General features: G+C 43.5%; 116 protein-coding genes and 1 riboswitch (1 of these 117 only partly in view). Of the genes, 3 read left to right on the top strand and 113 right to left on the bottom strand.

Annotated elements, in window-relative coordinates; translation table 11 throughout:
- The 68 genes from infB to MKY50_RS08740 all read right to left on the bottom strand — a co-directional run.
- A protein-coding gene (gene infB, locus MKY50_RS09075) for a translation initiation factor IF-2 (protein WP_341116504.1) crosses the window boundary here: on the bottom strand, positions 1–1,695 show its 5' portion. It extends 456 nt beyond the left edge of the window; the window shows 1,695 of its 2,151 coding nt (coding positions 1–1,695); the start codon lies at positions 1,693–1,695; the stop codon falls past the left edge of the window.
- A 19-nt stretch (positions 1,696–1,714) separates the two neighbouring features.
- Positions 1,715–2,017 carry a YlxQ family RNA-binding protein gene (locus tag MKY50_RS09070; protein WP_003220946.1) on the bottom strand — a complete coding sequence of 101 codons (303 nt, stop codon included), beginning with the start codon at positions 2,015–2,017 and terminating at the stop codon, positions 1,715–1,717.
- 1 nt (position 2,018) lies between these two features.
- Positions 2,019–2,294 (bottom strand): glucose-induced regulator RulR, encoded by a 276-nt coding sequence (gene rulR / locus MKY50_RS09065; RefSeq protein ID WP_009967250.1) that lies wholly within the window; start codon positions 2,292–2,294, stop codon positions 2,019–2,021.
- A gap of 13 nt (positions 2,295–2,307) precedes the next feature.
- A complete protein-coding gene (nusA, locus tag MKY50_RS09060; protein ID WP_003231912.1) occupies positions 2,308–3,423 on the bottom strand; it encodes a transcription termination factor NusA in 1,116 nt (371 codons plus the stop codon).
- A gap of 34 nt (positions 3,424–3,457) precedes the next feature.
- Positions 3,458–3,928: a ribosome maturation factor RimP gene (rimP, locus tag MKY50_RS09055; RefSeq protein WP_003231915.1), complete on the bottom strand. Its 471-nt coding sequence runs from the start codon at positions 3,926–3,928 to the stop codon at positions 3,458–3,460.
- A 329-nt stretch (positions 3,929–4,257) separates the two neighbouring features.
- Entirely contained in the window at positions 4,258–8,571 is a 4,314-nt protein-coding gene (locus tag MKY50_RS09050) for a PolC-type DNA polymerase III (protein ID WP_069703521.1), read from the bottom strand.
- 108 nt (positions 8,572–8,679) lie between these two features.
- Positions 8,680–10,374, bottom strand: a complete 1,695-nt coding sequence (gene proS / locus MKY50_RS09045) for a proline--tRNA ligase (RefSeq protein WP_003231918.1) — start codon at positions 10,372–10,374, stop codon at positions 8,680–8,682.
- A 32-nt stretch (positions 10,375–10,406) separates the two neighbouring features.
- Complete coding sequence (gene rseP, locus MKY50_RS09040) at positions 10,407–11,675, bottom strand: RIP metalloprotease RseP (protein WP_010886508.1); 1,269 nt, start codon at positions 11,673–11,675, stop codon at positions 10,407–10,409.
- Between the two features lie 6 nt (positions 11,676–11,681).
- Positions 11,682–12,833 carry a 1-deoxy-D-xylulose-5-phosphate reductoisomerase gene (gene dxr, locus MKY50_RS09035; RefSeq protein ID WP_003245155.1) on the bottom strand — a complete coding sequence of 384 codons (1,152 nt, stop codon included), beginning with the start codon at positions 12,831–12,833 and terminating at the stop codon, positions 11,682–11,684.
- Positions 12,834–12,894: 61 nt separating this feature from the next.
- Positions 12,895–13,704, bottom strand: coding sequence for a phosphatidate cytidylyltransferase (gene cdsA, locus MKY50_RS09030; protein WP_015252087.1), 810 nt, complete (start codon positions 13,702–13,704; stop codon positions 12,895–12,897).
- A 3-nt stretch (positions 13,705–13,707) separates the two neighbouring features.
- Positions 13,708–14,490 (bottom strand): isoprenyl transferase, encoded by a 783-nt coding sequence (locus MKY50_RS09025; protein WP_003231925.1) that lies wholly within the window; start codon positions 14,488–14,490, stop codon positions 13,708–13,710.
- 130 nt (positions 14,491–14,620) lie between these two features.
- Positions 14,621–15,178, bottom strand: coding sequence for a ribosome recycling factor (frr, locus tag MKY50_RS09020; protein WP_003231927.1), 558 nt, complete (start codon positions 15,176–15,178; stop codon positions 14,621–14,623).
- A gap of 1 nt (position 15,179) precedes the next feature.
- A complete protein-coding gene (gene pyrH, locus MKY50_RS09015) occupies positions 15,180–15,902 on the bottom strand; it encodes a UMP kinase (protein ID WP_003220923.1) in 723 nt (240 codons plus the stop codon).
- Positions 15,903–16,047: 145 nt separating this feature from the next.
- The gene (gene tsf / locus MKY50_RS09010) at positions 16,048–16,929 is read right to left on the bottom strand and encodes a translation elongation factor Ts (protein ID WP_003231929.1); all 882 of its coding nucleotides are present in this window, start codon (positions 16,927–16,929) and stop codon (positions 16,048–16,050) included.
- A gap of 101 nt (positions 16,930–17,030) precedes the next feature.
- The gene (gene rpsB / locus MKY50_RS09005) at positions 17,031–17,771 is read right to left on the bottom strand and encodes a 30S ribosomal protein S2 (protein ID WP_003220918.1); all 741 of its coding nucleotides are present in this window, start codon (positions 17,769–17,771) and stop codon (positions 17,031–17,033) included.
- Between the two features lie 143 nt (positions 17,772–17,914).
- Positions 17,915–18,418: a swarming motility protein SwrB gene (gene swrB, locus MKY50_RS09000; RefSeq protein WP_009967248.1), complete on the bottom strand. Its 504-nt coding sequence runs from the start codon at positions 18,416–18,418 to the stop codon at positions 17,915–17,917.
- A gap of 28 nt (positions 18,419–18,446) precedes the next feature.
- Complete coding sequence (gene sigD / locus MKY50_RS08995; RefSeq protein ID WP_003220911.1) at positions 18,447–19,211, bottom strand: RNA polymerase sigma-28 factor SigD; 765 nt, start codon at positions 19,209–19,211, stop codon at positions 18,447–18,449.
- Between the two features lie 22 nt (positions 19,212–19,233).
- Positions 19,234–19,734 carry a chemoreceptor glutamine deamidase CheD gene (cheD, locus tag MKY50_RS08990; protein WP_014476818.1) on the bottom strand — a complete coding sequence of 167 codons (501 nt, stop codon included), beginning with the start codon at positions 19,732–19,734 and terminating at the stop codon, positions 19,234–19,236.
- On the bottom strand, positions 19,731–20,360 hold the full coding sequence (cheC, locus tag MKY50_RS08985) for a CheY-P phosphatase CheC (protein WP_003231935.1): 630 nt from the start codon (positions 20,358–20,360) through the stop codon (positions 19,731–19,733). The genes cheD and cheC overlap by 4 nt, the downstream gene beginning before the upstream one ends.
- A gap of 18 nt (positions 20,361–20,378) precedes the next feature.
- A complete protein-coding gene (gene cheW / locus MKY50_RS08980; RefSeq protein ID WP_003231938.1) occupies positions 20,379–20,849 on the bottom strand; it encodes a chemotaxis protein CheW in 471 nt (156 codons plus the stop codon).
- A 21-nt stretch (positions 20,850–20,870) separates the two neighbouring features.
- Positions 20,871–22,889, bottom strand: coding sequence for a chemotaxis protein CheA (gene cheA / locus MKY50_RS08975; protein WP_014476817.1), 2,019 nt, complete (start codon positions 22,887–22,889; stop codon positions 20,871–20,873).
- A gap of 5 nt (positions 22,890–22,894) precedes the next feature.
- Positions 22,895–23,968 carry a protein-glutamate O-methylesterase CheB gene (gene cheB, locus MKY50_RS08970; protein WP_106073914.1) on the bottom strand — a complete coding sequence of 358 codons (1,074 nt, stop codon included), beginning with the start codon at positions 23,966–23,968 and terminating at the stop codon, positions 22,895–22,897.
- A gap of 1 nt (position 23,969) precedes the next feature.
- Positions 23,970–24,866 (bottom strand): flagellum location/number ATPase FlhG, encoded by an 897-nt coding sequence (gene flhG, locus MKY50_RS08965; RefSeq protein WP_106073913.1) that lies wholly within the window; start codon positions 24,864–24,866, stop codon positions 23,970–23,972.
- On the bottom strand, positions 24,857–25,957 hold the full coding sequence (flhF, locus tag MKY50_RS08960) for a flagellar biosynthesis protein FlhF (RefSeq protein WP_038428960.1): 1,101 nt from the start codon (positions 25,955–25,957) through the stop codon (positions 24,857–24,859). Before flhF ends, flhG begins: the two co-directional genes overlap by 10 nt.
- Entirely contained in the window at positions 25,957–27,990 is a 2,034-nt protein-coding gene (gene flhA, locus MKY50_RS08955; protein WP_341116503.1) for a flagellar biosynthesis protein FlhA, read from the bottom strand. Before flhA ends, flhF begins: the two co-directional genes overlap by 1 nt.
- A gap of 32 nt (positions 27,991–28,022) precedes the next feature.
- Positions 28,023–29,105, bottom strand: a complete 1,083-nt coding sequence (gene flhB / locus MKY50_RS08950) for a flagellar biosynthesis protein FlhB (protein ID WP_003231949.1) — start codon at positions 29,103–29,105, stop codon at positions 28,023–28,025.
- Positions 29,105–29,884: a flagellar biosynthetic protein FliR gene (gene fliR, locus MKY50_RS08945; RefSeq protein ID WP_003245510.1), complete on the bottom strand. Its 780-nt coding sequence runs from the start codon at positions 29,882–29,884 to the stop codon at positions 29,105–29,107. The genes flhB and fliR overlap by 1 nt, the downstream gene beginning before the upstream one ends.
- Positions 29,885–29,891: 7 nt before the next feature.
- Positions 29,892–30,161, bottom strand: a complete 270-nt coding sequence (gene fliQ, locus MKY50_RS08940) for a flagellar biosynthesis protein FliQ (protein WP_003220888.1) — start codon at positions 30,159–30,161, stop codon at positions 29,892–29,894.
- Positions 30,162–30,175: 14 nt separating this feature from the next.
- Positions 30,176–30,841, bottom strand: a complete 666-nt coding sequence (gene fliP / locus MKY50_RS08935) for a flagellar type III secretion system pore protein FliP (protein ID WP_003245692.1) — start codon at positions 30,839–30,841, stop codon at positions 30,176–30,178.
- On the bottom strand, positions 30,834–31,493 hold the full coding sequence (fliZ, locus tag MKY50_RS08930) for a flagella biosynthesis regulatory protein FliZ (RefSeq protein WP_144531025.1): 660 nt from the start codon (positions 31,491–31,493) through the stop codon (positions 30,834–30,836). Before fliZ ends, fliP begins: the two co-directional genes overlap by 8 nt.
- A gap of 14 nt (positions 31,494–31,507) precedes the next feature.
- Positions 31,508–31,870 (bottom strand): chemotaxis protein CheY, encoded by a 363-nt coding sequence (gene cheY / locus MKY50_RS08925; protein WP_014476812.1) that lies wholly within the window; start codon positions 31,868–31,870, stop codon positions 31,508–31,510.
- Positions 31,871–31,895: 25 nt separating this feature from the next.
- Complete coding sequence (gene fliY, locus MKY50_RS08920; RefSeq protein WP_116315500.1) at positions 31,896–33,032, bottom strand: flagellar motor switch phosphatase FliY; 1,137 nt, start codon at positions 33,030–33,032, stop codon at positions 31,896–31,898.
- On the bottom strand, positions 33,022–34,020 hold the full coding sequence (gene fliM, locus MKY50_RS08915; RefSeq protein WP_003220879.1) for a flagellar motor switch protein FliM: 999 nt from the start codon (positions 34,018–34,020) through the stop codon (positions 33,022–33,024). Before fliM ends, fliY begins: the two co-directional genes overlap by 11 nt.
- Positions 34,021–34,053: 33 nt before the next feature.
- A complete protein-coding gene (gene fliL / locus MKY50_RS08910; RefSeq protein ID WP_003231964.1) occupies positions 34,054–34,476 on the bottom strand; it encodes a flagellar basal body-associated protein FliL in 423 nt (140 codons plus the stop codon).
- The gene (gene swrD / locus MKY50_RS08905) at positions 34,473–34,688 is read right to left on the bottom strand and encodes a swarming motility protein SwrD (protein ID WP_003231966.1); all 216 of its coding nucleotides are present in this window, start codon (positions 34,686–34,688) and stop codon (positions 34,473–34,475) included. The genes fliL and swrD overlap by 4 nt, the downstream gene beginning before the upstream one ends.
- Before the next feature lie 39 nt (positions 34,689–34,727).
- Positions 34,728–35,522, bottom strand: coding sequence for a flagellar basal body rod protein FlgG (gene flgG / locus MKY50_RS08900; RefSeq protein ID WP_003231968.1), 795 nt, complete (start codon positions 35,520–35,522; stop codon positions 34,728–34,730).
- Positions 35,523–35,543: 21 nt separating this feature from the next.
- Positions 35,544–35,966, bottom strand: a complete 423-nt coding sequence (gene flgD / locus MKY50_RS08895) for a flagellar hook assembly protein FlgD (RefSeq protein ID WP_003231970.1) — start codon at positions 35,964–35,966, stop codon at positions 35,544–35,546.
- Complete coding sequence (locus tag MKY50_RS08890; RefSeq protein ID WP_213385303.1) at positions 35,963–37,426, bottom strand: flagellar hook-length control protein FliK; 1,464 nt, start codon at positions 37,424–37,426, stop codon at positions 35,963–35,965. The genes flgD and MKY50_RS08890 overlap by 4 nt, the downstream gene beginning before the upstream one ends.
- A 12-nt stretch (positions 37,427–37,438) precedes the next feature.
- Positions 37,439–38,053: a MotE family protein gene (locus MKY50_RS08885; RefSeq protein ID WP_014479784.1), complete on the bottom strand. Its 615-nt coding sequence runs from the start codon at positions 38,051–38,053 to the stop codon at positions 37,439–37,441.
- Between the two features lie 11 nt (positions 38,054–38,064).
- Entirely contained in the window at positions 38,065–38,508 is a 444-nt protein-coding gene (gene fliJ / locus MKY50_RS08880; RefSeq protein ID WP_021479292.1) for a flagellar export protein FliJ, read from the bottom strand.
- Between the two features lie 2 nt (positions 38,509–38,510).
- Positions 38,511–39,827: a flagellar protein export ATPase FliI gene (fliI, locus tag MKY50_RS08875; RefSeq protein ID WP_128992834.1), complete on the bottom strand. Its 1,317-nt coding sequence runs from the start codon at positions 39,825–39,827 to the stop codon at positions 38,511–38,513.
- Positions 39,824–40,576: a flagellar assembly protein FliH gene (gene fliH, locus MKY50_RS08870; protein ID WP_003244804.1), complete on the bottom strand. Its 753-nt coding sequence runs from the start codon at positions 40,574–40,576 to the stop codon at positions 39,824–39,826. The genes fliI and fliH overlap by 4 nt, the downstream gene beginning before the upstream one ends.
- The gene (fliG, locus tag MKY50_RS08865; protein ID WP_003231981.1) at positions 40,569–41,585 is read right to left on the bottom strand and encodes a flagellar motor switch protein FliG; all 1,017 of its coding nucleotides are present in this window, start codon (positions 41,583–41,585) and stop codon (positions 40,569–40,571) included. The genes fliH and fliG overlap by 8 nt, the downstream gene beginning before the upstream one ends.
- 12 nt (positions 41,586–41,597) lie before the next feature.
- A complete protein-coding gene (gene fliF, locus MKY50_RS08860; RefSeq protein ID WP_010886506.1) occupies positions 41,598–43,208 on the bottom strand; it encodes a flagellar basal-body MS-ring/collar protein FliF in 1,611 nt (536 codons plus the stop codon).
- 45 nt (positions 43,209–43,253) lie between these two features.
- Complete coding sequence (gene fliE / locus MKY50_RS08855; protein WP_003238544.1) at positions 43,254–43,574, bottom strand: flagellar hook-basal body complex protein FliE; 321 nt, start codon at positions 43,572–43,574, stop codon at positions 43,254–43,256.
- A gap of 10 nt (positions 43,575–43,584) precedes the next feature.
- Entirely contained in the window at positions 43,585–44,037 is a 453-nt protein-coding gene (gene flgC / locus MKY50_RS08850; RefSeq protein WP_003245521.1) for a flagellar basal body rod protein FlgC, read from the bottom strand.
- On the bottom strand, positions 44,037–44,426 hold the full coding sequence (gene flgB, locus MKY50_RS08845) for a flagellar basal body rod protein FlgB (RefSeq protein ID WP_003245656.1): 390 nt from the start codon (positions 44,424–44,426) through the stop codon (positions 44,037–44,039). Before flgB ends, flgC begins: the two co-directional genes overlap by 1 nt.
- A gap of 379 nt (positions 44,427–44,805) precedes the next feature.
- The gene (gene codY, locus MKY50_RS08840) at positions 44,806–45,585 is read right to left on the bottom strand and encodes a GTP-sensing pleiotropic transcriptional regulator CodY (RefSeq protein WP_003220850.1); all 780 of its coding nucleotides are present in this window, start codon (positions 45,583–45,585) and stop codon (positions 44,806–44,808) included.
- Positions 45,586–45,624: 39 nt separating this feature from the next.
- Positions 45,625–47,028, bottom strand: a complete 1,404-nt coding sequence (gene hslU, locus MKY50_RS08835; RefSeq protein ID WP_003245556.1) for an HslU--HslV peptidase ATPase subunit — start codon at positions 47,026–47,028, stop codon at positions 45,625–45,627.
- 16 nt (positions 47,029–47,044) lie between these two features.
- Entirely contained in the window at positions 47,045–47,590 is a 546-nt protein-coding gene (gene clpQ, locus MKY50_RS08830; RefSeq protein WP_003238555.1) for an ATP-dependent protease subunit ClpQ, read from the bottom strand.
- 12 nt (positions 47,591–47,602) lie between these two features.
- The gene (gene xerC / locus MKY50_RS08825) at positions 47,603–48,517 is read right to left on the bottom strand and encodes a tyrosine recombinase XerC (protein WP_341116501.1); all 915 of its coding nucleotides are present in this window, start codon (positions 48,515–48,517) and stop codon (positions 47,603–47,605) included.
- A 67-nt stretch (positions 48,518–48,584) separates the two neighbouring features.
- On the bottom strand, positions 48,585–49,892 hold the full coding sequence (gene trmFO, locus MKY50_RS08820) for an FADH(2)-oxidizing methylenetetrahydrofolate--tRNA-(uracil(54)-C(5))-methyltransferase TrmFO (protein ID WP_003244725.1): 1,308 nt from the start codon (positions 49,890–49,892) through the stop codon (positions 48,585–48,587).
- A 75-nt stretch (positions 49,893–49,967) separates the two neighbouring features.
- Complete coding sequence (gene topA, locus MKY50_RS08815; RefSeq protein ID WP_003245599.1) at positions 49,968–52,043, bottom strand: type I DNA topoisomerase; 2,076 nt, start codon at positions 52,041–52,043, stop codon at positions 49,968–49,970.
- 187 nt (positions 52,044–52,230) lie between these two features.
- Positions 52,231–53,124 carry a DNA-processing protein DprA gene (gene dprA / locus MKY50_RS08810; protein ID WP_014479775.1) on the bottom strand — a complete coding sequence of 298 codons (894 nt, stop codon included), beginning with the start codon at positions 53,122–53,124 and terminating at the stop codon, positions 52,231–52,233.
- A gap of 60 nt (positions 53,125–53,184) precedes the next feature.
- Complete coding sequence (gene sucD / locus MKY50_RS08805) at positions 53,185–54,087, bottom strand: succinate--CoA ligase subunit alpha (protein WP_003238566.1); 903 nt, start codon at positions 54,085–54,087, stop codon at positions 53,185–53,187.
- A 28-nt stretch (positions 54,088–54,115) separates the two neighbouring features.
- Positions 54,116–55,273, bottom strand: a complete 1,158-nt coding sequence (gene sucC, locus MKY50_RS08800) for an ADP-forming succinate--CoA ligase subunit beta (protein ID WP_003244732.1) — start codon at positions 55,271–55,273, stop codon at positions 54,116–54,118.
- Positions 55,274–55,445: 172 nt separating this feature from the next.
- A complete protein-coding gene (locus MKY50_RS08795) occupies positions 55,446–55,727 on the bottom strand; it encodes a FlhB-like flagellar biosynthesis protein (protein WP_003232001.1) in 282 nt (93 codons plus the stop codon).
- Entirely contained in the window at positions 55,724–57,454 is a 1,731-nt protein-coding gene (locus tag MKY50_RS08790; protein ID WP_029317795.1) for a hypothetical protein, read from the bottom strand. Before MKY50_RS08790 ends, MKY50_RS08795 begins: the two co-directional genes overlap by 4 nt.
- A gap of 31 nt (positions 57,455–57,485) precedes the next feature.
- On the bottom strand, positions 57,486–58,253 hold the full coding sequence (gene rnhB, locus MKY50_RS08785) for a ribonuclease HII (protein WP_003245658.1): 768 nt from the start codon (positions 58,251–58,253) through the stop codon (positions 57,486–57,488).
- Positions 58,254–58,323: 70 nt separating this feature from the next.
- Entirely contained in the window at positions 58,324–59,172 is an 849-nt protein-coding gene (gene ylqF, locus MKY50_RS08780) for a ribosome biogenesis GTPase YlqF (protein ID WP_015715878.1), read from the bottom strand.
- Between the two features lie 142 nt (positions 59,173–59,314).
- Positions 59,315–59,662, bottom strand: a complete 348-nt coding sequence (gene rplS, locus MKY50_RS08775; RefSeq protein ID WP_003220825.1) for a 50S ribosomal protein L19 — start codon at positions 59,660–59,662, stop codon at positions 59,315–59,317.
- 139 nt (positions 59,663–59,801) lie between these two features.
- Positions 59,802–60,533, bottom strand: a complete 732-nt coding sequence (trmD, locus tag MKY50_RS08770; RefSeq protein WP_003232011.1) for a tRNA (guanosine(37)-N1)-methyltransferase TrmD — start codon at positions 60,531–60,533, stop codon at positions 59,802–59,804.
- On the bottom strand, positions 60,530–61,054 hold the full coding sequence (gene rimM, locus MKY50_RS08765) for a ribosome maturation factor RimM (RefSeq protein WP_069322590.1): 525 nt from the start codon (positions 61,052–61,054) through the stop codon (positions 60,530–60,532). Before rimM ends, trmD begins: the two co-directional genes overlap by 4 nt.
- 4 nt (positions 61,055–61,058) lie before the next feature.
- On the bottom strand, positions 61,059–61,445 hold the full coding sequence (locus MKY50_RS08760) for a YlqD family protein (RefSeq protein WP_015715875.1): 387 nt from the start codon (positions 61,443–61,445) through the stop codon (positions 61,059–61,061).
- A 121-nt stretch (positions 61,446–61,566) separates the two neighbouring features.
- A complete protein-coding gene (locus MKY50_RS08755; protein WP_014476792.1) occupies positions 61,567–61,812 on the bottom strand; it encodes a KH domain-containing protein in 246 nt (81 codons plus the stop codon).
- On the bottom strand, positions 61,812–62,084 hold the full coding sequence (gene rpsP / locus MKY50_RS08750; protein WP_003220815.1) for a 30S ribosomal protein S16: 273 nt from the start codon (positions 62,082–62,084) through the stop codon (positions 61,812–61,814). Before rpsP ends, MKY50_RS08755 begins: the two co-directional genes overlap by 1 nt.
- Positions 62,085–62,189: 105 nt before the next feature.
- Positions 62,190–63,530, bottom strand: a complete 1,341-nt coding sequence (ffh, locus tag MKY50_RS08745; RefSeq protein ID WP_014113771.1) for a signal recognition particle protein — start codon at positions 63,528–63,530, stop codon at positions 62,190–62,192.
- Between the two features lie 13 nt (positions 63,531–63,543).
- The gene (locus MKY50_RS08740) at positions 63,544–63,876 is read right to left on the bottom strand and encodes a putative DNA-binding protein (protein WP_003238590.1); all 333 of its coding nucleotides are present in this window, start codon (positions 63,874–63,876) and stop codon (positions 63,544–63,546) included.
- Between the two features lie 178 nt (positions 63,877–64,054).
- On the opposite strand from MKY50_RS08740, the gene MKY50_RS08735 reads away from it, so the two are divergent.
- On the top strand, positions 64,055–64,540 hold the full coding sequence (locus MKY50_RS08735) for an Ig-like domain-containing protein (RefSeq protein ID WP_003245834.1): 486 nt from the start codon (positions 64,055–64,057) through the stop codon (positions 64,538–64,540).
- A gap of 37 nt (positions 64,541–64,577) precedes the next feature.
- On the opposite strand, the gene ftsY is transcribed toward MKY50_RS08735, so the two are convergent.
- The 13 genes from ftsY to MKY50_RS08670 all read right to left on the bottom strand — a co-directional run bounded on the left by ftsY (position 64,578) and on the right by MKY50_RS08670 (position 79,643).
- Complete coding sequence (gene ftsY, locus MKY50_RS08730; RefSeq protein WP_003232026.1) at positions 64,578–65,567, bottom strand: signal recognition particle-docking protein FtsY; 990 nt, start codon at positions 65,565–65,567, stop codon at positions 64,578–64,580.
- A 19-nt stretch (positions 65,568–65,586) separates the two neighbouring features.
- Entirely contained in the window at positions 65,587–69,147 is a 3,561-nt protein-coding gene (gene smc, locus MKY50_RS08725) for a chromosome segregation protein SMC (protein WP_015252105.1), read from the bottom strand.
- A 100-nt stretch (positions 69,148–69,247) separates the two neighbouring features.
- Positions 69,248–69,997 carry a ribonuclease III gene (gene rncS, locus MKY50_RS08720; protein WP_003232030.1) on the bottom strand — a complete coding sequence of 250 codons (750 nt, stop codon included), beginning with the start codon at positions 69,995–69,997 and terminating at the stop codon, positions 69,248–69,250.
- A 139-nt stretch (positions 69,998–70,136) separates the two neighbouring features.
- Positions 70,137–70,370, bottom strand: coding sequence for an acyl carrier protein (gene acpP / locus MKY50_RS08715; protein ID WP_003154310.1), 234 nt, complete (start codon positions 70,368–70,370; stop codon positions 70,137–70,139).
- Between the two features lie 83 nt (positions 70,371–70,453).
- Positions 70,454–71,194 carry a 3-oxoacyl-[acyl-carrier-protein] reductase gene (gene fabG, locus MKY50_RS08710; RefSeq protein WP_003232035.1) on the bottom strand — a complete coding sequence of 247 codons (741 nt, stop codon included), beginning with the start codon at positions 71,192–71,194 and terminating at the stop codon, positions 70,454–70,456.
- A complete protein-coding gene (gene fabD, locus MKY50_RS08705; protein ID WP_015383644.1) occupies positions 71,187–72,140 on the bottom strand; it encodes an ACP S-malonyltransferase in 954 nt (317 codons plus the stop codon). The genes fabG and fabD overlap by 8 nt, the downstream gene beginning before the upstream one ends.
- A gap of 18 nt (positions 72,141–72,158) precedes the next feature.
- Positions 72,159–73,160 carry a phosphate acyltransferase PlsX gene (gene plsX, locus MKY50_RS08700; RefSeq protein WP_003232041.1) on the bottom strand — a complete coding sequence of 334 codons (1,002 nt, stop codon included), beginning with the start codon at positions 73,158–73,160 and terminating at the stop codon, positions 72,159–72,161.
- A 13-nt stretch (positions 73,161–73,173) separates the two neighbouring features.
- Entirely contained in the window at positions 73,174–73,740 is a 567-nt protein-coding gene (gene fapR / locus MKY50_RS08695; RefSeq protein WP_003232044.1) for a transcription factor FapR, read from the bottom strand.
- Between the two features lie 108 nt (positions 73,741–73,848).
- Entirely contained in the window at positions 73,849–75,897 is a 2,049-nt protein-coding gene (recG, locus tag MKY50_RS08690; RefSeq protein ID WP_014479767.1) for an ATP-dependent DNA helicase RecG, read from the bottom strand.
- The gene (gene sdaAA, locus MKY50_RS08685; protein ID WP_003232049.1) at positions 75,875–76,777 is read right to left on the bottom strand and encodes an L-serine ammonia-lyase, iron-sulfur-dependent, subunit alpha; all 903 of its coding nucleotides are present in this window, start codon (positions 76,775–76,777) and stop codon (positions 75,875–75,877) included. Before sdaAA ends, recG begins: the two co-directional genes overlap by 23 nt.
- A 25-nt stretch (positions 76,778–76,802) precedes the next feature.
- Positions 76,803–77,465: an L-serine ammonia-lyase, iron-sulfur-dependent subunit beta gene (sdaAB, locus tag MKY50_RS08680; RefSeq protein WP_072175954.1), complete on the bottom strand. Its 663-nt coding sequence runs from the start codon at positions 77,463–77,465 to the stop codon at positions 76,803–76,805.
- 138 nt (positions 77,466–77,603) lie between these two features.
- Positions 77,604–79,265, bottom strand: coding sequence for a DAK2 domain-containing protein (locus MKY50_RS08675; protein WP_341116499.1), 1,662 nt, complete (start codon positions 79,263–79,265; stop codon positions 77,604–77,606).
- Positions 79,266–79,280: 15 nt separating this feature from the next.
- Complete coding sequence (locus MKY50_RS08670) at positions 79,281–79,643, bottom strand: Asp23/Gls24 family envelope stress response protein (protein ID WP_003232054.1); 363 nt, start codon at positions 79,641–79,643, stop codon at positions 79,281–79,283.
- Positions 79,644–79,919: 276 nt separating this feature from the next.
- Between MKY50_RS08670 and rpmB the strand changes: the two genes are divergently transcribed.
- A complete protein-coding gene (rpmB, locus tag MKY50_RS08665; RefSeq protein WP_003221548.1) occupies positions 79,920–80,108 on the top strand; it encodes a 50S ribosomal protein L28 in 189 nt (62 codons plus the stop codon).
- A gap of 72 nt (positions 80,109–80,180) precedes the next feature.
- On the opposite strand, the gene spoVM is transcribed toward rpmB, so the two are convergent.
- From spoVM to MKY50_RS08580, 17 genes are all read right to left on the bottom strand, one after another.
- Positions 80,181–80,261: a stage V sporulation protein SpoVM gene (gene spoVM / locus MKY50_RS08660; protein WP_003221545.1), complete on the bottom strand. Its 81-nt coding sequence runs from the start codon at positions 80,259–80,261 to the stop codon at positions 80,181–80,183.
- Between the two features lie 71 nt (positions 80,262–80,332).
- Positions 80,333–80,977 (bottom strand): thiamine diphosphokinase, encoded by a 645-nt coding sequence (locus MKY50_RS08655; RefSeq protein WP_014479765.1) that lies wholly within the window; start codon positions 80,975–80,977, stop codon positions 80,333–80,335.
- Positions 80,978–81,049: 72 nt separating this feature from the next.
- Positions 81,050–81,703, bottom strand: a complete 654-nt coding sequence (rpe, locus tag MKY50_RS08650) for a ribulose-phosphate 3-epimerase (RefSeq protein WP_003232058.1) — start codon at positions 81,701–81,703, stop codon at positions 81,050–81,052.
- Between the two features lie 4 nt (positions 81,704–81,707).
- Positions 81,708–82,604 (bottom strand): ribosome small subunit-dependent GTPase A, encoded by an 897-nt coding sequence (gene rsgA / locus MKY50_RS08645; protein ID WP_319620733.1) that lies wholly within the window; start codon positions 82,602–82,604, stop codon positions 81,708–81,710.
- 14 nt (positions 82,605–82,618) lie between these two features.
- Positions 82,619–84,565, bottom strand: coding sequence for a serine/threonine protein kinase PrkC (prkC, locus tag MKY50_RS08640; protein WP_277737141.1), 1,947 nt, complete (start codon positions 84,563–84,565; stop codon positions 82,619–82,621).
- Complete coding sequence (prpC, locus tag MKY50_RS08635; protein ID WP_014479762.1) at positions 84,559–85,323, bottom strand: protein-serine/threonine phosphatase PrpC; 765 nt, start codon at positions 85,321–85,323, stop codon at positions 84,559–84,561. Before prpC ends, prkC begins: the two co-directional genes overlap by 7 nt.
- 6 nt (positions 85,324–85,329) lie before the next feature.
- A complete protein-coding gene (gene rlmN, locus MKY50_RS08630) occupies positions 85,330–86,421 on the bottom strand; it encodes a 23S rRNA (adenine(2503)-C(2))-methyltransferase RlmN (protein ID WP_015252110.1) in 1,092 nt (363 codons plus the stop codon).
- Between the two features lie 3 nt (positions 86,422–86,424).
- Positions 86,425–87,768, bottom strand: coding sequence for a 16S rRNA (cytosine(967)-C(5))-methyltransferase RsmB (gene rsmB, locus MKY50_RS08625; RefSeq protein ID WP_015252111.1), 1,344 nt, complete (start codon positions 87,766–87,768; stop codon positions 86,425–86,427).
- Entirely contained in the window at positions 87,755–88,708 is a 954-nt protein-coding gene (gene fmt, locus MKY50_RS08620; RefSeq protein ID WP_029317789.1) for a methionyl-tRNA formyltransferase, read from the bottom strand. Before fmt ends, rsmB begins: the two co-directional genes overlap by 14 nt.
- A gap of 4 nt (positions 88,709–88,712) precedes the next feature.
- Positions 88,713–89,195, bottom strand: a complete 483-nt coding sequence (gene def / locus MKY50_RS08615) for a peptide deformylase (RefSeq protein WP_015383630.1) — start codon at positions 89,193–89,195, stop codon at positions 88,713–88,715.
- 26 nt (positions 89,196–89,221) lie between these two features.
- The gene (gene priA, locus MKY50_RS08610) at positions 89,222–91,639 is read right to left on the bottom strand and encodes a primosomal protein N' (protein ID WP_341116496.1); all 2,418 of its coding nucleotides are present in this window, start codon (positions 91,637–91,639) and stop codon (positions 89,222–89,224) included.
- The gene (gene coaBC, locus MKY50_RS08605; RefSeq protein ID WP_151870247.1) at positions 91,636–92,856 is read right to left on the bottom strand and encodes a bifunctional phosphopantothenoylcysteine decarboxylase/phosphopantothenate--cysteine ligase CoaBC; all 1,221 of its coding nucleotides are present in this window, start codon (positions 92,854–92,856) and stop codon (positions 91,636–91,638) included. Before coaBC ends, priA begins: the two co-directional genes overlap by 4 nt.
- An 82-nt stretch (positions 92,857–92,938) precedes the next feature.
- On the bottom strand, positions 92,939–93,142 hold the full coding sequence (gene rpoZ / locus MKY50_RS08600) for a DNA-directed RNA polymerase subunit omega (protein WP_003221520.1): 204 nt from the start codon (positions 93,140–93,142) through the stop codon (positions 92,939–92,941).
- A gap of 3 nt (positions 93,143–93,145) precedes the next feature.
- The gene (gmk, locus tag MKY50_RS08595) at positions 93,146–93,760 is read right to left on the bottom strand and encodes a guanylate kinase (protein ID WP_003232083.1); all 615 of its coding nucleotides are present in this window, start codon (positions 93,758–93,760) and stop codon (positions 93,146–93,148) included.
- Between the two features lie 7 nt (positions 93,761–93,767).
- On the bottom strand, positions 93,768–94,037 hold the full coding sequence (gene remA / locus MKY50_RS08590) for an extracellular matrix/biofilm regulator RemA (RefSeq protein ID WP_003154355.1): 270 nt from the start codon (positions 94,035–94,037) through the stop codon (positions 93,768–93,770).
- A gap of 76 nt (positions 94,038–94,113) precedes the next feature.
- On the bottom strand, positions 94,114–94,989 hold the full coding sequence (locus MKY50_RS08585; protein ID WP_015252115.1) for a YicC/YloC family endoribonuclease: 876 nt from the start codon (positions 94,987–94,989) through the stop codon (positions 94,114–94,116).
- An 82-nt stretch (positions 94,990–95,071) separates the two neighbouring features.
- Entirely contained in the window at positions 95,072–97,744 is a 2,673-nt protein-coding gene (locus MKY50_RS08580) for a calcium-translocating P-type ATPase, SERCA-type (protein ID WP_015252116.1), read from the bottom strand.
- A 121-nt stretch (positions 97,745–97,865) separates the two neighbouring features.
- On the opposite strand from MKY50_RS08580, the gene rqcH reads away from it, so the two are divergent.
- The gene (rqcH, locus tag MKY50_RS08575) at positions 97,866–99,578 is read left to right on the top strand and encodes a tRNA modification protein RqcH (protein WP_029317786.1); all 1,713 of its coding nucleotides are present in this window, start codon (positions 97,866–97,868) and stop codon (positions 99,576–99,578) included.
- A 39-nt stretch (positions 99,579–99,617) separates the two neighbouring features.
- Here rqcH and sirC read toward each other — a convergent pair whose 3' ends face one another.
- From sirC to MKY50_RS08500, 15 genes are all read right to left on the bottom strand, one after another.
- Complete coding sequence (gene sirC / locus MKY50_RS08570; protein WP_341117301.1) at positions 99,618–100,106, bottom strand: precorrin-2 dehydrogenase; 489 nt, start codon at positions 100,104–100,106, stop codon at positions 99,618–99,620.
- On the bottom strand, positions 100,087–100,872 hold the full coding sequence (gene sirB / locus MKY50_RS08565) for a sirohydrochlorin chelatase (protein WP_341116490.1): 786 nt from the start codon (positions 100,870–100,872) through the stop codon (positions 100,087–100,089). Before sirB ends, sirC begins: the two co-directional genes overlap by 20 nt.
- 2 nt (positions 100,873–100,874) lie before the next feature.
- Positions 100,875–101,648, bottom strand: coding sequence for a uroporphyrinogen-III C-methyltransferase (gene cobA, locus MKY50_RS08560; RefSeq protein WP_003232095.1), 774 nt, complete (start codon positions 101,646–101,648; stop codon positions 100,875–100,877).
- A 98-nt stretch (positions 101,649–101,746) separates the two neighbouring features.
- On the bottom strand, positions 101,747–102,340 hold the full coding sequence (cysC, locus tag MKY50_RS08555; RefSeq protein ID WP_015252120.1) for an adenylyl-sulfate kinase: 594 nt from the start codon (positions 102,338–102,340) through the stop codon (positions 101,747–101,749).
- Positions 102,341–102,352: 12 nt separating this feature from the next.
- Positions 102,353–103,501 (bottom strand): sulfate adenylyltransferase, encoded by a 1,149-nt coding sequence (gene sat, locus MKY50_RS08550; RefSeq protein ID WP_341116488.1) that lies wholly within the window; start codon positions 103,499–103,501, stop codon positions 102,353–102,355.
- A gap of 48 nt (positions 103,502–103,549) precedes the next feature.
- Positions 103,550–104,614, bottom strand: a complete 1,065-nt coding sequence (cysP, locus tag MKY50_RS08545; RefSeq protein WP_029317784.1) for a sulfate permease — start codon at positions 104,612–104,614, stop codon at positions 103,550–103,552.
- Positions 104,615–104,625: 11 nt separating this feature from the next.
- A complete protein-coding gene (locus MKY50_RS08540) occupies positions 104,626–105,327 on the bottom strand; it encodes a phosphoadenylyl-sulfate reductase (protein ID WP_029317783.1) in 702 nt (233 codons plus the stop codon).
- A 161-nt stretch (positions 105,328–105,488) separates the two neighbouring features.
- Positions 105,489–105,594: riboswitch (SAM riboswitch) on the bottom strand.
- Positions 105,595–105,738: 144 nt separating this feature from the next.
- Positions 105,739–106,371, bottom strand: a complete 633-nt coding sequence (gene pyrE / locus MKY50_RS08535) for an orotate phosphoribosyltransferase (RefSeq protein ID WP_341116484.1) — start codon at positions 106,369–106,371, stop codon at positions 105,739–105,741.
- On the bottom strand, positions 106,368–107,087 hold the full coding sequence (gene pyrF, locus MKY50_RS08530) for an orotidine-5'-phosphate decarboxylase (RefSeq protein WP_173614079.1): 720 nt from the start codon (positions 107,085–107,087) through the stop codon (positions 106,368–106,370). Before pyrF ends, pyrE begins: the two co-directional genes overlap by 4 nt.
- Positions 107,056–107,991, bottom strand: coding sequence for a dihydroorotate dehydrogenase (locus MKY50_RS08525; protein ID WP_230488517.1), 936 nt, complete (start codon positions 107,989–107,991; stop codon positions 107,056–107,058). The genes pyrF and MKY50_RS08525 overlap by 32 nt, the downstream gene beginning before the upstream one ends.
- A complete protein-coding gene (gene pyrK / locus MKY50_RS08520) occupies positions 107,991–108,761 on the bottom strand; it encodes a dihydroorotate oxidase B electron transfer subunit (protein WP_014479746.1) in 771 nt (256 codons plus the stop codon). Before pyrK ends, MKY50_RS08525 begins: the two co-directional genes overlap by 1 nt.
- Positions 108,758–111,973, bottom strand: coding sequence for a carbamoyl-phosphate synthase (glutamine-hydrolyzing) large subunit (gene carB, locus MKY50_RS08515; protein ID WP_341116483.1), 3,216 nt, complete (start codon positions 111,971–111,973; stop codon positions 108,758–108,760). Before carB ends, pyrK begins: the two co-directional genes overlap by 4 nt.
- Positions 111,958–113,052, bottom strand: a complete 1,095-nt coding sequence (locus tag MKY50_RS08510; RefSeq protein WP_212129464.1) for a carbamoyl phosphate synthase small subunit — start codon at positions 113,050–113,052, stop codon at positions 111,958–111,960. The genes carB and MKY50_RS08510 overlap by 16 nt, the downstream gene beginning before the upstream one ends.
- Complete coding sequence (locus MKY50_RS08505; RefSeq protein WP_003232117.1) at positions 113,049–114,335, bottom strand: dihydroorotase; 1,287 nt, start codon at positions 114,333–114,335, stop codon at positions 113,049–113,051. The genes MKY50_RS08510 and MKY50_RS08505 overlap by 4 nt, the downstream gene beginning before the upstream one ends.
- On the bottom strand, positions 114,319–115,233 hold the full coding sequence (locus MKY50_RS08500) for an aspartate carbamoyltransferase catalytic subunit (RefSeq protein WP_015383617.1): 915 nt from the start codon (positions 115,231–115,233) through the stop codon (positions 114,319–114,321). Before MKY50_RS08500 ends, MKY50_RS08505 begins: the two co-directional genes overlap by 17 nt.
- Positions 115,234–115,343: the final 110 nt, after the last annotated feature.

The raw sequence follows: 115,343 nt of genomic DNA, 5'->3' as shown, positions 1-115,343 counted from the left end.
AGATGCCAAGATAATGTCAGATTCAGTAATCGCACCAACGCCTGTATGGATGATTTTCACTTTAACGCCTTCTACTTCAATTTTTTGAAGCGCAGCCGTTAAAGCTTCAGCAGATCCTTGAACGTCAGCTTTTACGATGAGGTTGATGTCTTTTACATCACCTTGCTTAATTTGCTCGAATAAATCATCAAGACTGAGCTTCGCTTTATCGCTGCGCTGCTCTTCAAGCTGTTTCGAAGCACGGGCTTCACCGACAGAACGAGCTGTTTTTTCATCCTTAAAGACAAGGAATTGGTCTCCCGCTTGAGGGACATCATTCAAACCGGTAATTTCAACCGGAGTTGACGGGCCGGCAGTTTTCACACGGCGGCCAATGTCGTTGACCATTGCACGGACACGGCCAAATGTATTGCCGACTACGATCGGATCACCGACATGCAGTGTTCCAGTCTGTACGAGCAACGTCGCAACTGACCCTCTGCCTTTATCGAGTTCAGCTTCAATAACCGTTCCTTTTGCCTGACGGTTCGGATTCGCTTTCAGTTCCTCTACCTCACTGACAAGCAAAATCATTTCAACGAGCTCATCAATGCCTTTTCCAGTTAAAGCGGAAAGCGGCACAAAAATGGTTTCTCCGCCCCAAGCTTCAGGGACAAGTCCGTATTCCGTCAGTTCTTGCATTACACGGTCAGGGTTTGCAGATTCTTTATCTATTTTATTCACAGCAACGATGATTGGAACCTCTGCTGCTTTTGCATGGTTAATCGCTTCAACTGTTTGCGGCATGACACCGTCATCGGCAGCTACGACAAGAATCGTAATATCAGTTACTTCTGCACCGCGTGCACGCATTGTTGTAAATGCGGCGTGGCCCGGTGTATCCAAGAACGTGATTTTCTTGCCGTTCTCTTCAATTTGATAAGCGCCGATATGCTGAGTGATTCCGCCTGCTTCCCCTTCAACAACCTTTGTTTTACGGATGCTGTCAAGAAGCGTTGTTTTCCCATGGTCAACGTGGCCCATGATTGTCACGACAGGAGGACGAATTTCAAGATCCTCTTCATTATCAGGCTCTTCGTATTTTTCCAGCTCTGTTTCTTCAAGCACAATGACCTCTTCTGTTTCAACACCATATTCTGATGCAATGAGTTCGATTGTGTCTTTATCAAGCTCTTGGTTAATGGTTGCCATTACGCCAAGAAGCATCAGCTTTTTAATGATTTCTGAAGGCTCTTTGCCAAGCTCTTCAGCAAGTGCGCCAACTGTTAAAGTGCCAGAGAATGTAATTTTCTCAGGAAGCTCTTTTTTCGGCTTTACAGGCTTTTGGTGATGTTGGTTTTTATTATTGTTGTTGTTGCGTTTATTTTTTTTGTTGTTGTTATTCTTCTTGTTTTTGTTAAATTGATTATTCTGCACGTCATTCTTCTTTCCGTCTCGAATTTTATTTGGTTGATTTCCAGCTGATTGCTGATTAACCCCTTGTGGCTGTTTGTTTTTGTTCGTTTCTGCTGGCTTTTGAGATTTAGCAGCTGCGCCGCCTTTTTTATATTTGGCATCTAGCTTTTTAATGGCCTTTTCTTCAAGCATGGCCATGTGATTATTCACTTCTAAATCCATGTTCTTCAGTGCGGTCAAAATTTCCTTACTTGAAACATTTAACGCTTTTGCATATTCGTATACTCTCATTTTAGCCATTCGTTCACCCCCAAAAATATTAATCGAGCAAGCTGATCAGCTTATTCGCAAAACCTTGGTCAGTGACGGCGACAACGACACGGGCTTCTTTACCGATAGAGCGTCCAAGAACCGCGCGACTCTCGACTTTTTTATAAGGGACTTTATAATAATTGCACTTGTCAGTTACTTTTTTTGCTGTGTTAGATGATGCATCCTCTGTAAGCAGGACAAGCTTTGCACGCGCATTCCTGATTTCTTTTATTACCAAGTCTTCGCCTGACACGACCTTACGAGCTCGATTGGCCAGACCCAGCAAGGGAAACCATTCCATTCCAGACATTTTATTTTTTCACCTTTTCCGCCAGTTCCAGCAATTCATCGAAAATCTGGTCATCGATTTGTGATTGAAATTGATTTTGCAAAGTGTTTTTCTTTTTTGCTGCTAAGATGCACTCTTTATCCAGCGTTAAATAAGCACCCCGCCCATTCTTTTTTCCGGTCGGGTCTACTGAGATTTCGCCTTCTTTCGACCGTACAACTCGGATCAGTTCCTTTTTAGGCTTCATTTCACCAGTCACTACACATTTGCGTAATGGGATCTTTTTGTGTTTATTCACCTAAAGTCACCTCTTATTCATCCGATTCAGCAGTTTCAGGCTCCGTAAAGAGCGGCTCATCATCTTCTTCAAGTTCTCTCGGATAGATTCCAAGTTCTCTTGCGTCCGTTTCGCTCTTAATATCAATCTTCCAGCCTGTCAGTTTAGCAGCTAAGCGTGCGTTTTGTCCTCTTTTTCCAATTGCCAGAGACAGCTGGTAATCAGGAACAATAACAGTTGTCGCTTTTTCTTCTTCATTAACAATGACATCAAGCACTTTGGAAGGGCTGAGCGCATTCGCGACAAATTCTACAGGATCACTGGACCAGTTGACAATGTCAATTTTTTCACCTTTTAATTCATTGACGATTGCTTGCACACGCTGGCCTTTAGGCCCTACGCATGAACCGACAGGATCAACGTCAGGATCATCTGTGCGAACAGAAATTTTCGAACGGTCGCCGGCTTCTCTGGCAACAGATTTTAGCTCGACAGTTCCATCATAAATTTCAGGCACTTCAATTTCAAACAAACGCTTTAACAGGCCTGGATGTGTTCTTGACACATAAATCTGCGGACCCTTCGTTGTTTTTTCTACTTTTGTGATATATACCTTAATGCGGTCATGGGGCTTGTAGCTTTCATTCGGCATTTGCTCATTAACCGGCAGCAAGGCTTCTATTTTGCCTAAAGACACGTAGATAAATTTATTGTCCAGACGCTGGACGATCCCTGTCATGATGTCTTCTTCACGGTCGATAAATTCAGAATAAATCACACCGCGCTCAGCTTCGCGCACACGCTGTGTGACGACCTGCTTCGCTGTTTGAGCAGCTATGCGCCCGAAATCCTTAGGTGTAACTTCGATTTCGACGACATCGCCGACCATATATTCCGGATGGATGCCCTGTGCCTCTTCAATTGAGATTTCTAATCTCTGGTCGTATACTTCGTCAACGACATCTTTTCTTGCAAATACACGGATGGAGCCAGTTTCACGGTTTAGATCCACCCGTACATTTTGCGCTTGATTAAAATTCCGCTTATAAGCAGAAATTAACGCAGCTTCGATTGCTTCGATGATAATTTCTTTACTGATGCCTTTTTCTTTTTCAAGAATCGTGAGAGCATCTAATAATTCACTGCTCATTTAACGGTCTCCCCCCTTAAAACATTTGTATTCATTAGAATGTAACAGCTAATCTTGCATTAGCTATCTTTTCATACGGAATATTGATCCGTTTCTTTCTTGTTTTGATCGTGATCTCAACTGTCACTGTTTGTCCATCAAATTCAGCCAGTTCACCTTCAAACACTTTTACGCCGTCAATAGGCTCATACGTCTTAATGTATACGTTTTTTCCTAGTGATTTTTCGAAATCGGCTTTTTTCTTTAGCGGACGCTCAGCTCCTGGAGATGAGACTTCAAGAAAGTAATTTTGGCTGATTGGGTCTGCTTCATCAAGCTTTTCGCTTAAAGCTTCGCTTACTTTGGCACATTCCTCAATATCCACACCGTCATCGGAATCAATAAACACGCGAAGGAACCAGCTTTGGCCCTCTTTGACAAATTCAATGTCAACGAGTTCCAGCTGAAGGCTGTCTACGATTGGCTGAGCCATTTCTTGAACGGTGTCAGTCACTTTTTTGCTCATGTTCTTCCTCCTTGTGCTGTCGATCTCATATTCGTCTCGTCACTCTGCATAAAAACCCTGCTTCAAAAGAGCAGGGGCTAAAAAGTAAACGATGAACATGTCGAGACAAAATTCTCCTGTTCAATACAAAAGAGCGGGTTTCCCCACTCTTTGCCTCGGTAATCGTTAGCATTTCCAATAAAACTATACCATAACCATATTTTTATTGCAAATGGATATACGCTTACCTTCATACCTAAGCAAGTGACAGAAACTCTAATATTACGATGGCACTTTTTGCGCTTATGTATGCATAGAAGCAGAATTTCTGAGAAATTCTGCTTTCCATATTAGAACAGTGACAATTGGTTTTGATCAGGCAGTGACTCCAGACAGCCATGGCGATCTAAGTACTCTAAAATCGTTTTTGATACTTTCCCTCTCTTTTGCAAATCTTCTTTTGAGAGGAATTCGCCTTCTTCGCGAGCTTTTACAATGTTCAAAGCAGCGTTCGTCCCTAACCCTGGAATAGAGTTAAACGGCGGAATAAGACTGTTGCCGTCAATAATAAACTCTGTGGCGCTGGAGCGATATAAATCGACTTTTTGGAATGAATAGCCTCTCTCACACATCTCAAGCGCTAATTCTAAAACAGTCAGAAGGTTCTTTTCCTTCGGTGAAGCATCAAGTCCTTTAGCGTTTATATCCTCCATTACCGCTCTGATTGCTGTAGAGCCCTTGATCATTGTATCAATATCAAAGTCATCTGCACGAACGGTAAAATAAGCCGCATAATACAAAAGAGCATGATGCACTTTAAAGTAAGCAATGCGGACTGCCATTAAGACATATGCCGCGGCGTGGGCTTTCGGGAACATGTATTTAATCTTTTTACAGGAATCAATATACCAGTCTGGGACATTGTTATTTTTCATTTCTTCTTCCCATTCAGGCGTTAATCCTTTTCCTTTACGCACGAATTCCATGATTTTAAAGGCAAGGGACGGCTCAAGGCCTTGATAGATTAAATAAACCATAATGTCATCACGGCAGCCGATAACCTCACTCAGCTCACAAATATTATTGTGGATGAGCTCCTGTGCATTGCCAAGCCATACATCAGTTCCGTGAGACAAGCCTGAAATCTGAACGAGCTCAGAAAAAGTGGTCGGCTTTGTATCTTCAAGCATCTGCCGGACAAATCGGGTTCCGAATTCAGGAATTCCAAGAGTGCCCGTTTTACAGCCAATCTGTTCTTCAGTCACACCGAGTGATTCGGTTCCCTGGAAGATCTTCATCACTTCAGGATCATCCGTCGGAATTGTTTTCGGATCTATTCCGCTTAAGTCTTGAAGCATCCGAATAACAGTCGGGTCATCGTGTCCGAGAATATCAAGTTTTAACAGGTTGTCATGGATGGAGTGGAAATCAAAATGAGTCGTTTTCCACTCTGAACCTGTGGCATCTGCCGGAAACTGGATCGGTGAAAAATCATAAATATCCATATAATCCGGAACTACGATAATACCGCCAGGGTGCTGTCCAGTTGTACGTTTTACACCCGTGCATCCCTGCACGAGCCGATCTATTTCGGCACCGCGCATATGAAGATTGTTGTCTCCGGCATAGCCTTTTACATAACCGTAGGCTGTTTTTTCTGCCACCGTGCCTATTGTTCCCGCACGATATACATTGTCTTCTCCGAACAATACTTTTGTGTAATTATGTGCTTGCGGCTGATATTCCCCTGAGAAGTTCAAATCGATATCAGGTACTTTGTCCCCTTTAAATCCTAAGAACGTTTCAAATGGAATATCATGGCCGTCTTTTTTCAAAGGCGTTCCGCAATGAGGACATGTCTTGTCAGGCAGGTCAAAACCAGAACCGACAGAACCGTCATTAAAGAACTCAGAATACTGACACTCAGGACAAACATAGTGCGGCGGCAGCGGGTTTACCTCAGTAATCTCAGTAAGTGTCGCAACTAATGAAGATCCTACGGAACCACGGGAACCAACGAGATACCCATCATCTAGTGAACGTTTTACAAGTTTGTGAGAGATCAAGTAAATAACAGCAAATCCGTGGCCAATAATACTCTTTAACTCTTTTTCAATCCGCGCTTCGACAATTTCAGGCAGCTCTTCCCCGTAAATGCTTCTTGCACGCTGATAGCTCATTTCTCTGATCTCTTCATCAGCGCCTTCGATTTTCGGCGTATATAAATCATCTTTAATCGGCTTGATGTCATCAACTAAAGAAGCAACCTTTTGGGTATTGGTGACTACGATCTCCTTCGCTTTTTCTTCACCTAAGAAAGAAAAAGCTTCAAGCATTTCGTCTGTCGTTCTAAAATGCACTTTCGGCAGTTCATGCCTATTCAGCGGATTTGCCCCGCCTTGTGAGGATATTAAAATCTTTCTGTAGATTTTATCCTCATCATTCAAGTAATGAACATTTCCCGTAGCAACAACCGGTTTATTAAGCTTTTCCCCCAGCTTCGTGATATTCGCAATAATTTCTTTCAGCGCTTTTTCATCACGGACCAGTTCAAGCTCCAGCAAGTGACGATACACTTCAGGCGGCTGAACCTCAAGGTAATCATAGAATGACGCGATATCTTCCACCTCTTCAGGCGATTTTTGCATCATTCCCTCAAAAACCTCTCCCCTGTCACAGGCAGAACCGATCAGCAGCCCTTCCCTGTATTTCTCAAGCTGAGATCTCGGAATACGCGGCACTCTGTAAAAATAATGAATATGAGAAAGTGACACAAGCTTAAATAAATTTTTAAGTCCCGTGCTGTTCACGGCAAGTAATGTTGCATGATACGGTCTTGATCTTTGATAAGCATTGGACTGACCCATATTTTCATTCAACTCATCATGGTACTGAATGCCTTTTTCAGCTGCGTCTTTCAGCATTTTCAGAAGCAAATAAGCGGTTGCCTCAGTATCATAGATCGCACGGTGATGCTGTGTGAGTTCGATATCAAACTTTTTACAAAGTGTGTTCAACCGGTGGTTCTTAAATTCCGGATAGAGAAAACGTCCAAGTTCAAGCGTATCAATGACTGGGTTTTTAGCTTTATCGACTTCAAGAAGCTTTTTATAGGCTACATTTAAGAATCCCATATCAAAGCTTGCATTATGAGCGACAAGGATATCATCGCCAATCCATTCTCTGAAATCTCTTATTACATCTACGACATCCGGAGCGTCTTGTAGCATATCATCAGTGATCCCTGTCAGCTCTATGATTGTGGCGGAAAGCGGACGATGCGGGTTCGCAAACGCCTCAAATTTATCAATAATTTCTCCGCCTTTTACTTTTACTGCAGCCAGCTCAATAATGGTATCGTATACAGCAGACAATCCTGTCGTCTCAACGTCAAAAACAACATATGTTTCTTCTTCGAGCAGACGATGTGCGGCATTATAAGCAATTGGCACGCCATCATCCACGAGATTCGCTTCCATCCCGTAAATCATTTTAATTCCATGCTTTTTGGCCGCAGAATACGCATCAGGGAAGGATTGAACGACAGCATGGTCGGTCAAAGCGATGGCCTCATGCCCCCATTTTTTCGCTTGTTCGACAAGCTTTCCGATACCCGTAACAGCATCCATTTGGCTCATTGGGGAATGAAGATGCAATTCCACTCTTTTTTCTCCTTCAGGTGCTGAATCTTCACGGGTTTTTGCTTTTATTTCGTTTACGTCATTTGCGATCATGACAAGGTCTCTGACAAATGTATCATTTTGAATGCTTCCGCGTGCTTTTACCCACATTCCTTTTTTCAGAGACTTCATCAGTGCCGCATCTTCTTTTTCACGTGCAAACATTTTGATCAAAATACTATTTGTATAGTCTGTAATTTTGAAGATACACAGCGTGCGCCCGCTCTTCAGCTCGCGCGTCTCCACATCAAACACATAACCTTGGACCGTAATTCTCCGTTCTTCGTCCATGATGCTGTCAAGTGTCCGGATTTCCTCGTTATCTTTAATTTGATAACCGATAACAAGAGGACCAGATGGTGCTTGGTCTTCATCACTTTCTTTATCTTTCTTCTCCATTTCAATCAAGGCCTGCATCGCCCGCTCTTGGTCTTCCGCAAGCTTTTGCTCCCGAAACTTTTGAACTTCCTGCTCGGATACAAATATTTCAGCATCAAGCTGAAGATCCGGAAAGCCAAATTGACGGTAGCCTGCTTGAATCATGGAACTGTATTTGTTTTTTAGCGCAGCCGCTTCTGTATCCGTTTTGGTTTTGACAATCAGTTTATTGCCCTTCAGCTTCGGTTTTTGCTGGTTTAAAAGACTGATAATCGGCGGCGAAATGCCCTGCAGTTCTTCAATGCAGCGTGACCAGTAGTCTTGAACGATACTTTCACTGACCTCGGCATCCTGAACTTCAATTGAAGATGTCACTTTTGCTATGTGGGCAAACGATTGCGTCAGCCTCGTTGTTAATGTGTCATATATTTGAAAAGGCAGCAAAGATTTAAATTGAAAATGAAAATGCCAAGACTTAGAAGCTTTGTGAATTGTCAGCTTTTTAATCTCGCCATGTTCAAAGTATGTCATGAAGGTATCATCTGTCATATTAATCTGCTGCAGAAGAATTTGAAACTGCCTTCTGTTTACTGATAACTGTTCCATTAAGACAGTATCCCTCCCTAAAAACATCATAAGTGAAGGTACCTCAGGCAATGAGGTACCTTCTATTATTTCTATTTTAACATGTTTTTTGATAAATCGTTATGGTGATTACTGCTTGCTGATAAACGCAGATAATTCGTCTACTGAAATCTCAGTTGACTCACCAGTTTGACGAATTTTCACTTCGACGATTCCTTCGTCAGCTCGTTTTCCGACAGTGATGCGGATTGGAAGGCCGATTAAATCTGAATCAGCGAATTTTACGCCGGCACGCTCAGCACGGTCATCATAGAGCACTTCATAGCCTTCCGCTTTTAAATCGGCATACAGCTTTTCAGCAAGCTCTCTTTGCCCATCGTTTTTCATGTTCAAAGCAAGAATATGAAGATCGTACGGCGCAACGCTTTTTGGCCATATTAAGCCTTTTTCGTCGTGATGCTGTTCAGCAATAGCAGAAAGCGTTCTTGACACACCGATTCCGTAACAGCCCATCAGCATTGGCTGCGCGCGTCCGTTTTCATCTAAATATGTCGCATTCATCGCTTCTGAATAGCGTGTTCCGAGCTTAAAGACTTGTCCGACTTCGATTCCCTCAGCAAAACGGATCGTTCCCTTGCCGTCTGGTGAAGGATCACCTTCTTTAATAAAACGAAGATCAGCAAATTCTTTAATTTGCGCGTCACGATTCACATTGACATTTTTATAATGATGATCTCCTTCATTTGCCCCGGCAACAGCATTAACCATTGCTTTCACAGCTTGATCGGCATATACTTCCACATCCTGATGAATACCGACAGGTCCTACAAAGCCTGGCTCTGTTCCGAGCTGCTGAATGACCTCTTCATGTGTAGCAAGCTCTACAACTTCTGCATGAAGCAAGTTTTTCACTTTAATATCGTTAACTTCATGATCCCCTCTTACAAGCACTAAGACAAAACGGTCATCAGCTTTAAACAATACTGACTTAATGCACGCTTCAGCCGAAACCTGTAAGAACGCAGTCAGTTCTTCGATTGTTTTCACGTTAGGCGTATGAACCTTCTCTAGAGCTTTAGGCTCTTCATCTGAAGGAACTTCCTGGTGAAGAACTTCAGCCATCTCGATATTAGCCGCGTACTGTGATTCATCAGAATATGCAATCGTATCCTCTCCGATCGCAGAAAGTGCCATAAATTCGTGCGTATCCTTTCCTCCCATTGCGCCTGAATCAGCGATAACAGGTCTTACATTAATGCCGCAGCGGGCAAAAATATTAGAATAGGCCTCGTACATTTTTTGATACGTTTCATCCAGGCTCTCTGCAGATGCATGGAAAGAGTACGCATCCTTCATAATAAATTCGCGGCCTCTTAACAAACCGAAGCGAGGACGTTTTTCATCTCTGAACTTAGACTGAATTTGATAAAGAGTCAGAGGGAGACGCTTATAAGATTTAACCTCATCGCGAACAAGCGAAGTGATAACCTCTTCATGCGTTGCCCCTAAAGCAAATTCACGGCCATGACGGTCTTTTAGTCTCATCAGTTCGGGACCATACGTATACCATCTGCCTGATTCCTGCCATGTCTCTGCCTGCTGCAATGCGGGCATGAGCATTTCTACGGCATCAATTTTCTCCATTTCCTCTCGAACAATCTGCTGAATGTTTTGAATCACCTTATACGCAAGAGGCATATAGCTGTATACCCCGCTCGTATTCTGTCTGATAAATCCTGCTCTCAGAAGAAGCTGATGACTTTTTGCTTCGGCATCAGCTGGAACTTCACGGAGCGTAGGAATAAGCGTCAAGCTTTGTCTCATTTCTTCGCACCTCTGATTGATTTACTTTTCGTTTACAAAAACAGCCGCTGGATATCGTTCCATGTGACAACCAGCATAAGAAGCATTAAGAAAGCTACTCCGATAAACACAACAAATGCTTCTTTTTCCCTGTTAATCGGTTTGCCCCGAATCGCTTCAATAAATAGAAACAACAGTCTTCCTCCGTCAAGTGCCGGAATCGGAAGCAGGTTGACAATCCCAAGGTTAATGCTTAAAAACGCCGCAAACTGAAATAAGTTCACGATCCCTGTTTTCGCCACTTGGTCTGTCATGTCATATATGCCGACAGGACCTGACAGCATATCGAGTTTAAATTGGCCTGTTACTAATTTGCTCAGATTGGTTAAAATGGCTTTGGTGACATCAACTGTTGATGTCGCGCCGTAAGCAACCGCTGAGAGTACGCCTTTTTCAGTCGGCGCATAGGAACCGAAACGTCCGATTGTTTTTTTGTTCTCATCTTTAACAGCTTCCGGAGTCACCGAAATATGAAGCGTTTTGTTATCTCTTTTTACTGCAACGTCCATTTCTTTCTCCGGGTTTTCTTTTACAGCGGAGACAATGTCAGTCCAAGACCTCATTTTCTCTCCGTTAATGCTTTGGATATAATCCCCTTCTTTTAGCCCTGCTTCAGCCGCCCGTCCATTGTCTGTCAGCTGCCCGAGCATAGGTTCATTTGACGGTACGCCTTGAATCAGCCCAAGCATCACTAAAATGACGTAAGCTAAAATAAAGTTCATAATCGGCCCTGCAGCAATTGCTTTAATCCGCTGCCATACAGGTTTGGAACCAAATTGGCGATTATACGGCGCAATCTGCACTTCTTCTCCGTCTACAATAAAAAAGGATGTTTCGCTGACAGTAAAGCTGGAAAGTTCGTCCTCTTTCCCCTGTTCATAACCAGTGATCTTCATGTCATGCTCTAGATCCGCTGTTTCCACTTCAATGACTAAAGCATCCGGATATTTTTCCTTTTGATTGATGATGACTTTCTCAACTTGATCTTCTTTATTAAACAGAAGCCCGACCGTGTATCCGGGTTTCACCTCAATCATTTCCGGATCTTCGCCGGCCATACGAACAAATCCGCCGACCGGAAGCAGCCTGATCGTATAAACTGTTTCATTTTTTTTGAAAGAAAAAATCTTTGGACCGAAGCCGATCGCAAATTCACGGCAGAGAATTCCCGCTCTTTGGGCTAGCAATAAATGGCCCAGTTCATGGAAGAAAACGAGCGTTCCGAAAATAATGATAAACGCTATAACTGTATTCACGAACATACCACCTTATGTGAGTATTGAATTGACGTATCCCCGGGTATCTTTGTCCACTTCTTGAATGTCCGCCAGGCTCGGTTTTTTCAGTAATTGATGGCGGGTTAGTGCCTTTTCGATACAGTCTTCAATAGCCAAAAACGGTATCTTGCCAGCTAAAAAGGCAGCGACAGCTACTTCGTTTGCCGCATTTAGCACTGTCGGCATTGTTCCTCCTATTTTACCTGATTCAAAAGCAAATTGTAAGCATCGGAACCTGTCAAAATCAGCTTTCTCAAAATGAAGGCTGCCGATTTCCCATAATTCAAGCCTTTTCGCATCTGGTAATGGCAATCGGTCAGGATAAGTGAGCGCATATTGAATGGGGACTCTCATATCCGGAGTTCCGAGCTGTGCGATCACACTTTTATCATGGAACTCAACCATTGAATGGATGATGCTCTCCTTATGTAAAACCACATCAATTTGTTCATAAGGTATATCGAAAAGCCAGTGTGCCTCGATCACCTCTAATCCCTTATTCATCATTGTAGCCGAATCAATTGTAATTTTTGCACCCATTGACCAGTTTGGATGTTTTAATGCATCTTCAACTGTTACTGATTCGAGCTCCTCCCGCGTCTTGTCCCGAAAACTTCCGCCGGATGCCGTAATGATGAGGCGTTCAATGTTTTTAGCCTGTTCGCCTTGAAGAGCTTGAAAAATGGCTGAATGCTCACTGTCAACAGGCAGCAGCGGAACATCATATTTCTTAGCATGTTCTTTTACTATATGCCCTGCAGTGACAAGAGTTTCCTTATTTGCAAGCGCAATTGTTTTTTTCTGTTCAATTGCCTTTAATGTCGGGATAAGACCGACGCTTCCAAGCAAAGCGTTGACAACAATGTCAACCTCCTCCATCACTGCTGCTTCTATCAGTCCTTCTTCTCCCAGCCCGATTTGGCATTCAAAAGAAAAAGACATTTGTTTTAATTTATGATATGTATCCAGATCACCGACAGAGACAAACTTCGGCTGAAAGACCTCAATCATTGGAACGGCCTTATCAATATTTCTGCCAAACGACATAGATACCAGCTGAAATTGGTCTTGATGTGCACGCAGTACATCAAGAGTCTGTTCGCCGATTGATCCTGTTGCTCCTAAAAGACAAATATTTTTCAAAGTTGCCACTACTCCTATTCTTATTGCTGCATGATCAGTCTCATATTCATATTAGACTTTTTTATGAAAAAAGGGCAAGCAGAAAGTACAAGAAAGGCATGACAAACAAGAAACTGTCAAAACGGTCTAATATACCGCCATGCCCGGGAAGAATATTCCCAGAATCCTTTACATCGTAATGTCTTTTCAAGGCGGATTCCACTAAATCTCCAAGTTGTCCGAAAACAGACAAAAACAGCGTGATCAACAGCAGATAGATATACGGGATCGGAAGTTGTGCAACAAGCTGAAAAATCGTCGCCAATACAAGTGCGATGACAATTCCGCCTGCAAACCCTTCCACTGTTTTATTCGGACTGATTTCAGGCCACAGTTTCCGCTTCCCAAGCGATTTACCGACAAAATAGGCACCGGAATCGGTGGACCAAATGACAACACACGCATAAAAAATGTATGTTAATCCGTATTGGTCAAGATTTCTGATTTCGATAAAATAATGAAAACACATTCCGATGTAAATTGCTGCAAGCGTAATAAACCCGACTTCATCAAAAGTAAAGGTGTTCTTGACCAACACTGTGTAAGTCAGCAATAGCAGTACCGCAAATAAAGCGATTTCCATTTTGGAAATCCCGTCCGCTTCAAAAAACGAATACTGGCTTGGTAATAAGAACATCCACAATAATAAAAGACCGATCAAACCAGGCAGTGAAACCAGCTTCAGCTTTTTCATCCGTAAAAGTTCAAAAAGCGCCACACTGCTCATAGCATAAATTAATATGGTGAACGGCAATTTCCCGACAATAACCAAAAATAAAAATACAATTGCTGCCAGAACACCTGTCAAAATTCTTTGTTTCATGTCCACCATCCTCTAAATTCCGCCAAACCTCCGGCCTCTCTGCTGAAACTCTCCTAACGCCTGCAAGAAGTGATCTTCTTTAAAGTCAGGCCACAAGACGTCAGTAAAGACAAATTCACTGTAGGCAACCTGCCATAGCATAAAATTGCTCAGCCTTATCTCGCCGCTCGTTCGAATTAAAAGTTCAGGATCCTGCAAAGATTCAGTCATCAAATAAGTAGAAAAAAGCGATTCATCAATGTCTTCAATATTCAAAGAGCCTTCCTTCACTTTTTCCGCGAGTGATTTTGCAGCACTGACAATTTCAGTACGGCCTCCATAGTTAAGAGCAAAATTAAGGATCATTCCGTCGTTTTGCGCCGTGTCCTGTACAGCTTTTTCAATCGCACGTAATGTGTGCGCCGGCAAAGCCGTTTCATCCCCAATGATCCGAACCTGTACATTTTCCTCAACAAGCTCTGGAAGATACGTATTCAAAAATTCTTCCGGAAGCTTCATTAAAAAATCGACCTCCATTTTCGGTCTTTTCCAGTTTTCTGTTGAAAATGCATACAATGTCAGTACTTTGACACCTAATTCGTTTGCGAGCTTCGTGGTCCTTTTTACCACCTTCATCCCTTCATGGTGGCCTGCAATTCTGGGAAGAGAGCGTTTTTTAGCCCAACGGCCATTTCCATCCATGATAATGGCGATGTGTTCGGGAATTTCTCCCTTAAGTATGTCTTCTTTTGTATAACGTTCTAAGTTGGAAGCCGCAGTTTGCTGATTCTTCCAATTTTTGAGTATGTTGAGCATGAGATTCCTCCGTCACCCAAAAAGGTTACATTCCCTGCTGATAATCAATGTAATCAACAGTATTAACAAAAAAACCCCCTGTAAACATGAGAGGGTCTTTTCACTATTATCTATTGTACATAGTTTTTCATTAAACTTCCATGATTTCTTTTTCTTTGTCTTTTGTGACACTGTCAATTTTTGACACATATTCATCTGTCAGTTTTTGAACGTCTTCAGTGGAAGCACGCAGTTCATCCTCAGTAATGTCTCCGTTTTTCTCAAGTTTTTTGAGATCATCGTTAGCATCACGGCGAACGTTACGAACAGCTACTTTTGCTTCTTCAGCATATTTTTTTACAACTTTCACTAATTCTTTCCGTCTCTCTTCTGTTAGTGCCGGAATTGCAATTCGAATCATATTGCCGTCACTTGTTGGTGTAAGACCTAAATCAGCTTTTAAAATCGCTTTTTCGATATCACCGATTGCTGTTTTATCGTATGGCGTGATAACGAGCATACGAGCTTCAGGCACGTTAATAGAAGACAACTGATTTAAAGGTGTCTGCGCTCCGTAATATTCAACCGTTACTTTATCTAATAATGATGGATTTGCACGGCCTGCGCGTACAGTAGCCAATTCGCGCTGATAAGCAGCAATTGCTTTTTCCATTTTTTCTTTTGTTTGAGTTAATACTTCTTTTGACACGTTATTTCCCCCTCACGATCGTTCCGATTGATTCACCGATAACGGCACGTTTGATATTTCCTTCTTCCATAATAGAAAAGACGATAAGCGGAATGTCATTGTCCATACATAAAGAGGAAGCTGTTGAATCCATGACTTCCAGGCCGTCTTTAAGAACGTCAAGATAAGAAAGTGATTCATACTTAACAGCTGATTCATCTTTTCTAGGATCGGCATTATACACACCGTCAACGTTATTTTTAGCCATTAAAATAACGTCTGCCTCAATTTCAGCAGCCCGCAGTGCAGCTGTCGTATCAGTTGAGAAATATGGGTTTCCTGTGCCCGCAGCGAAAATAACGACACGTTTTTTCTCTAAGTGGCGTATCGCTTTTCTTCTTATGTACGGTTCAGCAACTTGTCTCATTTCAATGGATGTTTGCACTCTGGACTGGATTCCGAGTGTTTCCAAGCTGTCTTGAAGAGCAAGCGAATTCATTACTGTCGCCAGCATTCCCATATAGTCAGCAGTCGCGCGGTCCATGCCCAGGTCACTTCCTGTTTTTCCGCGCCATAAGTTGCCGCCGCCTACTACAACAGCCACTTCGACTTCAAGCTCAGCGATTTCCTTCACTTGCTTTGCAATGGATTGAATGACAGTCGGGTTAATTCCATTTCCCTGTTCTCCTGCCAATGCTTCCCCGCTAAGCTTTAATACGATACGTTTGTATTTTGGTTTTTCCATGATAACCTCCAAGTGTAAACATTGCCGTTTTCTATTATGCAAGAGAAAAAAAGGTTTGTAAATATAGTTTTAAAAATAGGGAACACAAAATGTGTCCCCTATACTGCCTGAAAAGACGCGACTTAGCCGCGAAATCTTTTCACCATTATTTTTTCACTTGGTTCATTACTTCTTCAGCAAAGTTTTCTTGACGTTTTTCGATGCCTTCTCCAACTTCATAGCGGACAAAAGTTTGAACAGTAGCGTTTTTCGCTGCAATAACTTGTTTCACTTTTTCATCTGGGTTTTTAACGAACGCTTGGTCTAATAGACAAATTTCTTCGAAGAATTTGTTCAGACGGCCTTCAACCATTTTCGCTACGATGTTTTCAGGTTTGCCTTCTTGGAGGGCTTGCTGAGTTAAGATTTGACGCTCATGATTTGTTTCTTCTTCAGATACTTGATCACGAGAAATGTAACGAGGGTTAACTGCAGCAACGTGCATTGCGATATCTTTCGCAGTTTCTTCATCAGTTGTACCGTTGAGAACAGTTAATACACCGATGCGGCCGCCCATGTGAAGGTACGCACCGAATGCAGAGCTGTCGTCTTTTGTTAGAACTGTAAAGCGGCGAAGAGTGATTTTCTCACCGATTTTAGCAACTGCGCTTGTGATGTACTCTTCAACAGTTGAGCCATTTTCCATTTTTTGACCCATTGCTTCTTCAACATCTGCTGGCGTGTTTGCAAGAAGGTGGTCAGCTAAAGTGTTAAGAAGCTCTTTGAAGCCTTCGTTTTTCGCAACGAAATCAGTTTCAGAGTTTACTTCTAGGATAACGCCTTTGTTGCCGTCAGTTTTAATAAGAGTAGAACCTTCTGCTGCGATACGGTCAGCTTTTTTCGCTGCTTTTGCAATCCCTTTTTCTCTTAAAAGGTCAATTGCTTTGTCCATATCTCCGTCAGTTTCAGTTAACGCTTTTTTACAATCCATCATGCCCGCGCCAGTTTTTTCACGCAGTTCTTTTACTTGCTGTGCAGTAATTGCCATTTGTATTCCTCCTTATATGTTTAAACAAGAGTATGTATATTACACATTTTTCTTGAAAAAAGGTGATAAAAGGCAGTCCCTCTTATCACCTTTTGAATAGGTTACGCAGTTGTTGTTTCTGTTTCTGGTGCAGTTTCTTCAGCAACTTCCGCTTCTTCTTCGCCTTGCTTCGCTTCTAAGATTGCATCTGCCATTTTAGAAGTTAGAAGTTTAACAGCGCGGATAGCGTCATCGTTCGCTGGGATAACAACATCGATTTCATCTGGATCACAGTTAGTATCTACGATACCGATGATAGGGATGTTTAATTTGCGAGCTTCCGCAACAGCGATGCGCTCTTTGCGAGGATCGATGATGAATAATGCATCAGGAAGATCCTTCATATCTTTAATTCCGCCTAGGAATTTTTCAAGACGCTCTAATTCTTTTTTCAATTGAACGACTTCTTTTTTAGGAAGTACATCAAACGTACCGTTTTCTTGCATTTTTTCAATGTCTTTAAGACGTTTAATACGTTTTTGGATTGTTTCGAAGTTTGTTAATGTACCGCCCAACCAGCGTTGGTTGACATAGTACATGCCAGAGCGTTGAGCTTCTTCTTTAACAGAATCTTGAGCTTGTTTTTTTGTTCCGACGAAAAGGATTTTTCCGCCTTCAGCAGCAAGATTTTTAGTGAAGTTGTAAGCTTCCTCTACTTTTTTGACTGTTTTTTGAAGGTCAATGATGTAGATTCCGTTACGCTCCGTGAAAATGTAACGCTTCATTTTTGGGTTCCAACGGCGTGTTTGGTGACCGAAGTGAACACCAGCTTCAAGCAATTGCTTCATAGAAATGACTGACATGTTATTTCCTCCTAATATAATGGTTTTTTTCCTCCGCTTAGGTCATTTTTGTGCAGAACTGCCGCCTGCAGCACCCTCTGCATAAATCGTTAAGCGTGTGTATTTAACACCAAGACATAATATAACACAGCTTTATCCGACAATCAAGAATCCTTTACACCTTTGGAGCGAAATTTTAAAAATAGCTCGATTTCTGTCTTTCCGCTCTTCATTTTCTGGGCAATTTGACTTGCCGAATATCCCTGTTCATATAATTCTATGACCTGGTCTTCAAATGATTGGACCTCACTGTTTACGAGCTCTTCCCGACGGTCAACCTCTGTAATCAGACCTTCAATATGTTCAGGAAGATTCTCTGCCTCTTGGACTGGATCCCGCTCTTGATATGTTTCAGAGGTCTGAAGGCCTGACTTTTGGGATTCTTCATCTGATTGACTTGCAGATGAAGCTTTATTTTCTATCAGTTTCTCATTTTCTTCTTTTAATTCAAGCAGAAATGCCGCCAAGGTGTTTTCCGTCTCTTCAAGTATCTGTTTTTGCTGTTTTTCTGTTTCTTTCACTGCAGCGAGCCTCGTATACAGGATAATGACAGCGTACAGAAGAACGCCGTGGAGCATAAAGCTTAAAAGCCATAATAGTGTTGACATGTTTTTCACTCGCTAACCATGAAATTCATTATTGTATCACTTTTTCCAGCAGATTCTTTAATTTAAATAATGCCTTTGAATGGATCTGAGATATGCGGGACGTAGAAAGATTTAATACTTGTCCGATTTCTGTCAGTGTCAACTCCTCTTTGTAGAACAAACTGACAACCAGCTGTTCTTTTTCAGAGAGTTCGTGAATTTTTTCCGCAAGCTGTGCAATCAGTTCATCCTTCATAATCTTTTCTTCAGGCGGAACATTTTTGTCATCTCTGATCATGACTTGAATGTTTTCCCCGTCATCTTGATCATGGAGCTTTTCATCAATTGACAGCAGATTTGCAAAAAAACCTTCATTCATTGTTGACACGACATCCTGTACCGTCATTCCGAGTTCCTCTGCAATTTCCGCGGGCGATACATTCCGAAGATACCGCTGTTCAAGCTTTTCAATTGCTGCTTCAACCTTTTTTGTTTTTTCGCGCGAGGTTCTGGGCAGCCAATCTTCTTTACGAAGCCCGTCTATGATTGCGCCGCGAATTCTAAACGAGGCGTAGGTATCAAATTTTAAGTCCCGGCTGGGGTCAAATTTTTCAAGGGCATCATATAAACCAAGCATACCAAGGCTCATAAGATCGTCTTTATGCACTGATTTCGGCAGTCCGACAGAAATTCTGCCTACATGATATGTGACAAGCGGCATGTAACGGCGCATTAAGTCGTCACCGGCTTTAGGATCTTTCCACTCTTTCCAGCGCGTCCAAAGCACCTGATCTTCATAATTCAAGGATTGCATTGTTATCCCCCTAATACCTTAATTAAATCGTTTTTTCACCTTGTTTAACAGTTCGAATATGCAGCATGCAGGACTTCGGTTCAAATTCTATCGTCCGGCCGCTTGAGCCGCCCGTATCTTCACTAATAATAGGAATATTAAATAAAGACAGCTGTTCTTTTATCGCTAATACATTTCTCGGTCCGATCTTCATCAAATCATTTGTCGATTTAAATTTAAACATCTCTGATCCGCCGGCCAGCTTTGCTTTTAATGCAAATTTCCGGCATCCCGCTTCTATCAGCATATCAATCGTGGTCTTTACGGCGGTGTCAGCGTACTTAGCCCGGTTGAGCTCGGCAGTTTTCGATAACGTCGAATCCGGAAGCATGACATGAACAAGACCCGCCGTTTGCTTTTCTTTATCATAAAGCACCAGCCCCACACATGAACCCAAACCAGAGGTCCGGATGGTATCCGGGAAGCGGGCGATCTTCACGTCAGCAATCCCAACCTTTATAACAACAGCCTCAGTTGTACTCATAATGATGCACCTAAGGCGACAAAGAGCTTTTCAAATGAATCATAGTCCGGCAGCATAAACATATGCGCTTTCAGCTCCTGCTGATGGCTTTGGTCAAAAATTGACGTATCGACAACAATGGCGTGTTCTCCAACCTGACTGAGCTCCATCAGCCCTTCGCTGATCACAGCTCCGAACATGTCCAATGAGACTTCAGGAACACTTGGATAGAGCTGGAGTTTCGTCAAATCCGCCAAAGCTGTTAAATATGACCCCGCTAAAATATTGCCCAGTTCATGCAAAGCGGATGAGCTCATGTGGTCTTCACCTAAGTCCTCTATGTCAAAATCGGGGTTTCCAATCAGCTCTCTGATAAACTGCTCCGCCTGAAAAAAAGGCATTATAAAGAACATTGAACCCGTTAAATCGCCTTCCATTCTTAAAAAGATGCTGGCAACCGGGACATCGGCGCCGCCGAAAAAATCAACAAGCTCATCAAAAGACAGCAGCTTTGCAAATGGGACTTCCATATCTATCTTTCTATTTAACAGCTGGGCCATTGCAGAGGCGGAGTGGCCGGCGCCTATATTGCCGACTTCCCGCAAAATGTCCATCTGCTCTTCTTTGATTCCATTAAAAATACTCATGTCATAACCCCTTTAAGATTAAGCTTGATCGGGCACAGCGGACTGAGATGATTCTTTATCCAAAACCGCGTTCGCATCAATAATATTTAAGAGTCTGTTCTCTTGTTTCACAATCTGTTCGATCGACACATCCGTATCTTTCTGAACGCCTTCTGGAGCAGATTCTATTTCACTTTCGTGTACGGTAATCACATCATTCGCTTCATCCACAATCCAGCCGACTTCAATATCACGATAAGCAATAATGATAATTCGTGTTTCATCGGTAATTTCATACTCTGGCAAATTCAGGCGTTTTCTTAAATCAATAACCGGAGTCACCACCCCGCGTAAATTGATTACCCCGCAAATATATGGTTCAACGCCAGGTACCCTCGTTGGCTTTTGCCATTTTTCAATTGATTTCACCTGAGTGACGGAAATGGCATATTCTTTGCCATTTACCATAAAGACTATCATTTTTTCGCCTGTTTTAATTTCTGCAGTCATGTGAGACACCTCCTCGAATGGTTAAATAATCAGTGCATTACAATCAATAATGAGCGCTACTTCTCCGTCTCCTAAAATAGTAGCTCCGGAAATTGCAAAGACGTTTGTTAAATAATCTCCGAGTGATTTCAGCACAACTTCCTGCTGGCCAATAAAGGAGTCCACCACAAATGCAGTAGGTTTATCGCCTTTTTTCACGACAATGATATGGAGCTGTTCCGCATCTTTTCTTGTATCTTCTATTTTAAACTCTTCTTTTAAATAAACGACAGGGACAATATGCCCTCTAAAGTCAATCACTTCACGGTCATGCGTTTGCAAAATGTCTTTTCTGTCAATAACTGCTGTTTCAATGATTGAAGAAATCGGAATGGCAAATGTCTCTTCTTCCAACTTAATCAGCAGAACTGAAATAATAGACAAGGTAAGCGGCAGCTGGATGCTGAATAGAGAGCCTTGACCCTCGGCTGATTTTACACTGACTGAACCGCCAAGAGACTCCAGTTTGTTTTTTACAACGTCAAGTCCGACACCGCGGCCGGAAATATCAGAAATTTGGTCAGCAGTTGAGAACCCCGGAGCAAAAATCAATTCGTAAATTTGGTTGTCTTCTAAGGTTTCAGCTTCTTTTTCCGTTATGACCCCGCGCTCAAGCGCTTTTTCCAGAATTTTTTTGCGATTAAGGCCTGCGCCGTCATCCTCTACTTCGATAAAGACATGGTTGCCGCTGTGATAAGCTTTAAGCACAACTTTTCCTGATTCCGGTTTTCCCTTTTGCAAACGTGTTTCCGGCGCCTCGATACCATGGTCAATACTGTTTCTGATCAAGTGAACGAGTGGATCTCCGATTTCATCAATTACTGTACGATCCAGTTCAGTTTCCGCACCGATGATCGAGAGTTCAATTTTTTTATTCAGCTCTTTCTGAAGCTGGCGAATCATTCTCGGGAATCTGTTAAAAACGGTTTCAACCGGGACCATTCTCATATTCAGAATAATCGATTGCAAATCTCCGGAAATTCTCGTCATTCGTTCAACCGTTTCAGTCAGTTCATTGTGCTCAAGCTCTTTCGCAATCTGCTCGAGACGCCCGCGGTCAATGACAAGCTCTTCAAATAAGTTCATTAAAGAATCAAGCCTGTCAATGTTGACACGAATTGTTTTAGATCCGCCGGCTGAATGCTTCGCCTGTTCATCGTTTTTAGCAGGCTGTTTTTGTTTCTCCTGCTTCGCAGGTACAGCTGCTGCTGGTGAATCTTCTTGCTTAGATTCTTCAGGCTTTTCAGCTGATGTTAAAGGAGCCCCTTGAATGACTTCAACATGCTCAATTTCCGACACACCATTGATTAATTGTTCAATGTCTTCCGCTGATTGATGTGTTAAGAAACAAACTTGAAAGTCAGTTCCAAAATCTTCTGTTTCAAGCACTTCAGCACTTGGAATTGTTTTGGCTACTTCTCCGACTTCATTTAGTTTTTCAAACACCATATAGACACGAACTGCTTTTAACATACAGTTTTCGTTCAGAGAAATCTTGATTTCATATCGTTTGAAGCCTTGCTCCTCCGCTTCTTGTATAACTGTGCGTTCAAATTCATCATATTCCCAATCAGATGCTGAACTCTGTGCTTCTGCAGGTTCCGCGGAGGCAGCGGATTCAGCGTGCGCACCATTCACATCAAGCTTGGCACTCACTTCTGAGATATCTCTTTTACCATCCCCGCCATCAATAATAGACTGAACCATTGCTTCCAGGTGATCCAGAGCTTCAAACAAAATATCCAGCCAGTCTGAGGTGACTTCCATGTCTCCGTTTCGGATTGCATCCAGCACGTTTTCAAGCAGATGGGTAAGATGTGCTAAATCCGTGTAGCCCATCGTTGCGCTCATTCCTTTTAATGTATGGGCAGCCCTGAATATATCATGTACGAGCTGAAGATCAGTCGGGTCTTTCTCTAAAAGAAGAAGCTTTTCATTACATGTTTGTAAATGTTCTTTACTCTCATCAATAAAGACATCTAAATACTGATTCATATCCATTTGAATCACACCCTCTCTTTTTTCACACAGCTTGTGATGGATGCTGCGATATCTTCCACATGTTTAATCTCATGAATGAGACCCGCTTTAACAGCAGCTTTTGGCATCCCGTATACGACACAAGATTCTTCAGACTCCGCAATGGCTTTCACATTGCCGGCTGTTAGCATGTCCTTTAGCCCAGCAGTGCCGTCACTGCCCATGCCGGTCATGATAACCACTACTTTTTCATAATCTGTCAGTTTCCCGACAGAACGGAATAAATAATCAGCAGATGGTTTATGACGGCTTGGTGTGTCATGGTTATCAAGCACAATCTGGAGTCCTTCGCTGTTTTTAATAACGGATATGTTTTTTCCGCCCGGTGCTATGTAAACACAGCCGTTAAGAGCTGCTTCACCATCTTTTGCTTCTTTTACCTGAATGTCAGATAAATGATTCAGCCGATCAGCCAAAGAAGCAGTAAACCCTTCAGGCATGTGCTGTACGACAACCACTGGTGCGTTCAAATCCTTAGGGAGCTTCGGTATCACCTTTTGTAACGCCCGTGGACCGCCTGTTGATGTGCCGATACACACAATTTGTCTGCCCGTTCCAGGTTTCGGTTTGCTTAATTCAGGCTTAACGACAGCACGCACAATAGGTTCGGGCCGAACTGTCTGGGAAACAGGACGTTTCCGCTTGCCGGAAAGTCCTGCCGCGACGACACGCTCAACTAATTGTTCTTTAATTTTGTATAAATCCAGAGATATTGAGCCTGATGGCTTTGTGATAAAATCAAAGGCACCGATCTCCAAACAATTAATTGTGCATTCTTTACCTTTCTCGGTCTGGCTCGACACCATAATGACTGGCAAGTTATAAATCTCAATAATTTTGCGGAGCGTATCTGTCCCATTCATGACCGGCATTTCAACATCAAGAGTAATAACATCCGGTTTTAATAATTCAATCTTCTTAAGCGCTTCTTCTCCGTTTCTCGCAGTTCCGATTACTTCTATCTGCTTTTCTTCGGTCAGAAAATCACTTATCATTTTTCTCATAAAAGCTGAATCATCAACTACAAGCACACGAATCAAATTAAGCCCTCCTCATTAAAAAAGAAGATAATTTCTCAATAAATGTCTGTTTGTCTTCTTTGTGTCTCGTTTCTTCTCTTTCAAACAAGGCGTCCGCTAAAATACGGACTGACCGGCTGGCTTTTGCCTGAGGGCTTTTTATGAAAAAAGGAACCTGTTCGACAACCGCTTTGCTCACGATCACATCGTCAGAAACGGAACCGGCAAACTGAACCTGAACATCCAAAAACATATGAATTGTACGGGAGAGGCGGGCAAAAGCGTCAAGCCCTTCCTTTTGGTCACGGCACCGATTGACAGCCACCTTCATTGAAAGCTTATTTTCTGTCAAAACCAAGTGCTTGACAGCGCTGTATGCGTCCATAATGGCCGTCGGCTCAGGAGTTGTTATAATCAAAATATCTTCTGCTGATAAAATAAAAGGCAGTTGATCTTTTGATAAGCCTGCTCCCATGTCAAACAGCACATAATCGAACTGGCTCAATGCATGAGAAAGTTCATTGGCAAAAAACGTCCATTTTCTCTGATCGAGCTGAAACATCACATCCAGACCAGTTCCCCCTGATATATACCGCAAACCCTTTGGGCCAACGGATAATGACTGCAGCAAAGGCTTACGATCGGTTAAAACATCGATTATCGTGGCAGACGATGAATTTCCCATTAATATATCAATGTTTCCCATCCCGATATCAAGGTCGATGAGCAGCACCTTCTTACCTTTATCCTGCAGCGCAAGTGCCATATTTAAGGTAATATTGGATTTTCCGACACCGCCCTTGCCGCTAATGACAGCAAGTGTCTTCGCTTTTTGTGAATAAACCATTGGCAGAACGCGCTCACGTTTTTCCATTTTCGCCCGTAAAGTTGCTGCTTGGTCATATCTGTTCATCTGCACAGCATCCTCACAAAACCAAGTGGAGATACAGTCTGTATATCCTCAGGCACATTCTGGCCGTTAGTCATAAACCCGACACCTATTTTTGATTCTGCCAGTATATTAAATACAGAACCTAAGGAAGTCGTTTCATCTATTTTCGTAAAAATATACTGATTGACAGGGACAGATGAAAACCGTTTGACAATATGCTTCATATCTTCATATTTTGCAGTCGCGGATAAAACAAGAAATGACTGAATGCTACTCTCAAAAGGAATCGTTTCTTTCAGTTCATCAATGTATTGCGGGTCCTTGAAGTTTCTTCCAGCTGTATCAACAAACACATGATCATACTCAGAAAATAGCTCCTTCGCCTGCTGAAATTCTTCTTTTGTATAGCAAACTTCCAGAGGAGCCTGCAGCAGTTCAGCGTATGTTTTCAACTGTTCAACAGCTGCAATACGATACGTATCTGTTGTAATAAAAGCGATTTTTTTATGTTTTTCAAGCATAGATATGGCTGCGAGTTTAGCCAGTGTAGTTGTTTTACCAGCCCCTGTTGAACCAAAGAGAACGATATATTTTGAATGAATTGGCTCCTGCCACTTGTCTGCTGAGGGCAGCATATCGCATAGTATTTCCTGAAGTTTGCCGACAACATTTTCTTCAGTCAAGCCGCCTGCTTCAACAGAGAAGCGAAGCAATTTTTTCAGAGTGTTCGTTTTCGTAGACTCTTTGATCCCTGTTTCGTGCAAAAGCTTTTCTGCTTTTCGCAGCGGCTCAGGAAGTACAGATTGATATGCTGAAAAATCACCTAGCTCCTGTTGCGCCGGAATTTGAGGGGGATATGTTCTCTCCTCTATTTTCGGACTGCTGACCGGAGTTTTTAATGTTTGTTTCGGTTCAGCTGCCTTCTGAGGCGTTTTTTTCTCAAGAAAGTCCTGATCCAATACGGCGATTACTTCAACAGCAGGCTTGTTGACGAGGCCAAACCATTTTCGCTTTTTAATTTTTTTCGAATTTAATATGACCGCTTCATTACCTAACTCTTTTCTGATGAGAAGTGCCGCTTCTTGCATTGAAGCAGCAGTAAATTTTTTTATTTTCATTAAATATCCACCACTCCAATGCTTTGTACCTCAACATTCGCCTCAAGTTCGTTATAAGAGAGTACCGGAAGATCAGGGAAGTACCGTTCCAGAAGCTGCTTCACATACATTCTGACAGGCGGCGAACAAAGAAGAATCGCGGTTTCCTGACGTAATGAGAGCTGTTCAGCTTCTGTAGCGACAGAGCGCACTATACTTTCTGAAATATCTGGTTCAAGTGATAAATAGTTCCCGTGTTCCGTCTGCTGCACACCGTCTGCTATTGCTTTTTCTACACGGCCGGAACAAGTAACAACCTTCAACACTTCATTTTCTTTGGCAAACTGGGCTGTAATTTGTTTAGCAAGCGCTTGTCTTGTATACTCTGTCAAGAGATCAGAATCTGTTGTTAATTTCCCATAGTCAGCAAGTGTTTCAAAAATCGTTACTAAGTTTCGAATTGAAACTTTTTCTTTTAAAAGCTTAGCAAGCACTTTCTGAATATCACCGACAGACAATGGATTCGGCGTAACCTCTTCAACCAGGACTGGATACGATTCTTTCAAGTGATCGATCAGCTGTTTTGTCTCCTGCCTTCCGATCAATTCGTGGGCATGCTGCTTAATTTTCTCCGTAATATGCGTTGAAACGACTGATGCAGGATCAACTACTGTATAACCAAGCATGTCGGCTTCATCCTTTACCGCTTCGCTAATCCATTTAGCCGGCAGCCCGAATGAAGGCTCCACTGTTTCAATCCCTTCAATGAGATCGTCCTCAGGAGTAGGCGACATCGCTAAATAATGATCAAGCAACAACTCGCCTTTTGCTACTTCGTTTCCTTTAATTTTCAATCGGTATTCATTAGGCTGCAACGCTATATTATCTCTGATTCGCACGACAGGAATGACAAGCCCGAGTTCCAAAGCCAACTGACGGCGTATCATAACAATTCGGTCTAATAAATCACCGCCTTGATTGGCATCAGCAAGCGGTATCAGGCCATATCCAAACTCAAATTCTATCGGATCTATATGCAGAAGCTGAACAACACTTTCAGGGCTTTTAAGCTCGTCCACCTCAGCCTCTTCCTCAAGAATCTCATCCACTTCTTCTTTTTCCTTACCTGATTTAGATAGTGTATATGCGCCAAAAGCAAGCAATCCCGCAAGCGGCCCCGTCAGAAGGATGCCGATCGGAGTGAAAATACCTAAAAGCATGATCGTAGCTGCTGCGACGTATAAAAGCTTTGGATACGCAAACAGCTGGCCTGTAATGTCATGCCCTAAGTTTCCTTCAGAGGCAGCTCTTGTGACCACAATACCCGTAGCCGTAGAAATTAACAGTGCCGGGATTTGCGAAACAATTCCATCCCCTACAGTCAGCATCGTAAAGTGTGAAGCAGCCTCTTGAATGGACATGCCCTGCTGAAGCATCCCGATCACGATTCCGAAAATAATATTGATCATCACAATGATGATTCCGGCAATGGCGTCACCTTTTACAAATTTACTGGCACCGTCCATTGCTCCATAAAAGTCTGCTTCTCTTGCCACTTTTTCGCGGCGATGCTTCGCTTCCTGTTCGGTAATCATCCCTGCGTTTAAATCAGCATCAATACTCATCTGCTTCCCAGGCATTGCGTCCAGCGTAAACCTTGCTGCAACCTCGGAAACACGTTCAGCACCTTTTGTAATGACGATAAACTGAATAATAATAAGGATGATAAATACAACGAGTCCAACTAATACATTTCCGCCGACAACGAAATTTCCGAAAGTCTCGACGACTTTACCTCCTTCACCGTGTGAAAGAATTGAACGGGTAGTTGAGACGTTCAAGCCCAAACGAAATAGGGTCAAAAGCAGCAACAGTGACGGAAAAATCGAAAACTGAAGCGCTTCCTGCATATTCATTGTGGTGAGAAGCACGATCAACGCAAGAGAAATATTAATAATGATCAAAATACTTAACAGCCATGGAGGAAATGGAATCACCAGCATCGCCACAATGAGGACAACACTTATTAAAACGGATAAATCTCTTGTTGACATGCTGTTTTTTCTCTCCTTTTAAATCGAAAAATTCAATATACTTTTTGTTTTGTTTTATATACGTAAGCCAGAATTTCTGCTAAAACTTTAAAAAATTCTTCCGGCACTGCCTGGTCAATTTCCACCTGATCATATAACGCACGGGCAAGCGGTCTGTTTTCTACCATCATGACATCATGCTCTTTAGCAATTTTCCTGATTTTTAACGCAAGGTGGTCGACGCCTTTTGCAACAATATAAGGTGCGTCCATTTTTTCTTCATCATATTTCAAAGCAATCGCATAGTGAGTCGGGTTTGTGATAATGACATCTGCTTTTGGAACTTCCTGCATCATCCGCCTCATCGCCATTTCCCGCTGTCTTTGTTTAATTTTAGACTTGATAATCGGGTCTCCTTCAGATTTTTTGTACTCATCTTTTATATCTTGTTTTGACATTTTGATATTTTTCTCATAGTCAAATCTCTGATATAAATAGTCGAGACCAGCAAGAATCAACAATGCACCTGCACCGCTTAGTCCCATCCACAAAGTGAGTTTTGAAACGAAAGAAAGTGCCTCTTCGGGTGTCAGGAGAGGAAGCCGGAGAATTTCTCCATAATGCAGCCAAAGCACAGCAAAAGCCGCAAAACCAACGACTACGATTTTCAAAATTGATTTAATCAGCTCTACAATCGCCCTCATACTGTATATTCGTTTAAAGCCTTTGATCGGATCCAGTTTTTCAAGCTTAGGCTGTATCACTTCAGCAGAAAATAAGAACCCAACCTGCATATAGTTGCTTACGACTCCTGCAACAAGAGCAACAAGCAAGATCGGTGCGAGTATCATGCCCATATCCTTTAATAAGCTGACAAACAATGTATGCACATTTGATTCTGAGAGCTTCATTGTGAGCGATTCGGTATAAAATGTTTCTATGAATGACAGCAGCCTGTCTCTCATATACGGACCAATTGCAATAAGCGAAAGGAATATTACCAGTAAAGAAACGGCGGTATTGACATCCGAGCTTTTGGCTACCTGCCCTTTTTTTCGCGTATCCTTCCGTTTTTTCGGAGTGGCTTTTTCTGTCTTCTCTCCCGCAAAAAACTGCAGGTCAACTCTAAGCTTCATTAAGAAACACCGACCAATGCTAAAAGATTCCGCATCGTTTCAATCGTTAAACTGAAAACATTCCGGACAACGACGAAGATAACGGACATACATACAATGAGCATGATGAAACTGACAGCGATCTTTAAAGGCAGACCGACCACAAATACATTTAACTGCGGAACAGTTCGAGCCACGATACCTAATGCTAAATCAACTAGAAACAAACTGGCCACAACCGGCGCTGACATTTGAAAAGCGATAATAAACATTGCATTAAAGCTTTTCGCGATAAAATAGGCAAACTTTTCATCGCCGAAATTCGGAAATGCCTGATCAACTGAAATATACTGAAAGCTGTAGTAAATACCGTCCAGCAGCAAATGGTGGGCATTGACACTCAGCATAAACAAAAGTGCCATGGTATAGATAAACTGGCCAATCAACGGACTTTGTGCACCGGTTTGCGGATCAATAACGTTTGCTATTGAAAATCCCATTTGAAAATCAATAAACGAGCCGGCAATCTGCACTGCGGCAATCATCATATAAGCAATTAAACCCAGACATAGGCCGACCAAAGCTTCTTTAAACGCCAAAAGCATATAGTGCTCATCTATCTCCAAAGAGGGCGGTTTATCAATGGTGCTGAAACAAATGACCGCAAGAAAAAAAGCAAAACCTATGCGATGAACAGCTGGCACATTTCGATGTCCAAATAGCGGAATCGTTACAAAAAAAGCAGAGATTCTAATAAAAACCAATAAAAAAGCAGGAAATAAGTCAATAATTGAATTCATCTCTACATTACCCTGCAAAACGATTTAAATTAGAAAACAGCTCTGTTGTAAATGAAAGAATCGTCGACAGCATCCACGGACCAAAAAAAATGAGAGCCAGGAGAACCGCCACGATTTTCGGAATAAACGCCAAAGTCTGTTCCTGGATTTGAGTTGTCGCCTGAAATATGCTGACAATTAAACCGACCAGTAAAGCAATAGCCAATAATGGCCCGCTGATCATCAGCGTTACGTATACGGCTTTTTCCGCCATAGAAATTACAAATTCTGAACTCACGTTTAGCACCTACCCTAAAAGCTCTGAAGCAAAGATTTCACAATTAAATACCAGCCGTCTACCAAAACAAAAAGTAATATTTTAAAGGGCAGAGAAATCATAACTGGAGGCAGCATCATCATTCCCATTGACATCAAGACGCTCGCCACTACCATATCTATAATTAAAAAAGGGATAAAAATCATAAAACCTATTTGAAATGCTGTTTTAAGCTCCGATATGGCAAAAGCCGGAACCATTGTTGTTAACGGAATATCCTTTAATGATTCAGGTTTATCCATTTTCGCGTAATTCATAAACAGCGCCAGATCCTTCTGCCTTGTGTGTTTACTCATAAATTCTTTAATCGGTTCCTCAGCTTTCGTATACGCTTCATCCAAGCTGATTTTGTTGTCCATTAATGGGGTCAGCGCTTCTTTATTAATTTCTGAAAAAGTAGGAGCCATAATAAAAAATGTTAAAAACAGCGCAAGCCCGATTAGAACCTGGTTTGGGGGCATAGATTGCGTCGCAAGTGAAGTTCTGACAAATGACAGAACAATGACGATGCGAGTAAAACAAGTCATAAGAATCAATATTCCAGGCGCCACTGAAAATACAGTTAACAATAATAGTAATTTAACAGTCGAACTTACGTTTTCCGGATCGCTTGAACTGAAAATATTTATAAACTCATTCATGATGACGTGGGCCTTTCTTCTTTCCTTCAGAACGGTTTTGTTTTAACTCTTCAAGTTGCTCTTTTAATGCTTTTGAAAATGAAGGCAGTTTTTGCTGCGGCTGATGTTCAGAACTCTTAAGCGGCTTCACAAACTTTTGCCACTCTATTTTGCTTGACATTGCCTCTTCATGCTGACTGAGAATGACTTCAATCTCTTTTTCATCCTCAATTTCTTTCAGCAGCTGGATCGTCTCTCCTACACCGACGACGAGCACACTTTTCCCGACCTTGATCATTTGTATGGATCTGTTCTGGCCGACCGATGTACCGCCAATATTTTCAACATATTGAAAAGGCTTTAGGAGCCGATTTCTTTTGTTCATGAGCTTAACCAGCCCGTAAATCAGCGCGATAACAAACAGTAAAGCGAAAATCATCTTTACAAAATCAAAAGCTGAGACAGAAGGAGCAGCCGCTCCCTCCGTCTCATCAGCAGTTTTTGTTGTTTTTTCTTTCTTTTGCTCTGATTGATCTGCAGTTTTTTCATCTTTCTTTTGAAACCATTCGTTTACAGTTGAATTATCAGAGTCTGCCGCGGCAGCAGCAATCGGATGTACACTCAATAAAACGAAAAAACAAATAAAAACGATAAAATATTGACTCTTTTTCAACAGTCGTACACCCTTTAACTTAATGTTTTGTTGATTGCTTCAAGCACACGGTCAGCCTGGAAAGGTTTCACAATGAAATCCTTAGCGCCGGCCTGAATGGCATCAATAACCATTGATTGCTGTCCCATAGCAGAACACATGATGATTCTTGCCTGCGCATCAATTTGTTTAATTTCTTTTAATGCTGTAATACCATCCATTTCTGGCATCGTGATATCCATAGTAACAAGGTCAGGTGAATGCTCTTTATATTTCTCTACCGCTTGTGCTCCATTTTCAGCTTCCGCCACAACTTCAAAACCATTTTTAACCAAAATATCTTTAATCATCATTCGCATAAATGCTGCGTCATCTACAATTAAAATTCTATGTGCCATAATCTATCTCTCTCCTTGTGTTTCGTTATTTTAAATTATTAATGCGCTCTGCCTGGCTTAAAATGTCAGTGACTCTCACTCCGAAGTTTTCTTCAATGACAACGACCTCGCCTTTGGCAACGATACGCTGATTAACTAAAATATCTACAGGCTCACCGGCTAATTTATCAAGCTCGATAATACTTCCGGCAGAAAGCTCTAAAATCTCTTTTACGCTTCTCTTCGTTCTGCCAAGCTCAACAGTAATCGAAAGCGGGATATCCAAAAGCATATCCAGATTATGAATAGGGGCTTGTACAGCTTCGTTTGGATCAAACGCTGAAAATTCCACCGGTGAAACCTGAACTGGCGCTGCTTTTTTTGCTGTTCCCTGCCTTTTTGGCGGCGGCTGCTGTTGCTTCGGTTCAATACGCGGCTCTGGCGTCACAGGCTCTTTCGGCTGTTCGTATGTAACTTCAGGCTGCACCGTTTCTTCTTCCTCTGCACTTTCTGAGTTCATAAGGCTTGAAATTAAATCTTTCGCAAATGTCAATGGGTAAAGCTGCATAATGCTGGAGTCTATTAATTCTCCCACCTTTAAGTTGAAAGAAACTTTCACCAGCATTTCATCATCAGGAATACGGTCTGTACCCTTTTCTTCAGTAACATCCAGCAATTCAACCCGAGGAGGTGAAATATCAATTTTTTTACTGAATACAGTAGACATTGATGTGGCAGCCGATCCCATCATTTGGTTCATTGCTTCTTGAACCGCACTTAAATGGATTTCACCCAGTGAAGGGTCCGCACCTTTTCCGTCTCCCCCGATCATTAAGTCCGCAATGATCGCCGCGTCACTTTGTTCCACGACTAACAGGTTGCTTCCGCTGAAGCCCTCCGTATAATTCACTTCAATCGCTACATACGGTTCAGGAAACGCATCGCTGATTTTACTTCTTGGAATGACCGTTACGCTTGGAGTCGTAATATCGACCTTTTGATTTAAAAGCGTTGACAGTGCTGTCGCAGAACTGCCGAATGAAATATTACCGATTTCACCGATCGCATCACGCTCCATTTCCGATAAGTCATCTACTTCCGGAATCTCTGGCTCATCAAGCGTGCTGCCAGTACCGTTAAGAAGCGCGTCAATCTCATCTTGAGATAATCTATTATTCTCCATCTTGTTCACCTCTTATGTCGTGATCTAAAATTTGCACTGCCTGTTTTCGATTCACCCGGCCGGCTTGTCCTAAAAATTTCGGCTTATCTCCGACCAATACAGTAAGAGGATCCGTGACTGATTTGTCCAAAGTTATGCAGTCTCCGACTTCTAAACTTAAAAACTCTTCTATCGTCAGTTCAGATGTGCCGAGCTCGGCCACGACAGGTATTTGTGCTGTCATGATACGTTTTTCAAGCGACTTTGTTTCCTCAGGCTTTGGCTCATTTCGGTCTGATTGCATCCAATAGTGGACTGAAAGCTTCGGTATGAGCGGCTCGAGTACAATATGCGGGATACAGAGATTAATGACACCGCTGATTTCACCAATTTGAGTATTGAGCGAGATCACCACGACTGTTTCATTAGGAGATACCATCTGAACAAATTGCGGATTCACTTCAAACTCAGTCATTTCCGGTTCAATATCAGCAATTGACTGCCAAGCTTCTTTATAATTACCCAGTGCATTTTCAAATAAATTAGAAATGATTTTTGTTTCAATTTCTGTCAAACTGTCAACCTTGTTATGACTGATTCCAATCCCGCCCATGACTCGATCCATCATCGTATAAGCTATCGTGGGGTTGACCTCCATCATAATTCTTCCTTCCATCGGATGAACATCAAATAGATTCAGAATCGTCATGTTTGGAATCGATCTGATAAATTCCTCATACGGAACCTGATCAACAGAACTGACAGATATGTGAATATAGGTTCTGAGCTGAGCAGAAAAATGAGTGGTAAGAAGTCTTGCAAAATTGTCATGAATTCTCGTTAAACTGCGGATCTGATCCTTAGAAAACCGCAGCGCACGTTTGAAATCATAAACCTTGACTTTCTTCTCTTTTTCTTCTTTTTTCAGCTCTTCAGCGTCCATTTCACCAGTTGATATTGCAGAGAGCAGTGCATCTATTTCATTTTGGGAGAGAACTTCTCCTGACATTTTCCTCACCTCCGTATTCTGTCAAATTATGCTTTATTGCAGATTAAAGGAGGTAATATACACTTTTTCTACTTTTCCTTCTTGGAGGTAGCTATTTATTTTATCTTTTAGTTCCTTCTTAAAGGTTTCTTTTCCCTTGTCTCCCTCAATCTGATCAGCATTCGTATCAGCCAGCAGTGATATAACAGCGTCTTTCACTTGGAAATCACGTTTCTCAAGTTCTTCTTTTGATTTATCAGAATCAGTTTCAAGTTTAATAGCAAGACGGATAATGTTATCAGACTTTAAATTTGTTGTGATCTCTTCTACATCAACAGAAGACGCAACGATTTCATCAATACTTTTTTTCGCTTCACTTTTTTCGGACTTTCCGCCTAAAACAAAATAAGCCGCCGCCCCGAGAGCACCAATTACGATAAGAATAATTAGTAATATGATCATTAACTTTTTCTTCATTCCGGTTCCTCTATTCCTTGATCCATTGCAAATATTTGTATTTTTCGGTAGAAAGCTGCGATCTTTTCCAGAACAGCTTCTTCATCTTCTTTTACTACAAACTTCTTACCATTTGACAGAGTAATTGTAGTATCCGGAAAACATTCAATCTGTTCAATAAATAGCGCATTCAGTGTAAAGGGCTGCCCGTTCAAACGGGTTACTTTAATCATAAAACAGCGGAGAAGCGATTACTCGCCTCCCCTCCCTCCTTAACGTTTAAGGTTAACCAGTTCTTGAAGGATTTCATCAGATGTTGTAATAATTTTTGAGTTTGATTGGAATCCACGCTGGGCTACGATCATTTCAGTAAATTCGTCAGTTAAATCGACGTTAGACATTTCGAGAAATCCTGATTTAAGAGCACCAGTTCCGCCGTCACCAGGCTGGTTCGCTGCACTGGCCGTTCCAGAGTTTAAAGATTCACGGTATAGGTTGCTTCCGATTTTATCCAATCCATCACTGTTGGCAAAAGTAACAATCCCGATTTGTCCCCCGTCTTGTGTTTTCCCCTCAGCATCAACAATTGACACCTTTCCATCAGAACCAATGCTAAAGCTTTGAGCATCAGTAGGAATTTTAATTGTTCCGCCATTCATATTTAGTACATGGTAGCCATCACCTGTAACCAGTGTTCCAGTATTATCTAAATAGAAGTTCCCTGCTCTTGTATAAGCTGTCCCGTCACCTGTATCAATTCGGAAGTAACCGTCGCCGTCAATTGCTAAATCAAGTGTTCTTCCTGTGCTTTGTGTCGCGCTTGTTGAATGAATTGTATCAATTGTGCCAGATGATGAACCTAAACCGATTTGCTTAGAGTTTGTTCCGCCGATTGTTGCACCAGCAGCAGAACCGCCGGCAATGGTTTGGCTTACCATATCTTTAAAGGTCACACGGCTCTTTTTGAATCCTACTGTATTTACGTTGGCAATGTTGTTACCGATTACGTCAAGCTTTGTTTGAAAGTTCTTCATACCGCTGATTCCAGAATAAAGTGAACGTAACATAATATATTCCCCCAGATGTTTTTATTTAGATGATTGTCCCACAGACATGACATTCGCAGGACTGATCTCGGTCCCATCATCAAGAACGAGATAATAATTTCCTTTAAAATGTTTAACAGAGCTTACTGTGCCTGTTTTATCTGTTGCACTTTTACCATCAGTCCAAGATACTTCTTTTCCCATCCAATCAACATACGTTGTAAACGGATCTTGGTTTTCAACGAATTGAGTCATTGTCGTATTCAGATTCATCATTTGCTCCAAGCTTGAAAAAGTCGCCATCTGGCTGATAAATTCTTTATCGTCAATCGGGTTAAGCGGATCTTGGTTTTGAACTTGAGTCATTAATATTTTTAAAAACTCGTCTTTCCCCAAGCTGCTGTTGTTCGTCGACACAGTGTTCGTTTTTTCAGGCAGTTTATATTCTGAACTTATAGAAGTCATTCTTCTTCCTCCATTTCAACCATCGACACTTCATCGAGCAGATCGCCAAAATCATTTGATTGCTTTTTCTGTCTTTGCTGTCTCTGCCCCTCTTGCTGCTGTTTCTGTTCATCAGCAAGCTGGCCGTATATCGGCTGATCCCCGCTTTGGACCGGAAGAGTAAAACGGTCAATTTGGACGGCCATATTCGGCAATGATTGCTTCAGCTGAGGAAGATGCTGTTCAAGCAATTCTTTTGCTGATTGGCTAGATGCTATGATTTTACTCTGAAACATTCCATTTTCATTTGTCAGCTTGATTGTGACAAATCCTAAATGTTCAGGGTTCAGCCGAATAGTGAAACTTCCCGTCGATCTGCCGAAAGGCGTATATTTCATCTGCTTCCACGCATTAATCACTTGATCAGCCACCGTTTTTGTTTCGGCATTTGGTATATCAGATGACATCTGCTGCAGATCAAGTGTTTGAACTCCTCCTATGCCCCGATACCCCGAAAACAGCATTTGGAGTCCTGATTTACTATCTACAGGCTGAATACTTCCAGAAACATCCGATGCATTTTTGCTGGATGAACTCTGCGAGAGCGGTGTGAGAACACGCTTCCCAAAGTCTTGTGATGATTCGGATGATTTCGATAACAAGAAGGCTTTCAGCTGGCTTTCAGCTAAACTCCATTCTTTGGTCCCTTTTTGAGGAAGCATAGACATTTGATCCATTAAGCTTTGAAAACTTTTCAGCTCTGACGCTGTCATCGAGTAAAGTTTTGAACTTGACTCAGCTTTAGTGAATATTTGCTGTTTAAGATCCTGAATTAGTTGTTGAGATACACCCTTCTTTTCTAATGCAGAAAGGAATTGATCTCCATTTTGGTAAATGGCATGAGCTTCATTGCCATTCCCGCGATCAGTCAGCTTATTCCCTTCTACGAGCTGGCTAATGAACATCTGGATATAGATAAGCTCTTTAGCAGGCTCGGATACTTCATTTTCCTGATTTGATTGCTCTGTATCAGACTTCAGTGCTCCATTAATGTCAGAAGCAGAATCATTGGCACTCAGAGCCGTTTTAGCTTCTGAAAAGATTTTCTCCGTTTCTGTGAGCAATTGATCCGTCCCGCCTGACATTTTTGATTCAACTGCTTGCAAAAGATTTTGCAACATTTGCAGAGCATTCGCATCCAATTGCTTCCCTGTCAGTTTGCTTAATGTTTGCAAAAGATCCGCATTTTGTTTGTCTTGATCTTCAGGACTTGCATTTAGCCAGTCACCGATCTTTTTAAGCGCATCTGCTAAAAGCTGATCTTCGGAATTAGGAGTACCCTTTCCTTGTTCTGAAAGTTCCTTCAATCCAGCCTCAGACATAAGCCAGTTTTGAAAAACTCCTTGGCTACTTTTCATGTTTTTAGCGGCAGAACCCGTTGTGGTTTGCAGCAAAGGTCCGGCTAATTCAAGCAGCTTCACCTTTCATTCCCCCTATTCTTGGCTGGCAGCAATTTTTTCTGTATAGGTTGCTGCTTGCTCAGGAGTCATTTTCGCCAATATGTCAGCAAGCTGCTTTTTGCTTAGGCCATTCAATATTTTCAGTGCTTCTTGCTCCTTTAATTGGGCAATAATTTTAGCAGCCTTTCCGCTGTCCATGCTTTTGTACACACTGATCACTTTGTCATTTTCAGAAGAAGCTTTCGAGTCTGCTGATCCTTCAGTATGATCTTCTGATGACTTTTTTTGATCCTCAGCCGTCTTTTCAAGTGAACGGATCTTTTGATTGAGCCTATCGATTTCTGATTTACTTGTTTCTAAATCTTTATTCAATATACTGATTTCACTTTTTTGATCCTTAATGGTCTTTTCCAGAGCTGCCGTATTACTGCTATCCTTACTTGATGCTGCGCCTTTTTTATTTTCGGTTTCAGGGACCAATTCTTTAAGAACCGGCGTTTTTGCCGCAGCATCCTGTATCGGCTTTATGACATTGATACCAGCAGCCCAAAGAACAATCCCCCCTGCGATTAATAGAAACATCAGCGGGAGGATAATGATAAGCAAAACCGAACGGAACTTACCTGATTCTTTCTTTTTGCCGGACATTACATTCGCTCCTAATGGCCTTGAATCATAAACTGCTTAATCGAAATATCGTCCATTTCTTTCATTTCTGCAGCTTTATCTTCAAGAGCAAACATTTTAAACTGTTTTTCACGCATTTTTTCAAACTTTTTCACTTCAATGTTTTTCTCTGTCAAAATTTCTTGTTTTTGATTCATTTGATTTCTTTTTATAATGACAAGCTTTTGATAGTGATAGATCGTATTATCAAGATTTGAGACAAATTGTTGGTAGTGCCTCATTTCTTGTACACTCATGCCGCTTTTTAATTTCTTTTCCTTATTTTGTTCCAGCAATTCCTTTTTGCTCATATTCTCATATAATTTTTCAGCAACGTTTTCAAATTCAGAAACTGATTGCTGATACTCGGATAAGGATTGGTCTTTTTCATTTTCTTTTAGTTCCAGCAGCTTTTGGAATCTAAATTGATAAGCCACGTTTATTCCTCATTTCCTGTCAAACTAGTTAATGCAGCAATGCTTTCTTCCAATAAAGCCGGTTCGTCTGTTCCCTGCTTTAAAAATTGAATAAGCTGCGGATAAAATTGTATCGCTTCATCAATTTCTCTGGATGATCCTCTTTTGTAAGCTCCGATATTAATGAGATCTTCCGAATTTTGATATGTCGATAAAAGTTCACGGAATTTATTTGCCGCATCCAGATGCTGTTTTGTTGAAATGTTTGACATCACCCTGCTGATGCTTTTTAGTACGTTAACTGCAGGAAACTGGCCTTTATTGGCAAGCGCCCTGTCCAACACAATATGTCCGTCTAAAATTCCGCGTACAGTATCGGCAATCGGCTCATTCATGTCATCCCCGTCTACCAACACTGTATAAAATGCCGTAATGGTTCCATGCTCGTTTGCACCTGTTCGTTCTAGTAAACGAGGTAAAATAGCGAACACTGAAGGTGTATAACCTTTTGTCGTCGGAGGCTCTCCTGCAGCCAGTCCAATCTCTCGCTGCGCCATTGCCACCCTTGTAACAGAATCCATCATAAACATGACATTTTGGCCTTTATCTCGGAAATACTCGGCAATTGCAGTCGCTGTATATGCCGCTTTCAATCTCATTAATGCTGGCTGGTCTGAGGTGGCAACGACTACAATCGATCGTTTCAGCCCCTCTTTCCCCAGATCTTTTTCAATAAACTCCCGAACCTCTCGTCCGCGTTCTCCGACAAGTGCAATGACGTTTAAGTCAGCCTCTGTCTGCTTGGCGATCATCCCCATTAAGGTGCTTTTTCCGACACCACTTCCTGCAAAAATTCCAATCCGCTGGCCTTTACCGACTGTCAGCAAGCTGTCAATTGATCTGACTCCAACACCCATCTTTTCACGGATAGGCGGCCGTTTCATCGGGTTGGGCGGTGATTGCTCCGTTGATACAGGCGAAAGCCCTTTAGGCAGAAGTTTTCCGTCAAGCGGTTCTCCAAAAGCATCGATGACTTGTCCAATCAGTCCGGTTCCAACTTTAACCCGAAGTGATTCTCCAGTAGCTTCTACAATGCTGCCAGGTGCAATGCTCGCAGCCTCTAAATAAGGCATAAGCAAAATATTTTCTTCCTGGAAGCCGACTACCTCAGCTTTAATGACTTTCCCAGATTGTCCTTTTACATAAATCAGGCACACGTCGCCAATTGAGCTTGCTGGCCCTTTTGATTCAATCATCAGGCCGATTACCCGTTTGACTTTTCCGTACCGTTTATACGAGTCTGTCATTTCTATACAATCTATCAGACTCTGTGTCTTCATTCAGCTGCACCTGCTTCCAGCGCTGTCAGAAGTTTATCTTTCAATTGCATCAATTGTGTGTCAACACTCGCATCTACCCTGCCAAAAGGAGTTTCAATATAACAGGTTCCTTTTTGAGCTTTTTCATCAGCATATATGCCAAGCCGACATTCTTTATAAAGAAGCTGCTGGATTTCATCTTTTTGCTGAAAGATTGTCTCATAGTAATATGGATCAACATAAATTGATATATCGTCATATTCCTTCACTTCGTTTATAACCTGTTGTACAAGCAGGAGGAAAGCCTCTTTATCATCAGACTTTTGCTGCCAAACTTTTTTTGCTAGGGCAACGGCAAGCTCAACGATTTCTTCATTAGCGTCTTCAAGCTTGTCCTCAACAGCTTTTCTGGACATTTCAGTTATACTGTTTGCTTGGCCGATCAGTTCTGCATACTGTTTCATTGCCTCAGCTTTGCCCAGCGCTACTCCTTGTTCAAAGCCCTCGGCTTTTGCTTCTTCAATAAGCTTCTGTTTTTCAGCCGCCCAATCGTTTTTCTCCTGTTCAATTTGACGGCGAATATTTTCTATATGACTGTTTGCCTGCTCAGAAATCCGGTCAGCTTCCTCTTTCACTCGGGCCATAAGCGCCTCCGGGTTCTCTTCAGCCTGCAAAAGGTGAGAATGATCAATACGCACCTCTTGTATAGAAAGTTTTCTTTTTTCCTTTTGTGGAGAAATAGATGATTCTTGTTTAATGATATTAGACAATAATATCATCCCCTCCGCCTCTTGCTATTACAATTTCACCGGCTTCTTCAAGCTTTCTGACGATGCTTACAATTCTCGATTGAGCTTCTTCTACATCTTTCAAGCGTACAGGGCCCATAAATTCCATTTCTTCTTTGAAGGTTTCAACCATACGCTGTGACATATTGTTGAATACAATTTCTTTGACTTCCTCGCTTGCAACCTTTAATGAAAGGAGCAAATCGTCGTTCTCAACATCGCGAATGACTCTCTGAATGGCACGGTTATCAAGTGTGACAATATCTTCGAAGACAAACATCCGCTTTTTAATTTCTTCAGCAAGATCGGGATCCTGAATTTCCAATGAATCCAAGATCGTCTTCTCTGTCCCTCTGTCTACCCCGTTTAACACTTCCACAACAGCTTCAATTCCGCCTGTTTGTGTATAATCCTGAGTAAATGCAGAAGATAATTTTTGTTCCAGAATCCGTTCTACCTCATTAATTATTTCTGGAGATGTTCTATCCATAACCGCGATTCTTCTCGCAACCTCAGCCTGTACTTCAGGATTCAGCTCGGATAAAATCTGCCCAGCCTGCACTGGATCTAAATAAGACAAGATTAACGCCATCGTCTGCGGATGCTCTTGCTGGATAAAATTCAAAATTTGTTCAGGCTCCGCTTTTCTGGCAAAATCAAATGGTTTAACCTGCAAAGAAGAAGTCAGCCTGTTTAGAATGTTCTCCGCCTTATCCTCTCCAAGCGCCTTTTCCAGAACTTGTCTTGCATAGCTTAAACCGCCTTGAGAAATATAATCTTGCGCAATGGCTATATTATGAAATTCTTCTATGATTTCATCCTTTTTTTGATGATCGACGCTTCGAACACCTGATATTTCCAGAGTAAGCCTTTCAATTTCTTCATCGGTTAAGTGCTTATAGACAGAAGCTGACACATCTAACCCCAAGGAAATCATGAGAATGGCTGCTTTTTGTTTTCCTGTAAGCTTATCTTGATCACGTCTCGCCATTTCTAATTCCTCCTAATCCTCGGCCAGCCAGCTTCTCAGCAGTTTTGCAAAATCTTCCGGCTTGTCTTTCGCCATCTTTTCAAGCTGTTTTCGTCTGACTGATTCCGCTGTTTCATTTTCCTCTTCATTGATATCAGGCAAATTGATTGGTTCTTGAGGAACCTCATACTCATATTCCTCAAATTCATCCTCTTGCGCCCGTTTCTTTCTGATAAGCATAATGATCAGAACAATGATCGCTGCGATTAAAACACCGCCTACAATATATGCCCACAGCGGGATACCTGAGGATTCTTCCGTATTTGTATCCAAATTGACTTTTCCGTCGAATGGCTGAACGGAAACAACAATCTTATTATTGATATCAGCATCAGATAAATTCTGATTTTGCGTTTCATCTTTATCCAAAGATGTTCTGACTACAGTTGAAAGGATTTTTTGTATATCATCCTGTCTTTCAGTTGATAGCGACGCAGTGTTTTTGGCATCAGGCGGCTCTACCATTACTTGAATCCCTAAATCTCTGACCTTATAAGGACTTTCAGCGATTTCTTTATGAATTCGGTTAACCTCGTAATTGATTTTGTTGCTGTTTTTTTCGTAGTTCCCGCTTTCGGTATTTTCACCGTCAGCCTTATAATTTGTAACATCTTCCTCGCCGGTTCCGGCAGTTCCGCCGTTAGCTGCACCGTCGCCCTGATATGTTTCAGATACCTTTTCAGCGCTGACTGCAATACCTTCCATGTTTTCTTTATCCACAGGTTCGACAATGTCTTCTGTCCGATTTTCTTTTGTGAAATCAATGTCTGCTGTAACGGAGACAACGACTTTATCTTGGCCCATCATCGTACCCAGCAATGACTGTACATGTTTTTGAATGTCTTTTTCAACTTGAGACTTAATTCCTTGCTGAGAAGAATAACTATCCGCGTAGGACCCTGCATCGCTGTCTGATTTGTCGTAGTATGTAGAATTTTGGTCCATGATGACGATGTTATCTTCTTTTAGGTTTGGCACGCTTTTAGATACCAGATGATATAATCCGTTGATTTGGCTTTGATCAAGCGTATAACCCGGTTGAATCTGCAAAACGATTGATGCAGATGCTGCAGATTGCTCCTCACCGACAAACACAGCGTCTTTCGGGAGATTAATCATTACTTTTGAATTTTTAATACCGTCCATTTCATTGATCAAGTTTGACAGTTCTGTCTGTGTAGCTTTCACTTTCACCATATCAAACTCATTGTCTGTCAAACCAAAGCCGGCATTCTGTCCAAAAAACGAATAATCAATTGATCCCGTTTTAGGAAGTCCTTCTGCAGCCATCTGCACTTTCAAAGAATCAACCTGATCCTCCGGAACACTAATCACTGTACCGCCATTCGAAAGTTCGTTTGGCACTTTTTTTGCATCCAATTCTTCTTTGATTTGTCCTGCTTCTTCGGCAGACAAATCTTTGTACAGCGGCGCCATTTTAGAATTCGAAGCAAAAACACTAATAATAATTCCAATAATAATAATTGCCGCTAAAGCACTAACCATTAAAATCTTTTGTAATTTAGATCTATTTTTCCAAAACTCACTCGTTTTGTTTTTCATTTGCATTAGAGTACGATTCATGTTAACCCCCGGTCATTCCACTCTTTCTCTAAATCGTCAGACCCCCTACATTTGCATTCTCATAATCTCCTGATAAGCTTCCACAGCTTTATTGCGGAACTCTGTTGCTGCAGTTAGAGAGATGCTGGCTTTTTGAGCAGCGATCATGACCTCATCAAGATTTACATCTTTTCCTGCAGCCAAGGCATTAGTCATGTTGTCAGAAGCTACTTGGGACTCATTTAACGAACTAATAGAGTTTTTTAAAAGCTCCGAAAAGCTTGTTTGATTTGAAGAATCTGTTTTTTGGCTATTGTTTACTTGATTTGTTGCATTTTGAGTGTTTTGAGTATTTTGAACCTGAAAAGGAGAAATTGCATTAATCACATTCATTCACCTACTTTCCGATTTCTAACGCCTTCATCAGCATTCCCTTTGTGGCATTCATCGCCGTGACATTCGCCTCGTATGATCTGGTGCTGCTGACAAGATCAACCATTTCCTTTAATGGATCAACATTAGGCTTTTGTACATATCCTTCAGCGTTTGCATCAGGGTCTGTCGGATCATAGACAAGATTAAAATCTGAATCATCCTCCGTAATTTTTGAAACCTTCACACCGTTTCCAGCATTCCCGCTTCCGCTCATTTGAGAATTGAGAATAGAAGAGAACGATTCACCTTTTGACTGAAGGGAAACCATTTTTCTTCTGTAAGGCACCCACTCTCCATTCACCTGCTTAGCTCTTGTCGTATCCATATTTGCTAAGTTAGATGATACAACGTCCATTCTGACTCGCTGAGCTGTTAAAGCCGATGCTGAAACATTTAAGCTATGAAAAGCTGTCATCATTTTCCTCCTGTTAATACGGTCTTCAGCGAATTAAATTTACCGTTCATTCTTTCAACCAAAGCTTGATAGTTGATTTGATTTTGCGCCAATTCTGTCATCTCTTTGTCAACATCAACATTGTTTCCGTTTTGCTGATACGATGTATCTCCGCTCGCAACAATTGAATAATTCGAATCAGTATCAGAAAAATCAACATGACGATAGTCTGTTTTTATCGCTTCAAGACGCGAGGATTCTTGATCTAATAAATTTTGGAAAGAGACTTTTTTTGCCTTATAGTTCGGTGTATCTATATTGGCGATATTATTAGTTATGACTTTTTGCTTAATATCCGCTCTACTCAAGGCATTTTCAAGATTTTGTATCGTTCCAGAAAATAAGCTCAAATCCACTTACCTCCATTTCAGTTTTTTTCACCCTCAATATCCTTGTCGAGAATTGTAAAACTATATGCTTATTGTAAGAAATAACAGGCATAAAGTCTATGAAGTTCGTGTAAAAAAATGTCCTCACAATTATCTATTTTGCAACTAGGCATAAAGTCCTAGATTGTTAGAACTACATTTCTCGCCTTGATATAAGCCTGAAAATAGCAGAATTTCTGTTTTTTCTCCTTTCTTTTCGGCATTTTTGAAACTTTTTGAAGAAAAATGCAAAATTTATTAAAATTATTACATAGAAAGACTTTCAACCCAGGAAATAAAGCTTATTGATTTCCTTTATTTGAAATAAAAAAAGAACCCTCAAAAAGGGTTCTTTTTGTGATTAATGAGATTTTAGATTTTCTAATTCAATTAAGAATTTGTTGTTTAGTACTTTGATATAAGTACCTTTCATTCCTAATGATCTAGACTCGATAACACCGGCGCTCTCCAGCTTTCTGAGTGCGTTCACAATAACAGAACGGGTAATGCCGACACGGTCAGCAATTTTACTTGCAACAAGAAGACCTTCGTTTCCGTCAAGCTCCTCAAAAATGTGCTCAATTGCTTCAAGCTCACTGTAAGAAAGCGAGCTGATAGCCATTTGTACGACAGCTTTGCTTCTTGCTTCCTCTTCAATTTCTTCTGCTTTTTCTCTTAGGATTTCCATTCCGACAACTGTTGCGCCGTATTCAGCTAGAATTAAGTCATCGTCATTGAATTGATCTTGTAAACGTGAAAGAATAAGTGTTCCTAATCTTTCCCCGCCTCCGATGATCGGCACAATTGTTGTTAAACCAGCTTGAAACAGGTCTCTGTTCTCAACAGGGAAAGCAGTATATTCACTATTAATATCCAAGTTAGAAGATGTTTCAGGGACATTAAACAGATTTTTCGTATATTCTTCAGGGAATTGACGATCCTCAAGCATTTTTTTCATACGATCATTTTCAATTTGCTGGTTAATAGAATACCCAAGGAGTTTCCCTCTGCGGCTTACAACGAAAATATTGGAATCAATTACATCCCGCAGCGTCTCCGCCATTTCCTTGAAGTTTACCGGTTTCCCTGCCGCAGCTTGCAGCATGGAGTTAATAATTCTTGTTTTTTGTAATAAAGCCATGATAAATAATCCTCCTAAACATTCCTCATATTAAATTTTTCACAATATAAATTGACTTAAATCTTTGTTTTTGGCTATCGTTCCGAGCTTTTCTTCGACATACTGTGGTGTAATCGTTATTTTCTCCATCGTTACATCTGGAGCTTCAAACGACAAATCTTCTAATAGGCGTTCAAGTATTGTATGAAGGCGTCTCGCACCGATATTATCTGTGTCCTGGTTCACATGATAAGCAACTTCAGCAATCTTATGAATAGCTTCGTCAGAAAATTCAAGAGATATACCTTCTGTCTGCAATAATGCCTGATATTGTTTCAGCAGCGCATTATCCGGCTCAACCAAAATTCTCACGAAGTCGTCTACCGTGAGTTTGTTCAGTTCTACACGAATCGGGAAACGCCCCTGCAGCTCAGGAATCAAATCAGACGGTTTGGCCATATGAAACGCTCCTGCTGCAATAAATAATACATGGTCTGTTTTTACAGAACCATATTTTGTGACAACGGTAGAACCTTCAACAATCGGAAGGATATCCCGCTGAACACCTTCTCTTGAAACATCGGCAGAAGAAGATGCACCGCCGTTCTTTGCGATTTTATCAATCTCATCGATAAAGATAATCCCGCTCTCTTCTGCTCTCTGAACAGCTTCCTGGCCGACTTCATCCATATCGATGAGTTTGCTTGCTTCTTCATTCGTCAGGACTTTTCTGGCTTCTCTGACTGTCATTTTGCGCCGCTTCTTTTTCTTTGGCATTAATCCGCTCAGCGCATCCTGCATGTTCATACCCATCTGCTCCATACCCGAGCCCTGCAGCATGTCAAACATAGAAGGCTGCTGTTCTTCGACTTCTACTGTTACATAGTAGTCTTCGAGCTCTCCTAAAGCCAGCTGATGCGCCATTCGTTTTCTTTTTTCTTCGATGTTTGCTTCTTCCTGGCTCTCCGCCTCATCTTCACCATTCGGCTGGCTGCCTCCAAAAAACATTTCAAACGGATTTTTAACACCAGATTGTTTTTTCTTCCCAGGAACTAACAGACGAACAATGCGTTTGTTTGCATTTTCTTCTGCCTGTTCCTTTACTTCATTCATTTTCTCTTCTTTTATAAGCCGAACAGAAGTCTCCACAAGATCTCTGACCATTGATTCAACATCTCTGCCTACATAGCCGACTTCGGTAAATTTAGTAGCTTCAATTTTGATAAATGGCGCACCTGAAAGCTTAGCGATTCGTCTGGCAATTTCAGTTTTCCCGACGCCGGTAGGACCCATCATTAAAATGTTTTTCGGAACGACCTCGTCCTTCAGCTTTTCATCCAGAAGACTTCTTCTATAGCGGTTTCTTAATGCCACGGCAACAGCTTTTTTCGCATTTTGCTGACCGACAATATATTGGTCTAACCGATCTACAATCTGTCTAGGAGTTAACGGTTTTTTTTCCATGCGCCTCAAGTCCTTTCTATTCAAGCTCTTCCAGTATGATTTGATCGTTCGTGTAAACACAAATTTCGCCTGCTGTTTCTAACGCGGCTCTGGCAATCTCACTTGCAGACATGCTTTCCCCGGCATGCTTTTTCAGTGCTCTTCCCGCTGCCAAAGCGTAATTGCCTCCTGATCCAATCGCGAGAATGCCGTCATCTGGTTCGATCACCTCGCCTGTTCCCGATACGAGAAGCAAAGTATCCTGATTCATAACAATCAGCATGGCTTCGAGCTTTCTTAGCACTTTATCACTGCGCCATTCCTTCGCAAGCTCAACAGCCGCCCGTTTTAAGTTGCCGTTATATTCTTCAAGCTTAGCTTCAAACTTTTCGAATAAAGTGAAAGCGTCTGCAACAGATCCCGCAAAGCCAGCAAGAACTTTGCCGTTAAACAGTTTTCTCACTTTCCGTGCCGTGTGTTTCATGACAACAGCCTGACCAAATGTTACTTGGCCGTCTCCGGACATAGCGCTTCGTCCTTTATGCTGTACGGCAAATATTGTGGTCGCATGAAAAGATGACATAAAGGGCCTCCTTTAATTTTTCTTAAATGCTCTTGGATGGTGAGACATATATGTGTTTCTCAACATTTCCTTCGAAACGTGCGTGTATATCTGTGTAGAAGACAGATTGGAATGCCCGAGCAGTTCTTGAACGCTTCTCAAATCCGCTCCTTCATTTAACAGATGCGTGGCGAACGTATGTCGAAGCATATGCGGATGGATATGTAAAGTGCTTGACGCTTTTTGAACAAGCCCGCTTAAAATATGTCTGATGCCACGGGCTGTAAGCGGTCCGCCTCTTTGATTTACGAATAATAGATCATGAGGTTCTTTTGCCTTCATCAGCAAGCACTGTCTTCCGCTATTCATGTATACCTTCAACGCTTCGCGGGCATAAGACCCAAAGGGGATATAGCGCTGCTTCTTGCCTTTACCGTGAACAAGCACAGTGTCCATAAATAAATCAACGTCGTTAATAGTTATGGAACAGCATTCACTGACCCTCATTCCGGTGGCATAGAGCAGCTCTAACAGCGCTTGATCCCTCATTCCGGCCGGCTGGCTTATATCTGAAACTTCAAACAGCTCCTCAAGCTCTTTTTGATATAGAAACTTCGGTATCCGTTTCTCCTGTTTTGGCAGATGAACAAGCTGAAACGGATTTTCTTCAATAAGCTTTTCCCGCATCAGAAACTTATAAAAGCTTCTTAATGCAGATATCTTTTTGCTTATTGTTCTTCTCGATAAACCTTTTTCATAGGATTCTGTCAAAAAAATCCTAGTATCTTGATATGCAGCTTCTTCAAATCCATTTATACCTTGAACGCGCAGGAAAGTCTCGAATTCTTCAATTGAATCCACATAATTCACAATAGTATATTGTGAATAATTTTTTTCAATTTGTAAATATTCAACGAATAACTTTACGAAATTCTTAACATTCTCCATGCCTAATACCTCCCCAGGAAGGGCTTTTAAATGGTATCACAAATCGCGCTCAGGTTGCAATCAATACCTATATTGTTTTCGAAATTGTTTGAATTGTTTCAATCGCACGGTTCGCGTATTGTTCATTTCGTTCTTTTTTATTTTTAATTTTAACTGGCAATTCTTTCAAAAGCCCAAAGTTTGCATTCATCGGCTGGAAGTTCTTCTGGTTTGTTGTTGTAATATAATGTGCCATACTGCCAATTGCTGTTTCCTGAGGGAAGATCACAAGCTCTTCTCCCAATACAAGCTTCGCCGCATTAATGCCTGCTACAAGTCCTGAGGCAGCTGATTCCACATATCCTTCTACTCCCGTCATTTGGCCTGCAAAGAACAGATCACTGCGGTTTTTAAATTGATAAGTCGGCTTTAACAGGCTTGGAGAGTTAATAAATGTGTTTCTGTGCATCACGCCATATCTGACGATTTCTACATTTTCAAGTCCTGGAATCAACTTGAGAACTTCCTTTTGGTCTCCCCATTTTAAATGAGTCTGGAATCCTACAATATTATAAAGTGTTCCCGCAGCATCATCCTGTCTGAGCTGAACGACGGCATAAGGGCGTTTTCCTGTAACAGGATGCTCTAGACCAACCGGTTTCATCGGACCGAAAAGCATTGTTTTCTTACCCCGTTTTGCCATAACTTCAATCGGCATGCAGCCTTCAAAGAAAATCTCTTTTTCAAATTCTTTTAACGGCACTGTTTCTGCTGATGTTAATGCTTCATGAAAACGGTCAAACTCTTCTTCTGTCATCGGGCAGTTCAAATATGCTGCTTCACCTTTATCATAACGGGATTTTAGGTACACTTTATCCATATCAAGGCTGTCTTTTTCTACAATTGGCGCCGCTGCGTCATAAAAATATAAATAGTCCTCTCCAGTCAGCTCCTTCAGCTGGGCAGACAGCGATTCAGATGTTAACGGACCCGTTGCGATGATAGTAGGGCCTTCAGGAATTTCAGTCACTTCTTCATTAATAACGGTTACGTTTGGATGATTTTTCACCCGATTTGTCACACTTGCGGCAAATTCATGACGGTCTACTGCAAGAGCGCCCCCGGCAGGCACCGAACATTCGTCAGCCGCAGCGATAATGGCTGAATCAAGCGCACGCATTTCTTCCTTTAATACACCGACAGCGTTAGCAAGTGTATTAGAGCGAAGAGAGTTGCTGCAGACAAGCTCAGCAAATTTATCTGTATGGTGCGCAGGCGTTTGTTTAACTGGCCGCATTTCATACAATTTGACTTGAATCCCACGTTTGGCAAGCTGCCATGCTGCTTCACTTCCTGCGAGTCCGGCTCCGATTACATTCACTGTTTGTTGGTTCATCTTTCACATCTCCTAGTTTATTATTCAAGGCCTTCTTTTAACACACAAAGAAGGTGAGCAAGACCCTGCTCACCGCTACTTCTGTGGTTCTTCCTTATAATCGCATTCCACGCATTGGACTTGTATGCCTTTTTTGAGTTTTTTCTCGACGAGCATTTTTCCGCATTTCGGGCATTTTCGTTCAATTGGTTTGTCCCATGATACGAATTCACAGTCCGGATAACGGTCACAGCCGTAAAACACCCGTTTCTTTTTCGATTTTCGCTCAACAATGTTTCCTTCTCCGCAGCTCGGGCACTTCACACCGATTTGTTTCACAATCGGTTTCGTGTTCCGGCAGTCAGGGAAGTTGGAGCAAGCTAAGAATTTACCGTACCGTCCCATTTTATATACCATTGGAGAACTGCACAATTCACAATCCTCTCCAGCATACTCTGGTTCAATCTCAACTTCCTTCATTTCCGATTCGGCTTTTTTGACGCGTTTTTCAAAATCGGTGTAGAAATTATCGATAATCTTGACCCATTCGGTATTTCCTTCTTCAACATGATCAAGATCTCTCTCCATTTTAGCTGTAAACTCAACGTTAATGATCTCAGGGAAAAACTCCATGATCAAGTCAAGAACGATCTGACCTAATTCAGTCGGAACGAAACGTTTATTATCCAATGCCACGTAGCCGCGCCGCTGAATAGTATCAAGTGTCGGAGCATATGTGGATGGACGGCCGATACCGCGTTCTTCAAGGGTTTTAACAAGCCGGGCCTCAGTATATCGCGGAGGCGGCTGGGTAAAATGCTGCTCAGGTTCTATATCTTTTGATAATACCGTGTCGCCTTCTTGTAAGTCAGGCAGCATCCGGTCTTTTTCTTCCATTTGATCGTCTTTTCCTTCAACATACACCTTCATAAACCCGGAAAACTTGACTTTACTTCCATTTGCACGAAATGTCAAACCGTTGTTTGTCAGGTCGACACTCATTGTATCGAGAACAGCCGGTGCCATTTGGCTGGCAACAAAACGCTCCCAAATTAATTTATACAGTCTCATTTGGTCTCTGCCGAGGACTGCTTTTAATTCACTTGGTTTTCTAAGAACTGATGTCGGCCGAATTGCTTCGTGGGCATCCTGGGCATTTTCATTCTTTTTCGCAGGCTTCCGTTTTCCGCCTAGGAACTCTTTTCCATATGTCTGATCAATAAATGCAGCTGCTTCATCAACAGCCGTATTTGAAATACGGGTTGAATCCGTTCTCATATACGTGATCAGACCAACCGTTCCTTCTCTTCCTAAATCAATTCCTTCATATAATTGCTGTGCAATCATCATCGTTTTCTTCGCTCTGAAATTGAGCTTGCGAGCCGCTTCCTGCTGCAGGGTAGAAGTGGTAAAAGGCAAAGCAGGATTACGTTTGCGTTCCTTTTTGGTTACTTTTTCAACTGTATATTGATTCCCTTTGAGCTGAGAAAGAATCTCTTTTACATCAGCTTCACTATTTAAAGGAAGTTTTTTGCCGTTTTTCCCGAAAAAGCTCGCTTCAAAGGTTTCTTGACCTTTTAAGAACGTACCGTCAATTGTCCAATATTCCTCAGGCTTAAAGTCGTTAATCTCTTTTTCACGGTCAATAATCAAACGGAGGGCAACGGATTGCACGCGTCCTGCGCTAAGCCCTTTTTTGACTTTTTTCCATAAGATTGGACTGATTTTATATCCGACAAGCCTGTCTAAAATACGTCTCGCTTGCTGTGCATCCACTAAATCCATATTGATCATGCGGGGATGCTTAAACGATTCCTTAATAGCGTCTTTTGTAATTTCGTTAAACACCACACGGCAGTCTGAGTTGAGATCTAAATCAAGACTGTGTGCCAAATGCCATGCAATCGCTTCCCCTTCTCTGTCGGGGTCGGCTGCGAGATACACTTTTTTGGCTTTTTTCGCAGCCGTTTTCAGCTCTTTTAATACCGGGCCTTTACCTCGAATGGTAATATATTTCGGTTCAAAATTCTGTTCTATGTCAACTCCCATTTGACTTTTTGGAAGATCCCGGACATGTCCCATTGATGCTTTTACTTTATATTTTTTACCTAAGTAACGTTCAATCGTTTTCGCCTTAGCGGGCGATTCCACGATGACTAGATAATCAGACATTTTCATCCCCCTCAAGAGGTGTTCTCTCTCTTTTCAAGATATTTCAATTTTATTTTTGCAGCTGTCTTTATTTGGCTTTCAACATTTCATTCTTTATCATGAACGTCATTAATTAAATAGAAAACAATATGCAACTTTAAATCCTCACTATTATTAAATATTACAATACCGTTTGTCAAACGATAATTCAAAAGGGTTCCGTATATTGAACGTTTCTCTCAGGAAGTTCCTCGAAAATATCCTCTGCTGACCATATGGCTTTAGCCCCCTGCTGGATCAGTTTTATAGGACCTCCGGCGTAAGGGTCAAACAATGAACCGGGTACGGCAAATACCTCTCTCCCTTGTTCCAATGCTTGATAGGCAGTAATCAGCGAACCGCTTTTTTCTTTGCCCTGAACGACAATAACGCCTTCACTTAGTCCGCTGATAATACGGTTTCTCATAGGGAAATGCCATTTTTGGGGTTTAGTTTCAGGTGGGTGCTCTGACAGCAGGATATGGTGTTTAGCCATGTGATCTGCTAACTGAAGGTTTTCTCGGGGATAAATGTGTTGAAATCCGCCTGCAATGACGCCAATTGTCCGCCCCTTCGCCTTAATACTTGCAGCATGGGACATTCCGTCTATCCCAGACGCCAGTCCGCTGACAATCACCCAACCTTTACGACAGATCTCTTTTGTAAGATGATTGACAACTTGTTTCCCATAAGCTGTTGGATTTCTTGTCCCTACAATTCCAATTTTTCTCCCTTTCGAAAGAAGAGTCATATCACCTTTTGCAAACAGTACGGCGGGGGGATCATAAATGCTTTTAAGCCAGAAAGGATATTGCTTTGAAGAAATAGGGATGGTGTTAATGCCTTGCTCACGATAAGCAGCAAGTACACGTGGGAGCTTTGGATAAAATTGTTCTATTTCGTTTTTTAATGCAGCTGCTTTTATTTGATCACGAGTAACCGTTTGTAACACGGGTGATGTCAGCGACATAGACGGATCGGCTTTCCACCATTTTAATAGAAGGGATGGGGATAATAATTGATTGATTCTGCAAATCGTTAGGCAGGCAGCGGCCTGATCCAATAGATTGACCTCCTTTTGTTAGAAAAAGCAGGAACAGCCTTGACGGCTGTCCCTTTTTTATTAATGCGTTTTACAAGTTTCGAACAAGTTCTTCTCTTTCAGCACCTTGATTAAGGTTTCACCCATGACAGAAGGTGTCTCTGCAACTTCGATTCCGCATGCATTAAGGGTTTTGATTTTTTCATCAGCTGTCCCTTTCCCGCCGGAAATAATGGCGCCTGCATGCCCCATGCGCTTCCCAGGAGGTGCTGTTTTACCGCCGATAAAACCGACTACCGGTTTTGTCATGTTGGCTTTTACCCACTCTGCCGCTTCCTCTTCGGCCGTACCGCCGATTTCGCCAATCATGATGACTGCGTGTGTGTCAGGATCTTCGTTAAACGCTTTTAAAACGTCAATAAAGTTTGTTCCATTTACAGGGTCGCCGCCGATTCCAACAGCTGTAGATTGCCCTACACCCGCTTCTGAGAGCTGGTGCACCGCTTCGTATGTTAATGTTCCTGAACGTGATACAACGCCTACATGACCCTTTTTATGGATGTATCCGGGCATAATGCCGATTTTACATTCTTCAGGCGTAATGACACCAGGACAGTTCGGCCCTATCAGTCTCGTTTTCTTGCCTTCCATGAAGCGTTTGACCTTCACCATATCCAAAACCGGGATATGTTCTGTGATACAAATCACGAGATCAAGCTCCGCATCTACCGCTTCCATAATCGCATCAGCTGCAAACGGTGCGGGCACATATATAACAGACGCGTTAGCGCCGGTCGTTTGAACTGCTTCAGCCACTGTATTAAATACAGGAACACCTTCCGCTTCTGTTCCGCCTTTTCCAGGTGTTACACCGCCAACGATATTTGTGCCGTATTCAAGCATCTGCTTCGTATGAAATAAAGCGGTAGAACCTGTAATCCCTTGCACAATAACTCTTGTATCTTTATTAATGAAAACACTCATTATTTGGTCCCCTGCCTTTCATTCTTTCTTAAACTAAGGATACGATTTTCTGCGCGCCGTCAGCCATTGATTCCGCAGATGTAATGTTTAATCCTGATTCACTAAGGATTTTCTTCCCTAGATCCACGTTTGTGCCTTCAAGACGGACGACAAGCGGCAATGTCAAACCAACTTGTCTAGTCGCTTCAACAACCCCTTCTGCGATGACATCACATTTCATAATGCCGCCGAAAATGTTGACGAAAATCCCTTTAACGTTTTGATCAGAAAGAATGATTTTAAATGCTTCCGTGACTTTTTCAGCGGTTGCACCGCCGCCCACATCAAGGAAGTTGGCCGGTTCTCCTCCATAATGCTTGATAATATCCATCGTGGACATTGCAAGCCCCGCGCCGTTTACCATACAGCCGATATTTCCATCAAGGGAAATGTAGCTTAGATCATATTTGGATGCTTCAATTTCTTTCGGATCTTCTTCATCCAAATCTCTGTATTCCATAATGTCCTTTTGTCGGTACAACGCATTGCTGTCAAAATTCAATTTTGCATCAAGCGCCATCACATTTCCGTCGCCGGTAACAACAAGCGGATTGATTTCGGCGATTGAGCAGTCTTTCTCAACAAACGCTTTATATAGTCCAAGCATAAATTTAGCAGCTTTTCCCACGAGCTCTTTTGGAATATTAATAGCGAATGCAATTTCTCTGGCTTGATAGCCTTGAAGGCCAACAGCCGGATCAATGACAGCTTTTTTGATTTTTTCCGGTGTTTTCTCCGCAACCTCTTCAATTTCCGTTCCGCCTTCTTCAGAAGCCATCAAAACGATTCTTGAAGTGGCGCGGTCAAGCACTAGACCGATGTAATATTCTTTTTTAATATCGCAGCCTTCTTCAATAAGTAAGCGTTTTATTACTTGGCCGTCCGGACCCGTCTGATGTGTAACTAGGGTCTTCCCTAATAGTTCTTCGGCATACGCTTTTACTTCGTCTAATGATTTTGCTATTTTTACCCCACCAGCTTTGCCTCGACCGCCAGCATGAATTTGAGCCTTTACGACATAAACCGAGCTGGATAAGCTCTTTGCACTCTCAACTGCTTCTTCTGCTGTAAAAGCCACTTTACCTTCAGGAACAGATACCCCATATTTTCTGAGGACTTCTTTTCCCTGGTACTCATGGATATTCATTTCCCATCCTCCTAACTTATGTAACAAAACTAAAATAGACTGCGCTTTCATTCTATAATAATACTGGAAGAATTGTCTACAGTTCGATGCAAAATCTTTTAATCCTTCTAAACATTCAAACTTTTACTTTATTAAAAACATAAATTTCAAAGGAGGATGGGGAATATTTTAGCTATTTTTTGTTTTTTACGCTTTCGTCCAATTTGTAAATGAATGAAAAAATCTCGGCTACCGTTTCATAAAGAGCTTCAGGAATTTGATCATCTACCGTCAAATGGCGCATTAATTCGACAAGGGTCCGATCTTCTTGAATCGGGACCCCTGCTTTTTTCGCTTCTTTGATAATGTTGTCAGCTACATGGCCCTTCCCTGTGGCAATCACTCTCGGCGCCTTGTCTTTTTGTTCGTCATAATGGAGAGCAACAGCTTTTCTGATCGGTGTCTGCTCTTTCATATTTTCACATCCACTTCCTGATCACTGATACTTGTTATATATTGATCGATTGAAGCCTTTTCTTCGGTGTGAACCCTTTTTTTAGCGTTTACCCCTGAAAGGCTGTACCCCATTTCCTTTAGCCCCTGTTTAAGCGCGGGCACCATCGGATCGATCGCAGCCTGCAGCTCGAAATCAGTCTCTATTGTAATGGTCATGACTTTTTGTTGTACCAAGCAATCAACGACGGTTTCTTTTAGTGTATCAAGCTGCAGCAAAAACAAAAGGCGGCAATGGGAAGGATCAAGCTTTCCATCCGCTTCTTTCTTTCCTTTAAACAGAACAGTCATGTCCTGAACCCCTGACTTCGAAAACATCGGAAATGACATTACAATTTGGCTGTATGATGGATGGTCCTGCTGCATGAAAAGCTGGCCATTTAATTTATGAAAAAGCTGATCGGCTTCTTGTTTGACTGGTTCGGCTACCTCATGCGATGCTCTTAAGGCAGAAAGAGCCAGCTTGATGGATTGCATTTCGCCAGATGTGACTGCGCTTCCTTGTTCAAACGCTTTAATGAACCCAACCTCGTCCCTTGCGCCGATTGCCGTTTTCACTTTGGATAAGAAAGAAAGAACATCTGCCTTATCCGCCAAATGGGGTGCTGTCTGCTGAACAGCCTTTAAAAAGACTTCGGCTTCCTGGTCTGTGACTTGTGCCGCTTGTAAAACAGCTGAAGCTGCAAGTGACTTACTATCACCCGATGAAGCAGCCGCTTTAATCCAATTTGCTGCTTCTTTCACAATTTGGAGACTGTTTTTTTCAGCAGATTCCGTCAGCTTCACGAGCAGCTGGCGGGCTTCTTTAATTGGAATGTCTGCTGCTGTTTTAACAGGCTCTTCTTGTATGCTTCCCTGTTCTGCTGTGTGATTTGCAATCGGCAGGCTGGCTTTTCCGGGGGAGCCAGCTGGTGTGCTAAGCTCCCTGCTTCCAGCTGTATTCGTCGGAGAAGGTGCTTTCGTATTGTCGGTTAAAGAAATAAGCTTATCAATCAGCCGTTCTGCATGGACATCGATTTCACTATTTAAAAGCACCGTAACTGCTTCCTTTAGCTTTGACATCATTTGGCTCTGCTGAGGGTTTTGGTCGATTGCCTGTAGCAGCTGGGATACGTGCTGATGCAACGGAACAGGCGATTTCACAGCGTGAACACCATTCAAAATCTCGGAGTGAATGGGAAGATCACGCTTTAAAGCGAAGAGAACCGTTTCAACTGCTTTTTTTGTGTCTTGCGAAGGCAGCGTGTCCATCCAGCGGACAGCTGTTTTGATATCATTTTCTGTTACGGGTGTTTTGCTTTTCAGCATCGCTCCTGTCATCATGAGAGCTGCGTTTGACGTCTTCACTGAAATAGCATTTAAAAGTTTGCCAGCTGCATCCTGAATGGTTTTAGGATTTTGATTAAAGCTTTGAACGACCTGAAGACGGCCTGTTTGCTCTGCCGTTTTTTTTTCGTAGGAAAACCAATAGTATGCCTGAGGACGAAGCTGAGTTTCAAGTTTTCCCTGAACAGTTTGATTGCCGACTTGGATCAGGGCATGCTGATCTCCTAGTAAACGAAGCACTTTTCCTAAGAGGAGACGCTTCTCCCCGTTTAGCGCTTCGTTTACTTTTGATGTTTCCTGCGGGACGGCTGTACGCCCGAAAAGGTGCTGCAGCGCCTTTTGCACATCATTTCGTATGTTCATTTTAAAAAGGTGCCTCCTTGTCCATGGTGATTTATCTGAAAGATTGAACAGGAGCGAAAGTTTTGCGGTGCAATTCAGTTGGGCCGTATGCAGCGAGAGCTTCCAAATGTTCTTTTGTCCCATAGCCTTTATTTTTTTCAAAGCCGTACATGGGATACGTTTCGGCATAAGCGCTCATCATTCGGTCCCTCGTCACTTTTGCGATACACGCACCTGCCGCAATAGACACGCTTTTGGCATCGCCTTTTATAATTGACGCCTGAGCCGTGTCGAGCGGAAGTGTCATTGCGTCAACAAGCAAATAATCAGGTGTATCCGACAAATCCTGTATCGCTTTCACCATTGCCATTTTTGAAGCTTCATATATATTGATCTCATCAATCACAGTAGCTTCTACAATTCCTATCCCGACCGCCAGTGCTTCCTTCATAATAAGCTCGTAATATTCCTCGCGTTTTTTCTCTGAAAGCTTTTTGGAGTCTGTCAGCCCAAGTATTTCACATTCCTCTGGAAGGATGACTGCGCTGGCGACAACTGGTCCTGCCAATGGCCCCCGGCCGACCTCGTCAACACCTGCAATCAAGCGAAATCCTTTGTTTCTTGCCAGCCTTTCATAGGAAGTCATATTCACCCATTGTTCTTTCAGCGCTTTTTCTTTCGCTTGCTTTTTAAGCCATTGCTCTACAAGCGTTTGAACGCTTTTTCTCGGGTCGTTTTCGCATTGGGCAATGAATGGGTCTTGTGCATCCTTCACTTCCTGCAAACGGTCTTTAATGTCCTTTACGGTTAATGTATTCACTTTCTCTTCTCCCTTACTGTATGTATCGGTTCAGCCAAGAAAAAATAAAGACCCGCATTTCTGCGCGCCTTTACATCGTCGGCTGTTCAAATGACAGCCTGCCGAACTTTTCAGTGCGAATATCGCGAATGATGACTTCAGTCGTCTTATCGTAGTTAATGAGCCCGCCGCTCATGAGACAGCCCCGCTTTTCACCTATTGCATCAAACAGCTCAGCAATGTCCTCTGGGATCTCCTCAAGGCCATAACGCTCTTTAAGCCGTTCTGGGTAATGTTCTTCGAGAAAACGAAGACCAAACACGGCCACGTCCTGCAAATTGATAATCGAGTCTTTAATAGCCCCAGTGACTGCAAGTCTCAAACCGACAAGCTCATCCTCAAATTTAGGCCACAAAATCCCCGGTGTATCTAATAGCTCTAATTCTTTCCCAACTTTGACCCACTGTTGAGAAGTCGTAATGCCAGGTCTGTCTCCCGTTTTTGCTATGTTTTTCTTTGCAAGCCGGTTGATGAGCGTTGATTTTCCGACGTTTGGAATGCCGATAATCAAAGCGCGAATCGCTCTCGGTTTCACACCTTTCGCACGCATCCGGTCAAATTTTTCTTGGAGGATCTCTTTTGATGCAGGCACAATTTGATTTAACCCTTGTCCATTTACAGAATTAATAGACAGAGAGCGGATCCCCTGGTTCTCAAAGTGCTCTTTCCACTGCTGTGTAACTGCCGCATCTGCTTTGTCAGCCTTGTTTAACAGCATAATTCGCGGCTTGTTTTTTAGAATATCTTCAATCATTGGGTTTCTTGATGACATTGGAATTCTGGCATCTACCAATTCATATACGATATCGATTAATTTTAATTTTTCGGTTACTTCCCTTCTTGCTTTTGCCATATGGCCCGGGAACCATTGAATTGTCATGTGACACGAACACCGCCTTTATCTTCAGTATGCATGATTCATTGTTGTCCTTTATGTATTTTACGATGCCTGTCCGGCATTTTCAAATTCTGTATAAAAAAAGAGCTTGTTACAGGTAACAAGCTCTTTTCGTTCGTTATCATTATCGTCTGATCTCTTTAATACGAGCCGCTTTTCCGCGAAGTTCACGCAGGTAGTAAAGTTTAGCACGGCGTACTTTACCGTAACGTACAACTTCGATTTTCGCGATTTTTGGTGTGTGTACTGGGAAAGTACGTTCAACGCCAACACCGTAAGAAATCTTACGAACTGTGAACGTTTCGCTGATTCCACCACCACGACGCTTAATCACAACACCTTCAAAGATCTGGATACGCTCACGGTTACCCTCAACAACTTTAACGTGTACACGTAAAGTGTCACCAGGACGGAACGCAGGAAGATCAGTACGAAGCTGTTCTTTTGTGATATCTTCAATTAGTTTTTGCATCGTTTTCAACTCCTTCCAACAGATGCTCTTGGCCACAAAAACCGGCACAGCGGAACATCGTTTTCAAGCTTGCAGCGGATAAGCCCGCTTAAGCCACAAGTAGTATCTTATCACAATTTCATAGCCTATGCAATAAAATCTATTCTTTTTCCCATTCAGAAATCCACTTTCTTTGCTGCTCTGTAAGCGGGTAGTCTTTCAACAGATCCGGACGTCTTAGGTAGGTCCTTCTGATCGATTCTTTATTCCGCCATTCTTCAATTTTTGCATGGTTTCCTGACAAGAGTGTTTCAGGCACTTTTAAACCTTTGTAATCTGCCGGTCTTGTATAATGCGGGTGCTCTAAAAGTCCGGTGCTGAAGGAATCCTCAATATGGGAAGCCTCTTTACCCAGTACACCCGGAAGCAGTCTGACCACACTGTCTGCGATCATCATTGCAGGGAGCTCACCGCCCGTCAGAACAAAGTCGCCAATTGATATTTCATCCGTTACCAAGTGCTCGCGAATGCGTTCATCATAGCCTTCATAGTGGCCGCAAATGAACAGCAAATGCTCTTCCTTAGCTAATTGCTCGGCTTTTTTTTGGGTAAAACGCTCACCTTGCGGGCATACGAGGATAATACGCGGAGCAGCGGCTGCCTTTGATGTCAGGTCCTCGACCGCGTCAAAAACAGGCTGGGGCTTGAGAACCATGCCTGCCCCGCCGCCATAAGGATAATCATCAACAGTATTGTGCTTGTTATCAGAGTACTCTCGGAAATTTACGACTTGAAACTGCACCGCATCTTTTTCCTGGGCTTTTTGAAGAATTGATGAGCCGAGCACGCCTTCAAACATTTCGGGAAACAGCGTCAAAAAGTCGATTTTCATTCGTCTATTAACCCTTCCATGAGTTCAATCTCAATTTTCTTTTCCCTGACATTGATATGTTTGACCACTGATTCAATGTAAGGAATGAGTGCGTCTTTTTTTCCTTTTCGTCCGATGACCCAAACGTCATTGGCTCCAGGCGTCAAAATTTCTTTGACCTTTCCGATGAGTTCGCCTTCTTCAGTAAATACTTCACACCCAATAATTTCGTGGAAATAAAATTCACCCTCATTCAGCTCTCCTAATTCTTCTTCAGGAACTTTAATGATTGCGTTTTTCAGCTCTTCTACTTCATTTAGGTTTTGTCTTTCTTTAAACTGCAGGAGATGAAATTGCTTATGCAGTCTATGTGTGTTTACCGTTACCTCCACTGGTTCGTTACGGCCGTCCATAAACAAATACAGCGTGTTTCCCGGCTTGTATCGTTCTTCGGCAAAATCTGTTTTTGAAATCACCCGCACTTCGCCTTTGATTCCGTGGGTATTTACGATTTTGCCTACATTAAACCATCGCTTTGTCATATGATCACCTCTGGCGAATTTCAATTACTTTTCCGTCTTTTATGACGATGGTGTTCGCTGCTGTTTTCTCATGCCAGTCATCCCCGGCTTCAATCGTCAGCAGCGCATCGACTTCCTTTTCTTTCAACTCACTGCCAAGCGGCAATGTATGTACTTGAGCAATTTGAAAATCGATGATTTTCATATCATCTTTTCGCTTTTCTATTGCCTTTTTAAATTGTTCTATCATATCAGGGTTTTGCTGTTCTTTCTCATGTTTTCTAAGCTGAAAATAGAGCTGGCTGCATTCTCGTTCAAGCATTTGTTTCTTTTCGGCAAAAGAAGCTAAAAGCTTTTCTTTACTGCGCTCGGTTAAGACTTGCATAACGGCTACACGGTGAATAATTTGCATCGCACCAAGCTCCCCGCTTTTAAAACTTTTACTCGCCCAGGCTTTTCTATTTTGCCTAAGCTTCTATCAGTTTACCCTTTTTTTGCGTGTAAAAAAAGGGGAGGTGCCGGCCCTCTCCCTTTTAGTCAAATATTTCAAATTGAACTTTCTTAGAAGACTGTGCGCCAGCTGCAAATACAGCTGTTCGAATCGCTTTTGCAGTCCGGCCTTGCTTTCCGATAACTTTACCGGTATCTGACTTATGGACAGATAAGCGCAGCGCAATCTTTTGATCGGTTTCTTCTCTTATGACGCGAATGTCATCTGGATGATCAACAAGCGGCGTCACAATGTGGACAATCAAATCTTCCAAGTGTTGATCAGTCATTACTTGCCTTGTTTAGCGTTGTGGAATTTTTCCATGATTCCTTGGCTAGAGAACAAGTTGCGAACTGTATCAGATGGTTTCGCTCCAGTTTGAAGCCATTTAAGAGCAAGCTCTTCGTCAATTTTTACTTCCGCTGGTTTTGCAACCGGGTTGTAAGTTCCGACTGTTTCGATGAAACGGCCGTCACGTGGTGAACGAGAATCTGCTACAACAATACGATAGAAAGGAGATTTTTTTGCTCCCATACGTTTTAAACGAATTTTTACTGCCATTTTACTAGCACCTCCGAAAATATTTCAACAAGATAGTATATTAACAATGATAAAAGTGTTTGTAAAGTGTTTTTTCTTAACAACGGTTTTATCATGTATAACCGATTACATAAAAGGTAGCTTAAACCCTTTTTTCTTGCCTTTTGACATGTTTGTCATCTGCTTCATCATTTTTTTCATTTCATCAAACTGCTTAAGCAGACGGTTGACTTCCTGTACGGATGTCCCGCTTCCTTTCGCAATCCGCTTCCGCCGGCTGGCATTGATGATATCCGGCTGTTCTTTTTCAAGAACAGTCATTGATTTAATGATTGCTTCCACATGATTCAGCTGTTTTTCATCAACTTGGATGTTTTTCAGGCCTTTCATTTTACCTGCACCCGGCATCATTTGCAGAAGCTCATCAAGCGGCCCCATGTTTCTGACTTGCCCGAGCTGCTCCAGAAAATCGTCCAATGTGAAGCTCATCGTTCTCATTTTTTGTTCCAGCTCTTTGGCTTTGTCTTCATCAACGCTGGCCTGTGCTTTTTCAATCAATGTCAGCACGTCGCCCATGCCGAGAATCCTTGATGCCATGCGTTCAGGGTGGAACGGCTCTAACGCATCAAGCTTTTCGCCCAAACCTGCGAACTTAATTGGCGTGTTTGTGACAGCGCGAATAGAAAGCGCAGCCCCGCCGCGTGTGTCTCCATCCAGCTTAGTTAACACAACACCGGTTAAACCGAGCTGTTCATTAAAGCTTTTGGCAACATTCACAGCGTCCTGACCGGTCATTGAATCGACAACCAGGAAAATTTCTTCCGGATTCGCGATTTCTTTGACGTTGGTCAGTTCATCCATCAGTTCATGGTCGATATGCAAGCGGCCTGCCGTATCCAAAATGACATAGTCATAATGTTCTTCCTTGGCTTTCTCAATAGCCTGTTTAGCTATTTCTACAGGACTGACCTGATCGCCAAGAGAAAAAACAGGCATATCAAGCTGTTTGCCGAGTGTTTCCAGCTGCTTAATTGCGGCTGGGCGGTAAATATCGGCAGCAACCAGCATCGGTTTGCGATTATGCTTTTTGCGCAGCAGATTCGCAAGCTTACCGCTTGTTGTCGTTTTACCGGCACCTTGGAGACCGACCATCATAATAACAGTCGGCGGCCTTTTTGCGACGGCGATTTTGCTCTCTTCGCCGCCCATCAGCTCAGTCAGTTCCTCTTTAACAACTTTAATGACCTGCTGGCCGGGCGTCAGACTTTTCATGACGTCTTGGCCTACAGCGCGTTCACTTACTTTTTTGACAAAATCTTTGACTACTTTAAAGTTAACGTCAGCCTCAAGCAGCGCAAGACGAACCTCACGCATCATATCTTTTACATCTTGTTCGCTGACTTTCCCTTTTCCGCGGATTTTAGAAATCGTCTGCTGCAGTCGGTCGGCTAATCCTTCAAATGCCATAGTTTGCCGCCTCCTAATCTAATTTCTCAAGCGCTTCAATCAGAGCTGTAATTTCTTCCTCTTCTTTTGAACCGGAAGCAAGCTCCTTCAGCTTATTAAACATCTCTTTACGCTCCTGAAACTTTTTCAAAAGGAGCAGCTTTTCTTCATATTGTTCAAGCATCGCTTCTGTTCGTTTGATGTTATCATAAACAGCTTGTCTTGAAACCTCATATTCTTCGGCTATTTCGCCTAGGGAGAAATCGTCCAAATAATAAAGCGACATATAGCTCTTCTGTTTTGACGTCAACAACGACTGATAAAAATCAAACAGATAATTCATTCTCGTTGTCTTTTCGAGTGACATTTGAGCTCTCCCCTTTGTTAAGTCAAATCCCTTTACGATAACTTAGTTTACACGGTTTTATTGACACTGTCAAGTTTTTATCTTGTCAAAGCGGTGATTAACTTTTTTCCAAAATACGCTAAATATCATCCAATTTATTCCGATATTGTATATGAACCCTATTTAAAGGAGGATTTTTATGAAAAAAATCGGTTTATTGTTTATGTTATGTCTGGCAGCCCTGTTTACAATAGGTTTTCCGGCACAGCAAGCAGACGCTGCTGAGGCACCTTATAAGGCTTCGATCACAAATATCAGCACAGATGGAGGGGTTTACGGTAAAATCAATTATGGACAAGGGCAATATTGGCGAGTCAAGTACAATATTACAGTAAGCGGCAAATTACTCGACCAAAACGGACAGCCAGTGCCAAACGCGCCCGTAAGATTTGAAGCGGACACGAAGGTCGGAAACACAACACAAACTGCTTCAGGAACCACTGATGCAAACGGAACATTTGAGGTTCCAATGTATTTGGGGCCAGCTGCTGGTTACTATACGTATTACACATCTGTTTCCGTTCATTACTATGACATCATCCCATTCAGAGTTTTTTCTGGTGAATCAAGACTGGTATCCACTGATAACAGCCTTTATCATTTCGCCTATCAAGTAAGAAGATAAAAAAGAAAAAGGCCCCCAAGATGTTGGGGCCTTTTTCTTAATCGTCGGCTTTTTCCACTAAATCTGAAAAGAGTCCGTACACATAGGATTCTGGATCAAATTCCTGAAGGTCATCAACTTTTTCTCCTAAACCGACTAGTTTAACCGGGATGTGAAGCTCGTTGCGAATCGCAAGGACGATACCGCCTTTTGCCGTACCGTCAAGCTTCGTTAAAGCAATGCCGGTAACATTTGTTGCTTTAGAGAATTCTTTTGCCTGAGCCATTGCATTTTGGCCGGTCGTGGCATCAAGGGCAAGCAGCACCTCATGCGGAGCTTCAGGAACTTCTCTTTCGATAACACGTTTTACTTTTTCAAGCTCTTTCATGAGATTTACTTTGTTTTGGAGACGCCCTGCCGTATCACAAATTAATACATCGGCATTTCTTGCTTTCGCAGCATGAACAGCATCGTAGATGACAGCTGCCGGATCGCTTCCGGCCGTCTGCTTAATGACAGGCACTCCTGTACGCTCTCCCCATACTTCCAGCTGTTCAATGGCTCCCGCTCTGAAAGTGTCTCCGGCGGCAAGTACGACAGATTTTCCTTCTTGTTTCATTTTATGAGCAAGCTTTCCGATCGTTGTTGTTTTCCCGACACCGTTTACACCTACCAGAAGGATTACGTTTAAACGCCCATCCTGGATGTTCAGTTCTGAAATTTGCTCATCTCCGCTGTTATAAATCTCGACCAGTTTCTCAGAAATCACTGACTGGACTTCCTTTGGATCTTGAATATTTCTGCGTTTGACTTCTTTTTTCAGCTCATCTATTAATTCCATAACGGTTGTAAAACCGACATCCGCGCTGATAAGAACCTCTTCAAGCTCTTCGAAGAAATCCTCATCCACTTTACGGTAACGGGATACAAGATCATTCACTTTGTTTTGAAAGGAGTTTCTTGTTTTTTCAAGGCCATCCTTAAACTTTTCAGATACGGAATCTGTCTGTTTTGTGATTTTCTCTTTTAATTTTTTAAAAAAGCTCATCTTTTAACCTCTTTCCTCGTTACTGAACGAATTCTTTTGTTTCTTCCAGCTTAACGGAGATTACCTTGGAAACACCGGATTCCTGCATGGTTACGCCATAAAGCACATCCGCTTCCTCCATCGTTCCTTTTCTGTGGGTAATCACAATAAACTGGGTATCACTGCTGTATTTTTTTAAATACTGCGCAAACCGGAACACATTCGCTTCGTCGAGCGCAGCCTCTACTTCGTCAAGGACGCAAAACGGCACTGGACGAACCTTTAGGATTGAGAATAAGAGCGCTATAGCAGTAAGCGCACGCTCTCCGCCTGACAGGAGGTTTAAGTTTTGCAGCTTTTTCCCCGGCGGCTGAGCGATAATCTCGACTCCTGAATGAAGCAGATCGTTAGGATCGGTGAGCCTCAGTTCAGCTCGCCCTCCTCCGAATAAGGAGCGAAAAACTTGATCAAAGTGTGAGCGGATTTGAACGAATGTGTCGTTAAAGCGCTTCGTCATTTCTTCATCCATTTCTTCAATCACTTGGAACAAGGTATTTTTCGCTTCTGTTAAATCTTCTTTTTGTTCCGACAGAAACTTGTACCGTTCGTTGACCCTCTCAAACTCATCTATGCTTCCGAGGTTCACGGTACCCAGCTCTTCAATTGCGAGTTTAATCAGCTTCACGCGCTTTCTGGCTTCCTCTGGATCAGTTTCAAGCTGATATTTCTCTTTTGCCCCCTCAAAGGACAAGCTGTATTCCTCCCGTAAATATTGGAGTAAATTATCAAGCTCGACTTCCATTCGTCCGAGTTTGACTTCTTCGTCTTTTAAGAGCGTTGTTTTTTGTTTATACAGGCGTTTCATTTCTTTCAGCTCACGCTCATACGTATCAAGCCCATGCTGAAGCTTGATGCGCTGATCGCGCCTTAATGCAATCAGTTCGATCGTTTTCGTTTTGTCACTCAATTTATGTTTTGCTGCTTCTTCCAGCTTTTCTTCGCCGCTGGTGCTAGATGACATCTCTGACGTTAAGAAGCTTAAGTCTTCTTTTGCTTCTTTTAACGCAATCTCTGTTTCAGTGAGCTCTTTCTTTAATCTGGCAAGGTTGTCCTCTTCCCCCTTGCATGCCTGCTCTTTTTTGGCCGCAGCGATCTTCAGCTCAGTAAGCTCGTTGGAAAGAGACTCTTTCGTTGAGGATTGCGTTTGTTTTTGTTTTGTCAGTTTGTCTATGTCCTCTTCAAGCTGTTTCATCTTTTCAGATACGGCAGAGAGCTCTTCTTCAAGCTTGCGTTTGCGCGCTTTTTTCTCTTCATCGCTTTCTGACAGAGCAGATTTTTCTTGGTCATAGAGCTCTAAATGGGTATTGATATTTTTCTCGGCAACTTGAAGTTCGTACAGCTGGCCTTTCACATCCTGCTGCTTTAACCTTAAGCCTTCCCCGGTTTCTCTTAAGTCAGCCAGTTTTTTCTCCATATCCTGAATGGATTGTTTAAGGGTTTTGACCTCTTGTTCAAGCAGAGCTGTTTTCTCTTCCATTTCAGCGAGCCGTTTCGTCACATCTTCTAGCTCCCGGCTTCTTCCGAGGAGGGAGTTATTTTTCTTTTTAACCGCGCCGCCCGTCATTGAACCACCGGGGTTCACAACATCTCCCTCAAGGGTTACGATGCGGTACCGGTGCCCGAGAAGCTTCGCAAGCTCGTTTGCACCCTTTAAGTCCTCTGTGATCAGAACGGTTCCAAGAAGATTCTGGATGACGCTTCGATACGCAGGATCAAATGTGACAAGTTCACTTGCAACCCCGAGAAATGATGAATGCCGGGCGGCTGTTTCCGCGTCACGGCTTTGAAGCTGGCGGTCTCTAATAACAGAAAGAGGCAGAAACGTCGCCCGGCCGAAGGAATTCTGCTTTAAATATTGAATCGCTTTTCGGGCAGATTGTTCATCGTCGGTCACGACGTGTTGAGCAGAAGCGCCGAGCGCTATTTCAATGGCCGTTTCATACTTCTGTTCTGTAGAAATCAGCTCAAGAACCGCTCCGCGAATTCCGCCAAGGCGCTCTTTCGCTTTTAGCACTTCTTTAACACCTTGATAAAAGCCGGAGAAATCTCCCTGCATCGTCTCAAGCATGTCCTTTTTTGATCTCGCTTGCTGAACGTATTGGTATGCCTGATACAGAGCGGATTCATTTTTTTCGTATTGGCGCTTTTTCTGCTCATATTTTGTCTGCATATCACGATATGCACCGACTTGACTGTGAATCTCCTGCTCAATTCGGGCAAATTCCGTTTCACATGCGGCTTTACGCGCAGAAATATCACGCCGTTCCTGCAGGTGCTTTTCATTGTTGTCCGCGAGTCTCTGCAATGTGACAGCGGATTGGGACATCTGGTCATCAAGAAGCTGGAGTTCGTTGCGTATCGAAGCCTGGCTGTTTAACAGCTCAAAATAATCACTTTTCAGCTGCTCGATTTTCTCTTCGACATTTTCATTGTGAAGACTGAGAGCCTGCTGTTTTTCTTTTACTTGCGCCCTTAACTGCTTCACCTCAGCCTGAAGCGTTTCGAAGACAGCTTCCTGCTTCGAAAGCTCTTCTTTCAGAACCGTTTCTTTTTGCTGGAACTGAACGATGGCTTCTTCAAGCTGTTCTTGGTTTTGCACAGCGTTTTTCTTTCGTTCTTTCAGGACTTCTTTACGGCCTTCAAGCTTTTCCAGCTCTTCACTAGTTACCAGTAAAACTTGCTGGAGCTCATCTACTGACTCATCAAGCGCTTGTATTTTGTCCCTTGTATCCTCAATCTTTGCTTCTTTCGCAGAAATAGCAGACGATTCAGCAAGCTCTTCTTCTTTTGCCATCTGCACTTTCTCTTTAAGAGTCGACCATTTACCATGCAGCTCTTCGATATCATAGGCAGTCAGCGCAATTTCAACATGCTCCAGCTCTTTCTTTTTCTCAAGGTAGTCTTTCGCTATTGAAGCTTGAATTTTAAGAGGTTCAACCTGCCCTTCAAGCTCATGTAATATATCTTCTACCCGATTTAGATTGTCCTGTGTCTCAAACAGTTTATTTTCTGCTTTTTTCTTTCTCGTTTTATATTTAAGCACCCCGGCCGCTTCTTCAAAGATACTGCGGCGATCCTCCGCTTTACTGCTCAGGATCTCTTCCACTTTCCCTTGGCTGATAATAGAAAATGCTTCTTTACCAAGCCCAGAGTCCATAAATAAATCAATAATATCTTTCAAGCGGCATGGCTGATTGTTAATCAGAAACTCACTCTCACCTGATCTGTACACACGTCTTGTGACACTCACCTCGTGGAAGTCAATTGGCAAGAAATGATCATCATTATCAAGAGTAAGCGTAACTTCAGCTAGATTTAATCGCTTTCTTGAATCACTCCCGGCAAAAATGATGTCTTCCATTTTTCCGCCGCGAAGAGAGCGTGCCGATTGTTCGCCGAGAACCCAGCGAATGGCATCCGTGATGTTGCTTTTTCCGCTTCCGTTCGGCCCGACAACTGCTGTCACGCCTTTAACGAAGTCTACGGAAATCCGTTCTGCAAATGATTTAAATCCTATAACGTCTAAACGTTTGAGGAACATAGCGATCCTCCTTATGTAATAAGTATTTCAATTCTATCATAAACATTGGTCAAATAAGACGGCATACATACTGAAATCCCCCTGAGTCATAAGGGGGATTTTATTGTTTCGTATGGTGTTTTTGCAATTTAGCTAAAGCTTCCTGAGCAGCGTGCTGTTCGGCTTCTTTCTTTGAACGGCCATTTCCGACTCCGAGTGGTTCACCTTTTAGAGATACGATGGCTTCAAATTCACGGTTGTGCGCAGGTCCTTTTTCGTTGGAGATTTTATACTCCAGAGAGCCTTTGCCGTCCCGCTGCACGTATTCCTGCAGCTGGCTTTTGAAATCCATCACATGAGAAAAAGCACCATCGTTAATTTTAGGGAACACATAAACTTTTAAGAAACTTTCGACCGGCTCTAATCCTTGGTCAAGGTACAAGGCTCCGATAAATGCCTCAAAAACATCCGCCAATAGAGCAGGACGCTTTCTTCCGCCTGTCATTTCCTCGCCTTTACCCAACAGGACAAGATCGCCGAATGACAGCTCGTGAGCCAATGAAACGAGAGACGGTTCGCAAACAATTGCGGCTCTCAATTTCGTCAAATCTCCTTCACTCATAGCCGGGTATTTGGCAAATAAGAATCTGGAGATCGTCAGTTCCAAAACAGCGTCACCTAAAAATTCAAGCCTTTCATTATCTTCATACGGCTTTTTCCGATGCTCATTCACATAAGATGAATGTGTAAATGCTTGATACAAAAGCTTTTCATTTTGAAAGTGAACCGAAATCCGTTCTTGAAACTCTTTAAATTGTTCTACTTTTTTATAGAACTTTTTTTTATCTTTATAATGTGAGTGTTTTGACATAGTAACCTCCATAGGCACATCAGGTTCACCGCGCTTCTCTGACTAAACCGGATACAGCGCGCGTAAAAGCGGCATGCTGTAATAACTGCACGAATAAAGGGCTAAAGCCCCGCATTTCGGCGGGACTTTTAGCATCAGCTTATTGCTGGTTTTGTATGTAGTTCACAGCGTCGCCGACTGTTGCAATCTTTTCAGCATCTTCGTCAGAAATCTCCATATCAAACTCGTCTTCAAGTTCCATAACAAGCTCAACTACATCTAGGGAATCAGCACCTAAGTCTTCCTTGAAAGAAGCTTCAAGTTTGACGTCTGCTTCATCAACGCCAAGGCGATCTACGATGATTTTCGTTACACGCTCTAATGTGTCTGCCATAGCAATTCACCTCCCCTCAAGTATTATAGTGGATTCGTTTTTAAAAAACTAGAGAAACTACGATGAAATTTTCGAGAAAAAACTTACATCACCATTCCGCCGTCAATATGAAGCGTTTGGCCTGTCATATAACGAGCTCCCTCTGAAGCTAGGAACGTGACAACACTGCTGACATCGCTAGGTTCACCAAAGCGCGCGAGCGGAATTTGTTTCAGCATTTCGTCTTGAACGTCTTTTGCAAGTTTATCTGTCATATCAGTTGAGATAAATCCTGGCGCTATTGCGTTTACCGTAATATTTCGGCTGGCGAGCTCTTTAGCAGAAGATTTGGTTAAACCGATGACGCCGGCTTTTGCAGCCACGTAGTTGGCTTGTCCAGGGTTTCCGCTGACGCCGACGATAGACGATACGTTAATAATGCGGCCTGAACGCTGTTTCATCATTTGTCTTGTAACAGCTTTTGTGCAGTTGAAAACACCCTTCAGGTTAATGTTAATGACGTCATCCCATTCGTCTTCTTTCATTCTCATGATGAGATTGTCTCTTGTAATTCCCGCATTATTAACCAGAATGTCAATCGTAGAAAAAACAGACAATGTTTCTTTTATCATGTTTTGTACATCTTCGGGATTTGATACATCCGCTTTGACAGCAATTGCTTTTCTGCCCATTGATTTGATTTCATCTACCACTTCATTTGCTTTCGCTTCATTGCCGGAGTAGTTCACGACAACATTTGCTCCGCTTTTTGCCAGATCAAGGGCGATTGAGCGGCCGATTCCGCGGGATGCGCCAGTGACAATAGCCGTTTTATCATTAAGCATTATCATTCTCCTCCTTAAGCGTTTGAATTGCCAGCTCGATCGTTTCCGGATCTGATACAGCAATTGTTTTTAACCGTCTATTTACTTTTTTCACAAGGCCTGAAAGCACTTTTCCGGGACCGATTTCAATAAAAGTCGTAACACCCTCTGCGATCAGCTTGTTAATGCTTTCCTCAAAACGAACCGGAGAGTAAAGCTGCTCAATAAGTTTTTCTTTGATATCTGCTTTTTCAGTCATCACGTCAGCAGAAACATTTGAGATGACCGGAACGTCAGCGTCTTTTATGTCACAGGCGTCCAATACCTCTTTCAGCTTTTCAGCAGCCGGTTTCATCAGTTCAGAATGGAACGGACCGCTTACTTCAAGCGGAATTGCGCGTTTTGCGCCGTTCTCTTTTGCCAGTTCAGATGCAAGCTCGACCCCTTTAGCTGTTCCGGAAATGACGATTTGGCCAGGACAGTTGAGATTCGCAAGCTGTACAAGGTTGCCTTCCTCTGTGACTTTATCGGTTACTTGCTTTAATGCTTCAGCATCCATGCCGAGAATCGCAGCCATTGCTCCTTCGCCAGCCGGCACCGCTTCATTCATAAACTCTCCGCGCTTTCTGACGGTATAAACAGCATCTTTGAAAGACAGAGCGCCAGCCGCAACCAGTGCAGAATATTCACCAAGGCTGTGTCCTGCTGTGAAATCAGGTGTAATGCCAGATTCTTTAAATTTCTCAAGAACAGCGATGCTTGTCGTAAGCAAAGCAGGCTGCGCATTGTATGTAAGTGTTAATTCTTCAGCAGCACCCTCAAAAATAAGCGAGCTGAGTTTTGTTTCTAATGTTTCATCGGCTTCATCAAACAGACGCTTTGCAGCAGGCACCTGCTCATAAAGCTCTTTTCCCATGCCGATAAATTGTGATCCCTGACCCGGGAATAAAAATGCAATCTTACTCATGATGTAAAAACCTCCAGACTACTCATCTGTTTTTTCTTCTTTCACTTCTTCCTGAATGAGCGCAGCCACATTTTGGCTGACCATCTCTCTTGCTTGCCGAATCGCATGGAATACAGCATTTGAATCTGAAGAGCCGTGCGCCTTGATCACAGGCGCTTTTAAGCCAAAAAGACTTGCTCCGCCATAATTCGAATACTCCATTTTCATTTTCATTTCTTTCAATTTTGGCTTCAGCACAGCTGCTGCAAGCTTGGATGTCAAAGTAGACGTCATTACGTCTCTCATCATTTTAAAAATAGACAACGCAGAGCCTTCCAGCGTTTTGAGTGTAACATTCCCGGTAAAGCCGTCTGTTACTACAACGTCCGCCACATCATCTAAAAGGTCTCGCGCTTCCACGTTTCCGATAAAATTGATGTTTGCTGTTTCTTTTAAAATTTGAAACGTCTGCTTCGTCAGTTCGTTTCCTTTTTTATCTTCTGTTCCGACATTTAAAAGTCCGACTCTCGGTGAAGTGACACCGCGCACTTGCTGAGAATAAACAGAACCCATGATGGCATATTGAACGAGGTGCTCCGGTTTGGCATCGACATTGGCGCCGACATCAAGGAGAAGAAATCCGTCTCCCGAAACAGTCGGAAGTGTCGGGGCAAGCGCCGGACGGTCAATTCCTTTAATTCTTCCGACAATAAAGAGACCGGCTGTCATTAATGCACCGGTATTTCCCGCTGAAATGCAGGCGTCAGCTCTGTTTTCCGCAACCTCCTGCGCCATAAGAACCATAGATGAGTTCTTTTTTCTTCGCACGGCACGGACAGGTTCATCCGTAGGCTCAATCACTTCATCTGCGTGCAGCACCGTGATGCGATCTGATGTAGTTGTTAAATGTGATTCTATCGTTGTTTTGTCACCGACAAGTGTGATATGGAGATCATCAAATGCCTCTATACCTTTTATAACTCCGTCAATAACAGCTTTGGGAGCGTGGTCTCCTCCCATTGCATCTACAGCTATTCTCATGCATGCTCCACCTTTATGAATGTTTTGAACGATACATGTCAAAGCGTCCAGAAAAAACAATTTCTTCGCCAACGTAGCTGTTCACTTCGACAACCGTTCTTCCTTTTTCTTTTTCGACAGCCGTCACTTTCGCTTTTGCTACGACACGTTCACCCTGCTTTACCTGTCTTGTAAAGCGGATGTCTGCACTTGCAGTCAGCGCCAGCTCGTCATCAATGACTGCAACGGCCAAAGAATTCGCCTGTGCAAATAAATGGTGTCCTCTCGCAATCTGATTCCGGCTGAACACGTGCTCCTGTTTTATTTCTAAAATGGATATCGCCTGATCATCCAGCTCAAGGTCAATAATTTCTCCGATAACTTCATCAAGTGACAGAGACTTCACTTCGTCCTCAAGTGTTTTCTCTGCCACGTTCTTAATTCTTTCTCTCAGTTCAGGTATGGAAAGCTCTAAGCGGTCCAAACGTATCGTCTGGATGCTCACCCCGAATTTACCCGCTAATTCTTCATCTGTAATAAAGGGGGTTGCTTGAATCGTCTGCTGAAGTAATTCCTGGCGTTCTCTCTTATTTCTTCTCATATCTAAACACCATCCGGACAATTAAGACTAGGTACTAATAGTAGTATATAATTTCATAGATTGGAATGCAACGATTGTTTCTGGCTGAACACCAAAAACTTCTGATACTCAGCTTAATTTTTCCCCGTCCATTACTCCGCTCTTCAGCAATTCATCTCTTAACACAGCGTATTCCGGCTCCTTCCAGAACGCGTCAGAAGCCACAAGATTCGCAGCATCCTGCCTTGCCGTTTCAAGCGCTCTGTAATCATGAACCATGTCCGCCACTTTAAATTCCGGCATTCCGCTTTGTTTTTTCCCGAAGAAATCACCGGGACCTCTCAGTTCCAGATCCTTTTCAGACAGCTCGAAACCGTCATTGGTCTCCGACATGATCCTCATCCGTTCTTTCCCTGTTTCTGATTTTGGATCAGCCATCAGAATACAGAAAGATTGATGCTCACCCCGTCCAACACGGCCGCGCAGCTGGTGAAGCTGTGATAGCCCGAAACGGTCGGCGTCATAAATCACCATAATTGTTGCATTCGGAACATTCACGCCAACCTCCACAACAGTGGTTGATACGAGAATTTGACAGTGATTTGCGCTGAATTCTCTCATGACCTGGTCTTTTTCATCGGAATGCAGCTTTCCATGCATAAGGCCGACATTCCATTTCCCCCGAAAAATATCAGAAAGCATATTGTACACGTCAATGGCGTTTTGCACATCAAGCTTGTCTGATTCTTCAATCAGCGGACAGATGATATAAGCCTGCCTGCCTTGCTTTAATTCTTTTTCGACAAATGCCAATATACGATCCAGCATGTCATGTTTTACCCAATAGGTTTCGATTCTCTTTCGTCCAGCCGGCATCTCATCGATGACAGATACATCCATTTCACCGAACACTGTGATCGCTAACGTTCTTGGGATTGGAGTGGCTGTCATAAAGAGAACATCGGGATCCTGCCCTTTGTTCCGAAGCTTTTTGCGCTGCTCAACTCCAAATCTGTGCTGTTCATCAGTAATAACGAGACTCAGCGCCTTAAACTCCACCTCGTCTTGGATTAAAGCGTGGGTTCCTACAAGAATATCAATCTCACCCGCCGCAAGACGCTCAAGCAGTTCTTTTCGCCGCTTCCCTTTAACAGAGCTTGTCAAAAGAGCAACGCTGACGTCCCATTTTTCAAATAGCGAAACGAGCGAATCAGCATGCTGCTCGGCCAGAATTTCTGTCGGCACCATGAGCGCTCCTTGGTATCCGGATAGGATCGCGGCATACAGTGCAATGGCGGCGACTGCCGTTTTTCCTGATCCAACGTCCCCTTGAAGAAGACGGTTCATTCTGTATGGAGAAGACATGTCTGCTGTTATTTCGCGAAGAACGCGTGACTGGGCGTTTGTGAGGGGAAACGGGAGGCTTTTGATAAATCTCATGAGTTCTTCGTTTGAAAAACGCTGCCGTATCCCTTGTGTCTGCTCTCTTTCCGCCTTTCGGAACGCCTGCATTTTCAACTGAAACAACAAAAATTCTTCATAAACAAACCGCCGTCTGGCAAGCTTTAATGCTTCCCTTGTTTCAGGCTGGTGCATTGCTTTTAACGCTTGATAATAGTCAGGCAGTTTATAGCTTTTTCTTAGCTTTTCCGGAAGAGGATCAGGAAGTGAGTCTGCATATTGGGTCAGCGCCTGCTGAATAAACCGCCTCATCATTTTGACGGTAACATTTTCTTTCACAGAATACACTGGTTCAATGCTTTTGTCTTCTTGATGCGGCCCGTTTTTCAACTCCTGAACAGAGATGGTTTGGCGGTGCTTGTCCCATTTACCTGAAACCGTCACCACAGAGCCGAGCGAAAGCTGCTTCTTCAAATAAGGCCGGTTAAAACATACGGCTGTAATTAAATAGTGGCCGACCAGAAGCCTGAATGTCAGCCTGTTTCGTTTTTTTCCGTAATAGGTAAGAGAAGGCTCTGAATGAACCTTCCCTTCGACTGTGACTCTTTCATCATGCTTTACTTCTTCTAAATCCCTCAGCTCGTAGTCATCATAGCGGTAAGGGAAATAATTCAGAAGATCAGAAATGTCATAAATACCGAGTTCGTGTAATGTTTTTTCTGTTTCCGGCCCAATACCCTTAATGTTAGCTATACTAGTTTGCTGATGTTGTTTCACGTGAACCTAGCGCTCCTCCGAAAATTTTTTTCTCTAATTCTCTTCCTGTCGGTGTTGCCGCTAAACCGCCCTGGCCTGTTTCTCTAAGTGCAGTTGGCATCGTTTGGCCTATTTTATACATGGCATCGATAACCTCATCACATGGAATACGGCTTGTAATGCCCGCCAATGCCATATCAGCGGCAATCATCGCATTTGACGCGCCCATCGCATTCCGTTTCACGCAAGGCACCTCAACAAGCCCTGCAACAGGGTCGCACACGAGGCCTAGCATATTTTTTAATGTAATGGCCATGGCCTCCGCGCTTTGTTCGGGTGTTCCTCCTGCCATTTCAACAATGGCCGCAGCCGCCATGCCTGAAGCTGATCCAACCTCTGCCTGACATCCTCCGGCGGCGCCGGAAATGCTTGCGTTATTAGCCACGACAAATCCGAAAGCCCCGGCTGTAAACAAAAAGCGGATCATTTGTTCTCTTGTTGGATTCAGCTTTTCTTTTACAGCAAATAACGTACCGGGCACCACACCGGCAGAACCTGCAGTCGGTGTCGCACAGATGGTTCCCATGGCTGCATTTACTTCATTTGTTGCAACGGCTTTCGATACAGCATCTAAAATCAGCGGGCCAGACAGGCTTTTTCCTGATCGAATATAGGCCTGCAATTTAACGGCATCTCCGCCTGTTAAGCCCGTTTGGCTCGTAACTCCCTCGAGTCCTTTCTGAACCGCCGCTTCCATAACAGACAGGTTATGATCCATCTGCTGAAAAATGTCCTCTTTTGTTTTTTCTGTTACTTCCATCTCTTGAGCTATCATCACATCAGAGATCAATATTTGTTTTTCTTTAGTAATCTCAATTAATTCTTTTACATTACGAAACATAACTGGCTCCTCCTGACCCTTTTCGCTAGTCAGCAATCTTTGTCACTTGAATAATATTCGGCAGTTTCGACAGCTCGTCGAGAATGTGGTCGTCAATATTTTGATCGACCTCTATTGTCATCAGCGCAAGCTGTCCGATATCTTTCCGGGCTACTTCCATATGTCCTACGTTGATTGAAAATTTCGCCAGAACATTGGCAACACCGGCAATTGTGCCAAACTTGTCATTATGAACAACTAATATGGCCGGATGATTTCCTGACAGCCGGAGCTCAAAACCATTCAATTCTGTGATTTCAATCTTTCCTCCGCCAATCGAAATACCCGTCAGTTCCAGCTCACCCTTTTCATCAGAAATGGTGATTTTTGCTGTGTTCGGATGGACCGGGACTGCATCTTCTACCCGAAACTCTATATCAATTCCTTTAGTTTCTGCAATTTGTATAGCGGTTTTAATCCGTTCATCGAATGTATCAAAATCAAGCAATCCGCCGATAATCGCGACATCTGTGCCGTGGCCCTTATACGTTTCCGCAAACGAGCCGTAAAAAGATACAATGATGCGCTCAGGCTCTCTGCCAAATAAACTTCTGGCCACTCTCCCGATTCTAGCAGCTCCCGCTGTATGAGAGCTGGACGGACCGATCATAACCGGGCCGATAATATCAAAAACGCTTCTGTATTTCATGCTATTCCTCCTTATGAACCAGAGCTTATTAGCGCTTTGCTTCTAGACTAATTGATCAGATATAAAATGGCAAGCGGGCGCGTTACAGCGCTGCCGCACTTAAAAGCAGACATAAGAATAGAAGGGCAAATTGCCCTTCTATTCTGCAGAAACTATATACGAATACAGAGGCTGTTTCCCATTGTGGATCTCAACCTCAATCTCCTCGTACTTTTCACTGAGAAACGCTTCAAGCTGCTCAGCTTCTTCCTGAGACGCATCCTCACCATATAGAATGGTCACGATTTCATCATCTTCTCCGATCATTTCTGACAGCAGCATTTTCGTGGCTGACAGCTGATTTTCAGAAGTGCCGATAATCGTTCCATTCAGAATGCCCATAAAGTCGCCTTTTTTAATATCTTTACCGTCAATATGAGTATCTCTGACTGAGAACGTCACCTGTCCGCTTTTTACTTGCTGAATGGCGCTTAGCATATTGGCCTCGTTCGCTTCAGCTTCTTGATCCGGGTTAAAAGCCAGCAGGGCTGACATCCCTTGCGGAACCGTTTTAGCAGGAATGACAAAAACCTGTTCATCCACTACGCTGGCCGCTTGGTTAGCAGCCATGATAATGTTGGAGTTGTTAGGAAGGATAAATACCGTATCTGCATTTACAGACTTCACGGCATCAACAATATCCTCAGTGCTTGGGTTCATGGTCTGGCCGCCTTCGATCACAACAGAAGCGCCAATGCTTTTGAATAGGTCTGAAATTCCTTCTCCCATCGCCACAGTCACAATGCCATACGGCTGTTTTGCCGACGGTGTTTCGTTGTCTGCAGGTTTGCTTTCTTGACTGATGATAGAGGTATGCTGTTCTCTCATATTTTCTATTTTTATTTTGATCAATTCACCGTAATGCTGGGCGTAGTTTAACACGTTTCCCGGCTCTTCAGCATGAATATGAACCTTCGCCAGCGATTCATCCGCAATCACAAGCAGAGAATCTCCGAACTGGCTGAGGTCTTGCCTGAACGTACCTTCGTCGAACTCTCTTTTTGTCTGATCAAGCCTAACCATCACTTCAGTACAGAATCCAAATTCAATATCTTCGGTATTCATCATGCTTTGCGCGCTCTTGTGATGCTCTGCGCTGACCATGTCGTCAAGTGACGGAAGAACTGCTTTCTGAGGTACAGTTTCACCTTTTAATGAAGCAAGGAAACCTTCATACACACAAAGCAGGCCTTTGCCCCCGCTATCGACAACTCCTACTTCATTTAGGACAGGTAGCAATTCAGGGGTGCGGTTTAAAGACGCCTCTGCTTCTTCTGTCACTGCAATCATCAGCGCAGTGATATCGGTTTCTTTTTCTGCTAAGATCATCGCTTTTTTTGCAGCGTCTTTTGCAACTGTTAAAATGGTGCCCTCTACAGGTTTCATGACAGCTTTATACGCCATGTCTACACCTGCTTGCAGCGCAGCGGCAAACTCAAGTGCATTAATTTCTTTTTTCGTTTCAATGCTTTTGCTAAATCCGCGGAACAATTGGGATAGGATAACTCCTGAATTTCCGCGTGCTCCCATGAGCAGCCCTTTAGATAACGCGGAACCCACCTTCCCGATATCATCCGTATCCATTTGTTCAACTTCTCTTGCTCCGGAAGTCATCGACAGGTTCATATTTGTTCCCGTATCACCGTCCGGCACCGGAAACACGTTCAGTGCATCAACTGCACTGGCGTTTTGAGACAGATTCTGCGCTCCCGCAAGAATCATCTCGGCAAAGGTTCTGCCGTTTAATGTTCTGATAGACAATCCTACTCCTCCTAACTACGGGTTCGTCACTCGTACGCCTTGGACATAAATATTGACAGAGTCCACTGCCAGTCCGATGGTTTGATTTACTGTGTACTTTACTTTTGTTTGGACATTATGTGCCACTTCAGAAATTTTCGTGCCGTAGCTGACAATGATATACATGTCGATATGTATCTGTTCTCCTTCTTGGCGAACTTGGACACCCCTGCTGAAATTCTCTTTCCGAAGGATTTCAGTCAGTCCGTCTTTAATCTGGTTTTTAGAGGCCATGCCGACAATGCCGTAACAGTCAACCGCCGCGCCTCCTGCAACCATCGCGATGACTTCATTAGATATATCAATCTGTCCGTACTTCGTTCTTAATTCAATGGACACACTAGTTCCTCCTTCGAATGCATAGAGTTACAGCTATTCTACTATATGGTTTCCATTATGAAAAGACCAGGCAATAATCGCTGGCCGTACCTCTACATATACTATAGCGCTGCTGTTTCCGCAAGATGTCAAGTGAATTTTCTTGAAAGATGATGAAACAATAGTTGCAAACGTTTTTTAGCTGTGGTAAATTATTTAAAGTATCCATATCGAAAGCATCTAAGATTATATGAATGTTAAAAAGTAGATGTTTTGTGCAAGTGAGGAGGGAAACAAATGGCACGTAAATGCGTTATCACAGGTAAAAAAACAACAGCTGGGAATAACCGTTCTCACGCAATGAACGCTTCTAAGCGCACTTGGGGCGCGAATCTTCAAAAGGTTCGTATCCTTGTGAACGGAAAACCTAAAAAAGTATATGTATCTGCTCGAGCTTTGAAATCCGGTAAAGTTGAGCGTGTATAACAAAATGAACGCCTGCCCCGATATGTGGCAGGCGTTTTTATGTGGTGAAAGAGGGCTTTGAACCCCTGGGCATTAATCTTTTCTAAATGAGCCCAGCATCGCCCGGACAATTCCTCCTAAAAACTTCGGCAATTTAATGGTGTAAAATTTCATTTTTGTCCCCTCCTATAACGTCCCGTAACCGCCTTGTTCATTGTTTTCAGCAATTGAATGAAAGCACATGCTTAATCCGTGCTTCTTATCATTATTAATATGCCTTTTGCAAACGAAAAAGTACCTCGTGAATGAATGAGTTCGTTACTAATACATAGTGTTGAACCGAGCGTAATATGACAATTATTTAGAGGATATTTAAAACCGGTCAGGGTCAGCTCATGTATGTCTTCGGAAAACGGTATGAAGGAGATATATCGCTTATTTTCATCCTTCTCAATATCATATTCACCAGGAGGGAACATTTGAATATGATTTTGTTTGTCTATCAGCCTAATTTTTATGTTCGTTTTTACACCTCTATACAGTAGCTGAATGTTTCCTAAAAAATGATCAGCTCTGCCGCCTGTAATGCCGAAAATCTGAATAATATCCGGCTGCTTTTCCAGCGCCCAATCAAGGGCGAGGTCTAAATCTGTTTGATCTTTTTCTGCTTGATACACATGAAGGGCGGGAGCGGCTTTTTCTATTCGCCGGCGTTCTTGCTCCGTTATGCTGTCAAAATCTCCGAAGGCTTCAACAGGAATGATCCCGGCATCTAAGAGAGTGACGGTGCCTTTGTCAACACCGATCCAAAGCGTGTGTTCATCCGTATAGCCGGTTAGATCGGGAATGAGATTTTTCGGGCCTCCCGCAACGATATTAATTGTTTTCATCTCTGATTCCTTTCTCTGCATACAGGAAAAAGAGCTTAGGCTATTGTATGCCCAGCTCTTTTCTAAAGCTGCTTATTTACTTCCTCTGATTTCAGAAATTGCTTTTTTGCGGTCAGACTGGCCATAAACAGCTGAACCGGCAACGAGTAAATTTGCGCCCGCTTCAATGACGAGCGGAGCGGTTTCTTTGTTGACGCCGCCGTCTACTTCAATTAACAGATCTTTTTTTCCTTTTTCATCCGCCATTCGCTTAACCTCTTTTATTTTAGGAAGGACTGAATGAATAAATTTCTGCCCGCCGAAGCCCGGGTTCACCGTCATTAAAAGAACAAGATCAAGATCGTCGAAAACATGCTCGATGACTTGTACAGGGGTATGCGGGTTTAGAACTACTCCGGCCTTCACTCCTTGCTCTTTAATGAGCTGGATGGTACGGTGCAGGTGCGGACATGCCTCAGCATGCACAGACAGGATATCTGCGCCTGCTTTCGCAAAAGCCGGGATATAACGATCCGGCTCTTCTATCATTAAATGGACATCAAGCGGCAGATCCGTTACCGGCCGGACCGCTTCTACAATCAGCGGACCGATTGTGATATTCGGGACAAAATGGCCGTCCATAACATCAATATGAATACAATCGGCTCCGCCTTTTTCTACATCTTTAATCTCATTGCCTAAAGCAGCAAAATCAGCGGAAAGAATAGATGGTGCAACCTTTATCATTATGCTAATACCTCGGCTTTCTGTCTTTAATCTCCGTCATAAATTCAACATAATGGTCATAGCGATACTGCTTTAATTCCCCGTTTTCAACAGCTTGTTTCACCGCACATTTCGGCTCTTTCAGATGTAAACAGCCTCTAAATTTGCATGAAGCGCTTTTTTCTCTGATATCAGGGAAGGTATAGCCCAGCTCTTCTTCCTCAATGTCTGTAAATTCAAGCGAGCTGAATCCCGGTGTATCTGCAACCAAACCTCCGGACGTGTGAATCAGCTCCACGTGGCGGGTTGTGTGTTTCCCGCGGCCCAAATGCTCGGAAATCTCGTTTGTTCTTAATCCGAGCTCCGGACTGATCGCGTTGAGAAGCGAGGATTTCCCAACACCAGACTGACCGGCAAATACCGTTGTTTTATCCTGAAAATGCGGGATGATGTCCGCTAAACTATCTTGGTCCTTAGAGGAGGTAAGGTATACGTCATAACCAATATTCCGATAGTCCTCTGCATAGGCTTGTATCGTATCTTCTGTATCTTGATCTTCAATCAGATCCATTTTAGTAATGCATATAATCGGCTGAATATCATTGGCCTCAACGAGAACCAGGAAGCGGTCGAGCAATGCCGTGCTGAAAGAAGGCTGAACCGCTGAGAAAACCAGGACCGCTTGATCAACGTTGCAAATTGGCGGCCTGATAAGCTCGTTGGTTCTTTCTTTAATTTCCATTAGATATCCTTCTTTGTCATTTTCAGCCTGGTACACAACGTAATCACCGACAAGAGGGGTAATTTTGTTTTTTCTGAAAATGCCTCTTCCTCTGCATTGTATTACTTTATCTGAATCCTCTGATTCATCCAGTACATAGTAAAAGCCGCTTAGCGCCTTAATAATTTTGCCCTCAGGCATATTTTCCCTCCTTGTTATTCATCTTTCGGATACTCAATGGTTTTGTAGCTGACAACTTTATTGTTTACCATTACTTGATAGTACCCTTTTTGGCCGGGTTCAATCTTTAGTTCGATCGTTCGTTCAGTCGGCTCTTTTATCTTAAATTCTTCGTAAGTGTCAGAGATGCTGTGATCCGCATCGTCAACCGCGATTTGCACTTGAAGCTCGTCCCCTTCATTTTCTGGTTCGTAGGGGATCTTGACCTTTTCTTTCACTGTTTTCGCAGGTTTTTTCTCTGGTCCGAGAGAGAATGTCACTTCAACTTCGTTTCCCGGCTTTACTGCCGTACCTGCTGCTGGTTTTTGTTTGACAACCTGTCCTTCTGGAACATCATCTGAGTATGCTTCTTTTTCTACAAGCTTCAATCCGTTGTCTTCCAGATATCCAGACGCTGCTTCTTTACTGTAGGTTTTCAAGTCTCTAAGCGTAATGTCTTCGGGTCCGATACTGACTGTAAGTTTGACTTGATCTTCACTCGGGACAAGCTCAGTCCCTGCTGAAGGATTTTGGTCAATGACAGTGCCCGCGTTTTTCTCGTCATTCACTTCATTTACCGTTACATGTTTAAACCCTTGGTCCTTCAATGCTTTTTTTGCCTGGTCGACCGTTTGGCCTGTCACATCACCGATCTCCGTTTTTGCTTTTCCGGTGCTCTTATAAAGGGTGACCGTGGCGCCTTCTTTGACTGTGGTATCCGCTTTAGGATCCGTTTTTACCATCAGGCCCTCTTCAATTTTTTCATCTGAGATTTCCAACACCTCGGAATCAACCTGTAAACCTTCTTTTTCCAAGAGCCCTGCGGCTTTTTCGTATTCCATTCCGGAGACATCAGGTATTTTGACATCCTTAGGCATGAAAAGCGACGGAAAAACAGTGACAGCAAGAATTCCAGCTGTGATAAAAACGAGGCATATCGTGAGCAAAACCCACGGCCACTTTTTTCTTTTGCCGTTCTTCTTTGTTTTGTTTTCTTGTTCGGTTGTCACTTCAGCTTCTTTTTCGCCAGCAGCTTTAGCGAGTTCTTCATCTTTAATGATAGGTATCGCTTTTGTCATTTCTTCATCTTCTTGAATCGTAAATCTCTTTTCATTGAGTCTGTTGGCATCAAAAGCTGTTTTTATGTCTGCTTCCATGTCTTCAGCCGTTTCATAGCGATGAAACGGATCTTTGGCAGTTGCCTTGAGTATGATGTTTTCAACGCTTTGGGGGACCGATGGATTCCACCTTTTTGCCGAAGGAGTTTCCGCTTGAAGATGCTTCAAGGCGATGCTGACTGCTGACTCTCCATCAAACGGAATACGGCCGGTTAAAAGCTCAAATAGAACGATTCCAAGCGCATAAATATCTGATTTCTTTGTGGCTAAGCCGCCCCGGGCCTGTTCAGGTGATAAGTAATGGACCGAGCCCAGAACTGAATTGGTATGGGTGATTGTGGTCGAACTTAGTGCCGTCGCAATTCCAAAATCCGTTACTTTGATATTTCCCATATGATCAATCAAAATGTTATGCGGCTTGATGTCTCTGTGAACAATCTGGTTTTGATGGGCATGAGCGATGGCTGAGACAATTTGCTCCATGATGTTCAGCGCTTCTTTAGGGTGAAGCGGCCCATTTGCTGTTATGTATTCTTTAAGCGTCATGCCTTCAACGTATTCCATGACAATATAATAAATATCATCTTCCTCGCCCAAATCATAAATGCTGACAATATTCGGGTGATCGAGGCTTGATGCGGATTGGGCTTCTCTGCGGAAACGCCTGATAAATTCATTGTCATTTGCATAGTCAAACCGCAGGATTTTAATTGCGACTTCACGGTCTAGAATGATATCCTCAGCTAAATACACGTTGGCCATTCCCCCGCCGCCTATAACGCGGAGAATTTGGTAACGCCCGCTGATCCGCTTGCCGATTAGCACTGATCTTCACCCTCTTCAACTTGTAAAGCAAGCTCAAGCAAAACTGCTGTAATGTTGTCTTCTCCGCCATTCTGATTGGCTTTGTCCACAAGCAGGTTTACTTTTTCCTGAGGAGCTGAATCGCTTTGCAGGATGTCTTTTAACTCAGTGCCTTCCACTTTATTCGTCAGTCCGTCAGAACATAGAAGCAGTTTGTCTCCGGGTTCTATATCAAAGGAACGGGTGTCAATGCTGACTGACTGGTCTGTTCCAAGCGCCTTCGTCAACACATTTTTTCGCGGATGATGTTCAGCGTCTTCTCTGGAAATCTCTCCAGTGCGAACCAGTTCATTTACAAGCGAATGGTCTTCTGTCACTTGAACGAAATCATCGTCCTGAAGCAAATAGCATCTGCTGTCTCCGATATGGGCAACAGAAACCGTTTTCCCCGTAAAAAGCGCACATACAATCGTCGTCCCCATGCCTTGGCATTCTTCGTGGGCTTGAGCGTGATCGTATATTTTGCTGTTTACCGAAAGAATCTGTTCAATGAGCCATTTTTCACATTCCGAGGGCGCAGTTGGAATCGTCTCTGCTTCATTCCATTTCTCCCCCATGGCTTTCACAGCCATCTTGCTCGCAACATCTCCAGCAAGATGGCCGCCCATGCCATCAGCGACAACCGCTAATATAAATTCATCTTTCCCCTTGAATATCCCCGCATCATCTTCATTATGCTGGCGGATTTTTCCTGTATCTGTTTTTAAGGCTGTTAACAACCCTCATCACCTCGTCTCGTCTTGACGCTCCTTCGCGCGAAGCTGACCGCAGGCTGCGTCAATGTCATGTCCTTGCTCTCTTCGGATTGTGACATTTACTCCGCGGGATTTCAGCGTTTTTTCAAAAGCAAAAATCTGATCACGCGGTGTGCGCACATAGTCCCGTTCAGGCACGTAGTTTACCGGAATCAAGTTCACGTGGCATTTGACTCCTTCCAGCAAGTCGGCAAGCTCTTCGGCGTGTTCCACCTGGTCGTTTACGCCTCCGAACAGCCCGTATTCAAAGCTGATACGGCGTCCTGTTTTATTAATATAATATTTAACGGCTTCCATTAGATCAGGCAGTTTATATGCTCTGTTAATCGGCATCAAACGGCTTCTGATTTCTGTGTTCGGCGCGTGCAGAGAAATTGCAAAGTTAATCTGCATTTGCTGATCAGCAAATTCGTAAATTTTTGGGATGATTCCACTCGTAGAGACCGTAATATGGCGAGCACCGATATTCAGGCCCTTGTCATGGTTAATGATTTTCAAGAAAGCGAGCATTTCGTTAAAGTTATCAAAAGGTTCGCCGATTCCCATGATCACGACAGAGCTGACGCGTTCATCCGTTTCATCAAGAGCTTTTTGCACTTTGACTACTTGAGCGACAATTTCCCCTGCTTCAAGGTTTCGTTTTAAGCCTCCAAGCGTTGACGCGCAGAATGTGCAGCCAATACGGCAGCCGACTTGTGTCGTTACACATACAGAATTGCCATACTCGTGTCTCATTAAAACGGTTTCGATGGTATAACCGTCATGAAGCTCAAACAAAAACTTCATCGTACCGTCTTGAGAGGTTTGTTTAACAGCCGTTTTCAGCGTTGTTAACACAAAGTGAGTGTTTAATTTCTCACGCAGATCCTTTGAGAGGTTTGTCATATCTTCAAAAGAAGATACGCGTTTTTCATATAGCCATTCAAAGATCTGGGCTGCACGGAACGGTTTCTCTCCATTGTCTGTCAGCCATTGTTTGATTTCATCTAATTCAAAAGAATAAATAGACGGACGCTCTGTCCGCAATTCTTTTCTTACTTTTGTTTTATTAAGTTCTGCCATTGCTTATCCCTTCTTTCTCATGCTGCAAATAAAGAAACCATCTGTTCCGAAATAATGAGGAAGGATTTGAAGCCTTCCATCCCGAACAAAGGGTCTCACCTTTTCAGGCAGCCGCTTTTCAAGAGACAAATCGGGTTCAAAATCAGGATGTTCTTGTATAAACGCATGTATTACTTCATCATTTTCTGTCCGGTCCATTGTACACGTACTGTAGACAAGAGTGCCACCTTTTTTTACTAATGGTGCGATTTCCCTCAAGATCGACAGCTGGATTTCAGCTAGACGGGCGCTGTCGTCAGGTTTTTTCGTGTATTTCATGTCCGGCTTTCTTCTGATAACACCGAAACCTGAGCACGGGGCATCGACCAATATTCGGTCAAACTGTTCGTTTTCAAACGTTTCCCCCGCTTTTCTAGCATCCATTGTTTCCGCATGAATGATTGTCAGGCCAAGCCGATCTGCCGCTTCTTTGATCAGCTTCACTTTATGTTTGTGAAGATCAAGCGACGTAACGCTCCCCTTGTTCTTCATTAATTCTGCGATATGAGCCGACTTTCCGCCAGGCGCCGCACACGCGTCAAGCACTGTTTCATCTGACTTAGGATCAAGGGCGCGGGCGACGAGCATGGAGCTCTCATCCTGGATAGAAACTTCGCCGTTTTGGAAGAAATGAGTTCCGGCAATTGTTCCCTTTAAGAGCTTCACAGCATCTTCAGCGAGGTCGCCTTTTTCAACTTCGATTCCCTCAGCAGCCATTTGGTCAAGCAGCTCAGCTCTGTCTGCTTTCATTTGATTGACACGCAGCGTCTGTTTCGGCGGAATGAGATGGATGCGGCAAATCTTTTCCGCAGCTTCAAATCCATACGCATCCGCCCACTCTTTCACAAGCCATTCCGGATGGCTTGTTTCTGTCGCCAGCCGGCGGACAGGATCTTCGATCGCGTCAAAGGATGGAACACCTTCGCGCTGAATAGAACGGAGCACGCCGTTGACAAATGAAGCAATGCCTTTGTGTCCGCGGATTTTAGCAATCTCAACCGCTTCATGAATGGCTGCCCTGTCTGGAATCTTCTCCAAATACTCCATTTGATATAAGGATAGGCGAAGAAGCTGAATCACCCACGGCTTTACCTTTTGAGGCTTATTGATAAACGGTTTAAGCATATAATCAAGCGCGATCTTATTTTGTAATGTACCATAGACAAGTTCAGTCAAAAGCCCTCTGTCCTGATCACTCAGTTCATTTGATTTAATGACCGATTTCAGCAGCAGGTTGCTGTATGCCTGGTTTTGTTCTAATTTGATCAGCGCCTCAAGGGCGATGTCACGAACACTAGTTTTTTTCATTGTTTACTCCTAACACATCACCGGCTTCAACATGAGCGCCTCGCACAAAGTCTTCGCCTTTCATTCGTTTTTTGCCTGCCGGCTGGAGTTCGGTTAATAACAGAGCCGTCTCGTTACCTGTGGCAACGATAATCCCTTCCTTTTCAACCGCAACGACTGTGCCTGGCTCAGCTTTGGTTGGTGCGGGTGTTTTTTTCGATTCCCACACTTTCAAGTTTTGTCCGTTTAGAGTCGTATAAGCAACAGGCCATGGATTTAAGCCGCGGATCTGGTTGTAAAGCTCTTCGCCCGTTCTGGACCAGTCGAGCAGCTCTTGCTCTCTTTTGATATTAGGCGCGTACGTCGCTTTCTCTTCATCCTGCTTTTCAGGTGATATGCTTCCGGCAATGACGTTTGGAACCGTTTCAGACAATAGCTTCGCGCCAGCAACGCTTAATTTATCGTGCAGTGTTCCGACATTGTCGGTTTCTTCAATGTCCACTTCCACTTTTGAGATCATATCGCCCGCATCCAATTTTTCTACCATATACATAATGGTAACCCCGGTTTTCTTCTTTCCCTGCAGAATGGAATAATGGATCGGAGCACCGCCGCGCAGTTCCGGCAAAAGGGATGCGTGAACGTTAATGCAGCCGTATTTTGGACTGTCGAGAAGCTCTTTAGGCAAAATTTGTCCGAATGCCGCCGTTACAATCAGGTCAGGCTTTAATGCCAGCACTTTCTCAATTTCTTCTGTCAATCTGACTTTTTCCGGCTGAAGAACCGGGATGCCGTGACGCAATGCCTCTTCCTTGACCGGAGGAGGTGTCATGACTTTTTTTCTGCCCTTCGGACGGTCCGGCTGTGTGACGACCCCCACTACTTCATATCCGTCCTCAATCAGGGTTCTTAAAACAGGAACTGAAAAATCCGGCGTTCCCATAAATACGATTCTCGTCATCAAATCATCCTTCCATATCCGCTAGTTCATCTTCTGTATAGTATTTACTTATTTTAGATGTAAACAACACACCGTCTAAGTGGTCCATTTCATGCTGCACGGCTCTTGCTAAAAAGCCTCGCGCTTCCAGAATGAATGGTTTTCCCTGACGGTTAAACGCGCGCACTTTGACATAATCGGCACGTGTGACATCACCATAGACGCCAGGAAAGCTCAAGCATCCTTCAATTCCGGTTTGCTCACCGCTTTTTTCTAAAATTTCAGGATTAACGAGATCAATTCTCCCTCTGTCATCCCCGATGTCTACAACGGCCGCTCTTTTTAAAATGCCGATCTGGGGCGCTGCCAGTCCGACACCATCCATTTCAAGCATGGTGTCGTACATATCATCAAGCAGTTTTTTTAGCTTTTTATCAAAAACAGTCACGGTTTCCGCAGGTGTTTCCAAAACCTCCGCAGGATGTGTGACGACCTTTTTTACTGCCAATTTGTTACCCTCCAAGACGTGAGATCTTACATCATCATATAAGGATTCATATCAATTGAAATCATTACATGTTTTTGTTCAATTTCGCGTTTATAATGTTCCAGTATCTTCTTCAATAAAGCGGATAACTGGGTTTCCTGTTTGTATTTTATCACGCATTGATAGCGATATCTATCTTTGATCCTGGCTATCGGCGACGCGCTTGGTCCGAGAATTTTCGTGTCATCTCCGCAGTTTGCTTTCAAAAAATGAGCGATTTTTTCAGCTGTAACCGCTGCTTTCGCCACTTCCTCATGAGAAACAGTCACAAGAGCCAAATAGTAGTATGGCGGATAGGATTGCTCTCTCCTGTGCGCCATTTCATGCTGATAGAACGTTTCATAATCGTGTGTTTTCGTCAGCTGGATACTGTAATGAGACGGTGTATACGTTTGAATGATGACATGGCCGGGCTTTTCATGCCTGCCTGCCCGGCCGCTGACTTGCGTTAACAGCTGAAATGTTTTTTCAGCCGATCTGAAATCAGGAATATGAAGTGTTGTATCAGCACTTAACACTCCGACAAGCGTGACATTCGGAAAATCAAGCCCTTTCGCGATCATTTGCGTTCCGAGAAGAATATCCGCTTTTCCTTCTCCGAAAGCTGACAGTAATTTTTCATGGGCGCCTTTCCGTGATGTCGTGTCAACATCCATCCGAATCACTCTCGCACTTGGCAGCACTTTTGTCAGCTCTTCCTCCACTCGCTGTGTTCCCGTTCCGAAAAAGCGGATATGCTCGCTTGCGCATTCAGGACAAGTGTGCGGAACAGGCTCTTCATGTCCGCAATAATGGCATTTCAGCCTTTGGCCATAACGATGATACGTCATGGAAATGTCGCAGTGCGGGCATTGCGGGACATAGCCGCAATCCCTGCACATCACAAAGGAAGAATAGCCCCTCTTATTTAAAAACAGCACCGCCTGCTCACCCTTGGCAATCGTTTCTTCAAGCTTTTCCATCAATTCAACTGAAAACATCGAGCGATTGCCGTTTCTAAGCTCCTCTCTCATATCGACAAGCGAAACCTCGGGCATCACCCGATGGTTAACACGGTGCTTCAGTGAAAGAAGCTCGTATACGCCCTTTTGCGCTCTTGCATATGATTCTAATGTCGGCGTAGCACTCCCTAATACAACCGGGCAGCTGTGATGCTCAGCCCGCTTGATTGCCACCTCTTTCGCATGATAGCGAGGCATTTCTTCCTGTTTATAGGAAGACTCGTGCTCTTCATCGATGATTATCATTCCGAGATTTTCAAACGGAGCAAAAATGGCGGATCTGGCACCGACGACAAGCCGTACTTCCTTCCGGTGGATTTTACGCCACTCGTCATATTTTTCTCCTGTGGATAAACCGCTGTGCATAACTGCCACCTGGGAGCCGAAGCGACCCTTGAAGCGGTTGACCATTTGCGGCGTCAGCGATATTTCCGGTACGAGGACGATGGCTTCTTTTCCTTTCGCCAGTACTTTTTCAATTGATTGCAAATAAATTTCCGTTTTTCCGCTTCCTGTCACGCCGTGAAGGAGGAACACTTTATGCTCATCGCTGTCCAATGTCTCGCGTATGGGCTCGAAGGCAGCCCTCTGTTCGTCTGTCAGCGGCAGAGGCTCTGTTTTTTTGAACATTTTGTCCTGATAGGGATCTCTGTAAACCTCTTCATAGCTTTCCTTCAAAAGCCCTTTTTGGATAAGGGTTTTGATGGTTGCAGAGCTCGTGTCCGTTTTTTTGCACAATTCCGCCGCAGGAATTTTCACACCTTCCGGCTCAGAGATGAGAAAGTGAAGAATCGCCTGCTGTTTTGCTGCTTGGCGGGACAATCCCTCAGCCTGCTTAGCAAGCTCTTCTTTACTCGCATTTGCCTGAATATGCCTGACCATTTTTTTATTGGTTTTTTGCGCGACTATATACGTCACGTCAATGTCCCCTTTTTGAACATGCCTTTGAATCAGTTTCAGCGTCTCATGATCGGGTATATCTGAATACAGCAGCGTCTTTGTTTCAGAAAACAGCCGTTCCACTTGCGGCGGAAGATCGGCTCCGTGTGCAATTTTTAATTCTTTTTCATATTTCGCCTTTAATGCGGCAGGCAGCATTGCTTGAAGCGCTGTTATTTTAAAAGACAGCGTTTTTTCTGACAGCCATGATGACAGAATCATAAGCTCCTCTGTCAGAACAGGTGTAAGATCTAATAAATCCTCTACTTCCTTGACAGATTTCCCCGATAGGTCAGATGCTTCTTTGACAGCTGTCACAAACCCTTGAATCTTACGGGGGCCAAACGGAACAATGACCCGCATCCCCGTTTTGATCATGCCCTTGAGATGGTCTGGGATTTTATAATCAAAAGGCCTGTCTATATTTTTGGTGCTGACATCAACGATGACTTCTGCAAAATTCATGAGCGCTCTCCGGTTTGTTTTGAGAGGGCTGCGATCTCCTGAAGGATTTCAAAAGAAACATCGAGCTTCGACATGATCGGGAGTTCGCGTTTATGCCCGTCTTTGAAAAAGATTGTCACGATATTCGTATCAGCACCAAAACCGGCCCCATTTGCTTTCACATCATTTGCCACAATCAAATCAAGGTTTTTAGCGGCGAGCTTTTTACGTGCATAGTGTTCAATGTCTTGTGTTTCGGCGGCAAATCCGACCAAGATTTGCTCTTTCTTTTTCTCGCCCAATTCTTTCAAAATATCGACTGTTCTTTTCAGTTCTAAGGTCATGCCGCCGTCTTGTTTTTTCATTTTATGGTCAAATACTGTTTTCGGCGTAAAATCGGCTACCGCAGCTGTTTTAATGACTATATCGCTTGCGTCATACACAGAGAGCACAGCTTCGCGCATATCCGCAGCCGATTGAACAGGGATAAACTCAGCAAGGCCTTTAGGCTGATCAAGTGAAACAGGCCCAGAAATTAAGGTTACCCGTGCGCCGAGCTGAACAGCAGCCTCCGCTAATGCGTAGCCCATTTTGCCCGTCGATTTATTGGTAAAAAACCGGACAGGATCAACCGCTTCCCGCGTTGGGCCGGCTGTAATGACCACATGCTTGCCTTCTAAAGGAGCGGATGTTTCTTTAGCAAAATGTTTTTCGGCCAGCTTTACGATGTTTTCCGGCTCTTCCAATCTGCCTTTTCCTACGTAACCGCATGCTAAATAGCCCTCACTTGGCTCAATAAAACGATAACCGTCCTGATAAAGAACAGAAATGTTTCGTTTGACTGCCGGGTGGTCATACATATGAACGTTCATTGCCGGCGCGATCCAAACGGGAGCCGTTGCTGCCAACAATGTTGTCGTCAGCATATCATCAGCGATGCCGTTTGCCAGTTTTCCAATCACATTAGCCGTAGCCGGCGCTACGATAATCAAGTCGGCCCAGTCTGCGGCATCAATATGAGAAATAACGCTTGGATTTTGTTCTTTAAATGTATCTGTATAGACTTCGTGGCGGCTCAATGCCTGAAATGTCAGCGGTGAAACGAATCGGCAAGCGGATTCAGTCATAATCACTTTGACATTTGCTCCTGCCTGAACCAGCTTGCTCGTTAACGCACAGGCTTTATAAACAGCGATGCCTCCGCTCACGCAAAGTAACACATTTCGATTGTTTAGCAATGAATTCTCCCCCTCTGCACTTTACAAAACCGCACGGAAAAAAATAACAACCTACATGTGATATAGGTTGCTACTTGTGCTACTATTCGCGGTCTTCCTTTTCAAACGAAAGCAGGCCTGCATCAATTTCTTCTAAAGCTTTGCCTACATATTTGTGTGAAATCGTATGTTCAATCATTTGGTCTTTTTTGATTTGCATTTCACGTGCGCGTCTCGCAGAAACAGTCACCAGCGTATATTTTGAATCTAATTTATTCATTAAAGAATCAATTGACGGATCTAACATTGATTATTCAACCTCCAGCATTTTCTTATATCTTGGTGCAACGCGTTCACGCTTCAAATGTTCAGCAAGAACGATTGCTTTGATTTTATCGCAAGCCGTTTCGACATTATCGTTTTCAACGACATAGTCATAAGCATCCATCATTTCGATCTCAGCTTTTGCGGCTTTCATTCGATTTTCAATCAGAGCGTCTGTTTCTGTGCCTCGTGTCACGATTCTGTTTTTCAGTTCAGAAAGGCTTGGAGGCGCAAGGAAAATAAACAGGCCTTCCGGGAAAGCATTTCTCACTTGAAGAGCCCCTTGAACTTCAATTTCTAAAAAGACGTCTTTTCCATCTTGAAGCGTCTGTTCAACATAATCGACTGGCGTGCCGTAATAATTGCCGACATACTCTGCCCATTCAAGCAGCTTGTTGTCCGCAATCATTTGTTCGAATTCGTCTCTTGTTTTGAAAAAATAATCGACTCCGTTCACTTCGCCCTCTCTTGGACTTCTTGTGGTTACTGAAATCGAATATTCAAATTTTGTGTCTTCCTGCGAAAAGATCGCTTGTCGAACCGTTCCTTTACCAACTCCTGAGGGACCTGAGAGAACGATTAATAACCCTCTTTCTTTCATGCGGCAATTACCCCTGCCCTTCATCCATAATTTCTTCTTTAACAGAAAGTCTGTGTGCAACTGTCTCAGGCTGGACGGCAGATAAGATAATGTGATCACTATCCATGACGACAACTGCACGGGTTCTTCGTCCGTATGTAGCGTCAATTAGCATTCCGCGGTCTCTTGCATCCTGAATCATCCGTTTGATTGGCGCAGACTCCGGGCTGACAATCGAAATCATCCGATTGGCGGAGATGATATTGCCAAATCCGATATTAATCAGTTTAATCGTCATCTTCTACGTTCCCCCTGTAAAATAGACGTCTCTAGTTTAGCCTAGTAAGACCGTCTGTAAACAATACGCACAGTCACTATTCTATATTTTGCACTTGTTCTTTTATTTTTTCAATAGAACTTTTCATTTCAACGACAAGCTTTGTGATCTGATGATCATTTGCTTTTGAGCCGATCGTATTTGCTTCCCGATTGAGCTCCTGAACAAGAAAGTCGAGTTTGCGCCCGACAGCTCCGCCACTAGCTAATATATCACGAAACTGGGCGAAGTGGCTCTTCAGCCTTGTAATCTCTTCAGTGATATCAGAGCGGTCTGCAAAAATAGCGCATTCTGTTACAAGCCGGCTCTCGTCTAATACGTCTTCAGTCCATTCTTTGATTCTGGCGTACAGCCGTTCCCGGTAACGAGATACGACATCTGCAGCCAGCAATTCAGTTTCTCTCACCAGCTCTTCAAGCTGATCAATATGCATCAGGCAGTCTTTCGCTAAGAGCAGCCCCTCTTTTTCACGCATTTCACAGAGACCTTTTACCGCTTCTTCTGCAGCATCGATGATCAACGCCTCCAGCTTGTCATTTTGCGTCTGTTCTTCATGAATCTGGACGACATGATCAAGCTTAAAGAAATCCATTACATCGGGCTCTGCAGACAATTGATACCGCTTCTTCATATCTCTCGCGGCTGCGACAAACTCATCGAGCAGCGGCCAATCAATTTCAAGCCTTTTCTCAACAAGCATATCGCTGTCAACAGATACGAAAAGCTCAATTCTTCCGCGCTGAATATGCTGCAGAATGGTCTGTTTCAGCTTATCTTCAAAATATAGCAAAGGCCTTGGCAAACGAGCGTTCACTTCTTTAAATCTGTAGTTCACAGATTTAAGTTCAACGCTTACAGAGAGATCGTCTTGTGTTTTGCTTGCACTGCCGAAGCCTGTCATACTTCGTATCATTTTAAAACACCCAATTCTTCCCTGTTCTCATAATAAAAGGGCAATAGACACGCTATTACCCCTAAGATTATATCATATGAATTTATTTTTTTCTTGTTAAAAGTGACCCCGCCAGCAAAAAAGTAGGGATGGCGGACATACCGATGACGAGCATCCAGTCCCCCGGCGTGATGGCTACAGTATGGAAAATCGGCTGAAGCGGCGGATAGTAGATTACTACAAGCATCAGCAAAATGGATGACAATACCGCGCCGATTAAATACAGGTTTTGAAACGGATTTCTAGAGAAAACAGAAGTTTCGCTGCGGCAGTCAAACACGTGAATAAGCTGAGCGAGCACCAATGTGGCAAACGCGATCGTCTGGGCATAAGCTAAGTTTTCCGGATTGCGGTGGTACACAATGATAAACGCTAAAATAGTGGCAACTCCGATTAAAAATCCTCTGGAAACGACCTTCCATCCTAGCTTGCGGGCAAATACCCCTTCTTTCGGATGACGGGGCTTGCGCTTCATGACGTCTCCTTCGGGCTGATCCATGCCGAGCGCCATTGCCGGCAATCCGTCCGTCACCAAGTTGACCCACAAAATCTGAATCGGAACGAGCGGTAAAGGAAGGGCGAGTAGCATCGCAAACAGCATGACAAGGATTTCTCCGACGTTAGACGCCAGCAGGTATCTGATAAACTTCCTGATATTTTCGTAGATGTTCCTGCCTTCTTTTATCGCCGATTTAATCGTCGCAAAATTATCATCCACGAGAACAAGAGATGATGCTTCTTTGGCCACATCTGTCCCGGTAATGCCCATAGAGACGCCGATATCAGCTTGTTTAATGGCAGGAGCATCATTGACGCCGTCTCCCGTCATCGCCACAATATGCCCGTTCTCCTGATAGGCTTTTACGATTTTTAGTTTATGTTCAGGGGAAACGCGGGCAAATACATACACATCCTCCACCACATGAGAAAGCTCTTCTTGAGAAAGTTCATTCAGCATCTTGCCGTCCATGATTTTGCCGCTTTTCGGAAGGAGGCGCAAGTCTTTCGCTATCGCTTTAGCGGTTTCTACATGATCACCTGTAATCATAACGGTCTTAATTCCTGCTTCACGGCATTCTTTTATCGCCTGCCTGACTTCCGGCCGCGGGGGATCAATGATACCTGAAAGGCCAAGCATGGTCAGATCTTTTTCCGCCTGCTCCATTGACGGTGTTTCGCCTGCTTTTATCGGCCTGTAGGCGACCGCTATCGTTCTGAGTGCCTGTGATGCCAAATGTCTTAATACCGCCTCTGTTTCTGCTTTTCTTTCATTTGAAAAAAGAGCCGCTGAGCCGTCATAATAAATACGGGAAGATCGCTGCATCAGTACATCCGGTGCACCTTTTGTAATGATATAGCGCTTTCTGTCTTGATCCTCTACGATGACAGTCATCATTTTCCGTGCAGAATCAAACGGAAATTCTTCGACCACCCGGTAGTTTGATTCAACAAACTCCTTTGAAAAACCGCCTTTTCTTGCCGCGGTGAGCAGCGCTCCCTCTGTCGGATCTCCGTCAAGCACATATTCGCCGTCTCTTTTCTCAATATTGGAGTTGTTACAAAGCGCTCCGAACAGAAGCATCTGCTGAAGCGGCTTATGTTCATTGACACTGATCTCTTTTTCGTTTAGTGTGAAGCTTCCTTTCGGTTCATAGCCGGCCCCTGCCACTCTCCATGTTTTCCCTCCGGACCAGACATGTGTCACCGTCATTTTGTTTTGGGTCATTGTCCCTGTTTTATCTGAACAAATGATAGACGCACACCCAAGCGTTTCAACAGCAGGAAGCTTTCTAACAATGGATTTTTGTTTAATCATCCTCTGTACACCAAGCGAAAGCGCCACTGTCACAATCGCCGGCAGCCCCTCCGGAATAGCGGCTACCGCTAACGAGACACCTGCTAAAAACATACTGTACAGATCATGACCCTGAATAACACCGACAGCAACGACAAGTACGGTCAGAAGCAATGCAACAACAATCAAAATCTTCCCGAGCTGCTCCAGTCTTCTTTGCAGCGGGGTTGACAATGTCCCTGCTGATTCAAGCATGTCGGCAATTTTCCCCATAGCCGTATTCATTCCTGTCCCGACGACAACCCCCACACCGCTGCCGCGGGTCACAATCGTACCCATAAATGCCATATTGGTAATATCGCCAAGTGAAACATCCGGTTTTTTCAATTTATCAGCATGCTTCACAACCGGGATTGATTCCCCGGTTAGCGCTGATTCTTCTATTTCAAGGCTTCTCGCTTCAACAATTCGAACGTCTGCGCCAATTCTGTCCCCGCTCGTAAATTTCACAATATCACCCGGCACCAGTTCCTTAGAAGGAATCTTTGTCCAGCTTCCTTCCCTGAGTGCCATGACGTGCGGTGTTGAAAGCTCTTTTAAAGCCTGAAGAGATTGCTCAGCACGCCTTTCTTGAAAGAAACCGAGTATGCCATTCACAAACACAATCGCAATAATCGCAACCGCATCTACATATTCACCAAGAAAACCTGAGATTAACGTTGCCGCCAGAAGCACAAGCACCATAAAATCTTTGAACTGCGCGAAAAACAAGAGAAGCGCTGAAGTTTTTTTCCCTTCTTGCAGCTCGTTTGGTCCATGCTTGTCAAGGCGTTTTTTTACCTCTTTTTCTGTTAATCCTTGTTTCATGGACGTATTGGTTGCCTCTAGTAAATCTGTTTGTCCCATTTCATGAAACTTCATTCCGCTCGTCCACTCCCCTGCTCTCTTATAGAGATATCACTCTATAAGCATGCTTATTCTGACTCGTCCCATTTCATGCTATAATTATCGAATGCAGGAAGAATGAGAGGGTGTATTGCATATGTCGTTTGATGGCATGTTTACATACGGAATGACACACGAACTTAACGAGAAAATAATGGGCGGACGAATTACAAAAATCCATCAGCCATATAAGCACGATGTGATTTTCCACATCCGTGCCAAGGGAAAAAACCAAAAACTATTATTATCGGCACATCCGAGCTATTCACGGGTGCATATCACGGCACAAGCTTATGAAAATCCAAGCGAACCGCCAATGTTTTGCATGTTGCTGAGAAAGCATATCGAAGGCGGATTCATTGAGAAAATTGAACAAGCGGGCTTAGACCGCATCATGATTTTTCATATCAAAAGCCGAAACGAAATTGGCGATGAAACCGTACGAAAGCTTTATGTAGAAATTATGGGCCGCCACAGCAATATCATTTTGACTGACGCAGCAGAAAATGTGATTATCGACGGACTTAAGCATTTATCACCGTCAATGAACAGCTACCGTACAGTACTGCCCGGCCAAGATTATAAGCTTCCGCCTGCTCAGGACAAAATATCGCCTCTTGAGGTGTCAGAAGATGATATTTTGCGTCACCTCAGCTTTCAAGAAGGAAGGCTTGATAAACAAATTGTCGACCACTTTTCAGGCGTGTCTCCGCTTTTCGCCAAAGAAGCAGTTCACAGAGCAGGCCTTGCTAACAAAGTCACACTGCCAAAAGCGTTGCTGGCACTGTTTGCCGAAGTGAAAGAGCACCGTTTCATTCCCAACATTACGACTGTAAACGGAAAGGAATATTTTTATTTACTGGAGCTGACTCATCTAAAGGGCGAAGCGCGCCGTTTTGATTCATTAAGCGAACTGCTCGACCGTTTTTATTTCGGAAAAGCTGAACGAGACCGGGTCAAACAGCAGGCTCAGGATCTTGAGCGTTTTGTTGTGAACGAACGGAAGAAGAATGCCAACAAAATTAAAAAATTAGAGAAAACCTTGGAGTATTCGGAAAACGCGAAGGAATTTCAGCTTTACGGGGAGCTTTTAACCGCTAATTTATATATGCTGAAAAAAGGTGATAAACAGGCTGAGGTCATCAATTATTATGATGAAGAAAGCCCGACAATCACGATTCCTTTAAACCCGAACAAAACGCCTTCTGAAAACGCACAGGCCTATTTCACGAAGTATCAGAAAGCGAAAAATTCGGTCGCAGTTGTCGAGGAGCAAATCAGGCTGGCACAGGAAGAGATCGAATATTTTGATCAGCTGATTCAGCAGCTTTCGTCCGCTTCTCCCCGGGATATCAGCGAAATCAGGGAAGAGCTCGTAGAGGGCAAATATTTACGCCCTAAGCAGCAAAAAGGCCAGAAAAAGCAAAAACCGCACAATCCGGTGTTAGAAACATATGAATCCACCTCAGGGCTGACAATTTTAGTGGGTAAGAACAATCGTCAAAATGAATATTTAACGACAAGAGTGGCGGCCAGAGACGATATCTGGCTTCACACGAAGGACATTCCAGGCTCCCACGTTGTGATCAGAAGCAGCGAACCGGATGAGCAAACAATCATGGAAGCCGCGACAATTGCAGCTTATTTTTCAAAAGCTAAAGATTCAAGTTCAGTGCCTGTAGATTATACAAAAATCAGGCATGTCAAAAAACCAAACGGCGCGAAACCCGGTTTCGTCACCTATGACAGCCAGCATACCGTCTTTGTCACGCCTGATGCTGATACTGTCATCAAGCTCAAAAAAAGCTGAGCCGCATAAAGAAAAGCCAGAGCATTTGTATGCTCTGGCTTATTTCTTTCTTCTCACCTGATAAAGCCTGTTCACTTCAGCAACAAAATCGCCGTCAATCAGCTTATCCACGTTTTCAGCAAGCTCTTTCGTGTGCTTTGGACTGGCTCCGCTTGTAGAAACAGACACAGTGACATGCCCTCTTTTTACGATTTTCGGCATATATATATTGCCAAGCTCAGCGTCACTGACACAATTGACAAGCTGAAAAGGCGAAGCGGATTGGGCAATTTCTTTGTTCACTGCCGCATTATCCGTCGCAGCAATAATGAAGAAAGCATTGAGATAATCTTCTTTTTCAATTGTCCGTTTTTCCCATTTGATACGCCGCTCTTCTGCCATTTGCTTGATTTCCGGTTCCACATCCGGACTGACAAGCGTTATATCAGCTCCCTCAGAAATCACCGTTTTCAGCCTTCTGAGAGCGATGCTGCCGCCCCCCGCAATCACAACCTTCTTCTTTTCCAGGCTAATGTGCAGCGGAAGCATATGAACCTCCATCAAAATCAAATTGTCCCTCAGAATTTGCCGCAGTTTCTCTCACACGGTTCAAAAATGCGTTTTTCACATGAGGATGAAAACCGATATAGGAAGAGAGGTAGACGTTCGGATTATGGGCTTTTAATTTCTGAACCTCTCGTTCGATTTCATTCATCAGCATACCCATAAAAAGCAAATATGGAACGATAAAGGTTGTTGTGCCGTCATCTTTTTTAAGTTCTGAAAAAACCTCTTTGTAATTAGGGCCGCATGCTGTCAAAAAGCACGGAATGACTTCCTTCACTGGAACCATTTCCTGAAGAAGATTAGCAATTCCGGTTACGTCTCTTTTGACATCTGGATCTGAACTTCCCCTTCCGATGAGCACCACTCTGGCATTTTCATACGGAACACCTATGTCTTTCATTCGGTGATATACAGCCTTGACTACTTCTTCGTCAATCCCGATCGGCTTTCCGTATGAAATACGGACTGATGGATATCGAGATGCAACACGGACAATTTCTTCCGGAATATCATGTTTTGCATGCGCAGCTGTTAAAAGAAGCAGAGGCACCACTGCGATATGAGTGGCGCCTTGCTTCACACATGCTTCAAATCCTGTCTCAATTGTCGGCTCCTGAAGCTCTAAAAAGCTGATTTCTTGTACTGGCACAGAGATGTGGGCCTTGCATCCTTCCAAAAAGGCTGCGGCTTCTTGCTGCGCTTTTTTGACCCGGCTGCCGTGGCCGACATATAAAATTGCTTGTTTCATTTTTACAACGCCTCGCTTAAATCTTGTTTTTTCAGTTCAGATTCAAACCATTCCAGCTTATAGTGATAATTTACAACATTTCCAATGACAATTAAACTCGGATTTGTAATGTTTTCTTTTATCACCGTTTCTGAAAGGGTGTCAACTGTACAAAAAACAGATTTTTGCTTGTCCGTTGTCCCCCAATGAATAAAGGCTGCTGGCGTAGAACCGTCCCGGCCATTTTCAAGGAGTTTTCTTTCAATCTGCTGCACGTTTTTGATACCCATATAGATGACAAGTGTATCAATTCCTGTAGCCAGCGCTTTCCACTTTTCCTCAAAATCTTCTTCTTTTTTATAGTGACCCGTTACAAAAGCGACGTTAGAGCCCGCATCCCGATGGGTAACAGGAATCCCGGCATAAGCGGCTGCCGCGATTCCAGACGTAATGCCGGGAATGATTTCAAACGGAATTCCATTTTCAGAGAGGCATTCCGCTTCTTCCCCTCCTCTGCCGAACACAAAAGGGTCTCCGCCTTTCAGTCTGACAACCATTTTCCCTTTTTGCGCATACTTCACAAGAAATCGATTGATGGTTTCCTGCTTCATCGTATGAAAATCTGGAAGCTTCCCGCAGTAGATCAGGTCTGCTTGCTCTTTGGCATATTGTAAAATCTCTTTATTTACTAATCTGTCATATAAGATGACATCAGCTTTTTCAATGGCTTTCAGCGCTTTAATTGTCAGCAGATCAGGGTCACCAGGACCCGCTCCTACAATATATACTTTCCCCATCGTATTTCCCCCGATCTATTCGAGTTCTTCCAGAGCATTCGCTGTGATGATGTTCTCGCTTGCATTCCGGCATCTGAGAAGAACGCAGCAGATCATATTCAGCTCAATTTTTGTTTAACAAACTCGATCAGCTGATTTTTACACGCTTCACGGTCATGCTGTCCTGAATCAAGAACGAGCTCTGGAGCTTCCGGTTCTTCATAAGGAGAATCAATTCCTGTAAAAAACGGAATCTCGCCGTTTCTTGCTTTTTTGTAAAGCCCTTTCGGATCTCTTTGTTCACAAATATCAAGGTCGCATTTAATGTAGACTTCATTAAATTCGCCCGCTTCTACAAGCTCGCGAACCTGTTGTCTGTCCTCGCGGAAAGGAGAGATAAAAGCAGTAATCACAATGGTTCCCTGCTGAACAAAAAGCTTTGCCACCTCTCCGATTCGGCGGATGTTTTCTTTTCGGTCTTCATCAGAAAAACCAAGATCCTTATTTAAGCCGTGACGGATATTATCCCCGTCCAGCACAATCACTTGGTAGCCTTGCTCAAACAATTCTCTCGCAGCGGCGTTGGCAATCGTTGATTTGCCTGAGCCGCTTAACCCTGTCAACCAGAGAATGGAGCTTTTATGCTTGTTTTTTTGCTGGTACTCTTCTTTTGTGATAGAGGCTTCATGCCATACAATATCGCGATTTGTCACTGCCATTCCTCCTTAAGATACGCCTACTTCTTCTTTTTTCTTCATCCCTTTGATTAACACTTCTACGACTTCTTTTCGACTGAATTCAGCAGGCGGCAGCACACCGTCTCTCAGCATACCTCTTACCTTAGTGCCTGATAAAATGACGTGATGCTCTCTGCCATGAGGGCAAGTTTTCGCTGTTCCCATATTTCCGCATTTTTTACAGAAGAAGCTGTGCTCGAATTTCAGCGGTGTAATCCCGAGTTCTTCAGGTTTAAATGTGTCAAACAGCTCCTGTGCTTCGTATGTTCCGTAATAGTCACCTACACCTGCATGATCACGGCCGACGATGAAATGTGTGCAGCCGTAGTTCTTTCTGACAAGCGCGTGGAAAATTGCTTCTCTAGGGCCTGCATAACGCATCGCCGCTAAAAAGACACCAAGGAAAACGCGATCTTTCGGGTAATAATGATCAAGAAGCACTTGGTAGCTTTCCATCCGTACATCAGCTGGAATGTCATCAGATTTTGTTTCACCTACTAACGGATTCAAGAACAAGCCGTCTACTGTTTCAAGAGCCGTTTTTTGAATGTATTCATGCGCTCTGTGAACAGGGTTTCTTGTTTGGAAACCGACAATGGTTTCCCAGCCTTTTTCCGCAAACTGGCGTCTCGTTTCTGACGGTTCAAATGTAAATTCAGGGAACTGTTTTGAAGCTTTTTTAATCAACGTAATCGGCCCGCCGACATATGTATTGCCGCGGCTGAACAGCTTTTTAACACCAGGATGCTCCTGTTCATCTGTTTTGTACACATTGACAGCTTCTTTTTGTTTGTCAGGCACGTACAGATCTTCGATTTGGATAACGCCGTATGTTTCTCCTTCATACGTTAACTTTACCGTTTCACCAAGTGACAGTTCCGCTGCTTTTTGCGCATCGACCGGAAGCGTGATCGGAAGAGACCAGACAACGCCGGAAGAAAGACGCATGTTTTCGACTACAGATACGTAATCTTTTCCATTAAAGAAACCTTCAATCGGGCTGTATGCACCGATACCGATCAATTCCAAATCCGCGAAAGAAATTAAATCAAGTTCAATTTCTTTTTGGATGCCGCTCACATCATATGATTCATCTACTCTGTTTACTAATGTTCCTCCGTGTGGTGCTAAGCTCATAACATCCATCTCCTCCTAGTTAACTTATAAAATTACTCAGATTAATGATCAGATTCCCCCGCCTTGTTCGTGGACTGAGCGTCTCTCTTTACGAATGGCCTTTGTCAGGCTGACGGCACCGCCCGCCGCTAAAAGCACACTTACCATGATAAAGATCGAATAATAATCTGCTTTTAAAAACAAGGATACAAGCAGATAAGAAATCGATAAAGATAAAAACGGCGATACGATCCATACCTTCAGCATCGTTTGAACAACTTGTTTATGGAACACGTTCGGACCGTTTTTTGCCATGCCTATTCCGATAATAGACGATGACGTGACTTGCGCCAAGGGCACCGGCATCCCAAATACAGAACTGATGATCACCAGTCCAGCTCCTGTACCGGATAAGAGAATGCCTTCCCCTTTGGAGAATCTCGTAATTTTCTTCCCGTTTGTTTCTAACACACGCCGGCCTAATAACAGTGCGCCAAGAGCAACAAAAGCTCCCCCATACAAGGTTCCTTTTCCGACATCAAGCACACCGGCAGCTACTAACGGGCCAACAGCATTCGCCACGTTATTCATGCCGGCAGAGAATGCTTCGAAAAATCCGGCAACTAGCAAAACAATGCCGAGGATTTTTTGCTTTTTAGAAGATTTTACTTCAATCTTAAAATAACGAAACAGCTTAGATACGAAATAGGTGAAGCCGAAAGCGAACAGCGGGACAAAAACCCAAAATGACACAATGATCAGAAGATTGTTCACAAACAATACTTTATAAGCCACTCCCACGCCGACAACCGCGCCGACTGTTACTTCACTTGTCGACAAAGGTATGCCGAGCAGATTAGCAGTAAAGAGCGACAGGGCAGCAGCTCCAATAATGATGCAAACAATCGTCAGTGTAATCGTCTGCTCAGGAATAATGCCGGAGCTGATTGTTTTTACAACCTCGCCTCCGCCAATGACCGCCCCGGCAAAGACACCGACTGCGCATAGGATCAAAGCGTAGGTTTTCTTTTTGATGGCTCCGGAGCCGTAAGCAACCCCCATCGAAGCTGCAGCGCCGCTTGCACCAATATTCATCGCGAAAAACAAGCTAAATAAAATAGCGGCTAATTCCATTTTGCAGCTCCTTATTCATGCAGTCCGCATTCTGTTTTCGCCATACCATTCCATCTGCCTGAGCGCAAATCCTCTGCTGTAAAAGCGGGAGCAGTGCAAGGCGCACAGCCAATACTTGGATATCCTTGGTCATGAAGCGGATTGTAGTCCAGTTCATTCCGGGATGTGTATCTCCAAATGTCTTTCCAAGTCCAATGGATAAGCGGGCAAACTTTTACTGACTTGAATTTTTCATCTTTGTTTAAGAAATTCGTATTGGCACGGCTTGGCCCTTGATCACGGCGCAGGCCGGAAAGCCAGGCTGGATGTCCTGAAAGCGCCTCTCTTAAAGGAACGACCTTTCTAAGATAGCAGCACTGATTCGGCTCTCTTTCCCACAGTTTGTCACCATGTTCTTCGGCTTGTTCCTCAAGGGTGAGATCTGGTTTTTTCAGGATGATATTAAGACCCGGATAACGCTCTTTCACTCGTTCAATTGTTTCATAGGTTTCTTTAAAATGAAGTCCTGTATCAAGAAACACAATCTCTGCGTCTTTTTTCACTTTATAAATTAAGTCAATCAGAACGATTCCCTCAATTCCGAAACTGCAGGCATAAACAAGCTGATCGCCGTAATGGCCGTATGCCCATTTTAAAACTGACAGCGCTCCTTTATAAGGATCGTCTTCCGGAAATGTAATCGTTGGTTCTTCCCAATTATCATACGTTAACATTTCTTCTTTCCTCCTTTCGGAGACAAACAAACAGTAGCTTTCTGCCGGTTGTCTTTTCCCATGTAATGTGATTCGCGGCTGCTGATATACAGATAGCCTTTTTACCTCTTAAAATAAAAAACTTTCAATCCGGCGGAAAGAAAGACAGGAACAGCATGTAGCCCTTATCTTTCAAAATGGAATTCATTTTGCTGGAAGTAGCACCTTACAAACTTTGCAGGTTGCCGGGCTTCATAGGTCCAGTCCCTCAGCCGCTCTTGATAAGTTTTTAGATTTGTAGTAAATTTTAGCACAATTCTAACATAAGTCAACCCGACTTTTTTTATAGGATTAATAAAAAAACAGGCCTCACAGCCTGTTTTCAAGTACATCAAGGCTTTGAAGCCTCTTTATATCATTTGAATTTATTTTTTATTTTTTAAACCAATCTTTTGACTCGGGATTTCGTTTCCATGTTTGCAGCTTTTTTAGATCATCTGAATGAATATTTCCGTTTTCAAGCGCGACCTCTGTGAGCGTATCATAATCAGTTAATGAGTAGTATGGCAGTTCTGCCTTTGCGAAGGCTTCCTCCGCTTTAGGAAGTCCGTACGTAAAGATTGAGACGACACCAAGCACTTCACAGCCGGCCGCTTGTAAAGCTGCACAAGCTTCAAGCACACTGCCTCCTGTGGAAATTAAGTCATCAATGACAACTGTTTTTTGCCCTTCTTGCACAGCTCCCTCAATCTGATTGCCTTTTCCGTGCGCCTTCGGCTTGCTCCTCACATAACACATCGGAAGATTCAAACGGTCAGCCGCTAAAGCAGCATGAGGAATACCGGCAGTTGCTGTTCCCGCAATCATTTCAGCTTCAGGAAAATGCTCTTTGACAAGCTTGCTGATACCTGATGCGACATCGTTTCTGACCTCTGGGAAAGATAGCGTAAGGCGGTTGTCACAGTAGATTGGTGATAAAATGCCGCTTGCCCATGTGAACGGCTCGTTCGGGCGTAAAAATACAGCTTGGATGTCTAATAGATGTTTTGCGATGATTTGTTTCAAGATTTGATTCCCTCCCATTCAAGTCTGACAGCCTTATAGGCTTTTACCGGGTCTTCCGCTTTTGTAATCGAGCGTCCTACTACAATCGCTGATGAACCTTTCTCTCTTGCAATGGCAGGCGTCGCCACGCGGACTTGGTCATTCGCAGCGTCCTCTGACATTCTGATCCCTGGAGTGACAGTCAGAAATGAAGGCGACACCGCTTGGTAAATGGCTTTTGCTTCATGAACAGAGCAGACCACTCCATCCAGTCCGCTTTCTTCCGCCTTTTTGCTGTAGTGCACAACCGTATCAATCAGAGACTTTTCGATCAGCAGTTCATCTTTCATTATTTGTTCAGATGTGCTTGTCAGCTGGGTTACCGCGATAAGTGACGGACGTTTTTTTCCGGCCGGCGTACCTTCTTCTAAGCCTTCGAGAGCTGCCTGCATCATTCTTTTGCCCCCAGCCGCATGAACATTGACGAGGTCTACGCCGAGACTGGCAAGGCGCTTCATCGCTTTGTTTACAGTGGTCGGGATGTCATGAAGCTTGAGATCTAAAAACAGCTCGCAGTTTCTTTCTTTTAATTGTTTCACGATAGATGGCCCTTCTTGATAAAAAAGCTCCATTCCAACCTTTACAAATAATGGTTCTTGATGAAAAGGCGCTAAGAACGCGAGTGTTTCTTCAGCTGATGCAAAATCAAGCGCGATGATGGGCAGGTTGTTTTTCATGATTCCAGCTCCTTCCGATGCATTCTTCAATTGATTGATAGCCGTATTGGCGCAAAACAGATGGGAGCTGTTCAATAATCTCTGGACAGGCAAAAGGATTCACAAAGTTTGCTGTTCCGACAGCGACTGCGCTTGCTCCTGCGAGAAGAAATTCCAGGGCATCTTCAGCCGTTTGCACGCCTCCCATTCCGATAATCGGGATGTTGACCATCTGGCTGACTTCATACACCATGCGAATGGCAACCGGCTTCACAGCAGGGCCCGAAAGTCCCCCTGTTTTATTCGCTAATATCGGTTTGCCGGTTTTTAAATCGAGTCTCATGCCGATTAGTGTGTTGATCATCGTAAGACCGTCCGCTCCCGCTTCCTCGATCGCTAATGCAATTTCTGTGATATTAGCCACGTTCGGGGATAGCTTCACATAAACGGGTACATCCGAAACCTCTTTCACCGCTTTTGTCAAATCGGCAGCCATTTCAGGATTCGTGCCAAAAGCGATTCCGCCTGTTTTCACATTCGGGCAGGAAATATTCAATTCAAGAGCATGAACATTAGGCGCTTTGCTGATATGTTCTGCGACTTCAACATAATCATCGACTTGAGAACCTGCGACATTGGCAATGATCGGTGTATCAAACTGCTCAAGCCACGGCAGCTCATGATGCAACACACTAACCAGCCCCGGATTTTGGAGACCGATCGCATTGAGCATTCCAGCACCAGTCTCAGCTACCCGCGGCGTCGGATTCCCAAAGCGCGGCTCCTTTGTCGTAGCCTTAATCATGATAGCTCCAAGACAAGACAAATCATAAAAACGTGAAAATTCTTTTCCAAAACCGAAGCAGCCTGATGCAGGAATGATTGGGTTTTTCAAATCAAGTCCCGGCAATTTCACCTCTAGCATTACAGCGCCACCTCCTGAGCTTTAAATACAGGCCCGTCGAGACATACTTTTACATAGGATGTCTCACTTTCGTTTGTATGGCACACACACGCGAAGCATGCGCCGATTCCGCAGCCCATTCGTTCCTCCATGGACAGATATACTTCTTTATGGGCATATTCCTGTTTTAACGCCTTGAGCATCGGTGTCGGCCCGCAGCTGAGGAGGATATCAAACTCTAGATTTTTCCGTTTAATCACATCTGTGACAAATCCGGTTTCCCCGTAGCTTCCGTCAGCTGTTGCCACATACGTGTCTCCGTACTGCCGGCATTCTTCCTCGTAAAAAACATCCTTTGCCGATTGGAATCCTAAAACGTGGATGACATTTACCCCTTTTTCAATCAAGCGTTTCGACAGCTCTTGGAGAGGCGGCACACCTACTCCGCCTCCTACCAGCAAAGCCGTCTTTCCGGGTTGAACTTCATTAACAGGAAAGCCATTTCCCAAAGGCCCGAGGACATCCACAAGTTCTCCCTGCTGCTTCAGTGACAAGAGTCTTGTCCCTTCCCCATCTACCCGATAAATGATGGTGACTTCATTTTTTTCAAAGTTGACGTCTGCGATGCTGATCGGCCTTCTCAAAAGAGGCGTAACCGCTTCGCTCACTTTAAGATGAAGGAACTGTCCAGGGGTTGTAAACCCTTGGACAAGCTCCCCTTTCAGAACCATTTGAAACACCCGGTCTGCAATTTGCTGGTTAGAACATACTGTCAAATACGCTTTTTTCATATAGTGACTGCCGCCTCCTGATTTGTGTTGACTGCCGGCATTTGATCAGCACGGAATGTCATGCTTTCCAGCACTCGCAATATCGCCTCTGCCGTATCTAAAGATGTTAGGCAGGCAACACCATTTTCTACTGATTCACGTCTGATTCTAAAACCGTCTCTTGCCGGCTGCTTTCCTTTTGTCAGCGTATTGATGACAAACTGCGCTTCTCCGTTTCTAATGACATCAAGCAAGTTCGGGCCATCCTGACCGATTTTTCCGACGACCTTCGCTGGAATGGAAGCTTCTTTCAGGTAGCCTGCCGTTCCTTCCGTCGCTAAAATGTTGTAGCCGATCGCGTGGAACCGCTTAGCAATGGCAAGCCCTTCTTCTTTGTCCTTATCAGCTACTGTTAAAAGCACGGAACCGTAGTTCGGGATTTGAATACCTGAAGCAATCAAGGCTTTGTAGAGCGCCTTTTCAAGTGTCGAATCTTTCCCCATGACTTCACCTGTTGATTTCATTTCAGGCCCTAACGTAATATCCACTCTTCTCAGCTTGGCGAAGGAGAAGACCGGCGCTTTTACAAATACACCTTGCTGTTCAGGCTGAAGGCCCTCTGTATAGCCAAACGCAGCCAGCTTTTGACCAAGAATGATTTTTGTTGCGAGATTCGCCATCGGGATACCCGTAATTTTGCTTAAAAACGGTACGGTTCTGCTTGATCTCGGATTCACTTCTAGCACGTACACCTCGCCTTGCGACAGGACGAATTGAATATTGAGCAAACCGACAATATTCAGCCCTTTAGCCAATGCGATCGTGTATTGTTCAATTTTTTTCTTAATATCCTCTGTGAGAGACTGAGGCGGATAAACAGCGATCGAGTCTCCGGAGTGAACGCCCGCACGTTCAATGTGCTCCATAATTCCCGGAATGACGACTGTTTCACCGTCGGATACTGCATCGACTTCAATTTCTTTTCCGGTCAAGTATCTATCAATTAATACAGGGTGCTGCGGATTGATTTTGACTGCATTTTTCATGTAATGAAGCAGTTCCTCTTCATGGTACACAATCTCCATCGCCCGGCCGCCAAGTACATAGGAAGGACGCACCAGTACCGGGTAACCGATATCACTTGCGATGCTTACCGCCTGATCAACTGATGTCGCTGTTTTGCCAAGCGGCTGCGGAACACCAAGTTCTCCAAGCGCTTGTTCAAATTTATCCCGGTCTTCTGCACGGTCTAAATCTTCTAATGAAGTTCCAAGGATTTTCACTCCGCGTGCAGAAAGCTCGTCAGCAAGGTTAATCGCAGTTTGTCCGCCAAATTGTACGACAACGCCCATTGGCTGTTCGAGGTCAATGATGTGCATGACATCTTCAATCGTAAGCGGTTCAAAATACAGCTTGTCTGAGATGCTGAAGTCTGTTGAAACGGTTTCCGGGTTGTTGTTGACAATAATGGCTTCATAGCCTGCTTGTTTAATTGCCCATACAGAGTGAACCGTCGCATAGTCGAACTCGACACCCTGACCGATTCGAATCGGACCCGAACCAAGCACCATCACACTTTTCTTATCTGTAACGACAGATTCATTTTCTTCTTCATATGTGCTATAGAAGTATGGCGTTTCTGACTCAAATTCCGCCGCGCACGTATCTACCATTTTGAATACCGGCGCAATCCCCGCTTGTTTTCTCAAGCTGTAAAGCTCAGATTCTTTCATTTTCCATTCACGGCTGATGTACTGATCAGAGAAGCCGAGTTCTTTTGCCCGTCTCAGCACATCTGTATCGCCCGCATTGGCCTTCAATTCTTTTTCAAACTGTACGATTCCGAACAGCTTATGCAAGAAGAAGACATCGATAGCGGAAAATTCATGGAGGTCTTCTACCGTGTAGCCTCTTCTGTACGCTTCAGCTAAGTAGAATAAGCGTTCATCACCGGCCTTTTTAATTCGCTTTTCAAGAAGCTCATCTGAAATGTCAGCGGCGTCCTTCAATTCAAGATGATACACATCCGCTTCCAGTGATCGCACTGCCTTCAGCAATGACTCTTCAAGCGTGCGGCCGATTGCCATGACCTCACCTGTCGCTTTCATTTGCGTGCCAAGCTTTCTGTTTGCTGATTCAAACTTATCAAACGGCCAGCGCGGAATTTTGGATACGACATAGTCAAGAGCAGGTTCAAATGCTGCATATGTTTTTCCTGTCACCGGGTTCATCATTTCATCTAATGAAAGTCCGACTGCAATTTTAGAAGCGAGCTTTGCAATCGGGTACCCCGTTGCTTTTGATGCAAGGGCAGATGAACGGCTGACACGCGGATTTACTTCAATAATGTAATATTGGAAGCTGTCTGGATCTAAGGCGAGCTGGACATTACATCCGCCTTCGATCCCAAGCGCGCGAATCAGTTTTAACGATACATTCCGCAAGAGCTGATATTCGCGATCGCTGAGCGTTTGGCTCGGCGCAACAACAATACTGTCTCCAGTATGGATTCCAACTGGATCAATGTTTTCCATGTTACAAACGACAATGGCGTGATCCTGGCTATCTCTCATGACTTCATACTCGATTTCTTTATAGCCGGCGATGCTTTTTTCAAGCAGACATTGGTGTACCGGGCTTAATTTCAAGCCGTTCTCAACGATTTCTTTTAACTCTGTTTCATTCGAGCAGATGCCTCCGCCTGTTCCGCCTAATGTATATGCCGGGCGGACAATGACAGGGAATCCAATTTGACTGACGAATTTTTCTGCTTCTTCAAGGGAGTGGATAATCTCACTTTCAGGCACCGGTTCATTCAGTTCATTCATTAATGTTCTGAACAAGTCACGGTCTTCAGCTTGCTGAATCGCAGACAGTTTCGTGCCAAGCACTTCGACGCCGCATTCTGCCAAAACGCCTCTTTCAGAAAGCTCAACCGCAAGATTCAAACCGGTTTGGCCTCCGAGTGTAGGAAGAATGGCATCCGGGCGCTCTTTTCTGATGATTCGTGTCAGGAATTCAGGTGTGAGCGGTTCGATGTAAACCCGGTCAGCCATTTCTGTATCTGTCATGATCGTGGCAGGGTTTGAGTTGACAAGGATGACTTCATAGCCTTCTTCTTTCAAAGCAAGACAGGCTTGTGTTCCCGCATAGTCAAATTCTGCTGCTTGGCCGATGATGATCGGTCCAGATCCGATTACTAAAATTTTGTTAATGTCTACGCGTTTTGGCATACCGCTTCCCCTTCTTTCTCTGTTGTTTCGATCAATTCGATGAATCTGTCAAATAGATGGTTGGCATCCTCAGGACCAGGTGAGGCTTCGGGATGATATTGAACCGTAAATGCCGGCAATGTTTTATGCTTCAGCCCTTCAATCGTATCGTCGTTAATTGCGATATGCGTCACTTCCAGTTCTGTTTTACTGATAGACGAAACTGTATATCCATGGTTTTGAGATGTTAAGGCAACTTTTCCTGTAGCCAGCTCTTTTACCGGGTGGTTTGAGCCCCTGTGTCCGAATTTCATTTTTTCAGTATTCGCCCCGCACGCCAGCGCGAATAATTGGTGGCCAAGACATATTCCGAATAATGGCACTTTTCCAAGAACACCTTTAATCATTTCAATCGCTTCAGGCACATCCTTCGGGTCTCCAGGTCCGTTAGAAAGCATGATACCGTCCGGTTTCAGCTGAAGCACCTCTTCCGCTGTAATGTTGTAAGGCACAACGATGACGTCACATTTCCGTTTGTTCAGCTCTCTTAGAATTCCGTGTTTCATGCCGAAGTCAACCAAGACGATGCGTTTGCCTCTTCCCGGGCTCGGATATGCTGTTTTTGCTGATACTTGGGATACTTGATTTCTTGGCAATTCCGTTTCGTTCAGTCTTTTCAGCACTGCTTCGATATCTTCATCAGATGAAGCGAATGTTCCTTTTAGCGCGCCTGCCGTGCGGATCATTCTTGTCAGCTTCCTTGTATCAATCCCCTGGAGTCCGGGAATGTTTTTCATTTTTAAATACTCGTCTAAGGTGTATGCTGAACGCCAGTTGGAAGGCAGCTCACATAATTCTTTGATGATCAGCCCTTTTACAAAAGGGGTAATGGATTCAAAATCATCACGGTTAATGCCGTAATTTCCGATAAGCGGGTATGTTAATGTTACGATCTGCCCGCAGTAAGAAGGGTCAGATAAAATTTCCTGATAGCCTGTCATCCCAGTATTAAAAACGACTTCTCCCATGTTGTGTTCTAAGCTTCCGAAGGCTTCTCCCTCGAATACCGCTCCGTTTTCCAGTACTAATCGTCTCTTCATTTGACAAGTCTCCCCTCTTCATAAGCAAGCTTCCCTGCCGCAATTGTAGCGACCGGCCAGCCGGTGCAGCTGATGCCGTTGAATGGTGTATTTTTTCCTTTTGATAAAAATGTCTCTTTGTCTATAACTGCTTCTTTTTCTAAATCGATTAACGTAATGTCCGCAGCTTGCCCCGTTTGTAATGTTCCATATGGGAGACCGAACGCTTCGCATGGCTTGATTGTCATGTAGTCAATCAACTGCTTCAGCGACCAGCTGCCATTTTTGACAAAGTGTGTGTAAAGAAGCGGGAATGCTGTTTCTAAGCCGACAATTCCGAATGGCGCCAGTTTCATTTCTGTGTTTTTCTCTTCTTCCGTATGCGGTGCATGGTCTGTTGCGATAAAATCAATTGTTCCGTCTAAAAGACCTTCAATTAAAGCAGCTCTGTCTTCTGCACTGCGGAGCGGCGGATTCATTTTATAGTTTGTGTCCAGCCCCGGGATGTCCTCATCACAAAGCAGCAAATGATGCGGCGACACTTCTGCTGTCACTCTGATTCCCGCTTTTTTCGCATCGCGTACAACTCTGACAGATTCTTTCGTGCTGATATGGCATACATGATAATGGCAGTTTGCCGCCTCAGCCAGCAGCACATCGCGGGCAATATGAACCGATTCACACACAGAAGGAATGCCGTTTAGCCCGTTCGCTTTGGAGAATGTCCCCTCATGTACGCTTCCTCCGTAAATTAAGGAGTTGTCCTCGCAATGTGCAACAATCGCTTTGTCAATTGCAGCTGCCCGTTTCATCGCTTCATACATCATGCCTGCTGTCTGTATACCAACGCCGTCATCTGTAAAAGCAAATGCCCCGGCTTCTTTTAACGCTTCAAAGTTTGTCATTTCATCGCCGATTTGCCTGATCGTAATGGATGCATATGGAAGAACTCTGACGCATGATGTTTCTTTAATTCTGTTTTGCACCCATTCCATCTGCTCCTTTGTATCAGGAACCGGCCGCGTATTCGGCATTGCTGCTACTGTAGTATAGCCGCCGCGTGCCGCTGCTTTTGCCCCGGTTTCAATAGTTTCTTTTTTTTCTCCGCCCGGCTCTCTGAAATGCACGTGGAGATCAACAAACCCAGGTGAAACGAGCAAACCTTTTGCATCAATTACCGTTTCATTATCCGTTGCATCAAGCTTGCCGATTGCGGTGATGGTTTCTCCAGTCACTCGGATATCCGCTTCTGTTTTTTCACCATTTTCGTTTAGTATCCAGCCGTTTTTAATGAGATATGACATACGCTGCTTCTCCTCTTTTCACATTGGTTTGTAAGGCACGCTGTATCACTGCCATTCTGATAAATACGCCATTTTGCATTTGCTTGAAGATTCTTGATTTTTCGCTTTCTACTAAGCTGTCATCAATCTCCACTCCTCTGTTTACCGGAGCAGGATGCATGATGATCGCATGCCGCTTCATACGCTCAGCCCGTTCTACGGTCAAGCCGTATTTGTTTAAATAGCCTTCCTGGCTGACAGCGGACTGATGTCGTTCATTTTGAATGCGCAGCAGCATGACAACATCGGAAGACTCAACTGCTTCATCCATTGAGACATACGTGCCGAATGTATTTTCTTCATCCTGCCATTCCGAAGGGCCGGAAAATAGGACCCGGGCACCCAATCTTGTCAACACTTCCGCATTTGACCTTGCCACTCTGCTATGCTTGATGTCGCCGTGAATGGAGACGGTAAGCCCTTTGAACGTATTGAACTCTTCATAAATCGTCATTAAATCAAGCAGTGATTGTGTCGGATGCTGGCCACATCCGTCTCCCGCATTCAGAATCGGAATGTTCACCTGGCTGACAAGCTCTTCATAATATTCATCCTCACTGTGCCTGATGACGCAGACGTCCACACCTATTGATTCGAGCGTCCGGATCGTGTCATATAAGGTTTCGCCTTTTTGCACGCTTGTGCTTGTTCCATCAAGGTTGAGCACATTCATGCCCAGCTTTTTTTCTGCGACCTCAAAGCTGAACCGCGTTCTCGTGCTCGGTTCGAAAAATAGGTTTGCGGCAAACTTTCCTGTAAGCTGATTGTCTGTTTTTCCGCTTTTGAGCTCTTGTGCTGTTTGAAGCAAATCTTTGATTTCCTCAGTGCTGAGTTCACTCATCGTCGTTAAATGCTTCATGTTCTTTCCCCTCTCTTTTCAACTTAAGGCTGAAAAAAAACCCCGGTCTAAGATAGACTCGGGGTATGGTTAAATAGAGGGCAGCATTGAAGCTTCCTTCTCTTCATAAC

The sequence above is a fragment of the Bacillus sp. FSL R7-0685 genome (genome assembly GCF_038002425.1).
Lineage (GTDB): Bacteria > Bacillota > Bacilli > Bacillales > Bacillaceae > Bacillus > Bacillus subtilis.
The sequence above is the reverse complement of the archived record's forward strand: the minus strand, read 5'-3'. Positions and strand labels throughout refer to the sequence as shown.

What these genes read in the sequence shown, in the direction of transcription:
- MKY50_RS09070 (WP_003220946.1), bottom strand. Translation starts at nt 2,017, where the DNA reads ATGTCTGGAATGGAATGGTTTCCCTTGCTGGGTCTGGCCAATCGAGCT.
- nusA (WP_003231912.1), bottom strand. Translation starts at nt 3,423, where the DNA reads ATGAGCAGTGAATTATTAGATGCTCTCACGATTCTTGAAAAAGAAAAA.
- rimP (WP_003231915.1), bottom strand. Translation starts at nt 3,928, where the DNA reads ATGAGCAAAAAAGTGACTGACACCGTTCAAGAAATGGCTCAGCCAATC.
- MKY50_RS09050 (WP_069703521.1), bottom strand. Translation starts at nt 8,571, where the DNA reads ATGGAACAGTTATCAGTAAACAGAAGGCAGTTTCAAATTCTTCTGCAG.
- proS (WP_003231918.1), bottom strand. Translation starts at nt 10,374, where the DNA reads ATGAGACAAAGCTTGACGCTTATTCCTACGCTCCGTGAAGTTCCAGCT.
- rseP (WP_010886508.1), bottom strand. Translation starts at nt 11,675, where the DNA reads ATGTTCGTGAATACAGTTATAGCGTTTATCATTATTTTCGGAACGCTC.
- cdsA (WP_015252087.1), bottom strand. Translation starts at nt 13,704, where the DNA reads ATGGTGGACATGAAACAAAGAATTTTGACAGGTGTTCTGGCAGCAATT.
- MKY50_RS09025 (WP_003231925.1), bottom strand. Translation starts at nt 14,490, where the DNA reads ATGCTCAACATACTCAAAAATTGGAAGAATCAGCAAACTGCGGCTTCC.
- pyrH (WP_003220923.1), bottom strand. Translation starts at nt 15,902, where the DNA reads ATGGAAAAACCAAAATACAAACGTATCGTATTAAAGCTTAGCGGGGAA.
- tsf (WP_003231929.1), bottom strand. Translation starts at nt 16,929, where the DNA reads ATGGCAATTACTGCACAGCAAGTAAAAGAACTGCGTGAAAAAACTGGC.
- rpsB (WP_003220918.1), bottom strand. Translation starts at nt 17,771, where the DNA reads ATGTCAGTCATTTCTATGAAGCAATTGCTTGAAGCTGGTGTTCACTTC.
- swrB (WP_009967248.1), bottom strand. Translation starts at nt 18,418, where the DNA reads ATGTCAACACTATTATGGCTTTTAAGCTTTATGCTCCACGGCGTTCTT.
- sigD (WP_003220911.1), bottom strand. Translation starts at nt 19,211, where the DNA reads ATGCAATCCTTGAATTATGAAGATCAGGTGCTTTGGACGCGCTGGAAA.
- cheD (WP_014476818.1), bottom strand. Translation starts at nt 19,734, where the DNA reads ATGAGTACAACTGAGGCTGTTGTTATAAAGGTTGGGATTGCTGACGTG.
- cheC (WP_003231935.1), bottom strand. Translation starts at nt 20,360, where the DNA reads ATGAGTATTTTTAATGGAATCAAAGAAGAGCAGATGGACATTTTGCGG.
- cheW (WP_003231938.1), bottom strand. Translation starts at nt 20,849, where the DNA reads ATGACTGCAGAAATTAAAACAGGCGAAAAAATGATAGTCTTTATGGTA.
- cheA (WP_014476817.1), bottom strand. Translation starts at nt 22,889, where the DNA reads ATGGATATGAATCAGTATTTAGATGTCTTTATTGATGAGAGTAAAGAA.
- flhF (WP_038428960.1), bottom strand. Translation starts at nt 25,957, where the DNA reads ATGAAAATAAAAAAATTTACTGCTGCTTCAATGCAAGAAGCGGCACTT.
- flhA (WP_341116503.1), bottom strand. Translation starts at nt 27,990, where the DNA reads ATGTCAACAAGAGATTTATCCGTTTTAATAAGTGTTGTCCTCATTGTG.
- flhB (WP_003231949.1), bottom strand. Translation starts at nt 29,105, where the DNA reads ATGAAGCTTAGAGTTGACCTGCAGTTTTTTGCGGGAGAGAAGACAGAA.
- fliR (WP_003245510.1), bottom strand. Translation starts at nt 29,884, where the DNA reads ATGAATTCAATTATTGACTTATTTCCTGCTTTTTTATTGGTTTTTATT.
- fliP (WP_003245692.1), bottom strand. Translation starts at nt 30,841, where the DNA reads ATGAATGAGTTTATAAATATTTTCAGTTCAAGCGATCCGGAAAACGTA.
- cheY (WP_014476812.1), bottom strand. Translation starts at nt 31,870, where the DNA reads ATGGCACATAGAATTTTAATTGTAGATGACGCAGCATTTATGCGAATG.
- fliY (WP_116315500.1), bottom strand. Translation starts at nt 33,032, where the DNA reads ATGGAGAATAATAGATTATCTCAAGATGAGATTGACGCGCTTCTTAAC.
- fliM (WP_003220879.1), bottom strand. Translation starts at nt 34,020, where the DNA reads ATGTCAGGAGAAGTTCTCTCCCAAAATGAAATAGATGCACTGCTCTCT.
- fliL (WP_003231964.1), bottom strand. Translation starts at nt 34,476, where the DNA reads ATGAAGAAAAAGTTAATGATCATATTACTAATTATTCTTATCGTAATT.
- swrD (WP_003231966.1), bottom strand. Translation starts at nt 34,688, where the DNA reads ATGATTAAAGTAACCCGTTTGAACGGGCAGCCCTTTACACTGAATGCG.
- flgG (WP_003231968.1), bottom strand. Translation starts at nt 35,522, where the DNA reads ATGTTACGTTCACTTTATTCTGGAATCAGCGGTATGAAGAACTTTCAA.
- flgD (WP_003231970.1), bottom strand. Translation starts at nt 35,966, where the DNA reads ATGACTTCTATAAGTTCAGAATATAAACTGCCTGAAAAAACGAACACT.
- MKY50_RS08885 (WP_014479784.1), bottom strand. Translation starts at nt 38,053, where the DNA reads ATGTCCGGCAAAAAGAAAGAATCAGGTAAGTTCCGTTCGGTTTTGCTT.
- fliI (WP_128992834.1), bottom strand. Translation starts at nt 39,827, where the DNA reads ATGAAGACACAGAGTCTGATAGATTGTATAGAAATGACAGACTCGTAT.
- fliG (WP_003231981.1), bottom strand. Translation starts at nt 41,585, where the DNA reads ATGGCGAGACGTGATCAAGATAAGCTTACAGGAAAACAAAAAGCAGCC.
- fliF (WP_010886506.1), bottom strand. Translation starts at nt 43,208, where the DNA reads ATGAATCGTACTCTAATGCAAATGAAAAACAAAACGAGTGAGTTTTGG.
- flgC (WP_003245521.1), bottom strand. Translation starts at nt 44,037, where the DNA reads ATGACAGCTTTTCATAGCTTAAATGTTTCAGCATCGGCTTTAACAGCT.
- codY (WP_003220850.1), bottom strand. Translation starts at nt 45,585, where the DNA reads ATGGCTTTATTACAAAAAACAAGAATTATTAACTCCATGCTGCAAGCT.
- hslU (WP_003245556.1), bottom strand. Translation starts at nt 47,028, where the DNA reads ATGGAAAAAAAACCGTTAACTCCTAGACAGATTGTAGATCGGTTAGAC.
- clpQ (WP_003238555.1), bottom strand. Translation starts at nt 47,590, where the DNA reads ATGTCATCTTTTCATGCGACCACAATATTTGCCGTACAGCATAAAGGA.
- xerC (WP_341116501.1), bottom strand. Translation starts at nt 48,517, where the DNA reads ATGGAGAATGTTAAGAATTTCGTAAAGTTATTCGTTGAATATTTACAA.
- trmFO (WP_003244725.1), bottom strand. Translation starts at nt 49,892, where the DNA reads ATGAACCAACAAACAGTGAATGTAATCGGAGCCGGACTCGCAGGAAGT.
- topA (WP_003245599.1), bottom strand. Translation starts at nt 52,043, where the DNA reads ATGTCTGATTATCTAGTCATCGTGGAATCGCCCGCTAAGGCGAAAACG.
- sucD (WP_003238566.1), bottom strand. Translation starts at nt 54,087, where the DNA reads ATGAGTGTTTTCATTAATAAAGATACAAGAGTTATTGTGCAAGGGATT.
- sucC (WP_003244732.1), bottom strand. Translation starts at nt 55,273, where the DNA reads ATGAATATCCATGAGTACCAGGGAAAAGAAGTCCTCAGAAAATATGGG.
- MKY50_RS08795 (WP_003232001.1), bottom strand. Translation starts at nt 55,727, where the DNA reads ATGAAAGAGCAGACACCGATCAGAAAAGCTGTTGCTCTCCATTATGAC.
- MKY50_RS08790 (WP_029317795.1), bottom strand. Translation starts at nt 57,454, where the DNA reads ATGAACATACGAAATGATGTGCAAAAGGCGCTGCAGCACCTTTTCGGG.
- ylqF (WP_015715878.1), bottom strand. Translation starts at nt 59,172, where the DNA reads ATGACAATTCAATGGTTCCCGGGCCATATGGCAAAAGCAAGAAGGGAA.
- rplS (WP_003220825.1), bottom strand. Translation starts at nt 59,662, where the DNA reads ATGCAAAAACTAATTGAAGATATCACAAAAGAACAGCTTCGTACTGAT.
- trmD (WP_003232011.1), bottom strand. Translation starts at nt 60,533, where the DNA reads ATGAAAATCGACTTTTTGACGCTGTTTCCCGAAATGTTTGAAGGCGTG.
- rimM (WP_069322590.1), bottom strand. Translation starts at nt 61,054, where the DNA reads ATGACAAAGCGATGGTTTAATGTAGGCAAAATCGTAAATACCCACGGA.
- MKY50_RS08760 (WP_015715875.1), bottom strand. Translation starts at nt 61,445, where the DNA reads ATGCAAATTATTCACCGTGTAGCCGTTATGCAAGTCTTAACCGAGCGC.
- MKY50_RS08755 (WP_014476792.1), bottom strand. Translation starts at nt 61,812, where the DNA reads ATGACTGATCAACACTTGGAAGATTTGATTGTCCACATTGTGACGCCG.
- rpsP (WP_003220815.1), bottom strand. Translation starts at nt 62,084, where the DNA reads ATGGCAGTAAAAATTCGTTTAAAACGTATGGGAGCAAAAAAATCTCCT.
- ffh (WP_014113771.1), bottom strand. Translation starts at nt 63,530, where the DNA reads ATGGCATTTGAAGGATTAGCCGACCGACTGCAGCAGACGATTTCTAAA.
- MKY50_RS08740 (WP_003238590.1), bottom strand. Translation starts at nt 63,876, where the DNA reads ATGTCACTCGAAAAGACAACGAGAATGAATTATCTGTTTGATTTTTAT.
- MKY50_RS08735 (WP_003245834.1), top strand. Translation starts at nt 64,055, where the DNA reads ATGAAAAAAATCGGTTTATTGTTTATGTTATGTCTGGCAGCCCTGTTT.
- ftsY (WP_003232026.1), bottom strand. Translation starts at nt 65,567, where the DNA reads ATGAGCTTTTTTAAAAAATTAAAAGAGAAAATCACAAAACAGACAGAT.
- smc (WP_015252105.1), bottom strand. Translation starts at nt 69,147, where the DNA reads ATGTTCCTCAAACGTTTAGACGTTATAGGATTTAAATCATTTGCAGAA.
- rncS (WP_003232030.1), bottom strand. Translation starts at nt 69,997, where the DNA reads ATGTCAAAACACTCACATTATAAAGATAAAAAAAAGTTCTATAAAAAA.
- acpP (WP_003154310.1), bottom strand. Translation starts at nt 70,370, where the DNA reads ATGGCAGACACATTAGAGCGTGTAACGAAAATCATCGTAGATCGCCTT.
- fabG (WP_003232035.1), bottom strand. Translation starts at nt 71,194, where the DNA reads ATGCTTAATGATAAAACGGCTATTGTCACTGGCGCATCCCGCGGAATC.
- fabD (WP_015383644.1), bottom strand. Translation starts at nt 72,140, where the DNA reads ATGAGTAAGATTGCATTTTTATTCCCGGGTCAGGGATCACAATTTATC.
- plsX (WP_003232041.1), bottom strand. Translation starts at nt 73,160, where the DNA reads ATGAGAATAGCTGTAGATGCAATGGGAGGAGACCACGCTCCCAAAGCT.
- fapR (WP_003232044.1), bottom strand. Translation starts at nt 73,740, where the DNA reads ATGAGAAGAAATAAGAGAGAACGCCAGGAATTACTTCAGCAGACGATT.
- sdaAA (WP_003232049.1), bottom strand. Translation starts at nt 76,777, where the DNA reads ATGTTTCGTAATGTAAAAGAATTAATTGAGATTACTAAAGAAAAACAA.
- sdaAB (WP_072175954.1), bottom strand. Translation starts at nt 77,465, where the DNA reads ATGAAATACAGAAGCGTTTTTGATATTATCGGCCCGGTTATGATCGGT.
- rpmB (WP_003221548.1), top strand. Translation starts at nt 79,920, where the DNA reads ATGGCACGTAAATGCGTTATCACAGGTAAAAAAACAACAGCTGGGAAT.
- spoVM (WP_003221545.1), bottom strand. Translation starts at nt 80,261, where the DNA reads ATGAAATTTTACACCATTAAATTGCCGAAGTTTTTAGGAGGAATTGTC.
- MKY50_RS08655 (WP_014479765.1), bottom strand. Translation starts at nt 80,977, where the DNA reads ATGAAAACAATTAATATCGTTGCGGGAGGCCCGAAAAATCTCATTCCC.
- rpe (WP_003232058.1), bottom strand. Translation starts at nt 81,703, where the DNA reads ATGATAAAGGTTGCACCATCTATTCTTTCCGCTGATTTTGCTGCTTTA.
- rsgA (WP_319620733.1), bottom strand. Translation starts at nt 82,604, where the DNA reads ATGCCTGAGGGCAAAATTATTAAGGCGCTAAGCGGCTTTTACTATGTA.
- rlmN (WP_015252110.1), bottom strand. Translation starts at nt 86,421, where the DNA reads ATGGCAGAACTTAATAAAACAAAAGTAAGAAAAGAATTGCGGACAGAG.
- rsmB (WP_015252111.1), bottom strand. Translation starts at nt 87,768, where the DNA reads ATGAAAAAAACTAGTGTTCGTGACATCGCCCTTGAGGCGCTGATCAAA.
- fmt (WP_029317789.1), bottom strand. Translation starts at nt 88,708, where the DNA reads ATGACGAGAATCGTATTTATGGGAACGCCGGATTTTTCAGTTCCTGTT.
- priA (WP_341116496.1), bottom strand. Translation starts at nt 91,639, where the DNA reads ATGAATTTTGCAGAAGTCATCGTTGATGTCAGCACCAAAAATATAGAC.
- rpoZ (WP_003221520.1), bottom strand. Translation starts at nt 93,142, where the DNA reads ATGTTAGATCCGTCAATTGATTCTTTAATGAATAAATTAGATTCAAAA.
- gmk (WP_003232083.1), bottom strand. Translation starts at nt 93,760, where the DNA reads ATGAAAGAAAGAGGGTTATTAATCGTTCTCTCAGGTCCCTCAGGAGTT.
- remA (WP_003154355.1), bottom strand. Translation starts at nt 94,037, where the DNA reads ATGACGATTAAACTGATTAATATCGGATTTGGCAATATCATCTCCGCC.
- MKY50_RS08585 (WP_015252115.1), bottom strand. Translation starts at nt 94,989, where the DNA reads ATGATACGAAGTATGACAGGCTTCGGCAGTGCAAGCAAAACACAAGAC.
- MKY50_RS08580 (WP_015252116.1), bottom strand. Translation starts at nt 97,744, where the DNA reads ATGAAGTTTCATGAAATGGGACAAACAGATTTACTAGAGGCAACCAAT.
- rqcH (WP_029317786.1), top strand. Translation starts at nt 97,866, where the DNA reads ATGTCGTTTGATGGCATGTTTACATACGGAATGACACACGAACTTAAC.
- sirC (WP_341117301.1), bottom strand. Translation starts at nt 100,106, where the DNA reads ATGCTTCCGCTGCACATTAGCCTGGAAAAGAAGAAGGTTGTGATTGCG.
- sirB (WP_341116490.1), bottom strand. Translation starts at nt 100,872, where the DNA reads ATGAAACAAGCAATTTTATATGTCGGCCACGGCAGCCGGGTCAAAAAA.
- cobA (WP_003232095.1), bottom strand. Translation starts at nt 101,648, where the DNA reads ATGGGGAAAGTATATATTGTAGGAGCGGGTCCTGGTGACCCTGATCTG.
- sat (WP_341116488.1), bottom strand. Translation starts at nt 103,501, where the DNA reads ATGAGCTTAGCACCACACGGAGGAACATTAGTAAACAGAGTAGATGAA.
- cysP (WP_029317784.1), bottom strand. Translation starts at nt 104,614, where the DNA reads ATGGAATTAGCCGCTATTTTATTTAGCTTGTTTTTCGCGATGAATATT.
- MKY50_RS08540 (WP_029317783.1), bottom strand. Translation starts at nt 105,327, where the DNA reads ATGTTAACGTATGATAATTGGGAAGAACCAACGATTACATTTCCGGAA.
- pyrF (WP_173614079.1), bottom strand. Translation starts at nt 107,087, where the DNA reads ATGAAAAACAACCTGCCCATCATCGCGCTTGATTTTGCATCAGCTGAA.
- MKY50_RS08525 (WP_230488517.1), bottom strand. Translation starts at nt 107,991, where the DNA reads ATGCTAGAGGTGAAATTGCCGGGACTTGATTTGAAAAACCCAATCATT.
- pyrK (WP_014479746.1), bottom strand. Translation starts at nt 108,761, where the DNA reads ATGAAAAAAGCGTATTTGACAGTATGTTCTAACCAGCAAATTGCAGAC.
- carB (WP_341116483.1), bottom strand. Translation starts at nt 111,973, where the DNA reads ATGCCAAAACGCGTAGACATTAACAAAATTTTAGTAATCGGATCTGGA.
- MKY50_RS08510 (WP_212129464.1), bottom strand. Translation starts at nt 113,052, where the DNA reads ATGAAGAGACGATTAGTACTGGAAAACGGAGCGGTATTCGAGGGAGAA.
- MKY50_RS08505 (WP_003232117.1), bottom strand. Translation starts at nt 114,335, where the DNA reads ATGTCATATCTCATTAAAAACGGCTGGATACTAAACGAAAATGGTGAA.
- MKY50_RS08500 (WP_015383617.1), bottom strand. Translation starts at nt 115,233, where the DNA reads ATGAAGCATTTAACGACGATGAGTGAACTCAGCACTGAGGAAATCAAA.